The 115,343-nt window shown below is 59.3% G+C and carries 103 protein-coding genes, 2 tRNA genes and 1 pseudogene (2 of these 106 only partly in view); 56 read left to right on the top strand and 50 right to left on the bottom strand.

Annotation, left to right across the window (positions count from 1 at the left end):
• The 4 genes in view from ACXHRN_RS11665 to ACXHRN_RS11650 are tightly spaced (at most 30 nt apart) and all read right to left on the bottom strand, a layout consistent with a single transcriptional unit that may run on beyond the window.
• Window positions 1-168, bottom strand: partial view of an ABC transporter ATP-binding protein gene (locus ACXHRN_RS11665; RefSeq protein ID WP_488641477.1) — the beginning only. It extends 1,368 nt beyond the left edge of the window; only the first 168 of its 1,536 coding nucleotides appear in the window; the start codon lies at window positions 166-168; its stop codon lies beyond the left edge, outside the window.
• A 30-nt stretch (window positions 169-198) separates the two neighbouring features.
• On the bottom strand, window positions 199-1,233 hold the full coding sequence (locus tag ACXHRN_RS11660) for a BMP family lipoprotein (RefSeq protein ID WP_488641476.1): 1,035 nt from the start codon (window positions 1,231-1,233) through the stop codon (window positions 199-201).
• Entirely contained in the window at window positions 1,154-1,993 is an 840-nt protein-coding gene (locus ACXHRN_RS11655) for a GntR family transcriptional regulator (RefSeq protein WP_488641475.1), read from the bottom strand. Before ACXHRN_RS11655 ends, ACXHRN_RS11660 begins: the two co-directional genes overlap by 80 nt.
• A complete protein-coding gene (locus ACXHRN_RS11650; RefSeq protein WP_488641474.1) occupies window positions 1,986-2,237 on the bottom strand; it encodes a hypothetical protein in 252 nt (83 codons plus the stop codon). The genes ACXHRN_RS11655 and ACXHRN_RS11650 overlap by 8 nt, the downstream gene beginning before the upstream one ends.
• Before the next feature lie 235 nt (window positions 2,238-2,472).
• On the opposite strand from ACXHRN_RS11650, the gene ACXHRN_RS11645 reads away from it, so the two are divergent.
• The 3 genes from ACXHRN_RS11645 to tig all read left to right on the top strand — a co-directional run bounded on the left by ACXHRN_RS11645 (window position 2,473) and on the right by tig (window position 5,002).
• Complete coding sequence (locus ACXHRN_RS11645; RefSeq protein WP_488641473.1) at window positions 2,473-3,105, top strand: outer membrane protein; 633 nt, start codon at window positions 2,473-2,475, stop codon at window positions 3,103-3,105.
• Between the two features lie 150 nt (window positions 3,106-3,255).
• Window positions 3,256-3,340: transfer RNA gene (locus tag ACXHRN_RS11640), tRNA-Leu, on the top strand.
• Between the two features lie 183 nt (window positions 3,341-3,523).
• A complete protein-coding gene (gene tig, locus ACXHRN_RS11635) occupies window positions 3,524-5,002 on the top strand; it encodes a trigger factor (RefSeq protein ID WP_488641472.1) in 1,479 nt (492 codons plus the stop codon).
• Window positions 5,003-5,109: 107 nt separating this feature from the next.
• Here tig and ACXHRN_RS11630 read toward each other — a convergent pair whose 3' ends face one another.
• On the bottom strand, window positions 5,110-6,549 hold the full coding sequence (locus tag ACXHRN_RS11630; protein ID WP_488641471.1) for a M10 family metallopeptidase: 1,440 nt from the start codon (window positions 6,547-6,549) through the stop codon (window positions 5,110-5,112).
• 265 nt (window positions 6,550-6,814) lie between these two features.
• Here ACXHRN_RS11630 and ACXHRN_RS11625 point away from each other — a divergent pair, with 265 nt between their 5' ends.
• The 5 genes from ACXHRN_RS11625 to ACXHRN_RS11605 all read left to right on the top strand — a co-directional run bounded on the left by ACXHRN_RS11625 (window position 6,815) and on the right by ACXHRN_RS11605 (window position 20,259).
• On the top strand, window positions 6,815-8,386 hold the full coding sequence (locus ACXHRN_RS11625) for a caspase family protein (RefSeq protein WP_488641470.1): 1,572 nt from the start codon (window positions 6,815-6,817) through the stop codon (window positions 8,384-8,386).
• Between the two features lie 138 nt (window positions 8,387-8,524).
• Window positions 8,525-13,135 carry a beta strand repeat-containing protein gene (locus tag ACXHRN_RS11620; RefSeq protein ID WP_488641469.1) on the top strand — a complete coding sequence of 1,537 codons (4,611 nt, stop codon included), beginning with the start codon at window positions 8,525-8,527 and terminating at the stop codon, window positions 13,133-13,135.
• A gap of 134 nt (window positions 13,136-13,269) precedes the next feature.
• The gene (locus ACXHRN_RS11615; protein ID WP_488641468.1) at window positions 13,270-13,659 is read left to right on the top strand and encodes a DUF6165 family protein; all 390 of its coding nucleotides are present in this window, start codon (window positions 13,270-13,272) and stop codon (window positions 13,657-13,659) included.
• Window positions 13,660-13,741: 82 nt separating this feature from the next.
• A complete protein-coding gene (locus tag ACXHRN_RS11610; protein WP_488641467.1) occupies window positions 13,742-18,754 on the top strand; it encodes a tetratricopeptide repeat protein in 5,013 nt (1,670 codons plus the stop codon).
• Window positions 18,751-20,259: a tetratricopeptide repeat protein gene (locus tag ACXHRN_RS11605; RefSeq protein WP_488641466.1), complete on the top strand. Its 1,509-nt coding sequence runs from the start codon at window positions 18,751-18,753 to the stop codon at window positions 20,257-20,259. The genes ACXHRN_RS11610 and ACXHRN_RS11605 overlap by 4 nt, the downstream gene beginning before the upstream one ends.
• On the opposite strand, the gene ACXHRN_RS11600 is transcribed toward ACXHRN_RS11605, so the two are convergent.
• From ACXHRN_RS11600 to topA, 6 genes are all read right to left on the bottom strand, one after another.
• Entirely contained in the window at window positions 20,249-21,442 is a 1,194-nt protein-coding gene (locus ACXHRN_RS11600) for a glycosyltransferase family 4 protein (RefSeq protein WP_488641465.1), read from the bottom strand. The two genes, ACXHRN_RS11605 and ACXHRN_RS11600, sit on opposite strands and share 11 nt — an antisense overlap.
• 157 nt (window positions 21,443-21,599) lie before the next feature.
• Entirely contained in the window at window positions 21,600-21,767 is a 168-nt protein-coding gene (gene rpmG, locus ACXHRN_RS11595; protein ID WP_003496403.1) for a 50S ribosomal protein L33, read from the bottom strand.
• An 88-nt stretch (window positions 21,768-21,855) separates the two neighbouring features.
• On the bottom strand, window positions 21,856-23,031 hold the full coding sequence (locus ACXHRN_RS11590) for an MFS transporter (RefSeq protein ID WP_488641464.1): 1,176 nt from the start codon (window positions 23,029-23,031) through the stop codon (window positions 21,856-21,858).
• A 135-nt stretch (window positions 23,032-23,166) separates the two neighbouring features.
• Window positions 23,167-23,610: a DUF983 domain-containing protein gene (locus tag ACXHRN_RS11585; protein ID WP_488641888.1), complete on the bottom strand. Its 444-nt coding sequence runs from the start codon at window positions 23,608-23,610 to the stop codon at window positions 23,167-23,169.
• A gap of 52 nt (window positions 23,611-23,662) precedes the next feature.
• Window positions 23,663-25,999 carry a ribonuclease R gene (gene rnr / locus ACXHRN_RS11580; protein ID WP_488641463.1) on the bottom strand — a complete coding sequence of 779 codons (2,337 nt, stop codon included), beginning with the start codon at window positions 25,997-25,999 and terminating at the stop codon, window positions 23,663-23,665.
• Window positions 26,000-26,004: 5 nt separating this feature from the next.
• Window positions 26,005-28,680 carry a type I DNA topoisomerase gene (gene topA / locus ACXHRN_RS11575; protein WP_488641462.1) on the bottom strand — a complete coding sequence of 892 codons (2,676 nt, stop codon included), beginning with the start codon at window positions 28,678-28,680 and terminating at the stop codon, window positions 26,005-26,007.
• A gap of 388 nt (window positions 28,681-29,068) precedes the next feature.
• Here topA and ACXHRN_RS11570 point away from each other — a divergent pair, with 388 nt between their 5' ends.
• Window positions 29,069-29,212 carry a hypothetical protein gene (locus ACXHRN_RS11570; protein ID WP_488641461.1) on the top strand — a complete coding sequence of 48 codons (144 nt, stop codon included), beginning with the start codon at window positions 29,069-29,071 and terminating at the stop codon, window positions 29,210-29,212.
• Here the strand turns inward: ACXHRN_RS11570 and dprA are convergent.
• The 4 genes from dprA to ACXHRN_RS11550 are packed head-to-tail and all read right to left on the bottom strand — an operon-like array spanning window position 29,195 to window position 33,216.
• Window positions 29,195-30,343: a DNA-processing protein DprA gene (gene dprA / locus ACXHRN_RS11565; RefSeq protein WP_488641460.1), complete on the bottom strand. Its 1,149-nt coding sequence runs from the start codon at window positions 30,341-30,343 to the stop codon at window positions 29,195-29,197. The two genes, ACXHRN_RS11570 and dprA, sit on opposite strands and share 18 nt — an antisense overlap.
• A 6-nt stretch (window positions 30,344-30,349) precedes the next feature.
• On the bottom strand, window positions 30,350-30,967 hold the full coding sequence (plsY, locus tag ACXHRN_RS11560; RefSeq protein WP_488641459.1) for a glycerol-3-phosphate 1-O-acyltransferase PlsY: 618 nt from the start codon (window positions 30,965-30,967) through the stop codon (window positions 30,350-30,352).
• 21 nt (window positions 30,968-30,988) lie between these two features.
• On the bottom strand, window positions 30,989-32,278 hold the full coding sequence (locus ACXHRN_RS11555) for a dihydroorotase (RefSeq protein ID WP_488641458.1): 1,290 nt from the start codon (window positions 32,276-32,278) through the stop codon (window positions 30,989-30,991).
• Window positions 32,275-33,216 carry an aspartate carbamoyltransferase catalytic subunit gene (locus ACXHRN_RS11550; RefSeq protein WP_488641457.1) on the bottom strand — a complete coding sequence of 314 codons (942 nt, stop codon included), beginning with the start codon at window positions 33,214-33,216 and terminating at the stop codon, window positions 32,275-32,277. The genes ACXHRN_RS11555 and ACXHRN_RS11550 overlap by 4 nt, the downstream gene beginning before the upstream one ends.
• Window positions 33,217-33,441: 225 nt before the next feature.
• Between ACXHRN_RS11550 and ACXHRN_RS11545 the strand changes: the two genes are divergently transcribed.
• From ACXHRN_RS11545 to ACXHRN_RS11515, 7 genes are all read left to right on the top strand, one after another.
• Complete coding sequence (locus tag ACXHRN_RS11545) at window positions 33,442-35,091, top strand: acyl-CoA dehydrogenase family protein (RefSeq protein WP_488641456.1); 1,650 nt, start codon at window positions 33,442-33,444, stop codon at window positions 35,089-35,091.
• A gap of 102 nt (window positions 35,092-35,193) precedes the next feature.
• Window positions 35,194-36,162, top strand: a complete 969-nt coding sequence (locus ACXHRN_RS11540) for a Bug family tripartite tricarboxylate transporter substrate binding protein (protein WP_488641455.1) — start codon at window positions 35,194-35,196, stop codon at window positions 36,160-36,162.
• 12 nt (window positions 36,163-36,174) lie between these two features.
• Complete coding sequence (locus tag ACXHRN_RS11535) at window positions 36,175-36,648, top strand: tripartite tricarboxylate transporter TctB family protein (RefSeq protein ID WP_488641454.1); 474 nt, start codon at window positions 36,175-36,177, stop codon at window positions 36,646-36,648.
• Between the two features lies 1 nt (window position 36,649).
• Entirely contained in the window at window positions 36,650-38,158 is a 1,509-nt protein-coding gene (locus ACXHRN_RS11530) for a tripartite tricarboxylate transporter permease (RefSeq protein WP_488641453.1), read from the top strand.
• A gap of 143 nt (window positions 38,159-38,301) precedes the next feature.
• A complete protein-coding gene (locus ACXHRN_RS11525; RefSeq protein WP_488641452.1) occupies window positions 38,302-38,946 on the top strand; it encodes a TetR/AcrR family transcriptional regulator in 645 nt (214 codons plus the stop codon).
• Between the two features lie 103 nt (window positions 38,947-39,049).
• The gene (locus ACXHRN_RS11520) at window positions 39,050-39,223 is read left to right on the top strand and encodes a hypothetical protein (RefSeq protein ID WP_488641451.1); all 174 of its coding nucleotides are present in this window, start codon (window positions 39,050-39,052) and stop codon (window positions 39,221-39,223) included.
• Between the two features lie 119 nt (window positions 39,224-39,342).
• Window positions 39,343-39,675 carry a DUF6105 family protein gene (locus ACXHRN_RS11515; RefSeq protein WP_488641450.1) on the top strand — a complete coding sequence of 111 codons (333 nt, stop codon included), beginning with the start codon at window positions 39,343-39,345 and terminating at the stop codon, window positions 39,673-39,675.
• Here the strand turns inward: ACXHRN_RS11515 and ruvX are convergent.
• The gene (gene ruvX, locus ACXHRN_RS11510; protein WP_488641449.1) at window positions 39,612-40,106 is read right to left on the bottom strand and encodes a Holliday junction resolvase RuvX; all 495 of its coding nucleotides are present in this window, start codon (window positions 40,104-40,106) and stop codon (window positions 39,612-39,614) included. The two genes, ACXHRN_RS11515 and ruvX, sit on opposite strands and share 64 nt — an antisense overlap.
• Before the next feature lie 133 nt (window positions 40,107-40,239).
• On the opposite strand from ruvX, the gene ACXHRN_RS11505 reads away from it, so the two are divergent.
• The 5 genes from ACXHRN_RS11505 (at window position 40,240) to ACXHRN_RS11485 (ending at window position 43,867) form a co-directional block, all read left to right on the top strand.
• The gene (locus ACXHRN_RS11505) at window positions 40,240-40,944 is read left to right on the top strand and encodes a metal-dependent hydrolase (RefSeq protein ID WP_488641448.1); all 705 of its coding nucleotides are present in this window, start codon (window positions 40,240-40,242) and stop codon (window positions 40,942-40,944) included.
• Window positions 40,945-41,036: 92 nt separating this feature from the next.
• Window positions 41,037-41,324: an Asp-tRNA(Asn)/Glu-tRNA(Gln) amidotransferase subunit GatC gene (gene gatC, locus ACXHRN_RS11500; protein WP_488641447.1), complete on the top strand. Its 288-nt coding sequence runs from the start codon at window positions 41,037-41,039 to the stop codon at window positions 41,322-41,324.
• Between the two features lie 5 nt (window positions 41,325-41,329).
• Window positions 41,330-41,800, top strand: a complete 471-nt coding sequence (locus tag ACXHRN_RS11495) for a GNAT family N-acetyltransferase (RefSeq protein WP_488641446.1) — start codon at window positions 41,330-41,332, stop codon at window positions 41,798-41,800.
• Between the two features lie 8 nt (window positions 41,801-41,808).
• Complete coding sequence (gene gatA / locus ACXHRN_RS11490; RefSeq protein ID WP_488641445.1) at window positions 41,809-43,290, top strand: Asp-tRNA(Asn)/Glu-tRNA(Gln) amidotransferase subunit GatA; 1,482 nt, start codon at window positions 41,809-41,811, stop codon at window positions 43,288-43,290.
• Between the two features lie 106 nt (window positions 43,291-43,396).
• Window positions 43,397-43,867: a hypothetical protein gene (locus ACXHRN_RS11485; protein WP_488641444.1), complete on the top strand. Its 471-nt coding sequence runs from the start codon at window positions 43,397-43,399 to the stop codon at window positions 43,865-43,867.
• Window positions 43,868-43,905: 38 nt separating this feature from the next.
• Here ACXHRN_RS11485 and ACXHRN_RS11480 read toward each other — a convergent pair whose 3' ends face one another.
• Window positions 43,906-44,163, bottom strand: coding sequence for a YjhX family toxin (locus ACXHRN_RS11480; protein ID WP_488641443.1), 258 nt, complete (start codon window positions 44,161-44,163; stop codon window positions 43,906-43,908).
• A 296-nt stretch (window positions 44,164-44,459) separates the two neighbouring features.
• Between ACXHRN_RS11480 and ACXHRN_RS11475 the strand changes: the two are divergent.
• Window positions 44,460-45,056: pseudogene (locus ACXHRN_RS11475) on the top strand (cysteine hydrolase family protein); the annotation flags it as partial.
• 4 nt (window positions 45,057-45,060) lie between these two features.
• On the opposite strand, the gene ACXHRN_RS11470 reads toward ACXHRN_RS11475, so the two are convergent.
• Together ACXHRN_RS11470 and ACXHRN_RS11465 are read right to left on the bottom strand one after the other, a co-directional pair.
• Window positions 45,061-46,086: an alpha/beta fold hydrolase gene (locus tag ACXHRN_RS11470; protein WP_488641442.1), complete on the bottom strand. Its 1,026-nt coding sequence runs from the start codon at window positions 46,084-46,086 to the stop codon at window positions 45,061-45,063.
• 319 nt (window positions 46,087-46,405) lie between these two features.
• Window positions 46,406-46,963, bottom strand: coding sequence for a hypothetical protein (locus tag ACXHRN_RS11465; protein WP_488641441.1), 558 nt, complete (start codon window positions 46,961-46,963; stop codon window positions 46,406-46,408).
• 206 nt (window positions 46,964-47,169) lie between these two features.
• Between ACXHRN_RS11465 and ACXHRN_RS11460 the strand changes: the two genes are divergently transcribed.
• A complete protein-coding gene (locus ACXHRN_RS11460) occupies window positions 47,170-47,310 on the top strand; it encodes a hypothetical protein (RefSeq protein ID WP_488641440.1) in 141 nt (46 codons plus the stop codon).
• Window positions 47,311-47,318: 8 nt separating this feature from the next.
• On the opposite strand, the gene ACXHRN_RS11455 is transcribed toward ACXHRN_RS11460, so the two are convergent.
• Both ACXHRN_RS11455 and wrbA read right to left on the bottom strand, forming a co-directional pair.
• A tRNA-Leu gene (locus ACXHRN_RS11455) sits at window positions 47,319-47,404 on the bottom strand.
• Between the two features lie 126 nt (window positions 47,405-47,530).
• Window positions 47,531-48,157: an NAD(P)H:quinone oxidoreductase gene (gene wrbA, locus ACXHRN_RS11450; protein ID WP_488641439.1), complete on the bottom strand. Its 627-nt coding sequence runs from the start codon at window positions 48,155-48,157 to the stop codon at window positions 47,531-47,533.
• Window positions 48,158-48,380: 223 nt separating this feature from the next.
• On the opposite strand from wrbA, the gene ACXHRN_RS11445 reads away from it, so the two are divergent.
• From ACXHRN_RS11445 to ACXHRN_RS11400, 10 genes are all read left to right on the top strand, one after another.
• Window positions 48,381-49,130 (top strand): competence/damage-inducible protein A, encoded by a 750-nt coding sequence (locus ACXHRN_RS11445; protein ID WP_488641438.1) that lies wholly within the window; start codon window positions 48,381-48,383, stop codon window positions 49,128-49,130.
• A gap of 99 nt (window positions 49,131-49,229) precedes the next feature.
• Window positions 49,230-50,060 carry a universal stress protein gene (locus ACXHRN_RS11440; protein ID WP_488641437.1) on the top strand — a complete coding sequence of 277 codons (831 nt, stop codon included), beginning with the start codon at window positions 49,230-49,232 and terminating at the stop codon, window positions 50,058-50,060.
• Window positions 50,061-50,188: 128 nt separating this feature from the next.
• On the top strand, window positions 50,189-50,686 hold the full coding sequence (gene gpt, locus ACXHRN_RS11435) for a xanthine phosphoribosyltransferase (protein WP_488641436.1): 498 nt from the start codon (window positions 50,189-50,191) through the stop codon (window positions 50,684-50,686).
• A 207-nt stretch (window positions 50,687-50,893) separates the two neighbouring features.
• Entirely contained in the window at window positions 50,894-51,481 is a 588-nt protein-coding gene (locus tag ACXHRN_RS11430; RefSeq protein ID WP_488641435.1) for a hypothetical protein, read from the top strand.
• 624 nt (window positions 51,482-52,105) lie between these two features.
• Complete coding sequence (locus ACXHRN_RS11425; RefSeq protein WP_488641434.1) at window positions 52,106-55,882, top strand: vitamin B12-dependent ribonucleotide reductase; 3,777 nt, start codon at window positions 52,106-52,108, stop codon at window positions 55,880-55,882.
• A gap of 88 nt (window positions 55,883-55,970) precedes the next feature.
• Window positions 55,971-56,732: a hypothetical protein gene (locus tag ACXHRN_RS11420; RefSeq protein WP_488641433.1), complete on the top strand. Its 762-nt coding sequence runs from the start codon at window positions 55,971-55,973 to the stop codon at window positions 56,730-56,732.
• 366 nt (window positions 56,733-57,098) lie between these two features.
• Window positions 57,099-58,232, top strand: coding sequence for an AI-2E family transporter (locus tag ACXHRN_RS11415; protein WP_488641432.1), 1,134 nt, complete (start codon window positions 57,099-57,101; stop codon window positions 58,230-58,232).
• Window positions 58,233-58,792: 560 nt separating this feature from the next.
• The gene (locus tag ACXHRN_RS11410; RefSeq protein WP_488641431.1) at window positions 58,793-59,032 is read left to right on the top strand and encodes a hypothetical protein; all 240 of its coding nucleotides are present in this window, start codon (window positions 58,793-58,795) and stop codon (window positions 59,030-59,032) included.
• A gap of 11 nt (window positions 59,033-59,043) precedes the next feature.
• Window positions 59,044-59,391 carry an EF-hand domain-containing protein gene (locus tag ACXHRN_RS11405; protein WP_488641430.1) on the top strand — a complete coding sequence of 116 codons (348 nt, stop codon included), beginning with the start codon at window positions 59,044-59,046 and terminating at the stop codon, window positions 59,389-59,391.
• Between the two features lie 16 nt (window positions 59,392-59,407).
• Window positions 59,408-60,328, top strand: a complete 921-nt coding sequence (locus tag ACXHRN_RS11400; protein ID WP_488641429.1) for an omptin family outer membrane protease — start codon at window positions 59,408-59,410, stop codon at window positions 60,326-60,328.
• 53 nt (window positions 60,329-60,381) lie between these two features.
• Here the strand turns inward: ACXHRN_RS11400 and ACXHRN_RS11395 are convergent, their stop codons facing one another.
• Window positions 60,382-60,726 carry a response regulator gene (locus tag ACXHRN_RS11395; RefSeq protein ID WP_488641428.1) on the bottom strand — a complete coding sequence of 115 codons (345 nt, stop codon included), beginning with the start codon at window positions 60,724-60,726 and terminating at the stop codon, window positions 60,382-60,384.
• 188 nt (window positions 60,727-60,914) lie between these two features.
• On the bottom strand, window positions 60,915-61,052 hold the full coding sequence (locus tag ACXHRN_RS11390; protein WP_488641427.1) for a hypothetical protein: 138 nt from the start codon (window positions 61,050-61,052) through the stop codon (window positions 60,915-60,917).
• A 348-nt stretch (window positions 61,053-61,400) separates the two neighbouring features.
• Here ACXHRN_RS11390 and ACXHRN_RS11385 point away from each other — a divergent pair, with 348 nt between their 5' ends.
• Genes ACXHRN_RS11385 through ACXHRN_RS11370 form a run of 4 tightly spaced genes read left to right on the top strand, consistent with a single transcriptional unit; the run spans window position 61,401 to window position 64,699 of the window.
• The gene (locus ACXHRN_RS11385; protein ID WP_488641426.1) at window positions 61,401-62,897 is read left to right on the top strand and encodes an FAD-binding oxidoreductase; all 1,497 of its coding nucleotides are present in this window, start codon (window positions 61,401-61,403) and stop codon (window positions 62,895-62,897) included.
• Window positions 62,898-62,906: 9 nt separating this feature from the next.
• Window positions 62,907-63,314 carry a hypothetical protein gene (locus tag ACXHRN_RS11380; RefSeq protein WP_488641425.1) on the top strand — a complete coding sequence of 136 codons (408 nt, stop codon included), beginning with the start codon at window positions 62,907-62,909 and terminating at the stop codon, window positions 63,312-63,314.
• Complete coding sequence (locus ACXHRN_RS11375; RefSeq protein ID WP_488641424.1) at window positions 63,314-64,384, top strand: hypothetical protein; 1,071 nt, start codon at window positions 63,314-63,316, stop codon at window positions 64,382-64,384. The genes ACXHRN_RS11380 and ACXHRN_RS11375 overlap by 1 nt, the downstream gene beginning before the upstream one ends.
• A gap of 12 nt (window positions 64,385-64,396) precedes the next feature.
• Window positions 64,397-64,699, top strand: coding sequence for a hypothetical protein (locus tag ACXHRN_RS11370; RefSeq protein WP_488641423.1), 303 nt, complete (start codon window positions 64,397-64,399; stop codon window positions 64,697-64,699).
• Between the two features lie 101 nt (window positions 64,700-64,800).
• On the opposite strand, the gene ACXHRN_RS11365 is transcribed toward ACXHRN_RS11370, so the two are convergent.
• A complete protein-coding gene (locus ACXHRN_RS11365; RefSeq protein ID WP_488641422.1) occupies window positions 64,801-64,938 on the bottom strand; it encodes a hypothetical protein in 138 nt (45 codons plus the stop codon).
• A gap of 268 nt (window positions 64,939-65,206) precedes the next feature.
• Between ACXHRN_RS11365 and coaD the strand changes: the two genes are divergently transcribed.
• From coaD to ACXHRN_RS11335, 6 genes are all read left to right on the top strand, one after another.
• Window positions 65,207-65,701 carry a pantetheine-phosphate adenylyltransferase gene (gene coaD / locus ACXHRN_RS11360; RefSeq protein ID WP_488641887.1) on the top strand — a complete coding sequence of 165 codons (495 nt, stop codon included), beginning with the start codon at window positions 65,207-65,209 and terminating at the stop codon, window positions 65,699-65,701.
• 36 nt (window positions 65,702-65,737) lie between these two features.
• Window positions 65,738-66,304: a peptidylprolyl isomerase gene (locus ACXHRN_RS11355; protein ID WP_488641421.1), complete on the top strand. Its 567-nt coding sequence runs from the start codon at window positions 65,738-65,740 to the stop codon at window positions 66,302-66,304.
• A gap of 25 nt (window positions 66,305-66,329) precedes the next feature.
• Window positions 66,330-66,842, top strand: coding sequence for a peptidylprolyl isomerase (locus ACXHRN_RS11350; RefSeq protein ID WP_488641420.1), 513 nt, complete (start codon window positions 66,330-66,332; stop codon window positions 66,840-66,842).
• 100 nt (window positions 66,843-66,942) lie between these two features.
• Complete coding sequence (gene queA / locus ACXHRN_RS11345) at window positions 66,943-68,022, top strand: tRNA preQ1(34) S-adenosylmethionine ribosyltransferase-isomerase QueA (RefSeq protein WP_488641419.1); 1,080 nt, start codon at window positions 66,943-66,945, stop codon at window positions 68,020-68,022.
• Complete coding sequence (gene tgt, locus ACXHRN_RS11340) at window positions 68,023-69,153, top strand: tRNA guanosine(34) transglycosylase Tgt (RefSeq protein WP_488641418.1); 1,131 nt, start codon at window positions 68,023-68,025, stop codon at window positions 69,151-69,153.
• A 137-nt stretch (window positions 69,154-69,290) separates the two neighbouring features.
• On the top strand, window positions 69,291-69,947 hold the full coding sequence (locus ACXHRN_RS11335; RefSeq protein WP_488641417.1) for a dihydrofolate reductase family protein: 657 nt from the start codon (window positions 69,291-69,293) through the stop codon (window positions 69,945-69,947).
• Between the two features lie 44 nt (window positions 69,948-69,991).
• Here the strand turns inward: ACXHRN_RS11335 and gfa are convergent, their stop codons facing one another.
• Window positions 69,992-70,564, bottom strand: a complete 573-nt coding sequence (gene gfa, locus ACXHRN_RS11330) for an S-(hydroxymethyl)glutathione synthase (protein WP_488641416.1) — start codon at window positions 70,562-70,564, stop codon at window positions 69,992-69,994.
• A 227-nt stretch (window positions 70,565-70,791) separates the two neighbouring features.
• Here gfa and ilvA point away from each other — a divergent pair, with 227 nt between their 5' ends.
• A complete protein-coding gene (gene ilvA / locus ACXHRN_RS11325) occupies window positions 70,792-72,042 on the top strand; it encodes a threonine ammonia-lyase (protein ID WP_488641415.1) in 1,251 nt (416 codons plus the stop codon).
• Between the two features lie 185 nt (window positions 72,043-72,227).
• Window positions 72,228-72,788 (top strand): cysteine hydrolase family protein, encoded by a 561-nt coding sequence (locus ACXHRN_RS11320; RefSeq protein WP_488641414.1) that lies wholly within the window; start codon window positions 72,228-72,230, stop codon window positions 72,786-72,788.
• A gap of 172 nt (window positions 72,789-72,960) precedes the next feature.
• Here ACXHRN_RS11320 and ACXHRN_RS11315 read toward each other — a convergent pair whose 3' ends face one another.
• On the bottom strand, window positions 72,961-73,590 hold the full coding sequence (locus tag ACXHRN_RS11315; protein ID WP_488641413.1) for an invasion associated locus B family protein: 630 nt from the start codon (window positions 73,588-73,590) through the stop codon (window positions 72,961-72,963).
• Between the two features lie 341 nt (window positions 73,591-73,931).
• Here ACXHRN_RS11315 and ACXHRN_RS11310 point away from each other — a divergent pair, with 341 nt between their 5' ends.
• The 4 genes from ACXHRN_RS11310 to ACXHRN_RS11295 all read left to right on the top strand — a co-directional run bounded on the left by ACXHRN_RS11310 (window position 73,932) and on the right by ACXHRN_RS11295 (window position 77,080).
• Window positions 73,932-75,737 carry an extracellular solute-binding protein gene (locus ACXHRN_RS11310; protein ID WP_488641412.1) on the top strand — a complete coding sequence of 602 codons (1,806 nt, stop codon included), beginning with the start codon at window positions 73,932-73,934 and terminating at the stop codon, window positions 75,735-75,737.
• A 2-nt stretch (window positions 75,738-75,739) separates the two neighbouring features.
• Window positions 75,740-76,408 (top strand): DsbA family oxidoreductase, encoded by a 669-nt coding sequence (locus tag ACXHRN_RS11305; RefSeq protein WP_488641411.1) that lies wholly within the window; start codon window positions 75,740-75,742, stop codon window positions 76,406-76,408.
• A 65-nt stretch (window positions 76,409-76,473) separates the two neighbouring features.
• Window positions 76,474-76,728, top strand: coding sequence for a ribbon-helix-helix domain-containing protein (locus ACXHRN_RS11300; RefSeq protein WP_488641410.1), 255 nt, complete (start codon window positions 76,474-76,476; stop codon window positions 76,726-76,728).
• A 1-nt stretch (window position 76,729) separates the two neighbouring features.
• Complete coding sequence (locus ACXHRN_RS11295) at window positions 76,730-77,080, top strand: type II toxin-antitoxin system RelE/ParE family toxin (protein WP_488641409.1); 351 nt, start codon at window positions 76,730-76,732, stop codon at window positions 77,078-77,080.
• Window positions 77,081-77,083: 3 nt separating this feature from the next.
• On the opposite strand, the gene mfd is transcribed toward ACXHRN_RS11295, so the two are convergent.
• Both mfd and ACXHRN_RS11285 read right to left on the bottom strand, forming a co-directional pair.
• Window positions 77,084-80,584 carry a transcription-repair coupling factor gene (mfd, locus tag ACXHRN_RS11290; RefSeq protein WP_488641408.1) on the bottom strand — a complete coding sequence of 1,167 codons (3,501 nt, stop codon included), beginning with the start codon at window positions 80,582-80,584 and terminating at the stop codon, window positions 77,084-77,086.
• 36 nt (window positions 80,585-80,620) lie between these two features.
• Window positions 80,621-80,929, bottom strand: a complete 309-nt coding sequence (locus ACXHRN_RS11285) for an FAD assembly factor SdhE (RefSeq protein WP_488641407.1) — start codon at window positions 80,927-80,929, stop codon at window positions 80,621-80,623.
• A gap of 98 nt (window positions 80,930-81,027) precedes the next feature.
• On the opposite strand from ACXHRN_RS11285, the gene recG reads away from it, so the two are divergent.
• Window positions 81,028-83,133, top strand: coding sequence for an ATP-dependent DNA helicase RecG (gene recG / locus ACXHRN_RS11280; protein WP_488641406.1), 2,106 nt, complete (start codon window positions 81,028-81,030; stop codon window positions 83,131-83,133).
• On the opposite strand, the gene ACXHRN_RS11275 is transcribed toward recG, so the two are convergent.
• From ACXHRN_RS11275 to ytfQ, 9 genes are all read right to left on the bottom strand, one after another.
• Complete coding sequence (locus ACXHRN_RS11275) at window positions 83,089-83,808, bottom strand: DUF502 domain-containing protein (protein ID WP_488641405.1); 720 nt, start codon at window positions 83,806-83,808, stop codon at window positions 83,089-83,091. The genes recG and ACXHRN_RS11275 overlap by 45 nt on opposite strands.
• Window positions 83,809-83,877: 69 nt before the next feature.
• On the bottom strand, window positions 83,878-85,707 hold the full coding sequence (gene glmS, locus ACXHRN_RS11270; RefSeq protein WP_488641404.1) for a glutamine--fructose-6-phosphate transaminase (isomerizing): 1,830 nt from the start codon (window positions 85,705-85,707) through the stop codon (window positions 83,878-83,880).
• Window positions 85,708-85,807: 100 nt separating this feature from the next.
• On the bottom strand, window positions 85,808-87,163 hold the full coding sequence (gene glmU, locus ACXHRN_RS11265; protein WP_488641403.1) for a bifunctional UDP-N-acetylglucosamine diphosphorylase/glucosamine-1-phosphate N-acetyltransferase GlmU: 1,356 nt from the start codon (window positions 87,161-87,163) through the stop codon (window positions 85,808-85,810).
• 85 nt (window positions 87,164-87,248) lie between these two features.
• Window positions 87,249-88,565: a hemolysin family protein gene (locus tag ACXHRN_RS11260; RefSeq protein WP_488641402.1), complete on the bottom strand. Its 1,317-nt coding sequence runs from the start codon at window positions 88,563-88,565 to the stop codon at window positions 87,249-87,251.
• A 125-nt stretch (window positions 88,566-88,690) separates the two neighbouring features.
• Window positions 88,691-89,428: a FadR/GntR family transcriptional regulator gene (locus ACXHRN_RS11255; RefSeq protein ID WP_488641401.1), complete on the bottom strand. Its 738-nt coding sequence runs from the start codon at window positions 89,426-89,428 to the stop codon at window positions 88,691-88,693.
• Between the two features lie 14 nt (window positions 89,429-89,442).
• A complete protein-coding gene (gene yjfF, locus ACXHRN_RS11250; RefSeq protein WP_488641400.1) occupies window positions 89,443-90,408 on the bottom strand; it encodes a galactofuranose ABC transporter, permease protein YjfF in 966 nt (321 codons plus the stop codon).
• Window positions 90,405-91,412: an ABC transporter permease gene (locus tag ACXHRN_RS11245; protein ID WP_488641399.1), complete on the bottom strand. Its 1,008-nt coding sequence runs from the start codon at window positions 91,410-91,412 to the stop codon at window positions 90,405-90,407. Before ACXHRN_RS11245 ends, yjfF begins: the two co-directional genes overlap by 4 nt.
• Complete coding sequence (gene ytfR, locus ACXHRN_RS11240) at window positions 91,409-92,944, bottom strand: galactofuranose ABC transporter, ATP-binding protein YtfR (protein ID WP_488641886.1); 1,536 nt, start codon at window positions 92,942-92,944, stop codon at window positions 91,409-91,411. The genes ACXHRN_RS11245 and ytfR overlap by 4 nt, the downstream gene beginning before the upstream one ends.
• 144 nt (window positions 92,945-93,088) lie before the next feature.
• Window positions 93,089-94,054 carry a galactofuranose ABC transporter, galactofuranose-binding protein YtfQ gene (ytfQ, locus tag ACXHRN_RS11235; RefSeq protein ID WP_488641398.1) on the bottom strand — a complete coding sequence of 322 codons (966 nt, stop codon included), beginning with the start codon at window positions 94,052-94,054 and terminating at the stop codon, window positions 93,089-93,091.
• 295 nt (window positions 94,055-94,349) lie between these two features.
• Between ytfQ and ACXHRN_RS11230 the strand changes: the two genes are divergently transcribed.
• From ACXHRN_RS11230 to ACXHRN_RS11210, 5 genes are read left to right on the top strand one after another with little or no spacing between them, the layout of a single operon-like run.
• Window positions 94,350-96,239, top strand: coding sequence for a peptidylprolyl isomerase (locus ACXHRN_RS11230; protein WP_488641397.1), 1,890 nt, complete (start codon window positions 94,350-94,352; stop codon window positions 96,237-96,239).
• A 27-nt stretch (window positions 96,240-96,266) separates the two neighbouring features.
• Window positions 96,267-97,277, top strand: a complete 1,011-nt coding sequence (trpD, locus tag ACXHRN_RS11225; RefSeq protein ID WP_488641396.1) for an anthranilate phosphoribosyltransferase — start codon at window positions 96,267-96,269, stop codon at window positions 97,275-97,277.
• A gap of 10 nt (window positions 97,278-97,287) precedes the next feature.
• Window positions 97,288-98,106 carry an indole-3-glycerol phosphate synthase TrpC gene (gene trpC, locus ACXHRN_RS11220; RefSeq protein WP_488641395.1) on the top strand — a complete coding sequence of 273 codons (819 nt, stop codon included), beginning with the start codon at window positions 97,288-97,290 and terminating at the stop codon, window positions 98,104-98,106.
• A complete protein-coding gene (moaC, locus tag ACXHRN_RS11215; RefSeq protein ID WP_488641394.1) occupies window positions 98,103-98,600 on the top strand; it encodes a cyclic pyranopterin monophosphate synthase MoaC in 498 nt (165 codons plus the stop codon). The genes trpC and moaC overlap by 4 nt, the downstream gene beginning before the upstream one ends.
• Window positions 98,600-99,820, top strand: a complete 1,221-nt coding sequence (locus tag ACXHRN_RS11210; RefSeq protein ID WP_488641393.1) for a molybdopterin molybdotransferase MoeA — start codon at window positions 98,600-98,602, stop codon at window positions 99,818-99,820. The genes moaC and ACXHRN_RS11210 overlap by 1 nt, the downstream gene beginning before the upstream one ends.
• Here ACXHRN_RS11210 and ACXHRN_RS11205 read toward each other — a convergent pair whose 3' ends face one another.
• Window positions 99,821-102,262 carry a ComEC/Rec2 family competence protein gene (locus tag ACXHRN_RS11205; RefSeq protein ID WP_488641392.1) on the bottom strand — a complete coding sequence of 814 codons (2,442 nt, stop codon included), beginning with the start codon at window positions 102,260-102,262 and terminating at the stop codon, window positions 99,821-99,823.
• Between the two features lie 294 nt (window positions 102,263-102,556).
• Between ACXHRN_RS11205 and gltA the strand changes: the two genes are divergently transcribed.
• Window positions 102,557-103,846, top strand: a complete 1,290-nt coding sequence (gene gltA / locus ACXHRN_RS11200; RefSeq protein ID WP_488641391.1) for a citrate synthase — start codon at window positions 102,557-102,559, stop codon at window positions 103,844-103,846.
• 30 nt (window positions 103,847-103,876) lie between these two features.
• On the opposite strand, the gene lpxB is transcribed toward gltA, so the two are convergent.
• The 12 genes from lpxB to tsf all read right to left on the bottom strand — a co-directional run.
• Window positions 103,877-105,055: a lipid-A-disaccharide synthase gene (gene lpxB / locus ACXHRN_RS11195; RefSeq protein ID WP_488641390.1), complete on the bottom strand. Its 1,179-nt coding sequence runs from the start codon at window positions 105,053-105,055 to the stop codon at window positions 103,877-103,879.
• Window positions 105,052-105,924 carry an LpxI family protein gene (locus ACXHRN_RS11190; RefSeq protein WP_488641389.1) on the bottom strand — a complete coding sequence of 291 codons (873 nt, stop codon included), beginning with the start codon at window positions 105,922-105,924 and terminating at the stop codon, window positions 105,052-105,054. Before ACXHRN_RS11190 ends, lpxB begins: the two co-directional genes overlap by 4 nt.
• 20 nt (window positions 105,925-105,944) lie before the next feature.
• Window positions 105,945-106,763, bottom strand: coding sequence for an acyl-ACP--UDP-N-acetylglucosamine O-acyltransferase (lpxA, locus tag ACXHRN_RS11185; RefSeq protein ID WP_488641388.1), 819 nt, complete (start codon window positions 106,761-106,763; stop codon window positions 105,945-105,947).
• A complete protein-coding gene (gene fabZ, locus ACXHRN_RS11180; protein ID WP_488641387.1) occupies window positions 106,760-107,227 on the bottom strand; it encodes a 3-hydroxyacyl-ACP dehydratase FabZ in 468 nt (155 codons plus the stop codon). Before fabZ ends, lpxA begins: the two co-directional genes overlap by 4 nt.
• Window positions 107,228-108,286, bottom strand: a complete 1,059-nt coding sequence (lpxD, locus tag ACXHRN_RS11175; protein ID WP_488641386.1) for a UDP-3-O-(3-hydroxymyristoyl)glucosamine N-acyltransferase — start codon at window positions 108,284-108,286, stop codon at window positions 107,228-107,230.
• Window positions 108,287-108,337: 51 nt separating this feature from the next.
• Window positions 108,338-110,680, bottom strand: coding sequence for an outer membrane protein assembly factor BamA (gene bamA, locus ACXHRN_RS11170; RefSeq protein ID WP_488641385.1), 2,343 nt, complete (start codon window positions 110,678-110,680; stop codon window positions 108,338-108,340).
• Between the two features lie 195 nt (window positions 110,681-110,875).
• On the bottom strand, window positions 110,876-112,009 hold the full coding sequence (rseP, locus tag ACXHRN_RS11165; protein WP_488641384.1) for an RIP metalloprotease RseP: 1,134 nt from the start codon (window positions 112,007-112,009) through the stop codon (window positions 110,876-110,878).
• 49 nt (window positions 112,010-112,058) lie between these two features.
• Window positions 112,059-112,898 (bottom strand): phosphatidate cytidylyltransferase, encoded by an 840-nt coding sequence (locus ACXHRN_RS11160; RefSeq protein WP_488641383.1) that lies wholly within the window; start codon window positions 112,896-112,898, stop codon window positions 112,059-112,061.
• The gene (locus ACXHRN_RS11155) at window positions 112,898-113,635 is read right to left on the bottom strand and encodes an isoprenyl transferase (RefSeq protein WP_488641382.1); all 738 of its coding nucleotides are present in this window, start codon (window positions 113,633-113,635) and stop codon (window positions 112,898-112,900) included. Before ACXHRN_RS11155 ends, ACXHRN_RS11160 begins: the two co-directional genes overlap by 1 nt.
• Before the next feature lie 30 nt (window positions 113,636-113,665).
• Window positions 113,666-114,226: a ribosome recycling factor gene (gene frr / locus ACXHRN_RS11150; RefSeq protein ID WP_488641381.1), complete on the bottom strand. Its 561-nt coding sequence runs from the start codon at window positions 114,224-114,226 to the stop codon at window positions 113,666-113,668.
• 65 nt (window positions 114,227-114,291) lie between these two features.
• Window positions 114,292-115,014 (bottom strand): UMP kinase, encoded by a 723-nt coding sequence (gene pyrH, locus ACXHRN_RS11145; protein ID WP_488641380.1) that lies wholly within the window; start codon window positions 115,012-115,014, stop codon window positions 114,292-114,294.
• 240 nt (window positions 115,015-115,254) lie between these two features.
• Window positions 115,255-115,343: the end of a translation elongation factor Ts gene (gene tsf / locus ACXHRN_RS11140; RefSeq protein WP_488641379.1), read on the bottom strand. 838 nt of this gene lie beyond the right edge of the window; only the last 89 of its 927 coding nucleotides appear in the window; its start codon lies beyond the right edge, outside the window; it ends in the stop codon at window positions 115,255-115,257.

Raw genomic sequence — 115,343 nt, 5'->3', positions numbered from 1 at the left:
CATCAATGTGGATTTTCCGGCGCCGTTGCCGCCAACGATGGCATGTACCGTCCCGGCGATTGCCGAAAAGTCCACGTTATCCAGCGCGATCAGATCGCCGAAACGCCGCGTTACTCCACGTGCGCCGAGGCGCACGCGGTTTGCGGACGATTGTGTGTCCGTAGTCAAGTTTAAGTCTCCGGATGGCAAATCTTCGGCTTACTTGAGGTAATCCGGATAGCCCTGGTCGACGACATTCCAGACCTTGATCTTGCCGGAAATGATATCAGCCTTGGCGGCTTCGACCTTATCGAGGTAAGCGGCTGGGATGATGTCCTTGGTGTACTTCATCGGCGAAAGGCCGACGCCGTCTTCCTTGAGGCCGAAGGCGACCACTGTGCCACCGAGCTTCACGTCCTTGGCATAGTCCTTGACGACATTCTCGACCGCAACATCGGTGCGCTTGATCATCGAGGTCAGGACGTTGCCGGGTGCCAGGCCATCCTGGTCGCCATCGACGCCGATTGCATAATGGCCGGATTCCTTGGCGGCCTGGATAACGCCGATGCCCGTACCACCGGCGATCTGGTAGATAATGTCGGCGCCTTCCTCGAACATCGCCTTGGCCATCTGTTGGCCGAGTGCCGGGTCACCAAAATTGTTGGAATAGGCGACCTTCACCTCAACCTTCGGATTGGCCGCCTTGGCGCCTTCAATGAAGCCGGCAATGAACTTGTCGATGCCGGCAGACTTGGTGCCGCCGATGACGCCGATGATCGGTTCGGCATTGATGCCCTTGATCGAGGTGTCGGTGGTTACCTGTCCCGCCAGCATGCCGGCGAGATAGGAGCCTTCCTGCTCCTGGAAGAGCACCGAGACAATGTTGTCACCCTTCTGCACCTGGTTGAGGATTGCAAACGTCGTCTCCGGATAGTCCTTCGCGACCTCGACCATCGGCTCGCCATGCGAATATTCGAGGTCGACGATCAGGCCGAAATCGGCATCGGATGCACGACGGAGGATATCGGCGGCCTGCGCAACGACATCTTTGGATTCGACCGGCTTGCCTTCAAGGCCGGTTTCCTTGAGTGCCCGCTGGAAACCTGCATAGGCCAGATCGTTATAGGACTGGTCGCCCAATCCGCCCTGGGCGATCACCAGCGCCGCAGGCTTGTCAGCCGCGTTTGCCGCCGCCGTCCCAAGGACCGAGGCGAGGACCGTGGTGGCCAGCAGAGTCAGGGTTCTGCAATTCATCGTTTTTCTCCAGTGTTGGTTTTTTGTTCCCCAAGTCAGTCTGACGCGTCAGCCTGGCTTCATACGAATAGTGACGGGCATCGTAAGTCGCATCGACCGCGTCGAGCGGCGTCCCGTCATCGGAAAATGTCTGGCGACTGACAGACACCACGACCGCGTCAGCGGCGAGTTTCAAAAGACGTCGGTCCTCGGCATCGGCAAGGCGCGCGATCAGCCGCTCGTTGGCAGTGGCGACTTTGAGATCGTGAAAATTGAAATGCGCATAGAGGGAGAAATCCGGATCATTGATGACCTCTTGTGTCAGCCCGATGCGTTCAACGAGCTTGGCCGAGAGTATCGACCGATGTCGCGCCATCGCGTTTCCATCCACGAAACGCAGGCGATCGAAAAGCACCAGCGGTTCGGTGGGAGGGTAGGGAAGGCCGGGCACCCACTCCACAGGCTCGAATGCGAGCACCTTGTGTGTCGCCACGTGTCCGGCTGCCTCCACTGCTTCGGTGAAGGAGAGCAGGTAGCCCGGCTGGCGCCTCAAGGGCGCCTCGGCCACGAATGTCCCGCTGCCCTGCTTGCGGACAATCAGGCCGTCTTTGACGAGCTGTTCCACCGCCTTGGCGACTGTGAAACGGCTCACCTTGAAATCCTTGGCCAGTTGCGGCTCGCTCGGTAGGCGCTCGCCCGCTTTGAGATTGCTCGCCAGTCCGCGCAGTTTGGTGGCAATCTGCAGATAGTAGGGCTCGCCGGTTTCAAGAAGTCTAGCCATGTTGGCTCCATGTTGTCCAGTCAACTGTACATATATGTTGAATTTTGGCAATCGTGATTTTCGCATCGACACAGAAATTTAGTGCAGAACAGATTTTTGGCCAAATCGTCATTTTTGTAACACGCATTGCCATTTTTGATGCAACTACCAGCCGCTGAAAGGCGACGGGATCGCTGCCGCAAGACTCGCGAGCCTGCGTTAAAACTCCAATGTAAATCAGGCAGTTGCGTGTTTCGACTTGCATGGCGCCGTCTCACCTTGGTGCATGGGCCTCATCGATCAACCATTGGGAGCATAGTTTTATTTTCGCCAAACTGGAACCACAAATGCATTTTAGGGGTTGGTGGTATTGGGAGCGTTCCCCATATGAAAACCGTGATCTGCACATGCCGCCTGACATTATGTCCGGCCCCTATGCCTGCGGACCATTTGCGATCAACCTCGACATCAATCGAGGGCGAATGTCGAAGGAGACTACTATGAAGACTTTGCTGATTGGCGCCCTGGCGGCGCTTGTCTCTACCTCAGCCTACGCGGCGGACCTGGTGACCCAAGAACCAGTGGCTCCCGAAGTGGTTGAAGCTGCGCCCATCTCCACCTGGGACGGCGCTTACATCGGTGCCCTCGGCGGTGCCGGCTGGCTGAAGGGCGATTATGATTTCGGCGCGACCACGGCAAGCCGTACAAAGGCTGGCGGGTTGCTCGGCGCATTTGCCGGCTATAACTACCAGCTCGACAACAACGTCGTTCTGGGCGTCGAAGGCGACTTTTCCTACAATTGGAACAAGGAAAGCATCGGCGGCACGGATGTCGGCACCGACTGGGCCGGTTCCGCTCGCGGCCGCGTCGGCTATGCGTTCGATGACGCCCTGATCTATGGTACCGCTGGCTGGACCACCGCTCGCGGTTTCGTCGATGCACCGGGTGCCAGCAAGCAGACCAAGGCTCTCAACGGCTACACCGTTGGCGCCGGCGTTGACTACAAGATCACGCAGAACATCTTTGCCCGTGCCGAATATCGCTTCAACGATTACGGCACCGAGAAGATCGGCGGCGTGAAGTTCGACAACCAGCAGCACCAGGCCATCATCGGCATTGGTTACAAGTTCTAAGTCACGGGTTGGGCCAAGGGGCCAACTCCTGTAATAGACGAGATGCCGCGTGTCTCCGATACGCGGCATCATTCATTTCGAGCCGGCTGCGAAATGCTGAGCAGATCGCATTGACGCGGGCTGGCTCAAGAGCTACACGGGCTGCGGCTTGCGGGTGTGGCGGAATTGGTAGACGCACCAGATTTAGGTTCTGGCGCCGAGAGGCGTGGGGGTTCGAGTCCCTTCACCCGCACCAGCCCCATGTGAACATGGTGCGAATGCGGGGAAAATGCGTGTTTTCCAGCAGTGCAACACCCATTTTGCTTGCAAATCTTCTGCGAATTTGCATAAAGCCGTTCCCGGCGGATGAGCTTTCTTTGGAGTTCATCGTAACGACAGGCTGGCACCATCGAGCCGCCGCGACTTAAAAGGTAGGAACATGCAGGTTATCGAAACGCTCGCTGAAGGGCTGAAGCGCGAACTGAAGGTCGTCATCACGGCCAAGGACATGGAAACTCGGATGATCGAGCGCCTCGAAGAGGTCAAGGACCGTGTCAAGATCAATGGCTTCCGTCCTGGCAAGGTACCCTTCTCCCATGTCAAGAAGATGTATGGCAAGTCGGTCATGGCCGAACTCGTCAACGAAATCATTCGCGACCAGCCGAACGAAATCCTGACCGGCCGCGGCGAAAAGTCTGCGACCCAGCCGGAAATCGCGATGACCGAAGACCAGCAGGAAGCTGAAAAGATCCTGGCGGCCGAAGCCGATCTCGAATTCACGGTGTCCTATGAAGTGATTCCGCCGATCGAAATCAAGGATGCCAGCGGCATTTCCGTGACCCGCGAAGTCGTCGAAATTCCGGAATCGGAAGTCGATGAGCAGATCCTCAAGATCGCCGAAAGTGCCATCGAATACACCGAGAAAAAGGGCAAGGCCGCCAATGGCGACCGCGTCACCATGGACTACGAAGGCAAGGTCGATGGCGTTCCTTTCGAAGGCGGCAAGGATTCCAATGCCGAGCTCGTTCTCGGTTCTGGCCGGTTCATCCCGGGCTTCGAAGAGCAACTGATCGGCCTGAAGGCCGGCGATGAAAAGATCATCACGGTGACGTTCCCGACGGAATATCCGGCCGCCAACCTGGCCGGCAAGGAAGCCACCTTCGACGTATCCGTCAAGGCTGTTGCTTCGGCGGGCAAGGTCGAAATCAACGATGAACTCGCCTCCAAGCTGGGTATCGAGTCGGTCGACCGCCTGCGCGAAATCGTCCGCGGCCAGATCGAAAGCCAGTTCGGCACCATGACGCGCCAGAAGGTCAAGCGCCAGCTTCTCGACCAGATGGACACGCTCTACTCGTTCGAGACGCCGTCGCGCCTCGTCGATGCCGAATTTGAAAACATCTGGCGCCAGATCAACATCGATCTCGCCCAGTCCGGCAAGACCTTCGAAGACGAAGACACGACCGAAGAAAAGGCGCGCGAAGACTATCGCAAGCTGGCTGAACGTCGCGTCAAGCTCGGTCTCGTTCTCTCCGAAATCGGCGAGAAGATCGGCGTCGAAGTCAGCGAAGACGAAATGAACAAGGCGCTCTACGCGCAGATCCAGCAGTTTCCGGGCCAGGAAAAGGAAATCATCGAATATTTCCGCAAGACCCCGGGTGCGATCGCCGGCCTCCGTGCGCCGATCTTCGAAGAAAAGGTCGTCGACCATCTGCTTACCGAAGTGAAGGTCACCGACAAGACCGTCACCAAGGAAGAACTGATGGCGGACGACGAGGAAGACGCTGCGGCATCTTCCAAGAAGGCTGCACCGAAGAAGAAGGCCGCCAAGGCTGAAGCCGCTTCCGAAGAAGGCGAAGACGCCGCTCCGAAGAAGAAGGCTGCGCCGAAGAAGAAGGCTGCCGACGACAAGGCTGAGTAAGCCTCCTCCGTCATTCCAGTGAAAAAGGCCGCCTCAAACGAGGCGGCCTTTATTTTTTACATTAGCATATTATTGCAAGCTACTGATTGTTTTGATTTTACGATTGGCTAGATCAGGAAGTCATCGGCATGGAAGTCGCCTTTGTGCATGCCTTCAATTTTCAGCGAGTCACCGCTGCCGAATGAGAAGACGACGTCCTTCCCGCTGTTGGCCGCATGGGACAAAAGCTCATCGACCGACGCGAAATGGTAGGCGGCAACGTTGATCTTGTCGATGCCTTGAAAGTCCGTGACCTTGTCGTGGTCCCAGCCCGCCTTGAAATAGAAAGTGTCGGCGCCGCTTCGGCCGTCATAAGTATCATCGCCTGCTCCGCCGAAGAATCTGTCGTTGCCAGCATTGCCATTCAGGTGATTGCTGACCTTGTTGCCGTGGAGTCTGTCGTTACCCGATCCTCCAACTGCATCCTCGATGAGGGAGGCGCTTCGTCCCCGATACATCAATGCATTGTAGATGTTGCCCGACGCCATGTGCACGCCGGGGCCGTCCTCGTCCGCATAGCCGAGATCAGCGACTTGGCCGCCTTTGAATTTGGAATATCCGCCCGGTGTGAGGTCGATCAAGACGTTGTTGGAATAGGCGCTGAGATCGTAGCTGTCATGGCTGCCGCCGCCGTCCCAGATCGTCGCGAAGATACGGTTGCCGCCGGGGTCGATGGCGACCTTGCCGTTCACCAGGGTTTCTCCACCATCGGGCGTCCAGCTGTAGCGCGTGTTGCCGTCGTTGACGTTGTAATTGGCGCCGTACATATGCTGCAGGGCGGCAATGTCTGCCATCATATAGGTTTGGGGAAAGCCCCAGTTCTCGTTGGAATATCCGCTGGCATCGTCACCCTTGTAGCTTCTGTAAGTCATCACAGAATATTCGAGTGAATCATATTCGGAACTCAGTACTGGATAGGTTACGTGGTTGTCGCCATTGGTGAATGTCTCATGCCCGTGCTTCAGTCCCAGGGCATGACCCGTTTCGTGGATCACTGTCGCAAAATTGTAATTGCCCTGTACTGCATTTGAGTAGTCGTGGGTATGCCCGAACCAGACATCGCCGCCAAACGAAGAACTGTTGGGATAATATCCGTAGGCGGTATTGTTAGCACTGCTCGATTCGGCGTAGCGAATGGTTGCGCCGCTATCGCTGCCCTCGCTGATGCGCAGCTTGGTGAAGCCTTCGACTGCGAAACCATCATTGGCATGGCTGCCATATGCGGTGTCGAGGATATATTTTGCGGCGCCTTGAATTTTTCCGCTGACATTATCAAAGCCATTGTTTTTTTCGGGGCTATAATGGTAGTCGCTCTTGCTGTCCGGAAACGCGTAAGTGAGCGTGCCTCCGCTCCAGGCATAGCCGGAGGAGACGCCATCAATAAAGTTGTTGCCCGTCGTCGTGATAAAATGCGTTGCCTGTCGGTTCGAGATGAAGCCACCGATCCTGGCGTCGTCATTGCTCTGGAGCCCGTAAATGCCGGAACTGAAGCCGGATTTTTGTTGCATGGATGTCTCCCTCTCTTGTTGGCGGGATTATAGGAACGTTCTCCGGATACCTTGCCGGCCGCGATGGTGAATCACCGCTGATCTGTCAGTTGGCAAAATCATCCCCACGAAAGTGTCTCATGCCTGCTGCAAGCTTGCCAGTACAAAACTCGGACGAAGCTTTTTGAACGCGCATGGAATAAAGTGGGCGTTGCGAACGTCAAGTGTTGAAGTGGCGTTAGGCTGGCTACCATATCGTTCGAATCTTTCACGGGGGTGAATGTAGATGCTTGCTGTCCTGCGTCTTCTCGTTGTCGGCACTCTTCTGGCCGCGCCGAGCCTTGCATTCGCCAGCAAGACCTTCGGACTGGTGATCGGAATCAATGATTACGCTTATGTGCCGACGCTCGACGGTGCCCGCAACGATGCGCTTGACATATCGTCTGCGCTGCAACGAATGGACGTCGAGAGCGTCACCACGCTTCTCGACCGCGACGCAACCAAGCAGAATGTCGTCGCGGCATGGCAGTCGATGCTTGCCCAGGCGAGATCGGGAGATACCCTGTTCATCTCCTATGCCGGCCACGGTGCGCAGGCGCCCGAACGCAATGCGGGTGAGGAGAAGGACAAGCTCGACGAATTCTGGGTGCTGCCCGGATTCAATCCACAGAATATCCGCGAAACCTGGCATGAGACCGTCTTCGACAATGAGTTGAACGCCTGGTTCAAGGATGCTTCCAGCCGCGGCTTGCGCGTCGTGTTCGTTTCCGACTCCTGCCACGCCGGCGGCATGGACCGGGCAGTCAATGGCCGGATGCGCTATGTCGATGTTGGCAAGAGCCGAATCCTGGGGGAGCTGGTATCGCTGATGCTGAAGGGGCAGGGCGGACAGGCCTCCCAGCCAGAGGAACCGCTCCTTCCCGCCAATGTCACGCTGCTCGCCGCCACCGGGGAGTCCCTGCCGGTGCCTGAAGTTGTCATCGACGGCCGGCCGCGCGGCGCCCTGAGCTGGAGCGTGGCGCGCGCGCTGGAAGGCATGGCGGACCGGGATGGCGACGGGGTGCTGACCCGCACCGAGCTCGAGGACTACATTCTTGCCACGGTCCGGATGCGCTCCGAATCACTTCAGACGCCGGTCTTTACGCCGGTTTCCGCCCAGTCGGGCCGGGAGAGCGTTATCGCTCTGCGTCAGGATCAATCCGTACAGGTTGCAAGCCAGCCGGAAGGCCAGGGCGCCCAGCGGCCGGTGCCGATGGCGCGGGAACTTGGCTTCAAGCCAATCCTTACGGTTTCAGTCAAAGGCAGCGAGTTGCAGCCGGAGAATACAGTAAAAGGACGGTACTCCTTTGAGTGGGATGCAACCAAAGGCATTTTCAAAACGCCGAACGGCGATGTCGCGGGTGAGAATATTTCCTCATATACTGTCAACGATGTAGTATCAAAATTCATTCTGCTTGATTTTCTTCAGGCAATTGCTTCCAAGAAGCCCGGAATGTCAAATATCGCTCCGCAAAAGGCCCTCTACTATGAAGGAGAGCGAATCAAGTTCGACAGCGTGCGTGGCGCGTTCAAAAACATGTTGGTGTTTAATCTTGCCAATACCGGGGAAGTACAATTCCTTGACGTGATCTCAAATGGCGAGCCGGCAAACAAGACATTCCTTAAAGAAATGCAAGTCGTCGCTCCTTTTGGCGCAGATCATCTGGTAACTATATCTTCCAACGCGCCCCTGGACTATATTGGTCAGGCCATAGAGCGGGGAGTTGGCTCTAAAGAATTGTTGCAGTTGCTTTCTTCGAGGATAGATGGAGTGGATGCAGAGGTTTCTGTGACGCCTCTTTATACCAGCAGCAAGTAGTGGATATTACTAATTTTTTGATTCTGAATTTATTGTTTTCGTTAACCATCAGTAAGTTTTGAGTAAGGTTTGAACGATATCTTTCGCCCCAGCATGCACGCAGAAGGGGCCAATGCAATGTCGAAGAGTCGAGCGGTTGTGTCTACCACAACCAAGACGGTCAGTGATCTGTCATCCGTGACAGGCACTGCAAAAGGGGACTTCATCATCCTGACGAAGTCTGATCATGATTCACTCAACCTGTTGGGTGGATATGACCGATTGGAAATGCAGGGCGACGGAAACACCGTTACGCTGTCCAACGTAGAGTCCATCAAGGGCTCCACCGGGGCTGACCTTGTCACCCTGGACACAGTTATCACCGGCGGCGCGATCAATCTCGCAGGCGACAACGATACGCTGACATTCTCCGACAACGGCGGCACCGCGACGCTTTCGAACATCGAAAGCATCCTTGGCGGCGACGACACCGAATATGTCATTTTTGGCGCTCAGGCCAACGATGACTACATCGACCTCGGCGACGGCGCCGACAAGATCCTGCTTGGCAAGTTCGTCAACGACCTGACAATCCAGAATGTCGAAATCGTGACCGGCTCGCTGCTGACCGACGTCATCACCATCGAAAACGATTTCACCGGCGGCAAGATCGACCTGGCAGCCGGCAACGACAAGATCCAGCTCGGTGACTTTGGCAACACGATCACCATCGCCAACATCGAAACGGTGCGCGGCGGCGACGATGCCGACCTCGTGACTGTCTCGGCAATCTTCACCAAGGGTTCCGTTGACCTCGGCGACGGCATCGACGTGCTCGACCTCGGCAATTTCGCCAACGTTGTCAGCGTCAAGAATGTCGAATCAATTGCTGGCGGCACCCTGGTCGACACGATCGTTCTTACTGGCCAGGCCGCGGCGATCCAGATCGATCTCGAAGGCGGCAAGGACAAGTTGACGCTCGGCGATTTCGCCAACACCGTCAGCGTCTATGGCGTTGAAACGATCGCCGGCGGTACCGGCGACGATATCGTCTTTATCAGCGATCTCGTGACCGGCGCCACCTATAATCTCGGCGCAGGCACCGACACCCTGAACCTGTTCGACGGCGGCTCGACTGTCTCGGTCGGCAACGTCGAAACGATCAACGGCGACATCGGCGACGACGTCGTGACGCTGACGACAGCGGCATCGATGACCATCGACCTCGATGATGGCGATGACAAGCTCGTGCTCGGCAAGTTCAACAACACCGTGACGATCTCCAACATCGAAACCGTGACCGGCGGCCAGTCGTCCGACCTGATCACCGTTTCAACCGCTCTCACCGGCGGCAAGATCGATCTCGGCCTCGGCGGCGACTCCTTGACGCTTGCTGATGCTGTCAACACCATCACTGTTGCAGGTGTCGAAACACTTACCGGCGGAACCAATTCCGACGAAGTCTATGTTTCTGGTGGCCTGACGAAGGCGACCGTCGATCTCGGCACCGGCAACGACACCCTGACGCTTGGTGCGGGCGTCAATTCGCTGACCGTGTTGAATGTCGAGACGATCGTCGGTGGTGCGTCTGCCGATTACGTTATTCTCGGCAATGCCTCTGACGCCGGTTCGGAATATACTATCGATCTCGGCCTCGGCAAGGACACGGTCGTTCTGTTTGCTGCCGACAACACGGTGACGATTTCCAACGCGGAAACCATCACCGGCGCCACTGGCAACGATACCGTTTTTCTCGGTGCAGCAGCAGCAGGCGTGGCTATCAATCTTGGAGCCGGCAACGATACGCTCGACATGGTCGACTTCGGCGGTACAATTACCATCTCCAACGTGGAAACGGTTCTCAGCGGCGATAGCGCCGACGTCGTGACTGTGGCAACAGCACTGACGGGCGGCCTGATTTCGCTCGGTGACGGAAACGATACGCTGACACTCGGTGCGTTTATCAACACCATCACCGTTGACGGAATCGAGACAGTCATCGGTGGCAAGTCCAGCGATGTCGTCAGCGTGACCGGCGATCTGCAGTCTGGTTTGTTCAATCTTGGCACCGGCTTCGACAAGCTCGATCTCTCCGGCGCGACATCGGACGTCACTGTCAATGTCAGCGGCGTGGAAACCGTCACCGGCAGCGCCTTTGCCGACGTGATCACGGTTGTCTCCGACCAGACGAAGATGGAAGTTGATCTCGGTCTCGGCCAGGATACGCTGTTGCTCAACGGCAACATCACTGTCACTGTCGCCAACACTGAAACCATCACGGGCGGCACCGGCGCGCAGAACGTAGTCCTCGACGGCGCCTATGTCGGTGAAATCGATCTCGGCGCTGGCGTTGACAAGCTTACGCTCGACGTCACCTCGAACAGTGACACCAACACCATCACTGTTGCCGGTATCGAAACCATCGTTGGCTCGGCGGACGGCGACGTCATCGTCCTGGGTGACGCTCCGATTTCTGGCTCGATCGATCTTGCCGCTGGCGCTGACACGCTGCTGCTCGACGCGCTCGGTGGCACGATCTCAGTTGCCAACATCGAAACCATCACCGGCGATATCGGCGACGACTCGATCACCTTTACCAGCGTAGCCACTGGCTCGACGATCGATCTCGGCGACGGTATCGACAAGCTGGTACTGGCCAACTTCAACAACACCGTCAGCATTACGGACATTGAAACCGTGGTTGGCGGCAACTCTGCCGATCTCGTCACCTTCGTCGGCGAAGTCACCGGCGGTTACGTCGATCTCGGCAAGGGTAACGACACGCTTACCTTCGATGCCCAGAACACCACCGTTACGCTCCTGAATGTCGAAACGGTCGCCGGTGGCGCCGGCAACGACGCGGTGACCCTCGGTGTATCGCAGACATCGGGTTCCTTCGATCTCGGCGGCGGCACCGACGAACTGATCTTCGGCGCAACGGGCGGCACGCTGTCGGTCCAGGGCGCTGAAACGATCACCGGCAATGTCGGCGTCGACTATGTCTACCTGAGCTCCACGGACTCGAGCGAAATCGATCTCGGCCTCGGCAACGACACTGTCGTTCTGAACGCCAGCGGCAACACGATCTCCGTGATCGGTGTTGAAACTGTCATCGGCGGTGCCGGCGACGACAAGGTCACTCTCGCCGACAGCTATACCGGCGGCATGATCAAGCTGGGCGCTGGCGTCGATACGCTCATCATCTCGGCTTCCGGCGCAACTGTTACGGTTGCCGGCGTCGAAACGGTGAGCGGTGGTACGGGCAACGACACAGTGACCTTCTCGGAAGTCTACACCGGCGGCGAGATCGATCTCGGCGCGGGTGACGACAAGCTGGTCTTCTCGAACTTCGCCAACACGGCGACGATCGTGAATGCTGAAACTGTGGTTGGTGGATCTCTGGCGGACACCGTTGTCCTCAGCGGCGCCTGGCTGAGCGGCACCGTCGATCTCGGTGGTGGCAATGACACGCTGACCTTTGCAGGCGGCGCGACGCTGACAGTCGCCAATGTCGAAAGCATGATCGGCTCGACCGATGTCGACCAGATCACGCTGACGGGCATAAACGTTGCCAAGGTCATCGACCTTGATGGTGGCAACGACGTGCTGACATGGTCGACAAACGGCCTGACAGCAACGCTCATCGACGTTGAATCGGTGACCGGCGGCATCGCCAATGACGTGCTGACCTACGGTGCGGCCATTACCGGTGCCTATATCGACCTCGGTGACGGCGCCGACAGCCTGACGCTCTCCGGCCTGGAGAACAACACGCTGACGATCGCCAATATCGAAACGATCGTCGGTGGCGCGAGCTCTGACATCATCGTCATCGATAGCCTCACTTACACCGGCACGGTCAGCCTTGGTGGCGGCAACGACAGCCTGACGCTTTCCAGCTCCGGCAACGTTGTGACCATCAGCGGCATCGAAACAGTGACCGGCGGCGGCGGCGACGATAAGGTGTCGTTCGCTGGTGCGGCGCAGAACCTCGAGATCGACCTCGATGCCGGCAACGACAAGGTAACGCTCGACAACTACATGAACACGCTGACGCTCAGCAATGTCGAATCGGTATCGGGTGGTTCGGTCTCCGACGTCATCACGATCGACACGGCAACGACAGGCGGCGGATACTCCCTGGGCTCCGGTAACGACAGCATCACGTTTACCGACGGCTTCACGGCTACGTTCACGGCAGTTGAAACGATCAACGGCGGTTCGGAAGACGACTCGGTCACGCTGACCTCGTCCTACACCGGCGCGACGATCGATCTGGGGACTGGAGACGACTATGTCTTCTTCACCACCAGCGGCACTGCGACGATCGGCGGTGTCGAGCACATCGTCGGCGGCACTGGCGTGAATAACATCACGCTCAGCGGCTCGCAGGACACCAAGGTTGACCTTGGTACCGGTGACGACGTCATCACCCTTGGTGATGGTACGGACGAAGTTCTTGCCGGCACAGGTGCCGACCAGTTCATCTTCACCGCCGTCACCCAGTCGAACTCGACGGACACGGACGTGTTCGGCGACTTCACCGCCGGCACTGACAAGCTGGTGTTCGACGGACTGCAGACCGGTACGTTCCACTACCTAAGCAATGCCGGTGCATTCACCGCCACGGGCTACTCGCAGGCATACTTCGACAACGCGACCGACAAGCTCTTTGTCGACGTGGACGGCGATGGCACCGGCGACATGGTCATCAAGCTGACCGGCGTCAACTACGACGACTTGACGACGTCGGATTTCGACTGGTCATAAGACCGGACGATCCACAAGATGTGAAAGGGCGCGGCGCAAGCCGCGCCCTTTTCAGTTTCGCGTCAGCCCCCGTCGTATAGACTGTCGCCGAGCAGAATCGTCTGATTCTGAGAAGGTGTAGCGAAGGAGCTTTCATGATTGAGGTGCCCGTTTCCTGGGGCGAGCTGGTGGATAAGATCACCATCCTGCAGATCAAGTCCGACCGGATGAGCGACGAAAAGAAGCTCGTCAATGTGCGCAAGGAGCTTGCGCTGCTGAAGGAAAAGCTCGGCGGCAACGCTGAAAATGGCGACATCATCCGTCTGACGGGCGAGCTCTACGCGGTCAACACCGAACTCTGGGATATAGAGGACGAGATTCGCGACTGCGAGAACGCCGGCAATTTCGGCGAAAAGTTCGTCTCGCTCGCACGCGCCGTCTACATCACCAATGACAAGCGTTCCGAACTCAAGCGCGAGATCAATATGGCGCTCGGATCCGGCTTGATTGAAGAGAAATCATATCAAGTCTACAAGATTCAGTAGCGCTGGATGCAGGCACTGACTTGATTTCTGGCGTCAGACAAGCGTGCCAGAGTGGCGCTGGCAGTGATTAGGAGCAGTTTGGATGGATGATGCGGTCGGCCTGGCAGAGTTTTCGGTGGAGGATTGCCGGAAGCTTCTTAGCGACGGCCACATTGCCGAGGGACTGGGTGCACTTCAAGGGCTGGTGCGAAGCGATCCCGATAATGCCACGATCCACCATTATCTCGCCGTCGCCCTGCATATGAGCGGCCGTTCGGCCGATTCCCTGCCGCATTTCGACCGGGCGATCGCGCTCGATCCCCAGCAGCCATCTATCTATCAGAATCAGGCCATTGCGCTTTTGAACGCCGGCGAAGTCGAGAAATCGCTGGATGCAGCAGAAAAGGCCATCGCGCTTCGACCCGAGAGCATCGGCGGCTATGTCAATCTGGCTCTCGCCCGGATCCGGCTGAAGGACTATGACGCAGCCTCCAGGATCATCGATCGGGGGCTTGCCATTGCGCCGGATCATCCGGGCCTGCTGACCCAGGCGAGTCATCTGGCAATCGAGATGCAGGACTGGGCCAAGGCGGAACGCTTCGTTGCAGCGGCGCTGGAAGTCGCACCCGCAAGCGTCGATGCGCTCTACAATGCCGGCATGCTTCATCAATACAGGGAACGGGACATTGACGCGCTAAAGGCGTTCGATAAGGTTCTCGCAATTCAGCCTCGACATGAGGCATCTTTTGTTAACAGGGGTGTCTCGCTCAGAAATCTCGGGCGTGCGGACGAAGCGCTGCGCCATTTCGCAAGTGGCCTCAGCCTCTGGCCGGACTGGGACGTGCTGAAATACAATATCGCCATCACGCGGCTTTATCTCAAGCAATGGCCGGAAGCGTGGGTGGATTATGAACTGCGTTCCTCGGTAGCCGGTTCGCTCGACAAGACGACACGCCCAACCACACCGCTGTGGGATGGAAGCGACCTCGACGAAGGCACGCTGCTGATTGTTCACGAGCAGGGATTTGGTGACACTTTCCAGTTCATCCGCTTCATCTTCGCGACTGTGGGCAAGGCGGAGAAGGTTATCTTCCTCTGCCAGAAGCGGCTCTATAACCTGCTGTCGCGACTGGATATTTTCCAGAATGGCAAGGTGCAGCTTGTCGCTGATGATGGCCGACTTCCCGAGCACGACTCTCATATTCCGCTGATGTCTCTGCCGCGCCTGATGCGCCTGACACCGCAAACCGTGCCCGTAGGCGTCTGCAGAATGGATGTCGAACCGGAACGGCTGCAACGCTGGAAAGCTTTTGGCACACCGGCCATCGCAGACCGGTCCATGCGCATCGGCATCGCCTGGCAGGGTAACCCGAATGCATCGGTCGATCGCGGCCGCTCCATTCCGCTCGCAGAATTCGCGCCGCTCGCGAAGCTGGGTGACAAGGCCAGCCTGATTTCGCTACAGAGGTTTTTCGGTCTCGACCAGAACGCGCCGGCCGATCTCGACATCCTGTCGCCGGATGGTGATTTCGATGCCGGCGACGAAGCGTTCGTCGATACGGCAGCGATGATGATGACGCTCGATTTGGTCATCACGTCGGACACCGCAACCGCCCACCTTGCAGGTCTTCTCGGCCGGCCCGTCTGGCTGATCCTCAAGCATGTGCCGGACTGGCGCTGGGGCGGCGAGGGGTTGTTGACCGAATGGTACCCGACCATGCGGCTTTATCGTCAGAAGAGTCCCGGCGACTGGCAGGGTTGCTTTGAGCAACTGGCCGACGGCCTCGACCGCTTGATTCCAGGTAACGCACCGGCACAAAAGAGTGCCGGTATGTCGGAGGCCATCAGGCTGCACATGCAGGGCCGGTTTCGCGAGGCGCTCGATATCTATCGCATCGAGCATGCTGCCGGGCGCCGCGACCCGCAGCTCCTGAATTTCCTGGCGATGGCCATTCTGGAAGAGGGCAAGCGCGGCAAGCCGGCGGCGGAAGAAGCGCTGCCATTCGCGGCCAGATCGGTGTCGCTCGCTCCCGGCATGGGCGATTACTGGAGCAATTTCGCAGTGCTGCTCGATAGCCTGCCGAGCCGCAGCGACGGCAAGCGGGCGCTTCGTTTCGCGCTGACGGTCAATCCGGAGCATGCACCATCACTGATCTCACTGGCCAAGCGCGAATCTGCCGATGGCAATGCCGAGCAGGCGCTCCAAAGCCTGAAGGGGCTGCTGGCTCGCGAACCCAATTCGGTTTCGGCGCTGTCGGCATTGGCAACGATCTACAACGATCTGAAGCAATATAAGGAATCCGAACGGGCGTTGCGGCAAGCGCTTGAACTCCAGCCGGAGGATTCCAAGCTCTGGGTTCAGTTGGGCGCAGCCCAGTCGGCCAACGAACGCCCATTCGATGCGGCCGATAGCTGGGAGAGGGCGCTGTTCCATGAACCCGGCAACGCCGATGCTTTCAGCAATCTTGGCGTCCATGAGCGAACCCATGGTGCCCTTGGGCTGTCCTGTTATCTGCAGCGCCGGGCCGTAGAGTGCGATCCCAATCACGCCGAAGCCTGGAACAATCTTGGCATCGCCGAACTCGAAGCCACGCATGACCAGGCCTCCATCGGCGCATTCAGCCGCGCTATTGCCGTCCGTCCGGGTTATCCGGATGCACATCTGGCGCTGGGCATGGCGCTGCTCAACGGGGGCGATTTCGCCAACGGCCTGAAGCACTACGAGTGGCGGCTGATGGCTGAAAAGCTCGGCATCACAGCCAATCGCCCGAAGCTGCCGCTTTGGCGCGGCGGCGATCCCAAGGGTAAGTCGTTCCTGTTGATGGCAGAGCAAGGTTTCGGCGACGCCTTCCAGTTTTCGCGCTACGCTACCTGGCTGAAGGAGCACGGGGCAAACAAGGTTTTCATCGGATGCCGTGACAAGATCGCCCATCTGCTCAGGACCATTCCGGGTGTCGATGACGTCTACGGCGAGGGCGCCAAACTGCCGCCCGCCGACGCCCTGATCTACATGATGAGCATGCCTGCGCTGTCCGGCATGCGGCTTGAAACCATCCCCGCTTATGAGAGCTACATGACCGCCGATCCCGCGCGCGTGACGCGCTGGGCGCAATGGCTGGCGGAGAAGCCAGGCTTCCGCGTCGGCGTGGTCTGGCAGGGCAATCCGGACCCCAAGGTCGACAAGGGCCGTTCCTATCCGCTGGCGGCACTGGAACCGCTTGCGAAAATTCCAGGTGTTCGGCTGATCGCCTTGCAGAAGGGCGCCGGCGAAGAGCAGATCGACGCCCTCGATGGCCGTTTCCAGGTGGAGCGTCCGGGCGAAGACTATGACAGCGGCGCCGATGCATTCGCCGATACCGCCGCAATGATGATGAATGTCGATCTCATCGTCACATCGGACACGGCGGTGGCACATCTCGCCGGTGCGCTCGGCCGGCCGTGCTGGGTGGTGTTGAAAGCGCATCCTGAATGGCGCTGGTTGACCGGCCGCTCCGATAGTCCATGGTACCCGATGACGCGCCTTTTCCGTCGCATCAAGGACGAGGTCGAGACTGCGCCGTTCGCCGGAGTTATGGAACGCATGGCAACGGCACTTGAAAAGCTTGCGGTCGGCGACCTTTCACAACGCCATGTCAGTGCGCCGGCTGAGGCCAAGGCGATCCAGGCCTTCGATCCGGTCAAGACCTACAATGGCGCGCTCGACGCACAGCGTAGGAATGATTTCACAACGGCTGCCGATCTCTATGGCCAGGTGCTCGACAACCCATCTCTCCGCGCCAATGCATTGCATATGCTGGGGGTCAGCGCACTGCACCGCGACCGGAATCATCGCGCGGTGGTGCTGTTCCGAGAAGCTGAAAAGGCCGGGCTGAAAACACCCGAATTCCTCAGCAACCACGCAATCAGCCTGCGGCGCACCGGAAGAATCAACGAAGCGATCGCTTACCTCAGGCGCGCGCTCGAGACGAAACCGACCGCCGAGGCACATCTGTCGCTCGGTAACATCTATCGCGACGAATGCCGCTTTCCGGAATCCTTCGAGAACTATCAGGCAGCTCTGAAGATCAATCCGCAAATGCCCAAGGCCCATCGTGGCATGGGCAACCTGATGCGCGACATGCACCGGCCGCAAGAGGCGCTCGCCGCCTTCGAGCGCGCGCGGGCGATTGATCCCAATGACGCCGATCTGGTGCTCGACCACGCCCATGCCAAATTTTACGACGGCGACTATGTCGGTGGCTTCAAGGACTACGAGGCCCGCTGGAAGAGCAAGGAAATGAAGCCGCGCATCTTCCCGGTTCCGCGCTGGGATGGCAGTCTGGTTCCCGACAAGACGCTGCTGGTGCATGGCGAGCAGGGTTTTGGCGACAACATCCAGTTTGTCCGTTTCGTCGGCGAGGCGGCCAGGCGAGCGGGAACCACCATTCTCGAGGTGCGCGCACCGCTGATCAGCCTGTTCAAGACACTTGATTTCGGCACGCCCGTCGAGATCGTCGAGCAGGGACGTTTTTCGGGTATCTTCGATCTTGAAGTGCCAATGCTGAGCCTGCCCGCAGCCTTCGGCACCACAATCGACATGGTGCCACCGGTGGCCGAGTTCCACATCGACCCTGAGCGCGTGGCCTTTTGGAAGGCGAAGTTCAACGGACCCGGCCTGAAGGTGGGTATGATCTGGCAGGGCAATCCCAAGGCGCGCGCCGACCAAGGGCGCTCCCCGCCGCTTTCTGCCCTTGAACCACTGTTCAGCGTGCCCGATGTCACCTTTGTCAGCTTACAGAAGGCCGATGGCTTGCAGCAGATCGCCGAATCTTCACTCGCCAACCGCATGATCGTGCCAGGTGCCGAGCTCGGCGATTTCAACGAGACGGCAGCTGCCGTCCTGGCGCTTGACCTGGTGATTTCGTCCTGCACCGCGACGCTGCATTTGGCGGCAACGCTTGGTGTGCCAACCTATGGCATGCTGAAATATCATGCTGACTGGCGCTGGCTGCATGAGCGCGATGATAGCCCCTGGTACCCGTCCGTCAGACTTTTCAGGCAGACTCAGGTCCATGACTGGGCAACAGTCGTCACGCCGCTCAAGGCCGCGCTCGAAGCGAAGGCATTGCAATCGTGACCAAGGCAGATATCGGCGAGCCGATGGCGCGGGCAACCGAATTGCATCGGGGTGGACAATTCGAGGCGGCGATGGCGATCTATCGTGAGGTCATCGCCGATCATCCCGACGAGATAGATCCGCAGATCCTCTTAGCTTCGGCTCTACGATCGGTCGGAAACCTCGATGAGGCCGTGACACTCTATGATCGCGTCGCCGAGACGAAGCCGCCACGTGCCGAGTTCTGGTTCAACCGCGGCAATGCGCTCAACGATGCCGGGCGGCATGCCGATGCAATTGCCTCCTACAGAACGTCGCTTTCTATCGATTCCACCAACGCGTCGGTGTTTGCCAATCTGGCGATCGCAGAGGCAAAGGTCGGCGACGTCGAGGCAGCGATCGCCAGCTATCGCAACGCGCTGGCCCTTGATCCCCAGCACAAGATTGCCGCGCACAATCTCGGCAATGTGCTTTCGGAGCGCGGCCAGTCCGACGAGGCGGTAGAGCTCCTGCGCCGGACCGTTGCCAATTGGCCTGATCTGCCAGAAGGCCACTACAATCTCGGCCTGCTGCTGCTCAGGCTCGGCGACTACGCCAACGGCTTTAGAGAATATGAGTGGCGCTGGGATACGGCCGATTTTTTCAGCAAACCAAACTATCGTGACATTCCGGTCTGGAACGGCCAGTCGCTCAAGGGCCGCAAGCTCATCGTGCATGGCGAGCAGGGACTTGGCGACACAATCCAGTTCTCCAAGGTCCTCGGCCTCCTCCGCACGCTTTGCGACGACGTCGTGTTCCATGTACCGGAAAAGCTGGAACGGCTACTGAAGAGCCTGCCTTACGATATCACGGTCACGGGTGCCCATGGCGCGGCAGCTGCCGATTTCCAGCTGCCGTTGTTGAGTCTCATGCACCGGCTGAAACTGACGCTCGGCTCCGTCCCCAATCAGCCGTCATTCCTCGCTGCAGAACCGCAACGTGCCGAAGATTGGCGCGGAAGACTTGCTCTGGGTTCGGGCCGGAAGACGATTGGCTTCGTCTGGCAGGGCAATCCCAATTCGCCAGCCGAGCGTGGTCGCAGCCTGGCATCCGCCGAGATGCTAAAACCATTTTCAGACATCGAGGGAGTTCGGCTGATCGCGCTCCAAAAGCTGCCATTGGATGCGCTGGAAGCGGCCGACACGCCATCCGGCTGGAAGGTGAGGGGCCTTTCCTTCGCGATGGAGCATCCCGGCCCGGATGCCGACACCGGTGCGGACGCGTTCATCGACACCGCAGCCATTATGGCCGGACTCGATCTCATCGTCTCGGTCTGTACCGCGCCGCTGCATCTCGCAGGCGCCCTTGGACGACCAACGATTGCCCTTCTGCGCATCGTGCCGGACTGGCGCTGGACGATGGAGCGAGAGGATACGCCCTGGTATCCCGCAATGCGGCTGGTTCGCCAGCAGCCGGGCGAGGCGACCTACAGTGAGGCGATTGCCCGCGCGGTCGAAGTGGCGCGGGCTCGTCTTCTCAGCGCGTGATGGTCTTGATGATCTGCCGCATCTGGTCTGCCGTGCGCGACCAGGTGTAGCCGGCGAGCTTGGCCGCCCCGCGTTCGCCACGGCGGCGCGCATTATTGTGATCGCGGAAGGCACGCTCCAGCTTGTCTTCGATTTCATCGACGCTGCTTTCGCCCCAGCCCGGCACATCGCCGACGCCAGCGCCATCACCGGCTACGCTGCGCTGCTGTTCCAACGCATAGCAATTGTCGCCGTCGATCAGATCCGTATGGCCGGTATTGGCCGACAGAATCACCGGGATACCGCAGGCCATCGCTTCCATGGCAACCAGGTTCGTGCCGCCTTCCGAGCGGTTCGGAAACAGTGCCACGTCCATCTCGCGCAGAATCGGCGGCATCAGCGCATTCGGCACCGAACCGAGATCAAGGAACTGGTTGGGCTCCAGGCCATTTTCCTTGGCCCAGGCGCTGAGATCCGGCGTGCCCTTGTCGCTGAACGGAATCGGTGCTGCCTTGCCGGACATGTCGAGGCTCTTGGCGAGCTTCGGCCAGGGGCTGTGCCACGCAGTGACCAGCATCGCCTCCGGATGACGCTTGGCGAAGCGCGCAAATGCAGCCATCACCAGATCTTGCCCCTTGCGCAATTCGAGCTTGCCGCCGGAAAACACCTTGAAGCGATCCGACAGGATGCCTTGGCGCGGGGCAGGGTGGAAGAGTGCGGGATCGATACCCTGGATGACGGTCGTGACGTTATTGACGCCATGAGCCCGCAGGATCTGTTCGTTCCAGGTCGAACCACAGACGATCAGCGGGAATTTCCGGGCGCGCTCCAGCGTTTCCTCTGAAAGCTGTGGTATTTCGAAGAACACCACTCCAATCGACGGTGCGCCGCTCAGCTCGGTGTTGAAGGGCCCCTTACTGGTTCCGAAGTCGTTGCCGAGAGCCACCAAAACCGGCGCCTCGATCGACACGCCGCGCCCTTCGCGCTCCTTGAGCTGCGCGGCGAACTGGCGTGATTGCTGCTCGAAAGGCCTGAGCGACACACGCCTGAGGGGGTCGATAACGATCTGGTCCTGTGACAGCGGAAACGATGTCCGGGCATCCAGCCCGCTGTCGCCCGCCCAGTTGAGCGCGAGGTTCAGGCCATAGATGCCCCAACCAAAAAAGCTGGAAATGCCCCAGTGAATGACAACCGGCTGCCTCATAATGCCCCCATGCGACGCGAATCTGTTGCCGAGACTTTATTCGAGACACAACTGCTTTGCGCGCAAAACCTGACGCAAAAGGTGCGATTTCCAAACGAAAAAAGCGCGTCAACCCGGTGGTTGCGCGCTCGATCCGTGAAGACCTGAAAATCAAGAATTACTTGATCTTGGTTTCCTTGAACTCGACATGCTTGCGCACGACCGGGTCATACTTGGTCTTGGTCATCTTGTCCGTAAACGTACGGCTGTTCTTCGTGGTGACATAGAATGTGCCCGTGTCAGCCGTCGAAAGAAGCTTGATCTTGATCGTGGTCGCTTTCGCCATGGTCGTCCTGCCTTTAAAAAATCATCGCCGTGGAATCTTTTGCTCCACGGCGAAATCTGGGCGGAAACTACGCATTGAGCGCCAAAAGTCAAGTCCGCCGCGGGTGAAAAATCAACCGGTAGATCGCAAACAGCACGAAGACGCCAAAGAAGGCGGTTAGCACCCAGGCAAAACCTTCCGGTCCATCGATGTCCATGCCGGCGCCGATGGCGGCAGGCCCCGCAATTGTGCCGATTGCATAGAAGAAGATGAAGGCTGCGTTGGCCGCCGCAAGATCCGCACCGCTGAAACGCTGACCGATATGCGAAAGCCCGATCGTATAGAGCCCGGCAACGACGCCGCCCCAGACGAGCAACAGGGAAGCAAGCGCCAACCAGCTGGCGGATGCGTAGGGCAGGAGAATCGCACCGATCAGGCCAAAGATGCCGATGATCGTCAACAGCACGCGGCGATCCTTGATTCGGTCCGAGACCAGCCCAAGCGGTATCTGGAACACCACGCTGCCGATCGCCATGACGGTGAGAAGAGTACTGGCCTGCGCCTCGGTGTAGGCAAGGCGAGTCGCATAGACGGGCAGCAGCGCCAGCCCGCCGGCTTCAACGGCGCCGAACACGAAGACACCCATGATCGCGGTCGGCACCGTGAAGGTGTATTTCAGGAAATGATGTTGCGGCTTTTCGTCGAGATAGGGGCTTTCGCGCCTTGCGAGATAGATCGGGATGGCAGCCAGCAGGATGATGGCACTGCCGATGATGAAGGGTAGCAGCCCTTGCGTGCCGACCAGGCCGAACACGGCGGTGCCTGCGGCAAAGCCCACCGATAGAACAGTGGCATAGATGCCGAGCACCAGCCCGCGCTTGCCGGGCGGCGCGGCAAAATTGATCCAGAATTCCGACAGGATGAACAGCGTGGTGATTGCGCCATGAAAGACGATGCGCAGGGGAAACCACGCCCAGAAATTCTCGATATAGAAAAAGCCGAGCGAACTGATTGCCGCGACCAGTACCGCCCAGATCATTGTCGTCGCGACGCCGAAGCGATGGGCGACCTTGGTGGTGATCGGGGCTGCGATCATGGCGGCGATGCCGGCAGTCGCCGTATTGATGCCGTTCCACGAGGAGGGGATGCCGCGATTTTCGAGGATGAGCGACAGGAGCGGAAGTCCAAGGCCGATAGCAATGCCGACAGCCGAAATGGACGAAATGGCGGCGATCAGCGATGGCCAATGGATGTCTTCGCGTGCGCCGTCGAGCGGATCACTCATGCATTCTCACTTTCAACGTCTATCCCCGGTCCATCGATATATCTCCCACCCGGCGGGCACGGACATATCCCCCGACTTCAGTTAGACGGCTGAGGTGAAGATTTCAAAGGCCTCGCACGACTATTCTCAGAATATTCATGGATTTCCGTTGATTTGCGGAAGCCGGTCTTCAGGTTCCGGCGCGTGCCCCCCAAAACCATGCATACGCAAGGCCCATTGCAGGCCGATGACAGCACCCTTAACGGGCTGGATCAGCGCCATGGTCAGGATCAGCGTCAGCGGAACCCAGATGGCGAGATGGGCCCAGTTTGGCATGATCCAGACGAGATCGGTCATCATGAAGCCGCCAAGCACGATATGGCCGACGAGGACGATGACCAGATAGGCCGGCAGGTCGTCGGCACGGTGATGGGACAGATCCTCATCACAGACAGCACAGTGATCGACGGATTTGAGGAAGGATTTGAACAGCCGCCCTGTGCCACAAGCCGGGCATGTGCAAAACAGGCCGCGCTTCATGGAAAGCACAACATCGCGCTTTTCCGCTTGGGCCGGCACCGGCTTGGCATTGGTCCACATTTGAGCGGTCTGTTGATCGCTAGGCATCGCATGCTCCTTTCGAGGAGGCAGCTCAGCGGCGTCCGCGCGGCGGCCTCGTACCCGGCTTTTTGCGCACCGGTTCGCGTCCGCGCTTGGCGGATTTATGGAAGGAACGCACTGCCGTCGGCATCTGGCGCCCCTCGCTCAGGATCTCGAAACGCAACGCACCCGCAAGCGGGGCGGCTTCCACCAGTTTTACCCGAACGCTGTCGCCAAGGCGATAGCCGAGGCCGCTGCGTTCACCCGCAATCGACTGATGCGCTTCGTCGTAGATATAGTAGTCGTTACCGATGGTAGATATGGGAACGAACCCGTCTGCGCCATAGGCAGGCAGTGAGACAAATAGTCCCGATCTGGTCACGCCATTGATGCGACCGTCGAATTCTTCGCCGATACGGCCCACAAGGTGGTGCGCGATCAGGCGATCGACCGTTTCGCGCTCGGCCGCCATGGCTCTCCGCTCGAAGGTCGAAATCTCGGCGGCGATGTCGTCGAGTTGGCCTTCTTCCTCCATCGTCAGCCCGCCGGCGCCCAGCCCGAGCGACCCGACCACGGCCCGATGCACGATCAGGTCGGCATACCTGCGGATCGGCGAGGTGAAATGCGCATATTTGAAGAGGTTGAGGCCAAAATGGCCGATATTTTCCGGGCTGTAGATTGCCTGGCTCTGTGAGCGCAGCACCATCTCGTTGACCATGATCTGGTAAGGCTTGCCGTCGACCTTTTCGAGGATCTGGTTGAAATGGTTCGAACGCAGGTTTCCGTGCGCCAGCGACATGTCGAGGGTTGCGAGGAATTGTCGCAACGTCTCCTGCTTGGCCATTGAGGGCGCATCGTGGATGCGGTAGACCAGTGCCTGCTTCTTGTTTTCGAGTGTTTCGGCGGCGGCGACATTCGCCTGGATCATCATTTCTTCGATCAGCTTATGCGCATCGAGCCGATCCGGCACGATGACACGATCGACCTTGCCCTCGGCGTTCAAGAGAATCTTGCGCTCGGGCATATCGAGTTCGAGTGGCTGGCGGCGACCGCGGCCGGTCTTCAGGATCTTGTAGGCATCCCAGAGCGGCTTGAGGATCGGATCGAGCAGCGGCCCGGTCTGGTCGTCCGGCGCGCCATCGATGGCTGCCTGTGCCTGCTGGTAGGATAGCTTGGCGGCACTCTTCATCATGATGCGATGGAAGGTGTGTGAGGCCTTGCGGCCTTCCTTGGAGAACACCATGCGCACGGCGAGCGCCGGCCGATCGACATTTTCCTTGAGCGAGCAGAGCTCATTGGAAATCCGTTCCGGCAGCATCGGCACGACGCGATCCGGAAAATAGACGGAGTTGCCGCGCCGCAGCGCCTCGCGGTCCAGGGAAGAGTTTGGCCGCACATACCAGGAGACGTCGGCGATGGCGACGACGACGATAACGCCGCCGGGATTGTCAGGCGATGCATCCGGTTCGGCATAAACTGCGTCGTCGTGGTCCTTGGCGTCGGCCGGATCGATGGTGATCAGCGGCAGCTTGCGCCAATCCTCGCGGTTCTGCATGTCGGCAGGGCCGGCAGCATCGGCTTCGCGCAACACGGAATCGGGGAAGATGTAGGGGATGCCGTGTGCATGGATCGCGATCATCGAGATCGCTTTCTCCGTCGCGACCGAGCCGACGACTGACAGCACCTTGGCGCGCGGCAGTCCGAAACGGCCGGTGCGCGCCGATTCGATCTCGACGAGGTCGCCGTCCTTGGCGCCGCCGACGAATTCGGGATCGACATCCAGCTCGTTGCCGCGCTTGTCGATCGGCATGATGCGGCCCTTGCCGTCATCCATCGACCGGAAGACGCCAAGGCCGGCATTCTTCCGCTTGTCGATGACCTTGATGACACGGGCTGTGTAAGCCGGGCCACCACGTTCCTTGTTCGGAAAAATCTTGGCGACAATCCGGTCACCAATGCCGACGACCGGCGCCTTGGTCTTGGACCGATCGCTCCCGCTGGACTGGCGAACGAGAACCGCAGGCGCCACGCCGCCATCCTCTGGCCATTCGGCGGGGCGGGCGATCAGTTCGCCACCCACGTCACGCATGGTGATGTCGAGCACCGTGACGGGCGGCAGTGCGCCGGGCCGCATCAGCGACTTGCGGCTTTTCTCCAGCAACCCGTCTTCCTCAAGTGAGCGCAACGCGCCCTTGAGTTCGATGCGTGTGTCGCCCTTGAGGCCGAATGCCTTGGCAATCTCGCGCTTGGAGGCGCGGTCAGGATTGTCCTGGATGAACTCGAGCAGCACTTCGCGCGGCGGCACTACACCCTGGATAATGCCTGCCGGCTTGCCGGCGGGTTTCTTCGCCGGCGTTCTCTTGTCGTTCGATTTGGGTGGTCTTGCCACTGAAATCAGGCCTTTTTGGTTTTGGCGCTCGCTTTGGGCTTGGCTGCAGCTTTTGGCTTTGCGGCTGTCTTCGGCTTTGCGGCCTTCTTCTCGTCGGTCTTCGCCGTGCTTGCGGCAGCCTTTTTCTTGGGCGCCGCCTTCTTGGTCGAAGGTGCCTTGGCAGCGCGCTCGGTGATCAGGCCAATCGCTTCTTCCATCGTCACCGACTGGGGATCCTTGCCCTTGGGCAGCGTCGCATTGACCTTTTCCCAATTGACATAGGGTCCGTACTTGCCGTCGCGCACGGTGATCTTGCCGCCATCCGGATGGTCGCCAAGCTCCTTGAGCGCGGCAGGTGCCGAGCGCGTGCCGCGGCCGCCGCCATTGGCGCGCTTTTCCGCGTGTTCGGCAATGGCCACCACAGCGCGGTTGAGGCCGATCGAGAAGACATCCTCGACGGTTTCCAGATTGGCGTAGCCGCCATCATGCAGCAGGAACGGCCCGTAGCGACCGATACCCGCCGAGATCATCTTGCCGGATTCGGGATGCTGGCCGATATCGCGCGGCAGGTTCAGCAGCGCCAGCGCCTTTTCATGATCCATCTTCTCAGGCGGCCAGCCCTTTGGCAGGCTGGCGCGCTTGGCTTCCTTGCCGTCGCCACGCTGGACATAAGGCCCGAACCGACCCGAACGCAGCGAGATGTCCTCGCCGGTCATCGGATCGGAGCCGAACGAAACAGTTTCCGCCATCGCCGCTTCGCCATCGGCATTGTCCGCCGAAAGCTGGCGGGTGAAGTTACAATCCGGATAGTTCGAACAGCCGATGAAGGCGCCATACTTGCCGAGCTTCAGCGACAGCTTGCCCGTACCGCAGGTCTGGCAGACGCGCGGATCGCTGCCGTCGGTGCGTGGCGGAAAGAGAAGGGGCGCCAGTGCCTCGTTCATCGAATCGATGACGTCGCTGACCCGAAGTTCCTTCGTCTGTTCGATCTGCGAGAAGAAGTCCTTCCAGAAGTCGCGCAGCACATCCTTCCAATTGAGATCGCCAGCCGAGATGCTGTCCAGCTTCTCCTCGAGAGATGCGGTGAAATCATATTCGACGTACTTCGTGAAGAAGCTCTCGAGAAACGCCGTAACGATCCGGCCCTTCGAGTCGGGGATCAGCTTGCGCTTGTCGATCGCCACGTAGCCACGGTCGCGCAATGTCGCGAGCGTCGAGGCGTAGGTGGACGGCCGACCGATACCCAGCTCTTCCATCTTTTTGATCAGCGTGGCTTCGGAATAGCGCGGCGGCGGTTCGGTGAAATGCTGCGAGGCGTCGATCTTTTCCTTGGCGAGCGCTTCCTGGGCACGGATTTCGGGCAAGCGGCCATCCTCGTCCTCGCCGGACGTGTCTTCGATTTCCTCGCGCTGATCGGTATAGGCAGCGATGAAGCCGTCAAACTTGATCACCGAGCCAACGGCGCGCAGGCCGGCAACGCGGTCCTGGTTTTTCGCTTCGATCTCGACCGTTGTGCGTTCGATATCGGCGCTGGCCATCTGGCTGGCAATGCCGCGCTTCCACACCAGATCATAAAGACGGAACTGGTCGGCATCGAGGAACTTGCGCACGCTTTCCGGCGTGCGGGTAAAATCGGTCGGACGAATGGCTTCGTGCGCTTCCTGGGCGTTCTTGGCCTTGGTCTGATAGAGGCGCGCCTTGTCGGGGACGTAGCGGGCGCCAAACTGGTCGCCGATGGCGCTACGCGCAGCATCGATCGCTTCGGGCGCCATCTGCACGCCGTCGGTACGCATATAGGTAATGAGACCGGTGACTTCGCCGCCGATGTCGAAACCTTCATAGAGCTTCTGGGCGACCTGCATGGTGCGGGACGCCGAGAACCCGAGGCGCGAAGACGCAGCCTGCTGCAAGGTCGACGTCGTGAACGGCGGGGAGGGATTGCGCTTGACCGGCTTGGCTTCGACGCTCTCGACGCGGTAGGCTGCACCTTCCAGCATGCTCTTCAGATCGGTTGCCTGCACGCCATTTGTAACACCCCTGGCCTGCATGCGCTTGCCGTCGGCGCTGACGAGGCGAGCCTCGAACGTGTCGCCGCGCGGCGTCTTGAGCAGCGCTGAGATATTCCAGTATTCCTCGGCAACGAAACGCTCGATCTCGAGTTCGCGGTCACAGACGAGGCGAAGCGCCACAGACTGGACGCGCCCAGCCGAACGGGCACCGGGCAGCTTGCGCCACAGCACGGGAGAAAGATTGAAGCCCACGAGATAGTCCAGCGCACGACGGGCGAGATAGGCATCGACCAGCGGACCGTCGATATCGCGGGGCTCGGCCATCGCATCGAGCACGGCCTTCTTGGTGATGGCGTTGAAGACGACGCGCTTGACGGGCTTGTCGCCGATCACCTTCTTCTTCTTGAGAACGTCCAGCACATGCCACGAGATCGCTTCACCTTCGCGATCCGGGTCGGTTGCGAGGATCAGGCCATCGGACTTCTTGACCGCCTCGGCAATCTCGCTGAGGCGCTTGGCGGAAGCGGCATCCACTTCCCATGACATCTTGAAATCTTCATCGGGAAGAACCGATCCATCCTTCGCCGGCAGGTCTCGCACGTGACCGAAAGAGGCAAGGACCTTGTAGCCCGGCCCGAGATACTTGTTGATTGTCTTGGCCTTTGCAGGCGATTCCACCACCACTACATTCATATCTGTTTCCGTCAGATGGCTTGCCGCCCGCCGCGCACCTTGCGCAGACGCTGGGCCGCATTCAGTGCCCATCGGTGCTCACATTGCATCCATCAATGGCGCGCTTATAGCCTTCACCAATGCCGCAATGCAATGAGCAGGTCTGGACATTCCCTGAATTCTCACCATTCCCAGTGGTAAATAGCGCTGTCCAGTCAAATTGCAACGCGATACAACCTATGTGAGAATACAATTGTGTTGCAATTAAAGATAATTAATGTATCGTGAGTCACGTGTAAAATGTGACGCACGCAAAACACAACCATTAATAGAGATCGATTCTACGATGATTGCAAGAGCGGAATCCCGTGGCCAAATTTCGACGGCATCCATGGAGCGGATTTCATATGTGAAGCAGATGCTTGCGGAGCTTTCACAGGTTGCCCGCGCTGAACGCGCCGATCTGCTGGCCTATCTCCTGGAGATGGCCTTTACCGAAGCCGCCGACCTGCTATCCGGCACGGCGCCGATGAATTCAAGACATGTCAATTGACACCAAGCCGCCGGGATGGCGATGAAGCCGTCCGGCGATATCGAGTTCCAGCAACACCAGATAGACCGTTTGCGCCGAGGCGCCCGTGTGACGGATGATCTCGTCAATTTCGACCGGAGTCGGACCAAGCGAGTCCGTGATCCGACCGCGCTCGCTATCGGTCGGCGGCAATCCCATCGGTCGGTCGCCCTCCATCTGCGGCTCGCGGATTTCCGGGTTCGAGAACAGATCGAGCCGGCTGACCGGCGCCATCGCATCGATCACGTCGCGTGGTTCGGTAACAATCTGTGCGCCATCCTTCAACAGGCCATTGGTGCCGTGGCAGCGAGGATCAAGCGGCGAGCCGGGCACTGCAAACACCTGCCGCCCAAAATCTGCGGCATAGCGTGCCGTGATCAGCGAGCCCGAGCGCGATGCGGCCTCGATGACCACCAGCCCCAGCCCAATGCCGGCGATGATGCGGTTGCGGCGCGGAAAATCGCGGGCGCGAGGCTCCCAGCCAAACGGCATCTCCGAGACAGCCAGTCCGCCGCCGCCGATAATCTCATCGAGCAGGTCTTTGTTCTCAGGCGGGTAGGGCTGGTCTAGCCCACCGGCGAAAATGGCGATCGTGCCGGTTTCGAGACTTGCCCTGTGGGCTGCTGTGTCGATGCCGCGCGCCAGTCCGGATACGACGGAATAGCCGGCACGGCCGATATCGCGGGCCAGCATCGCGGTGAATTTGGCGCCCGAGATCGAACAGTTCCGGGAGCCGACCATCCCAATCGATGGTTGTGTGCAGATCTTGGTGTTGCCCTTCACGGCAATCAGCGGCGGAGCACCTTCAATCTGCTTCAGGGCAGCCGGGTAATCCGGTTCGCCAATGCCAACAAATCGCGCCCCCTGGCGTTTGGCAAACGCCAGCTCGGCCTCAGCCTCCTCGCGCGCTGCCACGCGGATCACCCGCGTCGAGCCGCCGCGCATGGAAAGTTCGGGCAGCGCTTCGAGCGCTGTCTCGGCAGAACCGAAATGATTGATGAGATCGCGGAAGGTGACCGGGCCGACGTTGTCGGAGCGGATCAAGCGGAGCCAGGCAACCCGTTGCCTGTCGGTGAGCGCAATGCCTTTCGAACCTGCGCTCACTGCATCCATGCCGGCCTATCCCTTATTGCCTATCTTGCTTTCGGCGCCGGAAAGCAGCCGCTCGATATTCGGCCGGTGCTTGATCCAGATGATCACCGACATGATTGTCGCCACAGCAGCCACTTTCGGATCGGCAATTAACCAGAGTATGGCGGGGATCACGACGGACGCAACCAGTGCGGATAGCGAAGAGTAGCGAGAGAGGGCCGCGGTTGCAATCCAGGCCGCAAGAAAAAGCAGGCCCATCCGCCAGTCCAACCCGAACATCACGCCGATATAGGTCGCGACGCCCTTGCCGCCCTTGAAACTGAGCCAAACAGGGAAGATATGGCCGAGGAAGGCGAAGAAACCGGCGATCACGCCTGCTTCAATACCAAGAAAATGTGTGGCGAGCAGTGCTGGCACGGTGCCTTTGAGGGCATCAAGCACCAGCGTCGCGGCGGCAAGGCCCTTGTTACCGGTGCGTAGCACATTGGTCGCGCCGATATTGCCCGAACCGATGGAACGGACGTCACCGAGCCCCGCCATGCGGGTGAGGATCAGCCCGAAGGGGACAGAACCGGAGAGATAGCCGGCGATGGCGCAGACGATCGCGGGAAAGGCCGCGATGTTCCAGATTGTCAGTGCTTCCATTTATTGTCCCCCGCAAATCTATTACAACGAAAACACCATTTTGCCACCCACATATGTCGCCACAGCCCGACCCGAGAACCTTGCATCCTCGAACGGCGTGTTCTTCGAGCGCGACAGCAACTGGTCCTTGGCGCAGATCCATGGCTCTTCGAGATCGATCAAGGTGATATCAGCCGACACGCCGGGCTTCAGGGTGCCGCCGGGCAGGCCGAAGATGCGGGCAGGGGCTGTCGACATCGCATCGATCAGCCGCATCAGGCTGACCGAACCGTCATGATGGAGGCGCAATGCGGCCGCCAGCATGGTTTCGAGGCCGACTGCGCCATTGGCGGCTTCGCCGAACGGCAGCCGCTTGGTGTCGACATCCTGCGGATCGTGCGATGAGACGATGATGTCGATCTCCCCCTTGTTCAGCGCCTCGACCATGGCAACGCGATCGTCCTCGGCGCGAAGTGGCGGATAGAGCTTGAAGAAGGTACGGTATTCGCCGATATCGTTCTCGTTGAGCGCGAGATTGTTGATCGAAATACCCGAGGTCACCTTCGCGCCGCGCTTCTTAGCGGTGGCGACGGCCTCGACCGATCCCGGCACCGAAATCTGGGCGGCGTGATAGCGGCCCTGGGTCAGCGCCGCGATGCGGAGGTCGCGTTCAAGCGGAATGACTTCGGCCTCGCGCGGAATGCCGGACAGGCCGAGCCAGGAGGCAAGCAACCCCTCGTTCATGACGCCTTCAGCACCAAGATATTTATCGCGCGATTCCAGCGAAATCACTGCGCCGAATTCCCGCGCATAGGTCAGCGCGCGGCGCAGGACCTGCGTATTATGGATGGCATTGCGGCCGTTGGTGAAGGCTACGGCCCCCGCATCCCGGAGCAGGCCGATCTCGGTCATCTCGTCGCCGGACAGTCCCTTGGTGAGCGCTGCGGCGGGGTAGATATTGACCGGTGAGGCATCGCGCGCGTTCTTGCGGACGAATTCGACCAGAGCGATATCGTCGATCACGGGATCGGTGTCGGGCATCATGATGAAGGACGTGATGCCGCCGGCCGCCGCTGCCTTGCCAGCCGAAGCAATGGTCTCGCGATGCTCGCCACCCGGCTCACCGGTGAAAACACGCGCGTCGATCAGGCCAGGAACCGCCACGAGACCCTTGCAATCGCGAACTATAGCACCTGCCGGTGCGCCCTGGTTCAGTGCATCCTTGCCCGCGGCCTCGATCTTGCCACCCCGGACGACGATCGTGCCGACTTCATCGAGATTGCGCGAGGGGTCGATGATCCGGACGTTCTTGAGAACGGTGGTGTCGCTCATACCCGCTCTCCCTGGTTCTGGTTGATCAGCAGCGCTTCCATGACGGCCATGCGCACCGCGACCCCCATCTCGACCTGCTCGCCGATCACGCTTTGCGGACCGTCAGCAATCTCCGAGGCAATCTCAACACCACGGTTCATCGGACCGGGATGCATGACCAGCGCATCGTCTTTCGCAGCTTTCAGCTTTTCCGCATCGAGGCCGAAATAGTGGAAATATTCGCGCACCGACGGCACAAAGGCGCCCGACATCCGTTCGCGTTGCAGCCGCAGCATCATCACGACGTCGGCGCCCTTCAGCCCTTCCTTCATGTCGTGGAAGACCTCGGCGCCCATCTCGGCAATACCGGACGGCAGCAGCGTCGCCGGCGCCACGACCCGTACCCGGGCGCCCATGGCGTTCAGCAGGAGAATGTTCGATCGGGCGACGCGCGAATGCAGCACGTCGCCGCAGATCGCCACGATGATCCGCGATAGCTTGCCCTTGGCGCGTCGGATGGTCAGCGCGTCGAGCAATGCCTGGGTGGGATGCTCGTGCTGCCCATCGCCGGCATTGACCACTGCGCAGGAGACTTTTTGCGATAGCAGGGCTGCGGCACCGGCTGCAGAATGGCGGATCACCAGCACATCGGGGCGCATGGCATTCAGGGTCATCGCCGTATCGATCAGCGTCTCGCCCTTTTTCACCGACGAATTACCGACCGACATGTTCATCACATCGGCGCCGAGCCTTTTGCCCGCCAGCTCAAAAGACGCCTGGGTGCGTGTCGATGCTTCGAAGAACAGATTGATCTGGGTGAGGCCGCGGAGCGTCGAGGTCTTTTTCTCGCGCTGTCTCGATATCTTGACCGCTTCATCGGCCTTGTCGAGAAGGAAGCCGATATCCTGCTCGGTCAGACCCTTGATCCCGAGCAGATGGCGGTGCGGAAAAAAGACCATGAATGAAGATCCTTCCTGTCATTTCGAGGCTCTATAAGGGGCGACGGGGCAGGGGGCAAGTGCCGGGAGCGCTGAAGTTGTCTCGATCCCCAGCCGACTTGGGCGATGAGGACAGCGAGGGCGACTTGTGAAACCGAAGCGCGCATACTTGTTTTCAACAGGGATTCACGCAACATGTGGCCAAGCTCGCATGCAATTTCGCACGAATCCCGTTAGACGGCCGATATGACCAGCACATCTCTCGATCTTACCCCGGAAGAACTCAACCAGCCCGAACCCTGGAGCGGCATCAACGCCTATCGCTCCGATCCTCTGCTGGTCGACATTTCCTCGCCCTTGGCGCGAAGCCTCCGGGAAGAGTTCGAACTGATCGGCCGCTATGCCACCTCGCATGAGGCGCAGGAACTGGCCCGCATGGCCAATGAGGGAGTACCCAAGCTCAGGACCCATGGGCCACGCGGCGAGCGCCTTGATGTCGTGGATTATCACCCTGCCTATCATGCACTGATGCGCCGCTCGGTTGCCAATGGGCTTTCGTCGTCGATATGGGAAAACAAGCCCGACGAAAAAGGCGTCGCCCATCAGGCGCGCGCCGTCCGCTTTTTCCTGACGGCGCAGCTCGAATGCGGCCATCTCTGCCCGCTCACCATGACCTCGGCATCTGTTGCCGCTCTGCGGTCCAATGAGACGGTGCTCAAGACTTGGTTCGGCAAGATCACTTCGCGGCGCTACGATTCCGCCAACAAGCCGGCACTCGAAAAGGGCGGTTTGACTGTCGGCATGGGCATGACCGAAAAGCAGGGCGGCACCGATGTGCGGGCCAACCGCTCGGTCGCCGAGCCGCTCGGCGATGCAGTCTACCGCCTGACCGGTCACAAGTGGTTCATGTCGGCGCCGATGAGCGATGCTTTCGTCATGCTCGCCAATACCAGCGAGGGTATGGGATGCTTCTTCGTACCGCGATTGCTCGAAGACGGCAGCCGCAATGGACTGCGGTTCCAGCGGCTGAAGGACAAGGTTGGCAATCGCTCCAATGCATCGAGCGAGGTCGAGTTTTCCGACACTTACGGATTCCTGCTTGGACAACCCGACCAGGGCATCCGCACGATCCTGGAAATGGTGACGCTGACACGGCTCGATTGCGCGCTGGCATCGGCCGGGATGATGCGCGCTTCGCTCGCTGAAGTCGTGCATCACATCCGCGGCCGCTCGGTGTTCGGCAAGAACCTCATCGACCAGCCGCTGATGATCCGCGTCGTCGCCGACATGGCGCTCGATATTGCTGCAGCGACCGCGCTTTCCTTCCGCCTCGCCCATGCGTTCGATAATGCCTCCACCAGCCCCGAGGCACAGGCCTACCAACGCATCATGACGCCGGTGATCAAGTACTGGGTGTGCAAGATCGCTCCGGGCCTGATCTACGAAGCCATGGAGTGCCTCGGCGGCAGCGGCTATGTCGAAGAGCGGCCGATGGCACGCCACTACCGTGAAGCGCCGGTCAATGCGATCTGGGAAGGTTCTGGCAATGTCATGGCGCTCGATCTGTTGCGTGTCCTTGCAAAGAATCGCGAACAGTTTGATATCCTGTTTGCCGGCCTCGAACGCGATCTTGGCGCTGCCGGCACCAAGACCGTGGCCGTGCTGCGTGCCGCGCTGCAGCTTTGCGAACGCGATGAAGGCTCGGCACGCTTCCTCTGCGAGCAACTGGCGCTGGCTGCCGGGGCGGCGGAGCTCATTCGCCTGGGCGCGGGCCGGATTGCTGATGCGTTCCTTGAGACCCGGCTCGCAGGTGGCTGGCGTTCGACTTACGGCATGCTCGACTCGCGCTTCGATGCGCGCTTCGTCGTGGATCTGCTCTATCCATCTGAAAAGTGAGAGAAACTAACTCGGTCATCTGGAATTTATGGGCTACCAATATGTTCCCGACCGAGTAGTTTATCGAAATTGAGAAGTCCGTTTTTCGTAAGGGAGGATACGATGAAAAGACGCACGTTCATAAAAACTTCTGCTGCGCTTGCTGCTTCAGTAGCACTTCCGTTTGCGACGCCCGCCTGGGCGCTCGATGAGTTGACGATCATTGCGCCCGCCAAGCCGGGCGGAGGATGGGATCAGACAGCCCGAGCACTTGAAGATGTCATTCGCGCCAACAATCTCGCTGGAGCGGTTTCAGTCGAAAATGTGGCCGGTGCCGGCGGCACGATCGGTCTTGCTCAGCTTACGAACAGGGAAAGCGGCAATCCGAATGTAATGATGGTGATGGGCCTTGTCATGGTCGGAGCGGTGTTGACAAATGCATCGCCCGTGACGCTGGAGCAGACGACTCCGATCGCGCGCCTGACTGGCGAGTACGAGGTCGTCGTCGTTGAGGCCAAGTCCGAATACAAATCGCTCGCCGACCTGGTTGCCAAGCTGAAGGCGGATCCGGGCTCGGTAGCCTTTGGCGGCGGTTCGGCCGGTGGCACCGATCATATACTCGCGGGGCTGATCGCCAAGGCGGTCGGTGCCGATATCACCAAGCTCAATTACATTCCGTTCTCGGGCGGCGGCGAAGCTCTGGCGGCTATTCTTGGCGGTCATGTGGCGGCTGGCATCTCGGGTTACAGTGAGTGGGAAGGCCAGATCAAATCTGGCGAATTGCGCGTACTGGCGATATCCGCTCCCTCGAAGGTGGACGGCATCGAGGCGCCGACGCTCAAGGAGCAGGGCGTGGATGTGGACTTCGCCAATTGGCGAGGCATCGTTGCCGCTCCCGATCTCGATGATGCCGGCAAGGCTTCGCTCCTCGAAGTCGTCGATAAGGCCGTCAAAAGCGATGGCTGGAAGAAAGTGTTGACCGAGAAGAAATGGACCGATCTTTACCTTCCGGGGGAAGACTTCTCCAAGCTGCTTGCTGAGGAAAACGCGCGGATTACCGAAATATTGAAGGCTATCGGTCTCGTCCAATAGGGAGTATGGACGATGAAAGAGGACAGCAAACTCGCCGGAGTTGCAGCCGGCCTCATTCTCGCTGCGCTGGCGGTTCTGATTGCCTGGAATACATTCCACATGCGTATTCCGCCGAATTATGCGCGCGTCGGACCGCAGGTGTTTCCCTACGCGGCCGCGATCATTCTGGTGATTCTGGCTGGTTGTTTCATCTGGCAATCGGCAACAGGCCGTCCTGATCGATTGGCGCCCGACTCCGATCAAACCGATTGGCGTGCGCTGGGCGCAATAGCGGCCGGCTTCCTGTTCGAGATACTCTTTATCAAGACGCTCGGTTTCATCTTGTCGTCCACGGTCTTGTTCATCGCCGTCTCCCTTGCGTTCGGAAGCCGCAAATATTTCAGGGATGTCGTGGTTGCGCTTCTCCTCAGTACAGGCGCTTTCCTTGTTTTCACCAAATTGCTCAACCTTCAGCTCCCGGCGGGAATTTTGAAAGGACTGATCTGAGATGGAATCCTTTCAGTTTCTGCTCGATGGTTTTGCAACTGCTCTGACGCCGATCAATCTGATGTGGTCGCTGGTTGGCGTAACATTGGGCACCCTCATTGGTATTCTTCCCGGTATCGGGCCGGCGCTGACGATCGCGCTGCTGCTGCCCGTGACGTCCAAACTGGACCCGACAGGCGCCTTCATCATGTTCGCCGGCCTCTACTATGGCGCGATGTACGGTTCCTCGACAACATCGATCCTCCTGAATACGCCTGGCGAATCCGGCTCGATCATTACGGCGGTCGAGGGCAATGTCATGGCCAAGCAGGGGCGGGGGGCGGCGGCACTTTCGACCGCGGCCATCGGCTCCTTCATCGCCGGTACGATCGGCACCTTGCTTCTGACCTTCCTTGCGCCAGTGTTCGTGAAACTCGCCTTGCGTTTTGGCCCGGCGGAATATTTCGGGTTGATGGTCTTCGCGTTTACGGCGGCGTCGGCGCTGCTTGGCGCATCGCTGTTACGAGGCGTAACGTCCCTCATTCTCGGTCTGGTAATTGGGCTGATAGGAATGGACGAGTTGACGGGACAATTGCGGCTCGCCTTCGGCCTGCCGAGTCTGATGGACGGGATCAACGTGGTGGTCGTGGCGGTTGGACTTTTCGCAATTGGCGAGGCGATGCACATCGCGTCAAGGCCCGATCTGCGCGTTGCCGAGATAAGCGCGATCAAGGGATCCCTGTTCATGACCAAGGAGGAATGGTCGCGTTCCTGGAAGCCCTGGCTCAGGGGAACCGCAATCGGCTTTCCCTTCGGCGTGCTGCCGGCGGGCGGCACGGAAATCCCGACGTTTCTTTCCTATTTCACGGAGAAGAAGCTCTCCAAGAGGCCGGAGGAATTCGGCAATGGAGCGATCGAAGGCGTAGCCGGCCCGGAGGCTGCCAACAATGCGGCGGTCGCAGGTGTGTTGGTGCCGCTGTTGACACTTGGCCTTCCAACGTCTGCAACGGCCGCCATTCTGCTCGTGGCATTCCAGCAATATGACCTGCAGCCCGGGCCTCAGCTTTTCACCGCGTCTGGACCGCTGGTTTGGGGTCTGATCGCCAGCCTCTATATCGGCAATGTCATGCTGTTGGTCCTGAACCTGCCGCTTGTCGGTCTTTGGGTGCGATTGCTGTCCATTCCCGCGCCACTGCTTTACGGCGGGATCATGGTTTTCTCCGCGCTTGGGGTCTACGGCCTCAATCGCTCGATTAGCGATCTGATCATCCTTTTCGTGCTCGGGTTCGTGGGTTTCCTCATGCGGCGGTATGGTTTTCCGATCGCACCGGTAATCATCGGGCTTATCCTTGGGCCGCTTGCGGAGGAACAATTTCGAAGAGCGTTGATGATCAGCCAGGGAGACGCAAGCGTATTCCTCACCCATCCGATCAGCGCATTCTTCTTGCTTGCCGCGGTTGCGCTGCTCGCCGTTCCATGGCTGATCAAGAAGCTCGGCTGGGGTAGCAGTTTGGGCGAGGCAGCGAGTTAGAACACGCAGGCACCAACGGAGCCGTGGCATGCCTGTGGATAGATCTCGTCCCGGGCACGCCTTTGCCCGATCCGACCGCCTTCGAAATTGTCACTGTGCGGTGAATCCGCTATTGGCGATCGGAATCAAGCGATTGGGGCAAAATGCAAGACGTAGCCAACTTAGCGCAGCCGCCCGAGGATGATCGGCCGATCCGGGACCGGCAGGCCACCACAGCACGCATCCTCAAGGGCGCGGCAGAATTGCTGGCAGAAGGCGGCTTCCAGAATTTCGGCATCAACGCCGTGGCGCGTCGCGCCGGCTGCGACAAGCAATTGATCTACCGCTATTTCGGCGGCATGGATGGGTTAATGGAGGCGATCGGCGCCGACCTTGCCGGCTGGGTCGAGGCAAAGATGCCGCGAGATGGCGGCGGCGGCTTTCTGCTCACCTACGGCGACCTCGTCGAGCGGCTGCTGGTATTGTTCCTTGACGCGCTGCGCAGCGATCCGCTGATGAAAAAGATCATCGCCTGGGAAATGTCGGAGAATTCTCAGCACGTTCGCCAGCTCTCCGAAGCTCGCTCCAAGGCGCTTGCCCAGTGGATCGACCGGGTAGGGGGCAGCATGTCTCCGCCCAAGGGCACTGATACGGCTGCGTTGAATGCAATCCTGATTGGTGCAGTCCAGCATCTGGTGCTGACAGGCGAAGCATCCGGCCGCTTTGCGGGGAGGTCACTGACCAGTGAGAAGGACTGGGGCAAGGCGACGGATGCCATCCGTAAACTGGTGCGCGGCGTCTATCCCTAGCCCGTCCATCGCGACCTGCGGAAATTAACCTTAACAAATGGTTTACGTTGCGCCTAAAACATTAACCTGTGACACTGCTTAGATGTCGAAAGGGTGGTGTGTCATGCGTACAGGTTATTTGGCGACGGCAGCATTGACGGTGCTTTTCAGCCTGATTGCCAAGGATCTCACCCTGCCGTTGATCGCGCTTGCCGCGATTGGCGTCGTCGACCGACTGGTTACAACAAGCCTGCAAAAGGGCGCTCAATACTCGCAAAACGATCCGGCGCGCGCTTAATACGTGGACTGCCGGACGATACTTCTGGTTCTGCAAGGGGCTGGGGACGTGGCCTGGGACAGGATGTCGCCGGATCGGCTTATGCCGGTCCGGTACGCATCCGGAATAGGGGAAACCCGATGAAATGGATTTTATTCTTTTGGGCGACACCGCTCGCCATCCTCGGCGGATGGTACTACCTCTCATATTACGACATGAATTTCGGCTACCTCATGCTGTCGCGGCAGATGCATGATCTGGTGTTCCAGATCTATGGCAACGTCCTCGGTATTGCCCCCGAATCTATCCCCCCGCTGGTGCTGAAGGCGGTCTGCGTTGACAGCCTCATCCTGTTCGGAATCGTGGCCTTCAAGCGACGCAAGGCGATTGCTGGCTGGTGGCAGGCGCGTCAGAAATCCGCATCTGGTGATGCGGCTCTCGCAATCGACGACAATCTGTCCAGCGCTCCCTGAAGGATGAAGGATGCGGCGGCAGAATCGATCCGATCCTCACGTTTCCGTCTTGATACGTCCATCTCGATCAGCGCGCGTTCAGCGGCTACGGTCGACAGCCTCTCGTCCCAGAACGTGAACGGTATCTCTGTCTTGACGACCATATTGCGCACAAAGGCGCGCGTCGCCTGGGCGCGTGGCCCCTGGCTACCATCCATGTTGATTGGCAGGCCGATAATGAAGGCTTTGACGACGTCCTTTGAGGCAAAAGCCAGCAACACTTCCGCATCCTTCGTGAACTTCGTGCGGTTGATCACCGGCCTGGGCGTCGCAAAACGTCGCCCCTTGTCGGACAGCGACAGTCCGATCGTCGCGGTCCCGAGGTCAAGACCGGCGACGATGTCGCCCGGCTGCAGCATCTCGGAAAGCTCTTCGATGGAGAGGATGGCCATGGGTATCTGTTCGCTTCCGGCATTCTTGAGGCAACTTTTCGTGAAGTCCGCATTAAACCTTTCGGCTCGTCTTGGAAATATGCCGGCTTCGCGCTACTCCAGGCCAATTACATAAAAACATTGGAGATTGGCGATGAAACTGCGCTGGCTTGGTCACTCGGCTTTTCGTATCGAAACTGCAAAACAGACTGTCCTCATCGACCCGTTCCTGACCCACAATCCATCGTTTTCGGGGCAGGATATCAAGGATGCCACCAAGGGCGTGACCCATATTCTCCTTACCCATGGCCATATGGACCATGTCGGCGATACGATCGGCCTTGCCGGTGAACTCGACGTGGAAGTGGTATGCAATCCCGATCTCGGCGACTGGCTCGCCCATCGCGGCGTCAGAAAGGTCAACCAGGGCAACACCGGCGGTACGATCCACACCGGCGGCTTTTCCGTGACCTTCACCAATGCCCTGCATTCCTCGGCGCACATGACCGAAGACGGCGTTTCCCATTCGCTGGGAAATGCCAATGGCCTGATGTTCCACTTCGAGGACGAGCCGTCGCTGCTGCACATGGGCGACACGGATATTTTCTCTGACATGGCGCTGATCAACGAACTGCACCAGCCGGATATTGGCATCGTGCCGGTCGGCGATCGCTTCACCATGGGCGGCGCCGTTGCAGCGCTGGCCTGCCAGCGCTATTTCAACTTTGGTACCGTCATTCCCTGCCACTACGGCACCTTCGGGCTACTTGACCAGACGGCAGAAAAATTCGTCGCCGGCATGGAGGGATCCAAGAGCAAGGTCGAGACACCCGCTCCGGGCGGCATAGTCACTGTCTGAAGCCATCCACCGAGCACACGTCGAAAAAGCCGTTGCACGCTTGCCTCAGCGCCTTTATAGCGGGCTTTCTAGATTTTTGACCGGAGTGGGACATGTCCGTTGATGTGGCGACAGTGAAACGTGTGGCGCGCCTTGCGCGGCTCGCGGTGACCGAAGACGAAGCCCAGCGAATGATGGGCGAACTCAACGGTATCCTCGGATTCGTCGAGCAACTCAGCGAAGTCGATGTTACGGGTGTCGAGCCGATGACGTCGGTAACGCCGATGGTCATGAAGAAGCGTCAGGACGTGGTGACGGACGGCAATATTGCCGAACGCGTTGTTGCCAATGCGCCGCTGACCGACAACAATTTCTTCCAGGTACCGAAGGTGGTGGAGTAAGCACTGTGGCGATCACGCTCGCAACAGAAAGCCCGTTGCAGGACGAAGTCCGCGACCTTGTCGCGGAACTCGACGCACATCTTTCGACGCTGTCGCCGCCGGAATCCAACTACTTTCTCAGCGTCGAAGAGATGGCCGAACCCGACACCACCGTCTGGGTCGCTCGAGACAAGGGCACGGCCGTTGCTTGCGGCGCGCTCAAGCGCCACACCAAGCGGATCGGCGAAGTCAAGCGCATGTATACGCGGCCGGACTGGCAAGGGCAGGGGATCGGCCGGCGCGTGCTCGGCGAGATCGTCATTTCGGCAATCAATGATGGCCTGGAAGAGCTGGTGCTCGAAACCGGCGACCGCCACCCCGCTGCCTGGGCGATCTACGAGAAGGCGGGCTTCGTCCGTTGCGGGCCGGTCCTAGACTACCCCGATTCCGAATATTCCATTTTTTATCACAAGCAGCTTGCTGCCGACGCAAAGTGAATGACCTGATGAGCGAACTGACCAGCCTGACCATCGCCGAAGCCCGCAAGAAGCTGCTGGCCAAGGAAATCACTTCGGTCGAACTGACCGAGGCCTATATCGGCGCGATCGAGGCTGCCAATGACGCTTTGAATGCCTATGTCGCTGTCACGCCGGAGATCGCCCGCGCACAAGCCAAGGCATCGGACGCAAAGATCGCCGCAGGCAATGCCGGCGCTCTGGAAGGCATTCCACTTGGCATCAAGGACCTGTTCGCCACCAAGGGCGTCCACACGCAGGCCTGCAGCCACATCCTCGACGGTTTCAAGCCGGAATATGAATCCACAGTCAGCCAGAACCTGTTCAACGACGGCGCCGTCATGCTCGGCAAGCTTAATATGGACGAGTTCGCCATGGGCTCTTCCAACGAAAGCTCTTATTACGGCCCGGTCAAGAACCCTTGGCGCGCCAAGGGCTCAAACGCCGATCTCGTACCGGGCGGCTCCTCGGGCGGCTCCGCTGCTGCGGTCTCGGCGCATCTCTGCGCCGGCGCCACCGCCACCGACACCGGCGGTTCGATCCGCCAGCCCGCCGCATTTACCGGCACGGTCGGCATCAAGCCGACCTATGGTCGTTGCTCGCGCTGGGGCATTGTCGCTTTCGCCTCGTCGCTGGACCAGGCCGGACCGATCGCACGCGACGTACGCGATGCGGCCATCATGCTGAAATCCATGGCCAGCGTCGATCCGAGGGATACCACCTCGGTCGATATCCCGGTTCCAGATTATGAAGCCGCCATCGGCAAATCGCTGAAGGGCAAGCGCATCGGCGTCCCCCGCGAATATCGCGTCGATGGCATGCCGGAAGAAATCGAAGCCATGTGGCAGCAGGGCATTGCCTGGCTCAGGGATGCCGGTGCCGAAATCATCGACATTTCCCTGCCGCACACCAAATATGCTTTGCCGGCTTACTATATCGTCGCACCCGCCGAAGCGTCGTCCAATCTTGCCCGCTACGACGGCGTTCGCTACGGCCTGCGCGTCGAAGGCAAGGACATCTCCGACATGTATGAGAAGACCCGCGCCGCTGGCTTCGGCAAGGAAGTCAAGCGCCGCATCATGATCGGCACTTACGTGCTGTCGGCCGGCTATTACGACGCCTATTACATCCAGGCGCAAAAGGTCCGCACGTTGATCAAGCGCGATTTCGAACTCGTCTTCAACGCCGGCGTCGATGCGATCCTGACGCCTGCGACCCCGTCCTCGGCATTCGGTATCGCCGACGAGGATCTCGCCAACGACCCGGTGAAGATGTACCTCAACGACATCTTCACGGTCACGGTCAACATGGCCGGCCTGCCGGGCATTGCGGTGCCCGCCGGCATCGATCACAAGGGCCTGCCGCTCGGACTGCAGGTGATCGGCAAGCCTTTCGACGAGGAAATGCTGTTTCAGACCGCCCATGTCATCGAACAGGCGGCTGGACGTTTTTCGCCGGCTAAGTGGTGGTAGTGTCTCAGACGAGGATTATTGCGTGAATTTCATCCCGTCCGGAGCGATCCGGGCGGGTTTTTCATTTGTGAAATCCGTGTCACAGTGAGGCAAAGGGAAAAGCGGCATGTTTCAGGCACTTCACCAGACAGTCGAGCACACGATCTCCCTGCCGCTTTCCACTGGGGACGCGTTTGCGCTGTTCACGCCCGAGGGCGAGCGGCACTGGATTGCCGAATGGAGCCCGCGCTATTTCTATCCCGCCAATGGCGAGACCTTGGTCGGCATGGTTTTCATGACTGGTGAGGAAGAGGAAACCACATGGTGGAGCGTTGTCGACTATGACTTGGCCTCGCATTTCGTCCGCTATTGCAGGGTGACGCCGGGCTCACGCTCGGTGATCGTCGAGGTCAGATGTGGTGCTGCCGCCGGCGCGCATGAAACACCGGTGAGTGTGCGCTACACACTGACCGGCCTATCCGACGCTGGCAATGCTGCGATCGCCGAATTCGTCGCCGGTTATGACGAGATGATCGAGGGCTGGCGGATGAAGATCCTGCGCTATCTCAGTCGCAGCAATGCGCAAATCCATCCTTAGGAAAAAAGGCCCACACCATTGCGGGCCTTCCTCCATGCTTATCTATTGTCCAGCTGTGAGCGAACCAGTTCAAGTCCCCGGCCGGTGATACGGTAGGGCTGGCCACGTGAAGAGGAGATCGCCCTCAGCCGCTTGAGCTTGCGAAACAGCTCGATGTCGAAGTCGCTATACAGCCAGCCGTCGCGGCTGAAGCATTTGACGTCCTTGACCTTGGCTTTGGTTGATCTGACATGTTCGATCCAGCCGCCCTGGGCGAGCAGGTGCAGAATGCGCTGTTCGGCGCGATTGATGTCCATTGGTTGAGTGATCCGAGATGCTCAGGAATGAGCGCAACAAAACGATCCGACACCGAAAAACCGGGCCGGGGCTCATGTTAGCCGCTGCGCGCATCGATCATTCGTGCGGGCAGCGCCCTCAGACAATCTCAGACTGAATAGACATCAAAACTCCATCGATGCCGCTTTATGCCGCCGGTCGGCGACGCTGTCAACGCTATCTGGGCGTGCAGCTTGACAAGCGGGCTGTCCAGGACACCTATTCCCTCAGGGACAAAGGACGCTGGGAGGCAAGACAGATGGGCGAATTATCCACGCTCGACGCGCGTCGTTGCGCATTGATCATCCAGGATATGCAGAACGACGCGGCGGGTGAGGGCGGGGCCTTCGCGGTCTTCGGCGCCCCAAGCCATTGCCGCGAGCAGAACGCCGTTGCTCATATTGCCGAACTGGCGGCCCGCTGCCGCGCGCGTGCCATTCCCGTCATCCATGTCTGGTTTATCGTCGAGCCGGGTGCGCCCGGCTTCACATTGAATGCGGAGCTGTTTCGCGGCGTCAAGGACAACAACGCCAACGTACGCGGCAGCTGGGGTGCCGCACCTCTTGCCGGTCTCGAACCGCAGCAAGGCGACCTCGTCATCGAGAAGATGCGGATGAGCGCCTGGGAAGGCACCAACCTCGAAACCGTCCTCAAGGCCTATGGCCGCGACACGATCATCGTCACCGGCGCCTGGACCAACATGTCGATCGAACACACCGCCCGCACCGGCGCTGACAAGGGCTACAACATGATCGTGCCGGAGGATTGCTGCGCAACGATGAATGCCGATTGGCATCGTGCATCGATCGATTATGCCCTGCCGAATGTTTCCGTTGTCACCAAGGTCCGGGACGTCCTTGCGGCACTATCCTAGCCGGTCAATTCGCCGGCACCAGCCAGGACGTGACGTCGCCCTTGTCGTCCACCGCAACATACCCTCCGTCACCGAGCTGGTAGAGCTTGCGGCAGATGTTGCCGACGCATGTCAGGTCGCCCCGCGACGAAACCGCCATCGAGTAGGCGGCATCCATCGTCGATATCTCGACCTCGGCTTCGGAGATCTTGTTGACGCTGACGAATCCCATCGGTGTCGTCTCGATCAAGGTCTTGCCCTGAAGCTGGTCTAGCCCGACGCGCCTTGCACCGCTGTCGGGCTTCAGCAGGTCAGCTTCCGACTGAACTGCATCAGTCGTAAGTGGAGATTTCTTCGGCGCCGCACATGTGGTGGCAGAAAATGTCTTGATGAAACGATCGACGCAAGCGCCGTAGAGGGCGCCAAAGCGCAGCTGCCAGGCCGCGCCATGGCCCTCTAGACTCTGCGGCCTGTCGATCAGGAACAGCGGTACGCCGTTCTTGGAAAACGTCGCTTGGGTGGGCGAACCGCGCCCGCCCGGGTCGTATTCGTCGTCACGGAAGAACACGACGGCCGCCGGCACTTTGATCGACTTTATGTTCTCGACATACTCGGTTTTGTTGAGAATGAAGTATTCGTTCGCTTTGCCGTCATATTGCTTCATGCCGTAGTTGGCGGGCGCAATCAGCAGCAGGCTGTCCATCGGTTTGCCGGCTGTGCGCCTAGCGGCCACGTCGATGGATACCCACGCACCCCAGGATTGTCCGGCAAGCACGATCTTCTTGTAGCCCTGCGCACGCAACTGGGCGAGGCGCGCAATCACATGATTGGACGATTGCGCAATCGAGCTCATGCCGTAGTCGGCATTGTTGGGAAACTTCGCCTCGATCACGTCCCAGCCGAAACGTTGGTTCATCTGATAGACGATCGGATAGGTGGCGCGGAAATCGTCGCGGGAACGGTCGTTCTTGTCGAGGCCCTCGATGAAATAGATCACTCCCTGGGCTTCCTTCGATCCCTTGTTATGGACTTTGAGAGGCGTATATTCCATCAGTTCCAGCGGTTTGAGATCGGTCTGGCTGTAATCGCTACTGCCGCTCGAGCCTGCGAATGCGCAGGTTAGATGTAAGACGGAGCTACAAAAGCTTACGGCCGTGAGAGTGATTAGCCGGCTAAATATGAACGAACCCATGGCTTTCCTCTGAGAAACGGCCTGACTCCTTGGCCGTCTTATGATCCTTTTACGCTGCGTGACCTGGAGTTGTCTATTTCGTCATCGCGTTTCCGACCAGTATGCTTACCCAGTGAGCCCTTCAACCGGTCGGCGGCGGCGTGATGGGCATCACATGCCGGGTCGTGGCGTTTGCAAACTAGAAGCACTTTTGCTCGGGGTACAAATTTGGATTGTAGGCGACATGAAATCTGGCAAATGTCGCAAAATCTGTATCGGTAATGCCGTTTGCGGACTCCCGCATGACCGAATGAGGGTTTGTGGTTTCGTCCCCTCTATAAGCGTACAATGCGCAGGCATTGGGAGCTCCCGCATTTTCAATCGGGCGGCAGCCGGTAGTCGCCGTGTATGCGATCACGCTGACAGGTGAAAAGGGCGGGGGACAACCCGGCGTTTGACCATGCTGTGCCTGGTATTCCCAGTAGGCTCGAATCAAAGTCGGCGCCTTGCCAAAGGGGATGGCACTTCCATGTCCTTCGCAAGTTTTTGCTCCCGGCAGGTAAAACAGCCCAAAGCCAGGATAGTTTAATAGAGCCTCATCCGCATTGCCTCTCCTCAGTAAGCTTCCCACAAATCTGGTGAGGCAGAGATTGCCATCGTCAAGTTGCGGCACATCGTTTTCGGCCGCGGGTACATTGGAAGCTGATGTAACAAGTGTCACTAAGACGGTAAGCGCAGATCTACATAAGTGCTGCATCGTCTCCTCCTACGGTGAGGATCAATGCAATACACGCCAATTGAGTCAAAGGTGCGAAGACGCTCGGTTGACCATCCGTGGTCAGTCTGTTTCCGGGCATGGGACCACGCCCTTGGCGATATCCTTAATCTCCGCTGCCGGCGCTGAGAAAATAGAACAGCGCTCGCTACCGGAAAAACAAAGGAAGAACCTCTGGGAAAGCGGTTTTGAAAGCTGATGTTCGCGCTGCCGCTCATCAAATTTATTATCTGACCGCGCGCCGCTCGATCACCTACGCAGCCACCCGCAAGGCTGCTGCGACAAGCCTGGAAATCCGGGCAAGAGAAAAATTACAATTAATGCTTTAAAATCAATCTGGTGCGGACGACGGGAATCGAACCCGTATAGCCAAAGGCCGAGGGATTTTAAGTCCCTTGCGTCTACCAATTCCGCCACGTCCGCATACTACGATCTGCGGTAGCCCAGCGGCCGGATTCGATCAAGCTGGAATTGCGCAAACTGGCGCCGATATGGAACGGCCCGCCAAGAGGCGGGCCGTGAAGCGTTGTTTATGAACGGAGAATTGCCTTACTCGGCCGCAGCCTTGATGGCGGTCTCTACCGAAAGCTTGCCGGCGATTGCAGCGACGTGAGCGCCCTGGTAGCGAGCCGCTTCCAGTTCGATTTCGGAAGGCTGGCGTGCGCCATCGCCACCGGTGATCGTGGACGCGCCGTAGGGCGAGCCGCCCTTGATTTCTTCAAGACCCATCTGGCCCTGGAAGGCATAGGGCAGGCCGACGACGACCATGCCGTGGTGCATCAGGGTCGGGATGAAGCCGAGGATCGTCGATTCCTGACCGCCATGCTGGGTGGCGGAAGAGGTGAACACGGAACCGACCTTGCCGACCAGCTTGCCTTGCGCCCACAGGCCACCGGTCTGGTCCCAGAAATTGCGCATCTGCGAGGCAACCGTGCCGTAGCGCGTACCAGCGCCAACGATGATCGCATCGTACTGGTCGAGTTCGTTCGGATCGGCGAGCGGGGCAGCCTGATCCATCTTGTAGTAGGAGGCCTTGGCGACGTCGTCGGAAACCAGTTCCTTGACGCGCTTGACGGTCACTTCGGCGCCGGCAGACTTCGCGCCTTCTGCAACGGCATTGGCCATGGTTTCGATGTGGCCATAGGCCGAATAGTAGAGAACGAGAACTTTAGCCATTGTCGTATCCTTCGTCGGTTAGGTGGTTCGTTTGAATTGCTAATCCCCTATATTCGACGATTGCTCTCTTGGCAGGATAGCAAATTGCGGCTTGAGTGTTCGCTATTAGTGAACGACAAAAACCACCACATTCATAAAACGGTGACAAATGGTGGTTTGCTCGGGCTTGACAGGCCGCGGACACGGCAGCACTTTGCGCCCGTCAAGCAAGGAGAAGAGCGATATGAGCGACACCAACATCGTCACCGCGGCAATGCTGGCGATCGGCGACGAACTGCTCTCGGGGCGGACGAAGGACAAGAATATCGGCCATCTCGCCGATATGCTGACGCTGGTGGGCATCGATCTCAAGGAGGTGCGAATCGTCGGCGACGAGCAAGACGAGATCGTCGCGGCGCTCAATGCGCTGAGGCCGCGCTATGACTACGTGTTCACTTCGGGCGGCATCGGGCCGACGCATGACGACATCACGGCCGATGCGATCGGCAAGGCGTTCGACCTGCCGGTCATCCACGACGACAAGGCGATGAAGATGTTGGCTGCTTCCTATGAGAAGCGCGGCATCGAGTTCAACGAGGCGCGCATGCGCATGGCTCGCATGCCGGAAGGCAGTCGTCATATCGACAATCCGGTTTCGATAGCGCCCGGTTTCGTGATCGGCAATGTTCATGTCATGGCAGGCGTGCCGAACATTTTCCAGGCGATGCTTGATAGTGTGTTGCCGACCTTGAAGACCGGCGCGAAAATGCAGTCGCGCTCGGTGCCTTGCCCGTTTGGAGAGGGCGATATCGGCGCGCCACTCAGCGCCATCCAGAAGGCGCATCCGGAAGCAGTGATCGGCTCCTATCCCAAGTTCGATGGCAAGTTCTACTCCACCGACATCGTCATCCGGGCACGCGACGCTGGTGTGCTCGATGTTGTCGAAGCTGATGTGCGGGCGATGCTGGATCAGATCACGCAGAGCAAGAAATAATGTCGCAGGCGGCTATTTCTGCTGAACTTGATCGAGGTCAATGACGTTCATATCTTTAGTTTCTATAGCAAATTTATGTTTGACAGCCAGGAGCTAGCCATGACGATAAAGACCGTTGCCGCTATTCTCACCCAGACCGAAACCGCCAAGGTCGTGCTCGACACGGCCATTGCGATTGCGGTTGAAAACGATGCTCACGTCGTCGGCCTGCATGCGGAAGCCATCGATCCGCCACCTGTGATGTCGCCATTCGATCTGCCGGACTCATCCGTCATTGCGGCGCTCTACGATATGGCTTCCCAGCAGAGCAAGGTGATCGAGGTTCAGTTCAACGAGGCCGTGCGCCTGGGCGGTGTCGCCGGCACCTGGCGCGTGATTCGCGGCGGCGTCGCCAGTGCTTCGCATGGTGTCGTCGAGGCGAGCCGCATCGCCGATCTCGTCGTCGCCGGCCAGCCGGCGCAGGGCAGGGTGAGCGAACTGGACGACGTGCTGTTCGAAAGCGGACGTCCGGTGCTCTTCATTCCATTCATCACCAAGCAGGTGAGGCCGTTCAATCGCGTCTTGATCGCTTGGGATGGTTCCAGGGAATCAACGCGCGCCATCTTCGATGCGTTGCCGCTCCTGAAGAAAGCAGCCGAAGTCGAGATATTCTCGGTCGATCCGCAGGATGCCGGGCCGCAGGCCACGGTTCTGACCGGCACCGACATCGCCGAGGCGCTCGACCGTCACGGCTTGAAGATCAGCGTCAATTCGCAGCAATCGGAAAAGCTGCCGGTCTATTCGGTGATTGAAAACCGCTGCAGCGATTTCGCCGCCGATCTGCTGATCATGGGCGCCTACAGCCACGCCCGCATCCGCGAGCGGCTGTTCGGCGGCGTCACGCACACGCTGCTGCAGTCGATGACCGTGCCGGTGTTGATGTCGCGTTAAACGGTAAAAATCGCAGGCGAGCCGCATGGCCCGCCTGCCTCCGGGCATCTTTCCTCTGGACGAGTTGGCGGCCTTCATACTATTGCAGTGGCCCATCTTTCATCGTCCGAACCAGGAAGCCCACCACGATGTCTCTTCCAGATAAAGCTTTTCCCGTCTCTTGGGACCAATTCCATCGTGATGCGCGTGCGCTTGCCTGGCGGCTTGCCGGGCTCAAGAAGGAATGGCGGGGCATGGTCTGTATTACCCGCGGTGGACTGGTGCCGGCGGCAATCATTTCCCGCGAGCTCAGCATCCGCCTGATCGAGACGGTGTGCATCGCCTCCTACCACGACTATCTCAACCAAGGGGAAGTTAATGTCCTGAAGGGCATCACGGCATCGCTCGCTGAAAACGGCGGCGAAGGCGTGCTGGTGGTCGACGACCTCACCGATACCGGCAAGACTGCGCTCGAAGTGCGCGCCATGTTGCCCAAGGCACATTTCGCCGCGGTCTATGCCAAGCCCACGGGCGTGCCCACCATCGACACGTTCGTCACCGAAGTCTCGCAGGACACCTGGATCTATTTTCCCTGGGATATGGGTTTTACCTATCAGGAGCCGATCGCCAAGGATCATCGCGGATAATAATCCTATTTAATATTCCTTAATGTGAATGTATCAATGTGGCACCGATCGCGATTACTTGCGGTCAGCGCCGCTTTGTCATCGATCGAACCGTCGATCCGACGCGACTATACTTTGAAGTGCATTTATCCGGTCCTGTATATCTTGCTTGGGCAAGGTGTGCGGTATACCTGGCCCGACCGGCGGGTAGAAAGATGATGGTGGAACATGGCATGCGGAAACACGCTGAAACGTTCAGCGGTTTGTGGATGTCTGCTGTTGCTGTCGGCGCTGCCCGCTTTCGCCGAGTCCGCGCATATCGGCCCGGTGACCAGGTACTTCAATGCAAATATCAAGCCGTGGATATCCGACCCGCTGATCGTCGCGTCGCTGAAGGCGCAGAACAAGGCCAATGCCAGCCTCACCGGCGCCGACATTACCGCACTGGATGCCGAATGGATCGCCGAGGTCGAGAGCGAGAGGCGGCCGATGATCGACAAGACACTGTCGAGCGCCGTGTCTCAGTTCCTCAGGGCGCGCGAGGAAGACGCGTCCGGCACGATAACGGAAATCATCCTGATGGACGCCCGCGGGCTCAATGTTGGGCAGAGCGATGTGACGTCGGATTTCTGGCAGGGCGACGAGGTCAAATACACCAGGACATATCTGATCGGCCCAGCAGCGACTTTTGTCGACGAGGCCCTCAGGGACGATTCCACTCAGACGTTCCAGTCGCAGATTTCGGCCACCATAACAGACGAAAGCGGCAAGCCGATCGGCGCAATTGCCGTCGGTATCAACCTCGACCAGTTGTAGCTCGCCATCTCCCCGCATCGATATCTGGGGATCGAATCGGCACCGTCACAATTTCGTCTCAAATGGAAGTCTGTCAGCCGCATGAAGAAAAAAATAAAAAATTGCCGCCCCAAAATAGTGGCAAACCGGGGTGGTCGCGCTATTCGACACGGCTTAGCCCTTGATATATAGGCACTTCAGCATATTCCCCGTTTTCCACACCCCCGATACACAAGATATAGTGTTAATAAATCCTCCACAGCCTACGACTTGACCGAATCAGGTGCATATCCCTTTATGGGACATGTTGCGGCGGCGACAGGATCGGAGAGTAACGAGGCCGATCCTTTTCTTGAAAATCGAACGATATGAACGTCTGGCGCGTATGAATGCGCGCTTTGTGACGACAGGATGCGCGCGTCGATTTTTTTGGCAAAAGCCGCGATAGGGGCTGGCATAAATTAGTTGTTAACACTATATTTAGTGTTTGCAGCCAAGCTAGCTACCAGATACAGGGATTACCGAAATCGGGTTTCCCGAAAAATTTGGATGACGGGCCGGGCTGCAGAGTGAGAAACTCGAGTTCCCGGATGAGATTGGACGCGCCTTTTTATGGCGCGGGATGACAGGCAAGGGGATTGCATCATGCGCATCGAACGCAGGTTTACAGAGGCAGGCAAATCGGCCTACGCGGCGGTCGCCTTCCGCACCGCCACCAGCGAAATCCGCAACCCGGACGGCTCGATCGTCTTCCGGCTTGCCGACATCCAGGTGCCCGAACAGTTCAGCCAGGTCGCGGCCGATATTCTCGCGCAAAAGTATTTCCGCAAGGCCGGTGTGCCCAAGCACCTCAAGAAGGTAGAAGAGAACGACGTGCCGTCGTGGCTCTGGCGTTCGGTCGCCGACACCGAGGCGCTCGCTTCTCTCCCCAAGGACGAGCAGTACGGTTCTGAAATCGATGCGCGCCAGGTGTTCGATCGCCTTGCCGGAACCTGGACATACTGGGGCTGGAAGGGCAAGTATTTCACGTCTGAAGAAGACGCGCTCACCTTCCGCGACGAGCTTGCCTATATGCTCGCCACCCAGCGCGTTGCGCCGAATTCCCCGCAATGGTTCAACACCGGCCTGCATTGGGCCTATGGCATCGACGGCCCGGGGCAGGGCCATTTCTATGTCGACCCGTTCACCGGCAAGCTGACCAAGTCCAAGTCCGCTTACGAGCACCCGCAGCCGCATGCCTGCTTCATCCAGTCCGTTGGCGACGACCTCGTCAACGAAGGCGGCATTATGGACCTCTGGGTCCGCGAAGCGCGCCTCTTCAAGTATGGCTCGGGCACCGGCTCGAACTTCTCCTATCTGCGCGGCGAAGGCGAAAAGCTTTCCGGCGGCGGCCGTTCGTCCGGCCTGATGAGCTTCCTCAAGATCGGTGACCGGGCAGCCGGCGCCATCAAGTCCGGCGGCACGACCCGTCGTGCGGCCAAGATGGTGGTGGTCGATATCGACCATCCGGATATCGAGGACTACATCAACTGGAAGGTCAAGGAAGAGCAGAAGGTCGCAGCCCTCGTGACCGGCTCGAAGATCGTCGCCAAGCATTTGAAGGCGATCATGAAGGCTTGCGTCAATTGCGAGGCTGAGAACGGCGCCTGCTTCGACCCCAAGCAGAACCCGGCACTCAAGCGCGAGATCAAGGCCGCCAAGGCCTCCATGGTGCCGGAAAACTATATCGGCCGCGTCATCCAGTTTGCCCGCCAGGGCTACACGGACATGGAATTCAAGACCTATGACACGGACTGGGATTCCGAGGCTTATCTGACCGTTGCCGGCCAGAACTCCAACAACTCCGTCTCGATCAAGGATGACTTCCTGCGCGCCGTCGAGCGCGACGACGTCTGGAATCTCACCGCCCGCAAGGACGGCAAGGTGCTGAAGACGTTGAAGGCCCGCGACCTCTGGGAATCGATCTCCTACGCCGCCTGGGCATCGGCCGATCCCGGCCTGCATTTCAACACGACGATGAACGATTGGCATACGTCACCGGCGGCCGGCCCGATCCGCGCCTCCAATCCGTGCTCGGAATACATGTTCCTCGACGACACCGCCTGCAACCTCGCATCGCTCAACCTGATGCAGTTCAAGGATGCCGCAACCGCCCGTATCAATATCGCTGACTACGAACATGCCGTCCGCCTGTGGACCATCGTGCTCGAAGTCTCGGTGATGATGGCGCAGTTCCCGTCCAAGCGGATCGCCGAACTCTCCTACGAATACCGCACGCTCGGCCTCGGCTACGCCAACATCGGCGGCCTCCTGATGTCGACCGGCATTCCCTATGACTCCGATGAGGGCCGGGCGATTGCCGGTGCACTCACCGCGATCATGACTGGCGTCTGCTATGCGACCTCGGCTGAAATGGCCGGCGAGCTCGGTACGTTCCCGCAATACGAGCCGAATCGCGAGCACATGCTGCGCGTCATCCGCAACCATCGCCGCGCCGCCCATGGCGAGAAGTCCGGCTACGAAAGTCTGTCTGTGACGCCAGTGGCGCTGATCCATGCCCACAGCCCCGACCAGAATCTGATCAAGCACGCCACTGCGGCCTGGGATCTAGCGCTGGAACTCGGCGAAAAGCATGGCTACCGCAACGCGCAGGTCTCGGTCATCGCGCCGACCGGCACGATCGGCCTGGTCATGGATTGCGACACGACCGGCATCGAGCCCGATTTCGCCCTGGTGAAGTTCAAGAAGCTCGCCGGCGGCGGCTACTTCAAGATCATCAACCGCGCCGTTCCCGAAGCGCTGCGCACCCTCGGCTACACGGAATCCCAGATTGCCGAGATCGAGGCCTATGCGGTCGGTCACGGCAACTTCAACCAGGCGCCTGCGGTCAATCCCGGCTCGCTGCGCGCCAAGGGTTTCCCGGACGACAAGATCGAAGCCGTCAACTCGGCGCTGAAGCAGGCCTTCGACATCAAGTTCGTGTTCAACCAGTGGACATTGAGCCCGGAATTCCTGCGCACGCTCGGCGTTACTGACGAACAGATGAACGCCGTCGACTTCAATCTGCTCGACCATCTCGGCTTCTCCAAGAAGGAGATCGAGGCGGCCAACATCCATGTCTGCGGTGCCATGACGCTCGAAGGCGCGCCCTTCCTCAAGAAGGAGGACCTACCGGTATTCGATTGTGCCAATCCTTGCGGCAAGATCGGCAAGCGCTATCTCTCGGTCGAGAGCCACATCCGCATGATGGCAGCCGCCCAGCCGTTCATCTCGGGCGCGATCTCCAAGACCATCAACATGCCCAACGACGCCACCGTCGAGGATTGCAAGAACGCCTACATGCTTTCCTGGAAGTTGGCGCTGAAGGCCAACGCGCTCTATCGCGACGGCTCCAAGCTTTCCCAGCCCCTCAACGCCTCGCTGATCGAGGACGAAGAGGACGAGGATGGTCTTGAGGAACTGCTGGTGGCTCCGGCTGCCGCGCAGGCCGTCACCATCACCGAACGGATCATCGAGCGCGTGATCGAACGCGTCAGCCGTGAGCAGGAAAAGCTACCGACACGCCGCAAGGGTTATACCCAGAAGGCCAAGATCGGCGGACACACCATCTTCCTGCGCACCGGCGAATATGACGACGGCCGCCTTGGCGAAATCTTCCTGGATATGAACAAGGAAGGTTCGGCGCTGCGTGCCCTGATCAACAACTTCGCCATCTCCGTGTCGCTCGGCCTGCAATATGGCGTGCCGCTCGAAGAATATGTCGATGCCTTCACCTTCACCAAGTTCGAGCCGGCCGGCATGGTCACTGGCAACGACGCGATCAAGAACGCCACGTCGATCCTCGACTACGTGTTCCGCGAACTCGCCGTTTCCTATCTCGCCCGCCACGACCTCGCTCATGTCGACCAGTCCGACTTCACCAACACCTCGCTCGGTCGCGGCGTTTCGGAAGGCAAGGCGGATGTCGTCTCCAAGGGCCTGACGCGCGGCTACAAGCCAACGCTGGTCTCCGCTTCGTCGGAGCCAAAGGGTGCGGCAACGGCGCCGCCCGCCAAGGCATCGTCGGGCGGCAGCGTCACTGCCTTCTCCGGAAGCGCCGTCCGCAAGCTCGAAGTCGCCACCGCGATCGCCACGTCCGAGATCGTCTCTTTCAAGCGTGACTATGAAGAGCGCCAGGCCGATTTCGCCGAGGAAATCGCCGAAGAAGTCTCAGTTACCGATATCTTCTCCGACAAGGCAGCGGCAGATGCCGCCTCGGCCAAGTCGACGGACGCCAAGAGCCTCGCCAACGAACGCCGCGCACGCTCGATCATGCAGGGCTACACCGGCAACATGTGCTCCGAGTGCCAGAACTTTACCATGGTGCGGAATGGCACATGCGAGAAGTGCGACACTTGTGGCGCGACGAGCGGGTGCAGCTGAGGATAGCTATTTTGGGAAAGTGGAAGCTCGGGCGGGCCCGGGCTTCATAGCCTGGGAACATAAAAAACAGATTGCGGGGCTGTAAGTCATGGATCTCTCCCGCACACCACCACTAGATATACGACGACAACTTAGGAAAGAAGTTGGTTTTGGCTGCCCGCTGTGCGGTAGCCCGTATCTTGAATACCACCACTTCAGCCCCACGTGGTCCGAGCAAAAGCACCACGACCCTAGAGGCATGATCGCACTTTGCGCTCGTCATCACGACGATGCCGATACAGGCGCATACACCAAAGAACAGCTTCTTGCGTTAAAAAAATCAAAGCACAATCAAATAGCAAGCAGCTTTCAGTGGCGCCGAAAACACACTGTTTTTGTCTGCGGCGGGAATTATGCCTATCAATGTGGAGGTATGCTTCAGGTTGGTGGGATAGATATCGTATACTTTGAAAAAGACGATAACGGATGTGATACTTTGTCTTTGAACATCTACGATGTGTGCCTAAACCCCATATTTGTTATGCGCAAAAATGACTGGATAGCTCGGACAGATGTCGATGACATTGAGACGCCACCGAGAACGCCAAGACTACGTTTTAAGTCAGCCAAACATCAGGTCGACATTCAAATCGAATTTAGGGATCGCCAACGACTGAATGAGCAAGACCGGAAAATATCCCAGAAATTCGGAGTTCCGACTGATGATAACGTTGTTTTCGTTCATTTTACGGGGAATTTGCCCGCGCCATTGCCTGTGAGGTTCTCTTCAGATTCAATTGTGATGTCGGGCGGCATAACACTTGGCGGAAATCGTATGAGAAATTGCGATCGCGGCATTGTCGTCGGATAAGTGTCAGGCAGCGTCATAGAGTGATATTTCATAACCCCGCAGAGCGCCCTGCAGTTGGCGCGTCGGCGAGGAGCTCACATTACCCTGCACAACACCCCCTCACCAAGCGCGCCCAAGCGATCGGCTGCGCCTCTCGCGGGCTTGCTATCCTCTCCCACAAGGGGAGAGGCAAAGTCGGAGCAGCGCCGCGATTCCGCCTCTCCCCTTGTGGGAGAGGATACGTGGGCCGGTGAGCTTTGCGAACCCACGGCCGAAGTTGGTGAGGGGTGATCGACACGCCCAATGCCCCTCCGGGAACAAACATCCCCCTTGCTGCATTACAGATCGCCTTGGTGCTATGATCAGGGAGCGCTGGAGGAGACTTGCTTGGCCATTGACACCGACGCACCGGTTCCAACCGATCAGCCAGAACTGCGCGATCGAAAGGCCATTCGCCGGTATCTCGGCGGCATATTCATTCTCATGGCGGTTTACGGCCTCTATCTTGGGAGGGATTTTTTGACCCCGGTCTTGCTCGCCTTCATGCTGGCGACGACGCTGAGCCCGATCGTCCGTTATCTCTCCAAATGGTCGGTGCCGCCGGCGCTGTCCGCTACATTGCTGATCGTGATGTCGGCGGGTTTGTTCGGTATCATCGGTTATGTTACCAGCGGCCCGGTAAGCCAGCTCGTCAACCAGGCGCCCAGCATCGGCGCCAAGCTGCAGGAGCGGGTGGCGACACTGCGCCAGACCGTCGACAAGGCTGTCAAAGCCTCCTCCCAGATCGACAAGGTCGCGGAGAACATCTCCGACGACAAGACCCAGAAGGTGGTGATCGCCCAGCCCGGCATCCTGTCGCGCGCCGCCGGCAACCTGCTTTCAGTTGGCACGACCATGGCGATCACCTTCGTGCTGTCGCTGTTCCTGCTGGCCTCCGGCTCGATGTTCTACCAGAAGATCATTCAGTCATTCCCGCGCCTCAGCGACAAGAAGCGGGCGCTCAAGGTGGTCTACAATGTCGAACACGAGATTTCGCGCTACCTTTTCACTATCACGGTCATCAATATCGTCGTCGGCATCGTCGTCGGCGGCGGCCTTTGGGCAATCGGCATTCCCAATGCCTATGTCTGGGGCGTGGCGGCAACGATCTTGAATTTCCTGCCCTATGTCGGTGCGCTGATCTCGATCGTGCTGGTGGGGATCATCTCGCTGGTGACATTCGACAACCTGGCCTACAGCCTGCTGGCGCCGGCCTTCATCCTCGTCGTGCATATCCTGGAAGGCCAGTTCCTGACGCCGCTATTGCTTGGGCGACGGCTGGAGTTGAACGCCGTAGCCGTGTTCATCTCCATTTCGTTCTGGTCGTGGCTCTGGGGCTTTGTCGGCGCGTTGATGGCGGTGCCGCTGCTCGTCGTCATCAAGGTGATCTGCGACAATTTCGACAACCTCAAGCCGTTCGGCAATTTCCTGTCGGCCGACCAGCCTTCGGTACAGGCGGAAGCCGGGCCGGCGACTGAATGATCATCCGGCGAGGCGGGCGCCGACACATTTCACTTTGCCACACTTGGCAGCCACGACATCGTCACGGATTTCAAGCCGGGCAAGGATGCGTTGACATTGCAGCACGTCAATGCGGCTGATCTTGATTTCCAGGACCTCTACTTCGGAGCCCGAAACCCGGCGGTCCCACCAGGTCTAGTGAAGTGCCCGCCAGGTCTAGTGAAATGTCGGCGCACCGAAAATCTGATGCGCGAGCAATGTGAGCTCGACCATGGCCGGCTCCATGGCGTCGCCGCCAACATCGAATTTGGAATTGACGACGGGAATGCCGAGTTGTGTCAGTGCGTCGGCGATCAGCTCCGAAGTTTCGCTACCGAACGGATGTCAATTTCAGCACCAAAGCGAGCGCGCTCCACCCCGTCATCGTCAAGAACACGGCTGTCGCCGTTATCGCCTTTTCAATGAAACCAACTGCAACCAGCGGTCGGGTTGCATTAGTTTACGCTTGTAAGCGACAGGTGCTGCGTGTATGGTTTTGGTTCCGCAAGTTGAAAGTTCGCCAACAACTGAGGAGATGAATCATGACGCTTCGTCTTTCGTTACTGGGTGTCTGCGCTGCGGTCGCCTTGGCGGGATGCCAGACCGCTTCGAACTCATCGGGACATCACAGCGAAGCCGCATGTCTGGCGGGCAGCGTTTCGGGAGCTGTCGTAGGCGGGCTCGTCGGTAGCACCATCGGCGCTGGCACAGGCAATGTCCTCGCGATCGCCGCGGGCGTGGGACTCGGAACTGCCGCTGGAAACGCGCTTACTTGTTATTAAGGAGCACGCACATGCGCAACGCACTCTTCATCGCTGTCGGCTTGATGGTTGTCGCCCCGGCCGCATATTCCCAGCAAACCCCGATTACTCAGGGGCAACAGGACTTTCTCGACAAGAATGGCGACGGAGCGATCAGCCGCGCCGAATACATCGGCTACATGAAAGCCGCGTTCAAGCATCTGGACAGCGATGGCAGCGGATCGTTGAGCCCAGCCGAGACCAGCAAGCTTCTCAGTGCGGAGAAGTTCAGCGCAGCCGATACCAACAGTGACGGGTCCATCAGCCAGACGGAGCTGATACAGCGCGCCACGGCAGACTTCGCGGCCGCAGACAAGGACGGATCAGGCACGCTCAAATGATCGGGTGCAGATGGTGTTGCGGTCGGGACTTTTCGTAGCGCTCATCTCGGCGGCCGGCCCCGTGTTCGGCCAGGAGTTGCAGCTGGAATCGATCGATGGCACCGTGACATTCACAGGCAGCTACGGCCTCACTGCGGTGAAGGCGAACGAATACGTCTACGTGAAGAAGTACAAGCTCTCCCAGCTGATCTGGAAGAGCGACTACATAAGCACGCTGAATGCCGAGGTGACGGCGGAATTGTCCCCGCAGTGGTATCTGGTTGCGCGCGGAACCGTCGGCTTCGGCGGAAACCATGACATGGCGGACTATGACTGGGAACAGCCCGGGCTGCCGTGGACCAGTCGTTCCTTGCATCCCGACACGCACCTCGATCACTATCTCAGCGGAAGCATCGAGGTCGGGCGCAATCTAATGTCGGCCGACGATACGGAAGTCGGGCTGGGCATCGGTTTCAAATACACCGATGTGAAATGGTCGTCCTACGGCGGTACGATCATTCATTCCATAGATGGTTTTCGCGACAGGCACGATACGTTCAGACCGGAACTGAAGGTCATCTCCTATCGCCAGACGTGGCCCGTGCCGTATCTCGGATTGAATGCCAGCCACGCTATCGGGCCTTGGACTATAAGCGGATCGCTGCAGGGCGGCGTGGCGATCAATGCTTACGACGTCGACGACCACTGGCTCAGACAAACGCGCTTTCGCGAAGATTTCTACACCGCGCCTGCCGCAGCGGTCTCGGCTTCCGCTGAATATGCCGTCTGGAACAACACGCGCTTCTTCGTAAGCGGATCAGTCGATAAGATATTCCGCGTCCGCGGCGACGTTTCCACTTTTGAGAGACCAACAGGCGAAAAGTCCTTTAGAAGGAATGGGGCCGGCGCAGATTTTCAATCGGTTTCAATATCGCTGGGACTGCGCGGGCGCTTTTGATGCGATGGGGTCAGCAGGGGCGACGCAGTGAGATGTCTTGAGCCCCACCAGATCTAGTGAAATGTCGGTGCACCGAAAATCTGATGCGCGAGCAATGTGAGCTCGACCATGGCCGGCTCCATGGCGTTGCCGCCAACATCGAATTCCGAATTGACGAAGGGAATGCCGAGTTGTGTCAGCGCGTCGGCGATCAGCTCCGAAGTTTCGCGATCGAGATGTCCGTCGAGGATGGCAGCCCAGATGTCGCTGCCTTCAAGCAGAGCGATCGTCTGGTCACGGACGCTGTAGTGGCGTGACCCGACCTTTTCGTAGGATTCAAAAGCGATCCGCAACTCGTCGATGAAATCGTCTTCGATGACGAGAATGCTCTTTCCGGCGAGTGTGTTTGCTACCAACATGGCCGTACTCCTTTCTCTCTTCAACATAGTACGAAAACAATGGTTCCGCAGTTTCGCAGGTGACATAAGTATCTGGAACAATTGACAAAAGAAAACCGGACGGGCAGGGGAGGCCGTCCGGTTTCAGTGTGGCGCGGGCATAGCGGGGAGGGAGGGAAGCCCGCGCTTCGGGAGGTTAGATCAGATTGTTAAAAGACGATGTTGCGACCGGCAGCATGACGAGCGCTTTCGTTTTCGCGCATCGAGTTGACGATCGAGGAGACGGCCGTTGCGACAAACATCACAGCAATGGTTCCCGCCATCAGTGTCAGTGTCATGAACATCATTTCCGTCTTCCTTTTCAGCGTTGCGCCGTGCTTTTACTTGGGACCATCTATCCCAGATCCGAAGCCCGGCTGCTGTTTCGAAGGGAACAGGCTGGTGCCGCTCCGTTCAACTTGACGCTACATTGCCATCCGCCAGCTGAAACGGCCCTGAATGGCCCGTTCAGAAAACGTTCATCTACGGAAAAAGTTGCATCGACCGCGTTTAATCTTCGCGCTTCTCAAAACATGCCCACACTGGCGTCATTGGCCCGCTGTGTTTGCGGTAAATGATTTTTTGAACTGTTTGCGATTATTCAAAGCGCGTTATACGTAATGCTTGTAATATCAGACTGACTCTCGGGGGTTAAAATGGGGAAATTCCGGCGTCGCGCATTCCTGGCGGGTGGATCGGCATTGGTGGGGGCAGCGGCAGGGCGCTGGCTGCTACAGCCGAAAAGTGACCGCGGTCCAGCTTTCCCGCCTTATGACAGCTTCTCCACGGCCAAGGGTAACATCCTTGACGACATGAGCCAGCTCGAGCCGGTGCAGATACTCAAGCAGGTGACGATCAACAGTGACATCGACAGTGCCTTCATCCACCGCGTACGGGCGCTGCTGATCGAGGCGCGCGAAAAGAAACTGCCGATGATTGCCAGCACCGCGCGTCATTCGATGGGCGGTCACAGCCTGCCCGCCGGCGGCACGGCGCTCACCCTGTCGCAAACCTATATCAAGCCGGATCCCGAGACGAAGACCTACCGCGTGGCCGCCGGCACCCGCTGGCGGACGGTCGTAAACGAACTCGACAAGATCGGATTTTCGCCGGCGGTGATGCAATCGAACAATGATTTCGGCGTTGCTTCGACATTTTCCGTCAATGCACACGGCTGGCCAGCGCCGCATTCGGGTTGCGGCAGCACGGTGCGCTCAATCAAGATGATGGTTGGCGATGGCACGATCCAGACCTGCTCGCGCATTCAAAATACTGATCTCTTCCAGCACGCCATGGGCGGCTATGGGCTGATCGGCATCATCATCGAGCTGGAACTCGATATGGTGCCGAATGTCAGGCTCGCACCAACCTACGAGAAGATGGCTGGCGCCGATGTCGGCAAGAAGTTTTACGAGGTCATCAAATCAGACGACAAGGTCAACATGGCCTACGGCCGGCTCGACGTCTCGCTCGACAACTTCTTCAAGGACGGCATGCTGATCACCTATCGGCCAACCGCAGACCAGACCAACCTTCCACCTCCAGCAGAAGCGGGGTTCCTCACGTCGGTATCGCGGACGATTTTCCGCAACCAGCTTGATTCGGATTTTGCAAAAACCGTCCGCTGGTGGAATGAGAGCACGATTGGTCCTGAGGTGACAGGCGAGACCACCCGCAATGGCCTGATCAACGAGGCCGTCATCGCTATGGAAGATGGCGATCCGACCCGCACCGACATCCTGCACGAATATTTCGTACCGCCGGACAAGTTCGCCGAATTTATCGCAGCCTGCCAGGAGGTTATCCCAGCCTCCTACCAGCAGCTGCTCAATGTCACGGTCCGCTATGTCGCCGCGGACAAGGAGAGTGTGCTTGCCTATGCTCCTGAAGACCGTATCGCATCCGTGTTCCTGTTTTCGCAGGAAAAGACCGAGCGTGCCGAGGCCGATATGGCCCACATGACGCATGCGCTGATCGAGCGCGTGATTGCGCTGGGCGGCGCCTATTACCTGCCCTACCGGCCGCATGCGAGCCTCGATCAGTTCACGCGCGCCTATCCGAGGGCTGGGGAATTTGCCGCGTTCAAGCGCTCGACCGACAAGAATCTCATCTTCCGCAATCGGTTCTGGGACCGGTATGTCTCCAAAGTCTGAGGATCGTAAATGAACCGGCTGCGCCTGATTGCCTCGATCTATTTCGTCGTCCTGTTGTTTGCAGCACTACTCAACTACCTACCGGGCATCCCGGTTCAGGATGGCAAGACATTCGGGATATTTGCACTCGATATCTACGACGATGGCCTGCATCTCGCATCGGCAATCTGGGCGGGGCTGGCAGCATGGTTTGGCGCGCGCGCGTCACGCTTCTTCCTGTTCTATTTCGGACTGATCTATTTTGGCGACGGACTGCTGGGCCTGATCACTGGCTCGGGCTATCTTGATCTCGGCATCATCAATTATGGTATCCAGCACCTGCCTTTCGGCTTCAAGATCATGGCGAACCTGCCGCATCTCGGCTTGGGCAGCATCGCCTTCGTGTCGAGCCTCCTCTTCAAAGCGGACGCTCGCTGATGCGCTTCGTCCTTCGCTTGGTCAAATGGCTGTTTATCCTGCTGATCCTGCTGGTGATCGGGCTGGCGGCACCCGTGACCTATATCGAGACCATGTGCCGCGGTGACGTCACCGCGAGCACCTACGAGCCGCTGATCACCGACCCGGCATTCCAGAGGCGCGGAGCCAACACCTATCTGACCTACCCCGAATGGCACATCGTCTATGCCTATGACGGATTGGCCGAGACACTGAAGCACGGCGACGAATACCAGTTCGACTATTTCTCCTCGGTTCTCGGTTTCTGGAAGTCGACCTGCTCGCTGATGAGGATCGCAGATCAACATGGCGGCGCGGACCAGCAGACGCGGATCATGATCCACACGATCGGCGTCAGCTTCACGCTCGAAATGGGCCTGAAGGCGGCCTATGAGGAAACTGTCGGCCGGTTCTTCGTCTGGCTGCGAGGTCCCGAAAAGACGCCGCAGGACAAGGCGGTGCTAGCCATGGCCGTGGACTACTCGGCTTTCCTGCGCCAGACCCCGTGGTACAAGTATGACTTCAGCAAGGCCAATGAGGCGCTCTGGGCGGCTCCAATCGAGGACGCGACGCGCGGTTGGGAACGCAGGCTGGCGATCGGCACGGAGTGGAAGGCGAAATCCTGGTATGCTGGCGCAATTGCCGCCGGCGTTGCCGCGACCGCGCCCGCCAAGCTGGAGATTCGCTCTGTTATCACCGGCCTCAAATCCGCCGACCTGCAGGCGATAGAGAACGTTATGGTGATCAGCGAAGGCCCCGACGGGGTTGTCATCGAGACGCCGCGCTACGACATCTTCACCCACATTCTCCAGCAGGTCATCGCCAAGGGCGGGCTGATCCGCGAAATCGCCGGCAATGGCGAGATCATGCTATCGCTGACTGTGCCTGACGGAGCAATCTATCAAGGCCCGGGCGAGGTGATCACCCGGATGAAGCGCGAAGGCTTCGCGACCGAACGTATGCTGGTGAGCCTCAAGGTGGCTGAGTTGCCAACGGCGTTTCAGGTGATGCAGATCGCCGATCCCGGCATCGAGCATGTCTTCGATTATTAGTGGAATGACCCGTTGAATTGGCTCTGGAAACTACTGGTCACCGTTCTGACGGCTGCGCCGATTGCCGCCGCCGCCATGACGATTCCTGCCATGATTCTGCCGGTCGCCGGCCGTGCACAGTCGGTTTTTGTACTATTCGCCCGCAGTCCGGATCCATCGGAATTGCCGGTGCGGGTGACGATCCTGGGCTGGCAAGGCCATTGGGCAAGGCTCGACAATGTCGGCGCCAAGTCTGCGCGCACGCTTTATGCGCAGGGCGCACTGTTTATCATGCCGATCCGCAAATCCGGATGCCTCTCGCTTCGCAAGGTCTGATATCTGCAGACACGAAAAACCGGACGGGCAGGGGATGCCGTCCGGTTTTCATGTAAGCGCGGGTTGCGGGGAAGGAGGGGACGCCCGCGCTTTTGGGGAGGTCAGAAAGCCGCCTGGCGGCCGAGCGCTTCCTTGGCAGCGGTGCTTTCCCGCACGGCATTGACGACAGAGGAAACAGCCGTCGCCACGAACATGACGGAGATTACACCGGCCAGAAGGGTCAAGGTTATGTACATCATCGTCGTCATCCTCTCGTTTCTGTGCCGGGTGCGTCGTCTTGGGACCTTTGTCCCATCTACTGCACCCGGCCGCTGTTTCCGTGGGAACAGTCGCTTCTTGTTGTTGTTGCGCCGTTCCTCTGAACTTGACGTGATATAAACACGGCCCGGCTGAAACCGTCCTGAATGGGCCATTCATCTGGCGTTCAGCTTGATAAACCAAATCGAAACGGGTTGCGTGGGGCGCCCAACCGTGACAAAAGGCGTGACCATTTTCGCGGGCCGCTTCATGACCAAAGCCTTCTATCCGGGATCGTTCGATCCGATGACCAACGGCCATCTCGACGTGCTGATCCAGGCGCTGTCGATTGCCAGCAAGGTCGTGGTCGGTATCGGCATCCATCCCGGCAAGGCGCCGCTTTTCTCCTTTGAGCAACGCGCCGATCTGATCCGCCAGTCACTGCTTGAGGCGCTGCCGGATCGGGCCGGAGATGTCGACGTCGTGTCCTTCGATAATCTCGTGGTCGATGCGGCGCGCGCGCATGGAACGAATATCCTGATCCGTGGTTTACGCGACGGAACGGATTTCGATTATGAAATGCAGATGGTGGGAATGAACCGCCAGATGGCGCCCGACGTGCAGACCGTGTTTATTCCCGCAGGAACGGTTTCAAGACCCATTACCGCCACATTGGTGCGCCAGATCGCCGCCATGGGCGGAGATGTCAGTGCTTTCGTGCCGATGGCGGTGCTTGACGCACTCAACGCCACGCGCAAGACCTGACGTCGCCGATCGCCGATTAACTCTCACGGAGCCACCATGAAAGCCCTGAAAATCCTTGCCGCCGGCATTCTTCTCGCTCTCGGCATTTCGAGCAGCAGTTTTGCCAATCCCAACGAGATCACCATCGAGCTCAAGGACGGCCCGGTTGTCATCCTGCTGATGCCGGAAGTGGCGCCGAAGCACGTCGAGCGGATCAAGGAACTGGCGGCCAAGGGCGAATACGACAATGTCGCCTTCCATCGCGTGATCGAAGGCTTCATGGCTCAGACCGGCGACGTCCAATACGGCAACACCAAGAAGAACTTCCAGCCGTCGCAGGCTGGCATGGGCGGCTCCAGCCTCCCCAACCTGCCGGCTGAATTCTCCAACGTGCCGTTCGAGCGCGGCGTCGTCGGCATGGCCCGTTCGCAGGACCCCAATTCCGCTAATTCCCAGTTCTTCATCATGTTTGCACCCGGCGATTTCCTTAACGGCCAGTACACGGTCGTCGGCAAGGTCGTTAAGGGCATGGAGAATGTCGACAAGATCAAACGCGGCGACCAGGACAACAATGGTTCGGTCACCGATCCCGATCGGATGATCAAGGTCACCGTCGGAAAATAACCGTTTCAAGCAAGGAGATATCAAAATGGCTGAGATCAAGGATCCGGAAAACACCCTCGTCATGGAAACCACCAAGGGCAAGGTTGTCATCCAGCTTATGCCGGAAGTGGCGCCCGAACACGTCAAGCGCATCAAGGAACTGGCCCGCGAAGGCGCCTATGACGGCGTCGTCTTCCACCGGGTCATCAATGACTTCATGGCCCAGACGGGCGACGTGAAGTTCGGCAAGAAGGGCGGCTCGTCCTTCAACCCGTCGCGCGCCGGCATGGGCGGCTCCGACAAGCCTGACCTGAAGGCCGAATTCTCGGCGATCAGCCATCTGCGCGGAACCTGCTCCATGGCTCGTTCGCAGGCCCCGAACTCGGCAAACTCGCAGTTTTTCATCTGCCTGGCTGACTCACCGTGGCTGAACAAGCAGTATTCCGTCTGGGGTCAGGTTCTCGAAGGCATGGACAATGTCGACAAGATCAAGAAGGGCGAACCGGTCGTCGATCCCGACGAAATCGTGTCGCTCAAGGTCGCTGCCGACATCGCTTGATTGATTTGATTGGACATGGACCGCTCCTGTGCTTAAGCGCGGGAGCGGTTTTCCGTTGAGTAGAGCACTCCCTTACCAAGGGAGAGGCCGAGAGTACTGAATGCGTGTAGACCTCTTCGATTTCGACCTGCCAGACGAGCGGATTGCGCTGAGACCAGCCAATCCCCGTGACTCCGCGCGGCTGCTGGTCGTCGACCCCAATCAGGCGCCGGAATTGACCGACCGCAGCGTCCGCGATCTGGTCGAACTGCTCAAAGCAGGCGATGTGCTGGTCTTCAACGATACCAAGGTCATTCCAGCCCAACTCGAAGGCACCCGCATTCGCGGCGACAACAGCGTCGGCGTTTCGGTGACGCTGCATATGCGCACCTCACCCAGCCAGTGGAAGGCTTTTGCCAAGCCCGGCAAGCGCATCAAGCAGGGCGACCGGATTCAGTTCGGCCACGCCGGCAATGCCTGCCTGATTGGCACGCTGGACGCCACCGTGCTGGAAAAGGGCGAAGCCGGCGAGGTGACGCTCGGCTTTGATCTTTCCGGCGCCGTATTGGACGAGGCAATCGCTGCCGTCGGCCATATACCGCTGCCACCCTATATCGCGTCCAAGCGTCCGGAAGACCACAAGGACCGCACGGATTACCAGACGATTTACGCTAGGGAAGAGGGCGCTGTCGCTGCCCCCACCGCCGGCCTGCACTTCACGCCGGAACTATTTGATATGCTGGATAAAAAAGGCATCGGCCGTACCTTCGTGACGCTGCATGTCGGGGCAGGAACGTTCCTGCCAGTCAAGGCGGACGATACTGCCGACCACTTGATGCACTACGAGACCGGTTACATCGATGCAGCGACAGCAAAACGGCTGAATGACGTCAAGGATGCGGGCGGCCGGATTGTCTCCGTCGGCACGACGTCGCTTCGGTTGCTCGAAAGCGCAGCGACCGATGACGGCCGGATGCGCGAATGGTCCGGCAACACCAATATCTTCATCACGCCGGGCTATCGCTTCAAGTTCATCGATATGCTGATGACCAATTTTCACTTGCCGCGCTCGACTTTGTTCATGCTCGTCTCGGCCTTTTCAGGCCTCGACACGATGCGGGCTGCCTATGAGCATGCCATCGAAACGGGCTATCGCTTCTATTCGTATGGCGACACCAGCCTGCTGAAACGGAAAATCTGAATGTTTACAGAATTCAAGTTCAATCTGCTGACAACCGATGGCAAGGCGCGGCGAGGGGAAATCACCATGCCGCGCGGCACGATCCGCACTCCGGCCTTCATGCCCGTGGGCACGGTGGGCACAGTGAAGGCCATGTATCTCGACCAGGTGCGGGAGACCGGCGCCGATATCATTCTCGGCAACACCTATCACCTGATGCTGCGGCCCGGTCCGGAACGCGTGGCGCGTCTGGGCGGCCTGCACGAACTCATCCGCTGGAAGCATCCGATCCTGACAGACAGCGGTGGTTTTCAGGTCATGTCGCTCTCCGGCCTTCGCAAGCTCGATGAGCACGGCGTGACCTTCAAGAGCCATGTCGATGGTTCGTTGCACCACATGTCGCCGGAACGCTCGATCGAGATCCAGGGGCTGCTGGATTCCGACATCCAGATGCAGCTTGACGAGTGCCTGGCCCTGCCGGCCAAAGATTCCGAGATCGAACGCGCCATGGAAATGTCGGTGCGCTGGGCCGAACGCTGCAAGGTTGCCTTCGGCAACCAGCCCGGCAAGGCGATGTTCGGCATCGTCCAGGGCGGCGACCATGCGGATCTGCGCGTCAAGAGCGCTCAGGCCCTGGCTGCGCTCGACCTCAAGGGCTATGCAATCGGCGGGCTTGCCGTTGGCGAACCTCAGGACGTGATGCTCGACATGATCGACACGGTCAATCCGCATCTGCCCAATGAAAAGCCGCGCTACCTGATGGGTGTCGGTACGCCCGATGACATCCTGAAATCCGTGGCACGTGGCATCGACATGTTCGATTGCGTGATGCCGACGCGTTCCGGCCGCCATGGACTGGCCTTTACCCGCCGCGGCAAGGTCAATATCCGCAATGCCCGCCACGCTGAGGACATGCGGCCACTCGACGAGGAATCATCCTGCCCGGCAGCACGCGACTATTCGCGTGCCTACCTGCATCATCTCGTCCGCTCCAACGAAGCGCTCGGCGGCATGCTGCTGACCTGGAACAATCTTTCCTACTACCAGGACCTGATGAGCGGTATTCGCAAGGCGATAGAAGAAGGCCGCTTCGCCGACTTCATGGCCCAGACGCAGGAAGACTGGGCGAGGGGCGACATCGACAAGGTCTAAGGTCGCAAGCATAATCTTTGCGCGGGCCCGAAAATTTCGTGCGGCCCGAAAATTTCTTGCGGATTGTCGGAAGTCGGCATCCCGTGCCGTCCTTGCCATGATCGCCCCGAACGGGCCGAAAACCAAGGAGGAAGACTATGCGGAAGATCATTGCAGCGGTATTCGTGAGCCTCGACGGTGTCATGCAGGCTCCCGGCGGGCCGGAAGAAGATCCCACCGGCGGTTTCAGGTTCGGTGGTTGGACCTTTCACTATTTTGACGAAGCGCTCGGCGGCGTCATGGGCGAGTTGTTCGACAAGCCGTTCGACCTGCTTCTGGGCCGCAAGACCTACGATATTTTCGCATCGCATTGGCCCAGCGCGGGTCCGGACGATCCAATCGGCGTCCTGTTCAACCGCGTGAAGAAATATGTAGCCACCCGTGGCAATCCGAAACTCGCATGGGAAAACAGCCAGTCGCTGGGCAGTGATATCGTCGCTGCGTTGACCGAGTTGAAAAGCGGTGAGGGCCCTGATTTGCTGATCCAGGGCTCCGCCAACATGATCCAGACGTTGCTCGCGAACAATCTGATCGATGAGTTCAGGCTGCTGATTTTCCCGCTAGTGCTGGGCAACGGCAAGCGCCTGTTCGGTGACGGCACTGTCCCGGCTGCGCTCAAGCTCGTGCAGACGCGCAGCTTTCCAACGGGGGTAGTACTGGCTCATTACCAGCCGGCGGGCGAAATCAAAACCGGCTCATTTGCGCTGCAGGATCCATCGGCCGAAGAGCTCGAACGCCGCAAGAACCTGAACTAATCCAAATGGATACGGGCGAGGGGTCACCTCGCCCGGTCATTACTCTATTCCTTGAAGGTACCGAGCTTCTTTGCTGTGAAGGTCGCCAGGACATCCATCAGCGTTGGGTTGAGGCAATCATAGGGCTCAAGGCCCAGTTCCTTGAAGCGCGCACGGATGCCGTCCATTTTCGAAGGACTGACGCCGGATTCGATCACCGACGACACGAAGGCTGCAAAGCCCGGTGCGGCCGAGCCGCTTTCAGCAAAACGTTCCGGATGGATGAAGCTCAGGCCCTTGAATGCGTGATCGCGCTCGACCGGCCCGTACATGTGGACGCCGCATTCCTTGCAGGCATGGCGCAGGATGAGAGCGGAGGGATCGACAACTGCGAGCTTGTCGCCATTTTCGGCGACTTCGATATTGTCTGTGCCGGTTACCGCGACGACGGAGAAGATCGCACCCGCCGGCTTCCAGCACTTGGTGCAGCCGCACGCATGGTTATGCGCGACATCACCCTTTACCTTCAGCCGAACCGTCCTGCTGGTGCAGAGGCAAGAGAGGGTGCCGCCGGCGAAATTGCCGCTGCCGGCCTTTACGCCACCGTCGATCGAGGGATGCAGAGATACTGATGCCATTGATATTCCTCCCAATTTTTTCATTGAAGATAGTCCGCCCAGGCAAGAGTGTTTCATGAGAAGAAAGCTTTGGCAACAGCCGTAAACGTCCAGTCTTGGTCGCATTTCTTTTCTTGACTGAAATAGTCGCAATATATCCGCCAGCGTACCGACCGTCGAGAAAATGGCTTTTTATCAGCGCTTTGCTGTGCGATAGCGGTGGCTCAAACAACGCATGGACGATCGCCGTGACCCGACAAGATGTGATGGACGCCACAGATGCAATGCGAGGCTTGTTTGCCGAAACGCCGCTGCAGCTCAATGAACATCTCAGCCGCCGCTATGGCGCCGACATCTGGCTGAAGCGCGAGGATCTGACGCCGGTAAGATCCTACAAGATTCGCGGTGCCTTCAATTTCATGCGCAAGGTGATCGACCAAGGCGGCAGCGATCGAATTTTCGTTTGCGCGTCGGCGGGCAATCATGCCCAGGGCTTTGCCTTCGTTTGCCGCCATTTTGGCGTCAAGGGCGTGATCTTCATGCCAGTGACGACGCCACAGCAAAAGATCGACAAGACCAGAATTTTCGGTGGCGAATTCATCACGATAAAGCTGATCGGCGACTTCTTCGATCAATGCTACGCAGCCGCTCGCGAGCATGTCGAGACCACCGGTGGCTACATGGTGCCGCCATTCGACCATCTCGACATCATCGAGGGGCAGGCGACCGTTGCGGCCGAAATCATGGCGCAACTGCCCGAGGAAACTCATCCCGATCTGGTCATCATGCCTGTGGGTGGCGGTGGTCTGTCTGCAGGCATGACCGGCTTTCTCAAGGAGCAACTGTCGGACGGTGCCTTCCTGTTTGCCGAACCGGCAGGCGCGCCAAGCCTCAGGAAAAGCCTGGAGGCTGGCGTGATCGTCACGCTGCCCAAGGTCGACAACTTCGTCGATGGCGCGGCCGTGGCCCGCATCGGTGACCTGAATTTCGAGGCGCTGAAAACCTTCTCGCCAAGACAGGTTCTGCTGCTGCCGGAAAATGCGATCTGCATTACGATTACGGACATGCTCAATGTCGAAGGTGTGGTTCTGGAGCCGGCCGGCGCGCTGTCGATCACGGCGCTGGACATGCTTGGGGCCGAGCGTCTCAAAGGCAAGACGGTGGTCTGCGTCGTCTCTGGCGGCAATTTCGATTTCGAGCGGCTGCCTGACGTCAAGGAGCGCGCCATGCGCTATGCCGGGCTGAAGAAGTATTTCATCCTGCGTCTGCCGCAGCGGCCAGGCGCGCTCAAGGACTTCCTCAATCTGCTCGGACCGGACGACGATATCGCGCGCTTCGAATATCTGAAGAAGTCCGCGCGCAATTTCGGCTCGATCCTGATCGGCATCGAGACCAAGGCATCAGGGAACTTCGCTGACCTGATCGAGCGTTTCGATAATGCCGGTCTTGGCTTCGAAGACATCACCGAAAACGAAATCGTCGCCAATCTGATTATCTGATTCTCGCCGGTTTTTGTGGGCCAGTCCATAACGGTGAGGAAGATCGGAGTAGACGGCGCAGCTGTGCCGGTTTAGCTTGCCTTCCTTCCATCGAGGACTGAACGAGAGGCCGCAGCCGATGCAAATGGTCCGACATTCGTTCAGGGCTGCGCTTCGCTGGATGTGAACCGTCGAGGAGGCAGGCCATGTCCACGCTTCAGAACCGGCCGAACACAGCGCTGCTCGTCATCGACGTGCAGAACGGCGTCGTCAAGGACGCTCACGAACGCGACGCGGTTGTCGCAAACATCGCCAGCCTTGTCGAAAAGGCTCGGCTGGATCGGATCCCCATTATCTGGGTCCAGGATTCCAACGAGCATCTCGGAAGAGGAAGCCGTGACTGGCAGATCGTCCCGGAGATGCAACGGAACAGCGCCGAGCCGCTTGTCGAGAAGTTTTATGGCGATGCCTTCGAGGATACCAGGCTCGAGGCCGTGCTGTCGGGCCTCGGCGTCGGCAGTCTCGTCATCGTCGGCGCCGAGACCGATGCGTGCATTCGCTCCACGCTGCATGGCGCATTCGTCAGGGGATACGACGCCGTCCTCGTCAGCGATGCACACACGACGCAGGACCAGACAGCATGGGGCGCGCCGCCACCGAGCCAGGTCATCGCGCACACCAACCTGTATTGGACATACCAGACCGCGCCGGGACGGACGGCCGGCACCGTTAAGACGAAAGATGTCGACTTCGGAGCCAAAGCTTGAAAGCGTGTACGGGGGGCCTCCGAACCACACACAAAGATCGCATAAGATAGATTATGGAACTAAACGATGCCAGCGATATCAACCAAATGGCTGATCCGCCGGCTTTTCAGTCCATACGAAAAAGCCCGGAACTATGTCCCGGGCTTCATCAAAATTCGATACTGCGTGCAGATTACTGAGCCTTGGCCTTGTTCTGCGCGTCTTCGAGCTTCTTGCGGGCTTCCTCGGCCTTCTTCTGCATTTCTTCCTGCAGAAGCTTCTGGCGTTCCTGAACCTGCGATTCCTTCATCGCTGGACCATCGAAGATCCCGGTGAAGCCTTCGAGCGACATCTTGATCGGGTTCGGCATGCGCTGGAAGTTGATCGAGGTGAACACAACCTCGCCGCCCTTCTTGAGGTTGGCGATGACGGCGTCCGTCAGCGGCAGTTCGGCGATGCAGAGGTCAGGCATGCAGACGCCGTATTCCAGCTTCTGGCCCTTGCCACCGTCGATCTGCATGAGAACGCCCGGCGGGATCAGGCGTGCCGGCGGCACCGATACCTGCATGAACTTGCGGTTGACCTTGCCGGAAACCGTAACGATCGCAACGGCCGTCACCAGCTGTCCGGTGTTGGCGGTCATGATGTTGCGGACCGAGCAGACGTCGTTGTCGTCCTGCTTGTCGCAAATCTTGAACCAGCCCTGCGGTGTCTGCGGGTTGGCCTGCTGGGCGGAGGCGTAGCCCGGCGCCATCGCGATGCCTGCGACCAAGGACATAGCGGCAACAGTCGCACGCATTGCGGTTTTGAATTCGAAGCTCATAACGTTTCCCGTCTCCTGAAATCCGTGGCGGCCAAGGCGTCCGAGCCTTTTTCAGCCGGTGCCGTCCTGGCGCTCAATTGAGGCAAATACATGACCCGGATCATGTTTGCCCACCTGTTACATCGGCCCTGTTAATATATCCAGCGTTTCTTTTGACCACTTGCGCGATAATTTTGCAAATGTCGCCGATCCGTTGAATAATTGCCGCACTTTGGCCGGATGACGCGTCCTAACCCGTTGATTAGTTCCTCGCCCGGCAAGACCGCCGGTTCCCTCCATCCGCAACTTGCACTAATCTCGCACACATGAATCGCAATTGTCTTATTCGGGATTATCCCTCCTTGCCCAGACTGCTCATAGCCCTTGTCCTTTGGTTGTCGCTCGCACCATTCGCGTCGGCTGCGCCAGTTCACGGCATTGCCATGCATGGCAAGCCTGCCCTGTCCGAGGACTTCAAATACTTTCCTTACGTCAATCCTGACGTAAAGAAAGGCGGCAAGCTCGCATTCGGTGTCGTCGGCACATTCAACAATCTCAATTCCTTCATCCTCAAGGCCAAGCGTACGACCGCCCGCGGCATGTGGGATCCCGAGCTCGGCAATCTCGTGGTGGAATCGCTGATGATGCGGTCGCGCGACGAGCCGTTCACCATGTATGGATTGCTGGCGGAATCGGTGGAATGGGACGACGCACGCAGCTACATCCAGTTCAACCTCAATCCCAAGGCGAAGTGGTCGGATGGCCAGCCTGTGACGCCCGAAGATGTGATGTTCACCTTCGAACTGATGCGCGACAAGGGCCGCCCGCCCTTCTCGACTCGCCTGAAGCGTGTGGCGAAGATGGAGAAGGTCGGAGAGCATTCGGTCAAGTTCACCTTCAACGATCTCGCCGACCGTGAATTCCCTCTCCTGCTGGCTCTGTCGCCCGTCCTGCCCAAGCATGCAACCAAGGTGGACACCTTCGACGAGACGACGCTGGTGCCGCAGCTCGGCTCCGGCCCCTATCTCGTCAAGCAGATCAAGCCCGGCGAAAAGATCGTCTATAAGCGCGACCCCAACTATTGGGGCAAGGACATTCCATCGAAAGTCGGCTTCGACAATTTCGACGAGATTTCCATCGAATATTTCCTGCAGGAGAACACCCTGTTCGAGGCCTTCAAGAAAGGCGAGATCGATGTCTATAAAGAGGGCTCGCCGAAGAAATGGGACCAGTCCTATGTCTTCCCGGCGGTGACATCGGGCAATGTGGTCAAGGATGTCTTCAAGCCCGGCCTGCCGGCCAACATGTATGCGATGGTGTTCAACACCAGGCGCAAATTGTTTGACGATCCGAAAGTGCGCGAAGGGCTGAGCCTCGCTTTCGATTTTGAATGGGTCAACAAGAACCTTTATGAGGGAGCCTATACGCGAACTGAAAGCTTCTGGCAGAATTCCGTGCTTTCGAGCCTCGGCCGGCCGGCAAGCGACAAGGAGCTCGCTCTGCTGGGCGATGCGAAAAGTAAGATCGATCCCTCCGTCTTGGCCGGCACCTACAAACTGCCAGTCACCGATGCATCGGGTCGGGACCGCAAGACGCTTAAGCGGGCCTACGACCTGCTCCTCGCCGCCGGCTACAAGATCAGCGACGGCAAGATGCGCGGAGCCGACGGGCGGCCGCTGACATTCGAAATCCTGACGCAAAATCAGGATCAGGAAAGGATCGCCATAGCCTACCAGCGCAATCTGGCAGCGCTCGGCATCGATATCACCATCCGCACAGTCGAGGATGCGCAATATCAGGAACGTACCCAGCGTTTCGATTTCGACATGGTCATGCGTACCTATGCATCATCGCTGTCGCCGGGTCTCGAGCAGACCACCAACTGGGGCTCGGAATCGCGCGACATCCAGGGCAGCGAGAACATGGCCGGCGTCCATGACCCGGATATCGACCGGATGATCGAGAACATACTAGCGGCCAAATCCGATGATGATTTCACCGCCGCAGTCCGTGCCCACGACCGTCTGCTGATTTCGGGTCACTATGTGATCCCGCTTTATCACATCGGTGAACAGTGGGTTGCGCGCTGGAAGTATATCGGCCGTCCCGCCTATGTGCCACTCTATGGCGCACAAATTCCCGTCTGGTGGGATGAAAGGGTTCAGTGACTATGAGCGTAGAGCATATCGATATCGAGATTATTTCTGACGTGGTTTGCCCGTGGTGCTACCTCGGCCAGCGACGGCTGCACCTAGCGCTTGAACAGGCCAGCGATATCGTTACGGCAGATATCAGCTGGAAACCCTATCAGCTCGAGCCGAATGCTCCGCCTGAAGGTTTTGACGCGCTGGACTATCTCGGCAAGAAGCTCGGCGGCATCGACGCGGTGAAGCGCTCGCATGAAATGCTGCGCAAGCTGGCAGCCGAGATCGACCTGCCGATGCAGATCGAAAAGGCGACCAAGTTCCCCAACACGCTCGACGCGCACCGGCTCATCCATTGGGCAGGACTGGTCGGCTCAGAGATGCAGGACAAGGTCGCGCGCGCCCTGTTTACCGCAAATTTCGTCGAGGGCCGCGACGTCGGCGATCGTGCGACGCTTGTACAAATTGCCGGAGAAAACGGCATGGATCGTCGGGTTGTCGAGCAAAGGCTCGCCTCCGACGATGACCGGGCCCTCATCCTTGAAGAAATCCGCAATGCCCAGAAGATGGGCGTTTCCGGCGTGCCCTGCTTCGTCATCGACAAGCAATATGCGGTCACAGGCGCACAGTCAGTCGAGGCATTCGTCAATGCCTTCCGGCAGATCGCCGAGATGAAGCGCAAGTCTGCGGAGTAAAATCCTCATTGTTGACATTGCCTCGTGCCCAACCGATATTCATCGATGAGCTGAGGAAATCAAGGATGGCAACAACCGACGAAATATTCGTAAAAGTCGATGGCAAGCTGAAAGCCCACGTTCAACGGCAGGTAAGTTCCGATAGCAAATTTGCTACAGCGTCGGATTACGTGCGGGAGCTAATTCGACGCGATCTGGAAGACCAGGTCGAACTGCGAAACTGGTTCGACGAGAATCTGAAACCAGCTCTTGAAGCAGATGAAAATGACTTCGCAGAAGTCAGCGCCGAGGACGTCATAAGCCGCAACAAGCGGCAGTAGTATGCCGGGATATGTCTTCTATCCCACAGCCGACCTGGCGCAAGACAAAATCTGGACATACACGGTTGACACTTGGGGAGAGCCCCAAGCCGAGAAATATATCCTCGGCCTTCATGAGCATCTAGCACGCCTAGCCTCCTTAAAATCCTCATGGAGAAGATTGCCGCGCTATATCGCTTCGCTCCCGGGAGCTGACGGGAATATTTTCGTCAGCAGATATCGACATCACATGATTTTCTTCCGAGAGCTTCCGAGCGGAAAAATCGGCGTCCTGACTGTGCTGCATGAGAAGTCAGACCTGCCAAAACGTCTCGGCGAGGACCTGCGGCGCCTTACGGAAAACAAGCGCTAACTTTCACCCCTGCCCGGCGATCTCCGCCAGTTGCGTCATCAGCATCGCCGCGGCTGCCATCCGCTTGGACGGTGCCGGAAGGTCACGCGCCAGGAACATCGAGTGGTCAGGCCGAATCTTGGCAAGCGTGCCTTGCCTGGAAATGAACCCGACCAAGCCTGCCGGGTTCGGAAAGGTCCTGTCGCGAAACTGCACGACAAGGCCTTTCGGCCCGGCTTCCAGCTTCTCGACGTTGGCGATGCGGCAAAGCGTCTTGATGTAAACGACCTTGAGCAGCGCCTCGACTTCCGCGGGCATTGGGCCGAACCGGTCGATCATCTCGGCGCCAAAGCCGTCGATCTCCTTGATGTCCTGCAATTCGCCAAGGCGCCGATAGAGCCCCATGCGCAGATGCAGGTCGGGGACATAATTTTCCGGGATCATCACCGAGACGCCAACGACGATCTGCGGAGACCAACCGGAATCCTGTACCTGCTCGTCGCCCTTGACCTCGAGCACCGCCTCTTCAAGCATCTGCTGGTAAAGTTCGAAGCCGACTTCCTTGATATGGCCGGACTGTTCCTCGCCGAGCAGATTGCCGGCGCCGCGCAGGTCGAGGTCGTGGCTGGCGAGCTGGAAACCGGCGCCCAGCGTGTCCAGCGACTGCAACACCTTCAACCGCTTGTCGGCCATCACGGTCAGCGTCCGGTTGACCGGCAGCGTCAGCAGTGCGAACGCTCGAACCTTGGAGCGGCCGACGCGTCCGCGGATCTGGTAGAGTTGCGCCAGCCCGAACATATCGGCGCGATGGACGATCAAGGTGTTAGCCGTCGGCACATCGAGGCCGGATTCAACGATCGTCGTCGACAGCAGCACATCATACTGGCCATCATAGAATGCGTTCATGATGTCATCGAGTTCGCCCGGCGGCATCTGGCCATGCGCAACCGCCACTTTCAGCTCCGGCGCGATCTCGCGAAGGAAGGTGCTGATTTCCTCAAGATCGGCGATGCGCGGGCAGACATAAAAGCTCTGGCCGCCGCGAAAATGCTCGCGCATCAACGTCTCGCGGATCACCAGCGGATCGAAGGGCGAGATGAACGTGCGCACCGCCATGCGATCCACCGGCGCCGTGGTGATCAGCGACAGTTCGCGCACGCCTGTCAACGCAAGCTGCAATGTACGCGGGATCGGCGTGGCTGACAACGTCAGCACATGCACGTCCGATTTCAGCTCCTTGAGCCGTTCCTTGTGCTTGACGCCGAAATGCTGTTCTTCATCGACGATTAGCAGGCCGAGATTGGCGAATTTCACGCCATTGCCAAGCAGCGCATGCGTGCCGACGACGATGTCAGCCTTGCCCTCGGTCATTTCCTTCTTGGTCTCGGCGAGTTCCTTGGCACCAACCAGCCGCGAGGCCTGCCGGACGCGCACGGGGTAGCCGCGCAGGCGCTCGGTGAACGTTTTATAGTGCTGACGTGCCAGCAGAGTGGTCGGCACGACGACGGCAACTTGTGCGCCGTTCATCGCTGCAATAAAGGCCGCGCGCAGGGCCACCTCGGTCTTGCCGAAACCGACGTCGCCGCAGATCAGGCGATCCATCGGCCGGCCGGCGCCGAGATCGTCGCGCACTGAGTCAATCGCGGTCTGCTGGTCGTCGGTCTCGTCATAGGGAAAACGTGCCGAAAACTCGTCATAAAGGCCTTCAGGTGCAGCCAGAACTGGTGCCTGGCGCATGGTGCGCTCGGCAGCAATCCGGATCAGGCCGGCTGCCATGTCGAGCAGCCGCTTCTTGAGCTTGGCCTTGCGCGCCTGCCAGGCGACGCCGCCGAGCTTGTCGAGTTGCGCCTCGCTCATCTCCGAGCCGTAGCGTGACAGAAGCTCGATGTTTTCGACCGGCAGGAACAGCTTGTCACCGCCGGCATATTGCAGCTCGAGACAGGCGCGGGGCGCGCCGGCGGCCTCGATCGTCACCAATCCCATGAACTTGCCGATGCCATGCTCGGCATGCACGACGATGCTGCCTTCCTCGATCGCCGACGCCTCGGAGATGAAGTCCGCGGCGCGACGCTTGCGCTTGGAGCGGCGAACCAGCCGGTCACCGAGAATATCCTGCTCGCCGATAACAATCAGCGGGCCGGTCTCGAAACCGCCTTCGAGCGACAGCACCGCAGCCCCCGCCTCGCCGACCTTCATCTTCAGCGCTTCGTTGAGGCTCGCGACCGGCACGACTTTTTCCAGCCCGTGCTCGCCGAGAACCTGCAGCAGTCGGTCGAGCGAACCCTCGGTCCAGGCGGAAACGATGACTTTGTCGCCCTTTGCTCGATGGCTGGCAATGTGGCGTACGGCGGCGTCGAAGACGTTGATGCGTTCTTCGCCTTCTGCCTCGCCCGCCTTTGCCCATCGCGTGCCCGCACGCGCTTCGAGGGCAATCACCTTGCGGGCTTCGCCTTCCGGCTCGTTGAACGGTGTGATGCGGATCGCGCCAAGTGCCCGAAGGCCCAAGGTCACCTGCTCGCCCGAGAGATAGAGCTGATCGGGCGGTACGGGCTTGTAGGGCGCGCCCTGCCCCATGCCCTTGGTTTGCTTGCCGGTATCGAGTCGCGCTTCGTAGTAGTCCGAAATCAGCGTGAAACGCTCGCCGGCCGCTTCCCGTATCGTATGATCGGTGAGAATGCGGAATTCGCTGAGATAATCGAACAGCGTTTCCAGCCCTTCGTAGTAAAGCGGCAGCCAATGCTCCATGCCGGGAAAGCGACGGCCTTCGGAGATTGCCAGGTACAGCGCGTCGTCGCGGGTCGCCGCGCCAAACAGCGTCAGGTAATTCTTGCGGAAACGGCTGATCATGTCCGGGTTGAGCGACACTTCGCTCATCGGGTTGAGTTCGATGGATTTCGCCTGTCCGGTCGTGCGCTGGGTCAACGGATCGAAGTAGCGGATTGTCTCCAGCGTATCTCCGAAGAAATCGAGCCGCATCGGCTGTTCGTTGCCGGGCAGGAACACATCGAGAATGCCACCGCGCACAGCGAATTCGCCGACTTCATGCACGGTCGTCGAGCGATCGAAACCGTTCCTCTCCAGCCGGGAAGCGATATCTTCCATGCGCATTGTCGAGCCGGGCCGAGCCGAAAAGCCGGATGCCGCGATCGCTTCACGCGGCGGCAGCTTCTGCAGCGTGGCGTTGACGGTGGTCAGCAGGATAGCGGGATGCGGTCTCTTTGCGTGTTCGATGAGGCCGGAAAGTGCCGCCAACCGCCGCGCCGAGACGTCGGTGCCGGGCGATACGCGGTCATAGGGCAAACAGTCCCAGCCCGGCAGGGTCAGCACCGGGATCTCAGGCGCATGGAACGCCAGCATCTGTTCGAGGTCGCCGACATGCTGGCCATCCGAGAGCACATAGGCGACCGGCTTGCCCGACTTTGCCAACTCCGCGAGCACCAGCGCCTCCATGCCGGGCGGCACATTGGCAAGCGTAAAGCTCTGGTCGTCTCCCAGGATTTTCTTTGGGTCGAAGCCGGGGATCATGCGACAGACTTTCTGGGTTTCTCGAGCAAATTCATCTTACGTATTCGATGCCCCAACCTGAAAGGCTTCGTCTGGTCGAAATGCTGAAATCCGCCCGAAAAGCGGTGTCTTCAGCCGCTCCGGCAGGTCCTGCTCGCCACAGATCCACTTAAACAGATCATTGTCATCTTCTGACAGTATTCCCTCGAATTCATTGAGATCGTCTTCGGAAAGGCCGGCGAGTTCATTGTCGGCAAACTGCCCGAAGATCAGGTCCATCTCGCGAATGCCGCGATGCCAGGCGCGAAACAGCGTCCGCCGGCGGCGTGGGTCGAGTTCAGCTGTCGTGCGGGTGGTGCCGGTCATGATGTTATGCCTATCCCAGGAAATTCGAGCCCTCTATATCTTCTGGAAACCGAGTTGTCAGCCTTGCAAATCGCCCATCAAGCGGGTGAGATAGGTTCATGCGCCCTTCCCTTCTCGATCCGCTGTTTGCGTCGCTGTCCTCGTTGCCCGGCATCGGCGAGCGCACAGGCGCGCTCTATGCCCGGTTGCTCGGCCGCGAATCGCTGGAGGAATGCCGGATCATCGATCTGCTCTTCCATGTGCCGCACGGGCTGATCGACCGCCGCAAGCAGCCGGGCATCGCGCTTTCGCCGCAAGGGTCGATCGTCACAGTCACTGCCCGCGTCGATCGCCACCAGCCGCCACCGCGCGGCAACAATTCCGTTCCCTATCGCGTCTACCTGCAGGATGACACCGGCGAACTGGCGCTCGTCTACTTTCGCGCCAAAGGCAACTGGCTGGAAAAACAGCTGCCCATTGATGAGACGGTGATGGTTAGCGGCAAGGTCGACTGGTTCAATGGCCGCCCGTCGATGGTGCATCCGGACCACGTGGCGCGGCTCTCGGAGGGTGAAAGCCTGCCGCTGGTCGAGCCGGTCTATGGCCTGACCGCCGGCCTGTCGCCAAAAATGCTGCGCAAGACGATCGATGCCGCAATCACCCGCATTCCCGACATGCCGGAATGGCTCGATGCCAGCCTTGTCAATCAACAGCAGTTTCCGGAAACGGGCGCAGCCTTGCGGCACATCCATGCCCCGGAGGACGACGCGGACATCGACCCGCAAAGCCAGCCGCGCCGCCGACTGGCCTATGACGAGTTCCTTGCCGGGCAATTGTCGCTGGCGCTCGTCCGTGCGCGTCTGCGCAAGACGCCGGGCGTGCCTGTGTCGCCCACCGGTGAATTGTCCGGAATTGTCCAGCAAGCCCTACCCTTCTCCCTTACAAACAGCCAGTCGGCAGCCATCAAGGATATATTGCACGATATGGCCGGACAGGACCGCATGCTGCGGCTGCTGCAAGGCGATGTCGGGTCGGGCAAGACGGTCGTGGCGCTGATGTCTATCCTCGCGGCTGTCGAAAGCGGCGGCCAGGCCGTGCTTATGGCGCCGACCGAAATTCTCGCCCGCCAGCATTTCACGACCGTCAGCCAGATGGCGGCCAAGACCGGTGTCTCGATCGAGATCCTGACCGGCCGCACCAAGGGCCGTGAGCGCGAGGAAATCCTCGATCGCATCGCCGCCGGCCAGGCGCAGATCGTCATCGGCACCCATGCGCTGTTCCAGGACAATGTGAACTACAAAAACCTGCTGCTGGCCGTGGTCGACGAACAGCATCGGTTCGGCGTCCACCAGCGGCTGCGGCTGACGGCCAAGGGCATCTCGCCGCATATGCTGGTCATGACGGCCACGCCCATCCCGCGCACGCTGGTGCTGGCGGCCTTCGGCGACATGGATGTCTCCAAGCTCACCGAAAAGCCCGCCGGACGCAAGCCGATCCAGACGGTCATCATGCCGGGCGAACGCGTTGCAGACATTGTCGAACGCCTTCGCACGGCTGTTTCGGAAGGCCGCAAGGTCTACTGGATCTGCCCCTTGGTCGAAGAGACCGAGGAGAGCGACCTGATGTCGGTCGAGGAACGGCACGCGATCCTCTCGCAATTCTTCGGCAACCAGGCAGCGCTGATCCATGGCCGGATGAGCGGCCCTGAAAAGGACGCCGTCATGCTCGGCTTCAAGAACGGCGAGACGAGGTTGCTGGTCGCCACGACAGTTATCGAGGTCGGCGTCGATGTGCCGGATGCAACAATCATGGTGATCGAGCACTCCGAACGCTTTGGGTTGGCCCAGCTCCACCAGTTGCGTGGGCGCATCGGCCGCGGCAGTGAGGCGTCGAGCTGCATCCTGCTTTATGCCGGCAAGCTCAGCCAGAATGCCGAAGCGCGGCTGAAGATCATGCGCGAAACAGAAGATGGTTTCGTGATCGCCGAGGAGGATTTGCGGTTGCGCGGTGAAGGCGAACTTTTAGGCACCCGGCAGTCCGGGACGCCCGGATTCGTGATCGCCAGTCTGGAAGCGCATGCTGATCTACTGGAGATCGCCCGCAAGGACGCGCACTACCTGCTGGAACGTGACCCGGATTTGACCAGCCCGCGCGGCGAAGCGATCCGCACGCTGCTTTATCTATTTAGACGAGACGAGGCGATCCGCTTCCTTAATGCTGGTTAGCTGTGGTTGCGGCACCGTCTTCGCCGCCCAGTCCGGAGACACCAGGCCGCCGGAGATCAGCAGCTTGGCCGCATCCTCCGTCGACATATCGAGTTCCATGATCTTGGACTTCTCCACGAATATGAGGAAACCAGCCGTCGGTACCGGGGTCGGCGGCAGGAAGACAGCCGCCATTTCCATGCCCTTGTCATTGAACCGCGAGGCGATTTCGCCCGCCGCATCAGTGGCGATGAAAACCAGAGACCAGAGGCCCGGCGACGGATACTCGATCATGCCGACTTTCTTGAACGAATTGCTGCGCTCCCGCAGCACGGTCGCGAAGATCTGCTTCAGCCCCTTGTAGAGCGAGCGCACCAGTGGCATGCGGGCCAGGACGGATTCGCCGAATTCGACGATTGTGCGCCCGATCAGGTTCTTGCCGAGCACGCCGACGATGGTGATCAGGATGACGGCGATCAGCAGGCCGAAGCCCGGCACGGCGAACTTGATGTAATGCTCTGGCGAAAAACGCAGCGGGATATAGGGTTTTACCCAGCTGTCGGCCCAATGGATGAAGGTCCAGGTCAGCCAGATGGTGATGGCGATCGGCGCGCAGATGATCAAGCCTGTCAGGAAGTTGTTGCGCAACCTGACGCCTAACGGTGGCTTGGGTATTTTCGGCGGCACGTCACTCATGGTGAAATCCAGTCTGATCCAACGCATGAATCTTAGCGCGGCACTGCTGCGCCGCACAAGGGCCTTTATTCACTCGACGGTGACCGATTTGGCGAGATTTCTCGGCTGGTCGACGTCGGTGCCCATGAAAACCGCCGTGTGATAGGCGAGCAACTGTATCGGCAGCGAGAACACCATCGGCTGGATGGCCTCATTCATGTCAGGCAGGACGATAGTTGCCATCGTATCGAGATCGGTGGCTGCAGCGCCCTTGTCGTCGGTGATCAGGATGATCCTGCCACCGCGCGCCGCGACTTCCTGCATGTTCGAAACGGTTTTTTCGAAGAAACGGTCATGTGGCGCGATGACAATGACGGGCATCTTCTCATCGATCAGCGCGATCGGACCATGTTTCAGTTCGCCGGCGGCGTAGCCCTCCGCATGGATGTAGGAGATTTCCTTGAGCTTTAGCGCGCCTTCCATGGCAAGCGGAAAACTCGTTCCGCGGCCGAGATAGAGTACGTCCTTGAACTTCGCGAGATCGCGCGCCAGCGTTTCGATCAGCGGCTGGATGCGGTTCAGCACGGCGCTCATGATGCGTGGCATCTCGGCGAGATGACCGACGAGCCTCTTTTCCTCCTCGGTTGTCAGCGTTCCGCGTTGGCGGCCAGCACTGATCGCCAGCGATGCGAGCACCGTCAACTGGCTGGTAAAGGCCTTGGTCGAAGCCACGCCGATTTCGGGACCGGCGAGGATCGGGAAGATCGCATCGGATTCCCGCGCGATCGTCGATTCCTTGACATTGACGACTGCACCGATCTTCAGGCCCGCGTCTCGGCAATAACGCAGCGACGCCAGCGTATCGGCGGTCTCCCCGGATTGCGAAATGAACAGAGCGGCCGAATTGGAGGTCAGTGGAACCTCGCGATAGCGGAATTCCGAGGCAACATCGATCTCCACAGGTAACCGCGCATAGCGCTCGAACCAGTATTTCGCAGTCAAACCGGCGAGATAGGCGGTGCCACAGGCCGAAATCGCTAGGCTTGTGAGATTGGTGAAGTCGATACCGTCCTCACGCGACCGGATGCGGCTTTCGGCAAAGTCGATGTAGTGGCTTAAAGTATGCGAAATCGCTTCCGGCTGCTCATAGATTTCCTTTTCCATAAAGTGCCGGTGGTTGCCCTTGTCGATAATGACATAGGCCGATGTGGTCGATTGCTGGCGCGGCCGGATCACCGGGTTGCCATCGAAATCCATGATCTCGGCACCATTCCTGGAAAGAACGGCCCAGTCGCCATCGACGAGATAAGTCACCTGATTGGTGAACGGCGCGAGCGCAATGGCATCGGAGCCGAGATACATTTCCCCCTGGCCGTAGCCGATTGCCAGCGGCGGGCCGGAACGGGCGGCATAGATGACGTCGGGCTGGTTTTCGAACAGGATTGCCAGCGCATAAGCGCCGGTCACCCGCTTCAACATGGCCTGCACGGCCTCGCGCGGCGACATGCCCTTTGCGACATTGGCGGCCACCAGATGTGCTATGACCTCGGTGTCGGTCTGGCTGGCAAACGTCGCGCCGGTCGCGATCAGCTCATTCCGGATCTCGGAGAAATTCTCGATAATTCCGTTGTGAACGACGGCAACACCGTGACTGAAGTGCGGATGGGCATTGGTCTCGTTGGGCACGCCGTGGGTTGCCCAGCGCGTATGCGCGATACCGGAATTGCCAGCCAACGGCTTTTCGCCGAGCACACGCTCGAGATTGACGAGCTTGCCTTCCGCGCGCCGCCGCTCAAGCTGTCCATCATGGATTGTCGCAACGCCCGCCGAATCGTAGCCCCGATATTCCAGCCGCTTCAGCGCATCGACAAGCCTGCCCGCTACCGGTTGAATTCCAACGATCCCGACAATCCCGCACATGCACCATACCTCTGGCCTAATTGGTCTGAACGTTTTTGGCTGGAAAATCGTCCTGCCGCAACCGATCCGGCATCAAATTCGGTTTCTTGCGTTAATGCGGCTACTTCTTCCTGGATTCCTTCAGTGCCTTGTTGCGCGCCATGATCTCTGTGGCATAGCCGTCCTTCGTCACCTGCCGTGCGCGACCGAAGGCGGCCGCACCGGCGGGCACATTCTCGGTGATGACACTACCTGAGGCCGTTAATGCCCCCTCGCCGACCGTTACAGGAGCCACCAGCGAGCTGTTGGAGCCGATGAAGGCATCCGCGCCAATATCGGTTACGAACTTGTTGAAGCCGTCGTAGTTGCAGGTGATGGTGCCGGCGCCGATATTGGCGCGCGCGCCGATCTTCGCGTCGCCGATATAGGAGAGGTGGTTGACCTTGGCGCCCTCGCCGATATCGGCGTTCTTGACTTCGCAGAAATTGCCGACCTTGGCCTTGGCATGCAGATGCGCACCAGGGCGCAGCCGTGCATAGGGTCCGACCGCAGCCCCTGACGTTACGTAAGCTCCCTCTAGGTGAGAGAAGGCATGGATTATGACGTCCCGCTCGATCGTCACGCCGGGACCGAACACGACATTCGGCTCGATCTCGGTATCCTGGCCGATCTGGGTGTCATAGGAGAGGAAGACCGTCTCCGGCGCGATCATGGTGACACCCGAGATCATCAGCTCGTGCCGGCGCTTCTTCTGCCAGATGGCCTCGAGTTCGGCGAGTTCGGCGCGATTGTTGCAGCCAGCGACGCTGTCGGCCGAGGCCTCGACAGTGGCGGCCTTGCCGCCTTCGGCACGGACGACTTCGACGATATCGGTGAGGTAATATTCACCCTTGACGTTGTTGTTGGAGATCTTGGCGAGCAGAGATGCGGCCTTCCTGCCGTCGATTGCCATCAATCCGCTGTTGCAGAACTCGACCTTGCGTTCGTCGGGCGTTGCATCTTTTTCCTCGCGAATAGCGACCAACTCGCCACCGTCTTCGAGCAAGCGGCCGTAACCGGTCGGTCGCGGTGTGCGAAACCCGATGACGGCGACGTCAAAGCCGTTGCGGACCTTGTCCAGTGCTTCCATCAATGGTCCGGCCTCGATCAGCGGCGCATCGCCATAGGCCACGAGGATCTGGTCGTAACCCTTTTCGATCTCTGCCTTTGCAGCGAGAACCGCATGCGCCGTGCCGAGGCGTTCCTTCTGCTCGAAAGGCAGGATCGTCAATGCGCCGGAGGACGCAGCCTTGACCACCGGATCGGCATCGCGGCCAACCACGAGTGCCACCTGGCCGACACCGGTCTTCTCAAGCGCTGAAATGACGTGGGAAATCATCGGCAGGTTGCCGATCGTGTGCAGCACCTTGGATTTCGCCGATTTCATCCGCGTGCTTTCGCCCGCCGCCAGCACCACCGCAAGGATACGTTCCGTCATTCCGATTCTCCCTCAAAAATCCATGCCGGAATATCAGCTTCGCGGCCCGGCGCAAAGCCGCCCGGGTCGACCCGAACGTCGCCGATCAGGCCAGTTCCGCAGGCGGGGCAAATTCGTTGCGGCCGATCTTGGTCATCAGGATCTTGTCGATCCGGCGGCCGTCCATGTCGATGACTTCGAATGTGTAGCCAAGCGCGTCGAGCTTGTCGCCCTCTTCCGGGTTCTTGCGCAGCTTCTGGACCACGAATCCGGCGACGGTTTCGTAGCCGTCCTCCGTCGACATCTCGTCGAATCCGAATGTCAGCTGCATCTCGTGCACGGCCGTGCGGCCATCGATCAGCCAGGAGCCGTCGTCGCGCCTGCGGATCTGGATATCCTCGATATCGTCATAGTTCGACGGCAGCACGCCTATGACGGCTTCGAGCAGGTCGGCGGACGTGATGATACCCTCGGTCGAGCCATACTCGTCGACAACGATCGCCATGTGGATGTTGGACGACTTGAAGATCTCGAAGGCCTTCAGGCAGTTCGTTACTTCCGGGATGGTCGGGATCTCCTGCACGTAATTCTTCAGATGGAACGATCGCGGCGTCAGCGTCGCGCGCAGGATGTCCTTGGCGCGCACGGCGCCGATCACGGTATCCGTATCGCCGCTGATCACCGGATAGCGCGAATGGCCAGCCGACTTGACCACCTCGATAACCTCATCGAGGCTGTCCTTGACATCGAGCGACACCATTTCCGTCCGGTGGGTTATGATCGATTTCACTGAGCGGTCGGCAAGACCCATGATGCGGCGAAGCATTTCGTGTTCGGATTTCTCGAACACACCGCTCTCGGCGCCTTCGGCCAGCACCGCATGCACCTCGGCCTCGGTAACTTCCTCGCTATCGGCACCTGCCATGCCGAGCAGCCGCAAGATTGACCTTCCTGAGATTTCGAAGAGATAGACCACCGGCGCGGTGATCCGCGACAGGATCGACATCGGCCGGGCAACGAACATCGCCACGCTCTCGGCATGTCGCAGTGCCAGCTGCTTGGGGATCAGTTCGCCGATGATGACGGAGAAATAGGTGATGGCGACAACCACGACAGCGCCCGCCAGCGCATGGCCGTAAGGCGCGATCATTTCGAACTTGTTGAGAACGGGACCAAGCTTCTCGGTAATCGACGCGCCGCCGTAGAGGCCGGCCAGAATGCCAACCAGCGTGATGCCCACCTGCACAGTCGAAAGGAAATTGCCAGAATCCTCAGCGAGCCTCAATGCTGCTGCGGCGCGGCTGTCGCCCTGCTTGGCTTTTTGTCTCAGAAGCGGCCGGCTGGCGGAAACGAGGGCCATCTCCGACATTGCGAAAAACGCGTTTATCAGGAGTAGTACAAAAATGATCAGTATTTCAGACACAAAAGTCGGGCCAGCCAATTTCAATTGGCGCTTAACCTAGAGCCATGCAACCCAATCCACAAGATGGACAGGCAAAATAGGCCGGGAGAGCCGAGCGAATGCCCTCTCCCCCTCGCCGCGCGTTGCTAGCTCTCCAGCGTCGTTTTCACCCGATCGCGGCCCGTGAAGATGACATCGCGCATCGCGTCCGCCGCACCTTCGCGGTCATGCTTGGCAATTGCATCGACGATCAGCCGATGCGATGCGGAAATCTCGGCGGTACGACTATCGCCAAGTGGCGGCGAGCTCAGTTTGAAAATGCCGACCAAGGCCGCCTCGATCAGAGTGCCAACGGTCCGCATGAACGGATTGCGCGATGCTTCGGCGACACCAAGGTGGAATTTCAAATCCGCGACCGCCAACGTTTCCGGCGTGTGCCCAGGATCGCCCATCTCGGCGGCGAGCTGATATAGATGCTTGATGTCGTCGTCATTGGCGTTTTCGGCCGCAAGCTGGGCTGCATAAGGTTCGAAAGCCAGGCGGATTTCGCTGAGATGCGTCAGGAACTCTTCGTCCACGCCGCGTTGGAAATGCCAGGTGAGCACATCGCCATCGAATAGGTTCCACTGGTTCTTCGGCGTGACCCGCGTTCCGATGCGGGCACGCGGCACGATCAGGCCCTTGGCGGCGAGCGTCTTCATCGCCTCTCGCAGAACAGTGCGTGAAACCTTGAACCGTTGCGCAAGATCGAGGTCACCCGGCAGCGTCGCACCAACCGGATAGTCTCCGGCGATGATGGCCCGGCCGAGTTCGTCGACGACCTGCGAATGGCTGGTCCGTGCCTTTCTGCCTGACATCATTGTCTCGAGCACACCTTTGCGCAAATTGTCCTCCCCCCTCATGCTTTCTTATCCACCCTTGATAGCAGCAAAGTCCCCTTCTGCATCAGAATGAAGGCGAACAACAGAAGACCGATAGCGATCTTTGTCCACCAACTGGAAAGTGTCCCGTCAAACGTGATGTACGTCTGTATGAGGCCCTGAATCAATATGCCTATGAATGTTCCCGCAACAAATCCTGCGCCACCGGTCAAAAGCGTACCGCCGATCACGACTGCCGCGATCGCGTCAAGCTCGACACCGACGGTTGCGAGCGAGTAGCCGGCGGAGGTGTAAAGCGAAAAGACGATACCTGCCAATCCAGCGAGAAACCCCGACAAAGCATAGATCTGCACGGTCGTGCGGCCGACCGGCACGCCCATCAGCCGCGCCGTCTGCACACCACCACCCAGCGCATAGACATTGGTGCCGAAGCGCGTCTTGTGGGCAATGACGATGCCGACGGCGAAGACCAGCAGCATGACGCCGCCGATCAGCGTGATCCGCCCGCCGCCCGGCGCGACCCAGTAGAAGGACTTCATCACCTTGTAGAAGGGATGATTGATCGGGATCGAATCGATCGACAGCACGAAGGACATGCCTCGGGCGAGGAACATCCCAGCAAGTGTGACGATGAAAGCCGGCATTTCGAGATAGTGGATGATCGCACCCATTGCCGCACCGAACGCTGTCGAGATCGCCAGCGCGATAATGAAGGCAAAGATCGGATGCATGCCGGTGTCACGCAGCAGAACGGCAATCAGCACGCCGGTGAATGCGATCACCGAGCCGATCGACAGGTCGATGCCGCCTGAGAGGATCACGAAGGTCATGCCGACCGCAGCGATACCGAGAAACGCATTGTCGGTCAGGAGATTGCCGATCACCCGCGTCGACAGCATGTTCGGAAACTGCGCGACGCACAGCGCATAGGCGATAAGGAAAATAAGGATTGTCGCAAACAGCGGCAGGTATTTCGATCTCATTGTGCCGGCCCCTTGCTCGTCGGCTGGCTCTTTCTGAAATAAGCCGCGATATCGCCGATCCGTGGTGACTGGATGATCAGGATCACCACGATGATCACCGCCTTGATGATCAGATTGTATTCCGGCGGAAAGCCGGAGGTCAGGATGCCGGTATTGATCGCCTGGATGATCATCGCGCCCAGCAGCGAGCCGATGATGCTGAAGCGTCCGCCCAGCAACGAGTTGCCACCGACCACGACGGCAAGGATCGCGTCGAGCTCGAGCCAGAGGCCAGCGTTATTGGCGTCTGCCCCCTTGATATCGGCAGCGACGATCAGGCCGGCAATGGCGGCGCAAAGGCCGGAAAGCATATAGGCAGCCATCAGCAGCGCCGTTGTCCGCACGCCCGAAAGCTGGCTGGCCTGACGGTTGATGCCAATCGCCTCGACCAGCAGGCCCAATGCAGTCTTGCGCACCAGCAGCGTGACAGCAATGCCGAACAGCACCCAGATGACGACCGGCATGGGCAGATGAAGGGCGGTGCCGCTGCCGATGAACACCAGGCCCGCATCGTCGAAGGTCAGGATTGCCCCCTCCGTGATCAGCTGCGCAATACCGCGACCGGCGACCATCAGCACCAGCGTCGCGACGATCGGCTGGATGTTCAGTACCGAGACCAGGAAGCCGTTCCAGGCGCCGCAGGCAATGCCCATGGCGAGCGCTATCGCGATTGTGTAGACCAGTCCATGGCCGGCCACGATCGATGCGGCAGCCAGCGCTCCGCAGATCGCCACGATGGCGCCGACGGACAGATCGATGCCCTTGGTGGCAATCACCAGCGTCATGCCGATCGCCACCAGAGCCACCGGTGCACCGCGATTGAGCACGTCGATGACGCTGCCATAGAGGCGGCCATTCTGCAGGGAAACATTGAAGAAGTCAGGAAACAGCAGCACGTTGAGCAAGAGCACGACGGCAAGCGTGATGACCTGCGGCAGAATTCGCCGAAATATGGCAGTGCTCATGCCTCTGATCCTTGGCCGTCGGCTGTTTCATGCGTAGCGGCAATCGCCTGGATAATGCCATTCGCGGTCATTTCACCCCCGTTGAGTTCAGCGACATGTTTGCGATCCCGGAGCACCCGGATACGTGAGGAATAGGCGACAAGCTCTTCAATTTCCGAGGAAATTACGGCCAGGGACATGCCTTTGGCGCAGAGATCGCGGATGAGCTTGATGATCTCCGCATGCGCGCCGACATCGATGCCGCGCGTCGGCTCGTCGAGGATCAGCAGCTTGGGATCGGTGGCCAGCCAGCGCGCCAGGATCGCCTTCTGCTGGTTGCCGCCGGACAGCAGCTTGATCGGCTTTTCGCGCCCATCGGTGCGGATATCCAGTGCCTTTATATAATGGTCGGCCAGCGCATTCTGCTCGGAGCGTGACAGCGGTCGCGACCAGCCCTTGCGGGCCTGCAGCGCCAGGATGATGTTTTCCCGCACTGACAGATCGCCGATAATGCCGTCGAGTTTGCGGTCCTCGGGGCAGAAACCGAAACCGTTGGCGATTGCCGCCTGGGGCGAGGAGATGCTGGTCACCTTCCCCTCAATCTCGACCGAACCCTGGTCGGCCTGCCTGGCGCCGAACATGACTTCAGCGGTCTCGGTGCGGCCGGAGCCGAGCAATCCGGCAAGACCCACGACCTCGCCTTCGGCGATATCGAGATCGAATGGCTCGATGGCGCCCTTGCGACCGAGCCCCTTGAAATGAAAGCGCGTCTTGCCGGCGGTGATTGTCTGTTCGGCAGCATGCCGCGTCTCTTCGATCAACTCCCGACCGAGCATCATCGATACGAGATCCTTGCGTTCCAGCGCCGCCCTGTCGCGCGTACCCACCAGCTTGCCGTTGCGGAGTACTGTGATGCGATCCGATATCGCATAGACCTGTTCAAGGAAATGCGTGATGAAGACGATGCCGAGCCCGCGCTTTTTCAAGTCGCGAATAATGCCGAACAGGATCTCGACTTCATGCGTATCGAGACTGGCGGTCGGCTCGTCAAGGATCAGCACCTTGCCGGAAAGATCGACGGCGCGTGCGATGGCAATGATCTGCTGGATCGCTACGGAGAAGTTCGACAGCGGCATCCGGACATCGAGGTCGAGCCCATACTGAGCAAGCAATGCCTGGGATCGGCGGTTCATCTCGCCCGTGCGGGTGATGCCGAACCGCATGGGCTGGCGCCCCAGAAACAGATTTTCGGCAACAGAAAGATTATGGAGGAGGTTGACCTCCTGGTAGACAGTGCCGATGCCGTAGGACTGCGCCTCGAACGTGTCGCGCGGATCGATTTCGTTGCCGTCAAGAGTGACCGAGCCACTATCGCGGCGATAGGCTCCGGTCAGGCATTTGATCAACGTCGATTTGCCGGCACCGTTTTCGCCGAGCAGCGCATGCACTTCGCCACGCCGCAGGCCGAAATCGACGTTGTCGAGCGCCACCGAACCGAGAAAGCGTTTGGAAATAGACTTGGCTTCGAGAATATATGGCTGGCCGTCAGGCATCATCATGGCTCCCCCTGCCTTATGAAACCGCGATGCAAAGCAGTAAAGCGCTTGCAGCGTCACGTGTTCATTCGATGGGCACAACAGGCAAATACAGGCACCGGCCGCCGGGCAATGACCCGGCGGCCGACATTGCGCTGTCGCTTAGTAGCCGAGGCCCTTCTTCAGTTCATAGACCTTCATCGGGTCTTCCGATGTCGGCGTATAGAGCTTGGACTCGGTCTGGATCCACTTCGGCGGTTCCTTCTTGTCCTTGAGGTAGGCGTCGAGCGCGTCGAATGCCGGGCCGGCCATGTTCGGGGTCAGTTCGACAGTGGCGTTGGCTTCTCCGGCAGCCATGGCCTTGAAGATATCCGGAACGGCGTCGATGGAAACGACGAGGATGTCCTTGCCTGGCTTCAGTCCGGCTTCCTTGATCGCCTCGATGGCACCGACGGCCATATCGTCGTTATGGGCATAGAGCGCGCAGATGTTCTTGCCGCCGTTCTCTGCCTTGAGGAAGCTCTCCATGACTTCCTTGCCCTTGGTGCGGGTGAAGTCGCCGGTCTGGCTGCGGATGATCTTCAGGTTTTTGTGCTCGGCGATCGCCTGCTCAAAACCCTTCTTGCGGTCGATGGCGGGGGAAGAACCCGTCGTGCCCTGCAACTCGACGATGTTGCAGTCCTTGCCCTTGGTCGCATCGGCGAGCCAGGTGCCGGCGACATTGCCTTCATGGACGAGGTCGGACGTGACGGCGGTCAGGTAGAGCGACTTGTCGCTATCGACGGTACGGTCGAGCAGGAACACCGGAATGTTGGCTTCCTTGGCTTCCGTCAGCACGTCGTCCCAGCCAGTTGCAACAACTGGAGCCACGAAGATCGCGTCCACGCCCTGGGCGATGAACGAGCGCAGGGCCTTGATCTGGTTTTCCTGCTTTTGCTGGGCATCGGCGAATTTCAGGTCGATGCCGCGCTTTTCGGCTTGCTGCTTGGTGACCGTGGTTTCGGCGGCGCGCCAGCCGGACTCGGAGCCGATCTGCGAAAAACCAACCGTGATTGCCATGGCCTGCGAAGCGGCGAACATGGTGACGGCAAGAGCCGTAGCACCGGCGAGTGCTTTAAACAATTTCATGGATTTCCTCCCAAAAATCGCTGCATCTGGCAGCGCGGTTTAAAAATCATATAATAATATTTTTGTAAAGCGGATTTCCCCATTAATCTTACTTTTGGTTGTGACAAACGGACGCCTTGTGAGATGCCCATGCGGGAAGCGCCGAGGCTCGGGACGCCTGCCAAAAATAAACTTGCCACCCCTGCCCCCCAATGTCTAAAAGCCTACCACGCGCGTCGCATCGAAGGATTGCGGCGCCCTCCTGGTGCGCTCGCGAAATGCGGCGCCGTTCAAGAATGAAGATTTTGGGGAAGAGATGCTCGAACTTCTACGCAAGGCCGCCAAGACCTGGATCGCAAAAGCACTGCTGATACTGTTGGTGGGTTCCTTTGGCATTTGGGGCGTTCATAGTTCCATGTTCGCCTCTTCCAACGATTCCGTCGTCACTGTCGGCGATCAGAAGGTTTCCAACAGCGAATTCCGTTTCACCTTCCAGAATGCCATGGCCGCGCTTTCGCAGCGCTTCGGCACACGGTTGACGCTTGAGCAGGCCAAGGCCTTTGGCGTTGAAAGCTCGGTGCTGAACCAGCTCGTGTCGGATGCTTCTCTGGACCAGCTTTCCAATCAGATGAAGCTCGGCCTTTCCGAAGACCGCCTGCTGCAGCTGATTCAGGAGGAGCCCGGTTTCCATGACGAGACCGGCGCGTTCAGCCGCCGCCTGATGGAACAGCGCCTTTACAATGCTCAGATCCGCGCCGAGGACTATCTGCAGTCCAAGTCCAAGGAAGCCGTGCGCTCGCAGATCACCGATGCGATCACCAGCGGCTTTGAAGCGCCCAAGACATTGACGGATGCGCTGCAGGCCTATGCCAGCGAGCGGCGCAGCATCGACTACCTCATCCTGACCTATGCCAATATCGACGCCGTCAAGCCGCCGGAAGCCGGTGTTCTTGAAAAGTGGTTTGCCGAGAACAAGGCAAAGTATCGCGCCCCGGAATATCGCAAGGTTTCCTACGTCAAGCTCGAACCGGTCGACATCGCCGACAAGTCGGCCATCACTGATGAGCAGGTCAAGCAGGATTATGAGAAGCACAAGGATACCTATCGTACGCCCGAAACGCGCACGATCGAGCAACTGACCTTTGCCGACAAGGCTTCTGCCGATTCCGCCGCTGCGAAGCTTGCAGCTGGCACGACCTTCGACCAGATGGTCGCGGAACAGGGCAAGACACCCACCGACGTGCTGCTTGGCGACTTCACCAAGGACAAGATGCCCAACAAGACGATGGCCGATGCCGCCTTTGCCGTGAAGACCGAAGGCGCCGTTACAGCCGTCGCTGATGGCCTGCTGGGACCCGTCATCATGCGCGTCACCAACATTCGCCCGGAATCGGTCAAGACGCTCGATGACGTCAAGGACAACATCCGTCAGCAGCTGGCGCTTGTGCTTGCCAACGACGAGATTCAGGGCGTCTACGACCGCTTCGAGGATGCACGCGCCTCGGGTGCAGCACTGCCCGAAGTGGCAAAGCAGCTGCAGCTGAAGTCGGTCACCATTCCGGCAATCGATGCGAGCGGCCATGACCCGAAAGATGTTGAGGTCAAGGATATCCCATCCAGCGAAAAGCTGCTTGCAGAAGCCTTCAAGACGGAAACCGGTGTCGAAGCCCTACCGCTGACGCTGGATGATGGCGGCTACGTGTGGTTCGAAGTCAGCGACATCACGCCCGACCGTGACCGTACGCTCGACGAAGTCAAGGATCGCGTCGTCGCCGACTGGACGGCCCAGCAGCAGAACCTTGCTCTGGTGAAGAAGGCCGAAGACGTCGCCAAGCAGGTCGTCGCTGGCGCCAAGATGGCAGATGTAGCGACTGGCCTGAAGATCGCCGTCGAAACCAAGACCGCTCTACAGCGTGGCATGGACGATGCCGTTCTCGGCACGGCTGCGATCAATGCGGCTTTCGGCGGCCCCGATGGCTTCGTCACCAGCGCTGCCGGTGCAGATCCGAAGAGCCGCATCGTCATGCAGGTCACAGAGGTCAACACCAATGTCCAGACCGACGCGCTCGACGACAAGACAGCCCAGATCAAGCAGTTCGCCAATGCTGCCGGCCAGGACATCCTTGCCCAGCTCGTCAGCGAGCTACGTCAGGAATATGGCGTCACGTTCAACCGTACGCTCGCCAATCAGCTGATGGTTCGTTAATCTGGTCGGATCGGGGGGATCGTTTGCATGGCTGATCTGAAGGCACACATCGCTAAGGTCGCCAGCGGCGAACCCCTCACCGCGGACGAATCGCGCGACGCCTTCGACATCATGATGTCGGGCGGAGCAACGCCAACGCAGATCGGCGCGTTGCTGATGGGCCTGCGCATCCGCGGTGAAACTGTCGATGAGATTCTTGGTGCCGTCATGACCATGCGCGCCAAGATGCTCGCGGTCGAAGCGCCCGAAGGCGCGGTCGACATCGTCGGCACCGGGGGCGACGGCGCCCACACCTACAATATCTCGACGCTGGCCTCGATCATTGTCGCCGGTTGCGGCGTGCCGGTTGCCAAGCATGGCAATCGTGCCGTCAGTTCCAAGTCGGGCACCGCCGATGCGCTTTCGTCGCTTGGCGTCAAGCTTGACATCACGCCGGATGTCACGGCACGCTGCATCTCGGAGGCCGGCATCGGCTTCATGTTTGCCCAGGCGCATCACTCGGCCATGCGCTTTGTCGGTCCAAGCCGCGTGGAGCTGGGCACCAGAACGATCTTCAACCTGCTCGGCCCGCTCTCCAATCCCGCCGGCGCCAAGCGGCAGTTGTTGGGTGTCTATTCCCAGCAATGGCTTCGTCCTATCGCCGAAGTGCTGAAAAATCTCGGCTCGACGCATGTATGGGTCGTCTATGGCAACGGCCTCGACGAGATCACGCTGACCGGCCAGACCCATGTCGTGGCGCTGGAGAATGGCGAGATCCGCGAATTCACCCTGATGCCGAGTGATTTCGGCATGGAGGAGATCACGCTGGCCGAGATTCGCGGCGGCGACGGCGAGCACAATGCGGCAGCGCTCAGATCGGTGCTGGAGGGCGCGCAGAACGCCTATCGCAATATCTCGGTCGCCAATGCCGCCGCTGCCTTGATTGTCGCGGGCAAAGCGCAGAACATAATGGAAGGCGTGGCCTTAGCCGAGCAATCCCTGACATCGGGTGCCGCCAAAGCTGCGCTCGATCGGCTGGTTGCCGTCTCCAACTCGTGAGGTTTTCGACATGACCGACATCCTCCGCAAGATCGAAGCCTACAAGCGCGAAGAGATCGCCGCTGCCATGGCCACCGTTTCGCTTGCAGACCTGAAGGCGCAGATCGCCGATGTCGATGCCCCACGCGGCTTTCTCAATGCCCTCCGCGCCAAGCACTCGGCGAGCCAGTTCGGGCTCATCGCTGAAATCAAGAAAGCCAGCCCGTCAAAGGGCCTGATCCGCGCCGACTTCGATCCGCCTTCGCTTGCCAAGGCGTATGAGGCGGGCGGTGCTGCCTGCCTCTCCGTACTGACCGACAGACCGAGCTTTCAGGGCGCACCCGAATTCCTCACCAACGCCCGTGCCGCCTGCACGCTGCCCGCATTGCGCAAGGATTTCCTGTTCGTGCCCTATCAGGTCTATGAGGCCCGCGCCTGGGGCGGCGATTGCATCCTGATCATCATGGCATCGCTCAGCGATGACGAAGCCAGGGCGCTCGAGGATACCGCGTTCGAACTTGGCATGGATGTGCTCATCGAGGTGCACGACGAGGGAGAGATGGAGCGAGCGCTCAAGCTCGCGTCACCGATGATCGGCGTCAACAATCGCAATCTGCGCACCTTCGAAGTCAGCCTCGAAGTCTCCGAACGCCTGGCCACCATGGTGCCTGATGATCGGCTGCTGGTTGGCGAAAGCGGCGTTTTCACGCATGCGGATTGCCAGCGGCTCGCAAAATCCGGCATCAGCACCTTCCTCGTCGGCGAGAGCCTGATGCGCAAGGACGATGTGGCTGCGGCCACGCAAGCGCTGCTGACCGGCGCGGCAGCGGGCGCAGTTGCGGCGGAATGACCATGGCATCCGGCCTCAGCCACATCAATCAGCAGGGCGAAGCCCATATGGTCGATGTCGGCGACAAGGCGGAGACGGTGCGCATCGCTATCGCCGAAGGTGCGATCCGGATGAAGGCGGAGACGCTTGATCTCATTCTCTCCGGCGATGCCAAGAAGGGCGACGTGATCGGCACCGCGCGACTGGCCGGCATCATGGCCGCCAAGAAGACATCCGACCTCATTCCGCTCTGCCATCCGCTGATGATCTCCAAGGTCAGCGTGGATATCACGCCGGACCGGGATCTGCCGGGCCTGCGGGTCGAGGCGATGGTCAAGCTCACCGGCAAGACCGGCGTCGAGATGGAAGCGCTGACGGCCGCTTCGGTCGCCTGCCTGACCATCTACGACATGGCCAAGGCCGCCGACAAGGCGATGGAGATCGTCCATATCAGGCTGAAGAGCAAATCGGGAGGCAAGTCCGGCGATTTCATTCGTGCTGACTTGGAGAGCTGATGGCACTGCTGCCCGTCGAGGAAGCATTGGCGAGGCTGCTGACCAGTGGCATGCCGATTGCCAGAACCGAAACCATCGCCTTGATCGACGCCGACCGTCGCGTGCTGGCCGAGCCTGTGGCAGCCGGCCTCACTCAGCCGCCATTCGACGCATCGGCCATGGATGGTTATGCCGTCATATCGGCTGATGTCGCTGCGGTCGGCGCGCGGCTCAAGGTCATCGGCGAATCGGCCGCAGGGCACGGATATTCCGGAACCGTTGGTCGCGGCGAAACGGTGCGCATCTTCACCGGGGCGCCGGTCCCGGCAGGCGCCAATGCGGTGCTGCTGCAGGAAGATGCGATCAAGCATGCCGATGGCACGATCGAAAACACCTTCGTCATCGATGCGGGCCGCCATATCCGCCCGCGCGGCCAGGATTTCCTCAAAGGCGAGACGATCCTGCATCCCGGAGACATCCTCGATCCCGGCCGGCTTATGGTTGCAGCCGCCATGAATCACGCCGAAGTCACCGTCTACAGGAAGCCGCTCGTGACCATTATCGCCACCGGCGATGAACTGGTGAAGCCGGGCGAGCCGCGTGGAGACGGGCAGATCGTCGCTTCCAATACCTATGCGGTCTCAGCTTTGGCCGTTGCCGCCGGTGCCGATGTGCTTGATCTCGGCATCGTCCCCGACGACAGCCAGCTGATCGGCAACGCTGTCAAATTGGCGCTGGATCGTGACGCCGATGTCATCGTTACGCTGGGCGGGGCTTCGGTCGGCGATCACGATCTCGTCCAGTCGACACTGACCGAGCTCGGCATGGTGCTGGATTTCTGGCGCATCGCCATGCGGCCGGGCAAGCCGCTGATGGTCGGCGCGCTGGGGGAAACGCGCGTGCTGGGTCTACCGGGCAATCCCGTGTCAAGCATGGTTTGCTCGCTGCTTTTCCTGGAGCCGCTGATCGCCAAGATGGCCCACCTGCCTCGACCCAACCGCGAACGCGACGCGGTCACGGCGCTTGCCCTGTCCGAAAACGACCACCGGCAGGACTACCTGCGAGCCCGGCTCGTTCGCCTGCCGGATGGCCAACTGGAAGCGCATTCCTACGGCAAGCAGGATTCCTCGCAGATGAAGATCTTTGCCAATTCCGATGCATTGATCATCCGGCCACCGAATGGGCCAGCACTGCAGCCTAGCGATGCCTGCCGCGTGCTGGTGCTGCGCGAGCCGGGTTGATCACTCCTCGACCTTCTCCTCCGGAAAGGCATCCGTCTTCCAGTCATACAGCCTGTGGCGGTCCCATGGGCGGTTCGCCGTCTCCAGTGCGTTGACGAGCCTGATGTTCTCCGGCGGTTCGTCCTCGCCGGGCAAGAAGATCTCGACTGTCCCTGTCCGCCGCAACGACTCGCCGGTAAACAGCAACGAGCCAGACCGGCAACCGTTCCATTTCAGCCGTGCTGGCGTGATGACGATATCGCCGAGATCGCAGGCGAGCCCGGTGTAGCCGCCATTTTCCGCAATGATGATCTTCCAGCCGCTGGCAAGCGTCGCCGCACACCAGTGCCGCTCTCGGCAGATGAAGCGATCGGTCTCCTTCATCGCCAGAACATGCATGATGTCCTTGCGTGCCATGTCGATCTGCTCCTTCGACAGGCGGCGTTCCTTGGGCTTTGCTTCGGCGATTGATTTCCGTGTGGCCTTGATCGGTTTGACCAGTTCTTCGGCACGCAATGCACGCTGCCACTGCTCCGCAATGAAATCGGATGGCCGCGCCTTGCTGATTGCAAGCTGGCCCGCCGTCCTGATGCCGACCAGGCTGCCGTCCTCGAAGACGATGATGTCGGGCGGTCTGGCGGCCGGCAACACGAAGGACATGCTCAGCAGCCCTGCCCCGAGTGCCACGCCCAGAAACCGCAGCCGGGAACGCATGATCGCCAACACGACAAGCGATGCGGTGAGGCCAATGAACAGCCACGGCGGAATCCGCCCCACCACCACGTCACCGCCCAGTGATGCCGCCCATTTGGCAACGGATATCGTCACATCAAGCCCGAAACCCATGATCTTCAGCGGTAGCCAGTCCATGCCGAACGGCATGGCCATCAGCGCCAGCAGGCCGAAGGGCATGACGATGAATGAGATCACCGGCATGGCCAGCAGATTGGCAGGTAACCCCCAGGCGGCGATACGGTGGAAATGCTCGATCGAGAACAAGGCCGTCGACAGGCCGCCGATCAGCGAGGTCATGAAAATGCCTGCGACGAATTTCCACGCCGGAACGAAGGGTTTGAGAAAGTTTATGCCGGCTAACCAGCCCGGCCGGTTTGCCCGGCGCTGGAATGCAGCATAGCCGGCGACCAAGGCAAGCGTCGCGGCATAGGACATCTGGAAGCCCGGTCCCATGACGGCTGATGGTGACAGGACCAGGATGATCAATGCAGAGAGCGCGACATTCCTGAGGCTGATCGAGGGCCGCCCGAAGAACACCGCCGTCAGCATGATCGCCATCATGATATAGGCGCGCTCGGCCGACACAGCAAAACCGGAAATCAGGTAGTAGAGGGTCACCGTGATCAGCGCACCACCGGCGGCGATCTTCTTGACCGGCAGTCGATGAGAGAGTTCCTGAGACAGGCTGAGCAGAAGCCGCAAGCCGACGAAGAAAATCCCGGCCGCCAGCGCCATGTTCAACCCGGAGATCGCGATGATATGGGCCAAGCCCGCCAGCCGCAACGCCTCGGTGGTTTCCTTGGAGATCGCGCGCCGGTCATCTGTCACCATCGAGGAGGCAAAAGCGCCTGTATCTCCCGGTAGCACTGTACGGATCCGCTGACCGACGTGATTGCGAACCGTCTCCAGAATCTCGCCGATCTCGACCATCATTCCGCGCTCCGCCGCCTTGTCGCTGGGCGGAGACCACGCATTCGGCTTGCCGTAGAAGAAGCCGAATGCGCCCGTGCCGCCGAAATAGGCGTCGAAGGCGAAATCGTTGAGGCCGGCCAGTGCCGGACCGGACGGTGGCGACAGCCGCGCCCTGCCCTCGATACCGGCGCCCAGAGCGAAAGGTTCGTGCTTGCCGAGAGCGGTGATCTTGATATTCAGCGGCCGACGCTTCAATGCTGGCTTCTCTGTCTCCAGCAAGCGAATCTCGTAGCGCCAGCGGCCTTCGGCATCAGCCTCCTTGCCTCGGACGATTCCCCGGATTGTCGTCGTCACCGGGGTGTCGAGCACGATCGTTTCAGTCCGGAAGGACTGAATGACTGCGAGCAGTGCACCGGCTGCGATCAAGGTTCCTACCAGACCCACTGTTCTCGCCATCGGGCGAAAATGGCCGGCGAAGAAAACCAGCACCAGCGACAGCACCAGAACAAGTGCGATACCCTGCAGCGGCCACGGCTGCGGCAGCGCAAACCAGGTCGCAGCTCCCGCCCCCAGCAGCACGGGCGACCAGTAAAACAGATGGCCGAACTCCGCTTCCTCGCGAAGTCCAGCGATGCAATATGTCTTGAGTCGCAGCCAGTATTGGCCGACGACCGCACCCAGTTCAGAGCCTTTTCGGGTCTCGATGGCTATCGGCGACGGCCGGTTGATCGCGCCGGGCAGCGGCGTGAGTCGCGCCCTCGCCGCATCACCGGGATGCGCCAATTTGTCGCCCGCTATTTTGGTCTCGAAAACCATTCGGCTTGCCCATGCCCCGGAGGATGATAGTGCAACCGAAGATTGGATTTGGCAACTGCGATCAGAGACTTGCAGCGTATGGTCAACGCTGAACGATTATTCAATCGATTAAATTTTCAGCTCAAAAGAATCCTTTTGATTTCCACTTATTGCAGTGCCACAAGCCTTTACGGCGACGCAAAAATGCCGCGCAAAAAGGCACCGCTTGGCATCGCCCGGGAAATCATATAGCTGAATCCCGCATTATAATCTGGCAGCTTTAAGGCTGCCGCCCGTTCCTGAATGGAGGAAATCATGGCTGATAAAAAGGCGTTCATCTCGATAGACGGCAAGCAGGTGGATCTCCAGGTTAAATCGGGGACGATCGGCCCGGATGTCGTAGACATCGCGCCGCTTTATAAAGCGACCAATTCGTTTACTTACGATCCGGGTTTTACGTCCACCGCTTCCTGTGAGTCGAAGATCACCTATATCGACGGCGACGAAGGCGTGCTCCTCCATCGCGGCTACCCGATCGACCAGCTGGCCGAACACGGCGATTTTCTCGAAGTCTGCTACCTGCTGCTTTATGGCGAATTGCCGACGGCGGTCCAGAAGAAGGACTTCGACCACCGCGTTACGCACCACACCATGGTGCATGAGCAGATGAGCCGCTTTTTCACCGGCTTCCGTCGCGATGCGCATCCGATGGCCGTCATGTGCGGCTGCGTCGGCGCATTGTCGGCCTTCTACCACGACTCCACGGATATCACCGATCCGCACCAGCGCATGGTTGCCAGCCTGCGCATGATCGCCAAGATGCCGACGATCGCTGCCATGGCCTACAAGTACCATATCGGCCAGCCCTTCGTTTACCCGAAGAACGATCTCGATTATGCCGCCAACTTCCTGCGCATGTGCTTTGCAGTTCCCTGCGAGGACTACGTGGTGAACCCGGTTCTGGCGCGCGCCATGGACCGCATCTTCATCCTGCATGCCGACCACGAGCAGAACGCCTCGACCTCGACTGTGCGTCTGGCCGGCTCGTCTGGCGCCAATCCGTTCGCGTGCATCGCGGCCGGCATCGCCTGCCTCTGGGGTCCTGCCCATGGCGGCGCCAATGAAGCGGCGCTCAACATGCTGGCTGAAATCGGCTCGGTGGAGCGCATTCCGCAATATATCGCCAAGGCCAAGGACAAGAACGATCCGTTCCGTCTCATGGGCTTTGGTCACCGCGTCTACAAGAACTACGACCCGCGCGCCAAGATCATGCAGAAGACCACGCATGAAGTGCTCGGCGAACTCGGCGTCAAGGACGATCCGTTGCTCGAAGTCGCCATGGAACTCGAGCGCATCGCGCTTTCCGACGATTACTTTATCGAAAAGAAGCTCTACCCGAACATCGACTTCTATTCGGGCATCACGCTCAAGGCGATGGGCTTCCCGACGGAAATGTTCACGGTGCTGTTCGCGCTCGCCCGTACGGTCGGCTGGATTGCACAGTGGAACGAAATGATCGAAGATCCGCAGCAGCGCATCGGCCGGCCGCGCCAGCTCTATATCGGCGAACCGACCCGCGATTACGTGCCGGTTTCCAAGCGCTAAGCCAGCGTTTTCCGAACATGAAGAAACCGGTCAGCGATGGCCGGTTTTTTTGTTGCTGACGAGATCGAGGACGATGTCGGCGCCATGCGCGCCTGGGCCTTGCTCCGTCTCCATACGATCGAAGACATCGCTGAAACCGGCGAGCATCGCAGCGCGCGCTGGTGTATCGGCGGCGAGCCGCTCGAGCAGTCGGGCAAGCATTGATGGGCGGATGAATTCGTCAAAAAATTCCGGCATGACCGGATAGTCGGCGATCAGGTTTGGCAGGGCGCCGCTCCACACCTTGATGCGGCTCAGAGCCAGGCGGATCCAGAAATCGGTCTTGTAAGTCGAGACCGACGGAATGCCTGCCAGTGCCAGTTCGAGCAACACCGTGCCAGAGGCGGCAAGCGCTACATCGGCCTGCGCAAACGCCCGCCATTTCTCCGCATCGCCCACGAAGATTTCGGGCTGGCACGGCCAGTCCTTGACGATGCCGCCCACGAGCTGCTCCTGATGCGGCACGACAGGCAACAGAAGCCTGAACTCGCCGCCACGTTCGCGGAGCTGGCGCACCGTTTCGCCAAACAGGGGCAGCAGGCGGCGGATCTCCACGCCGCGCGAGCCCGGCAGCAACAGCATCGACTTCTGCCTGTCGCTTCGTTGCCGCCGTGCTTCGACTTCGGTGCGCGCCGCCAGCAGCGCCGGAAGGGTCCTCAACCTGTGGCCCACATAGGTGGTCGGTGGTCCGCCAAGCCTCTGCATCACCGCCGGCTCGAAAGGCAGGACAGCCAGCACATGATCGACATAGGCAAGCATGTCGCGGGCGCGGTACTCCTTCCAGGCCCAGACGCTCGGGCAGACATAATTGACGATGGGGATATCGGGTAGCGCCTTGCGCACCTTCCTGGCAACCCGATGGGTGAAATCCGGGCTGTCGATGATAACAAGCACGTCAGGCATCGCCTGTATTACCGCATCCGCTGTGCGCCCGATCAGCGATATCAGGCGTGGCAGCTTCTGCAACACCGCGCTGACGCCCATAACAGACAATTCTGCAAAGTCGAATAGCGGCGTGAGTCCAACCGCCGTTAGCGCCGGCCCGCCGACACCCATCAGCTCGACTTCGCGCCCGACCTTCGCCTTGATTGCCGCAATCAGGTCAGCGCCCAAAAGATCGCCGGAAGATTCGCCGGCAATCACCGCGATCCTGAGCGGCTTGTCGCTCATGCCGACAGATCCGTGGCGTCCGGATCTATGCCGGTGACGAACATGCCGTTGGCATCCGCAAAGGCCCGCACCTCGTCGGCATCGAGCAGCAGCGACCGCCCGGCTTCGAGCGCGACACCCGCAAGGCCCGCCGCCTTGGCATTCTTGATCGTGGCAAGGCCCGCAGACGGCAGATCGACGCGGAGATCCTGCTGCGGCTTGCAAAGCTTCACCAGCACGCCCCTGCGCTTCACCGAGACGCGTCCGGCCTCCTTGAGGCCTCCGATGCGCTCCATCATCGCATCCGTGCCTTCGGGGCCCTCCAGCGCCACCACGCGGCCACCAACTGCGATTGCACCCTGGCCAATGTCGAGTTGTCCGATCAGCCGCGCAGCCTTCGCAGCGGCGGCGATATCCTTCAAGCTGTCCCGGTCAGGCACCACGGCACCGACGGGGCCGAGTTCGGCAAGCAGGGATGGCGCGATATCCTGTACGCTGATGACTTTGCGGGTGTCCGTCTCAAGCAACTCGATCACACCCGTCAGCACCGTATTGTCGCCACCTGCCGCCAGCTTGCGAAAGATCGTCGGGATTTTCAAAAGCCCCTTCAGACCGAGGCTGATCTCGGTGATCGGCGGACGGCGCGAGACGCCGCCGGACATGATGATGCGGCCGATACCGAGCTGTGTCGCCAACCGCTTGAACTGGGCGATTTCCCCCAAGCCGATCTTGATGTGTTCGTAAGCTGACCAATCGGCGCTGGATTCGTTTTTCAGCGCGAAAATATACGGATCTTCGCCGGCCAGCCGCGCGGCTTCCGCTACGTAAAGAGGAAGTTTGCCACTACCTGCGATGATTGCCAAACGGCCCTTCTTTTCATTGCCGACCATCTCCCCCCCAGGCTTTTCGGTCAGGTTCTATTTCCCCTGTTCGGAGACGAAATCGCGCGCTCCGCATCAGCCGCGATGAAATCAAGGATCTCGATCACTTCAGGGCAATCGAGATACTTTTCCCGGATGGCGGCCGCAGCCACGCGGATCGACGTATCGCCCTCGAAGATTTCCTTATAGGCCCTACGGACACGATGGATGGTTTCGCGCGGAATACCGGCACGGCTCATGCCGACCACGTTGAGGCCACCCAGCACGCCCGGATTGCCGTTCAGCATACCATAGGGAATGACGTCATAGGCGACGCCCGTCAGCCCGCCGACAAAGGCCTGTTTGCCGATGCGGCTGAACTGATGCACGGCAGAACCGCCGCCGAGGATGACCCGGTCCGCGATCGTTACATGGCCTGCAAGCAGCACATTGTTGGACATGATGATATGGTTGCCGAGCTTGCAGTCATGGGCGACATGGCTATAGGCAAGAAACAGGTTGTTGTCTCCGACAACGGTCGCGCCACCACCGCCGGCAGTGCCGGTGTTCATCGTCACGCCTTCACGGATCGTATTGTTGTCGCCGATCGTCAGCGTGGTTTCTTCGCCGGCGTGATGCACGCTCTGCGGATCGGCGCCAATGACGGCAGACGGAAATATCCTGGTGTTCTTGCCGATCGTCGTGCGACCGGTGACGGAAACGTGGCTCAGCAACTCCACGCCATCGCCGAGCCGCACATGCGGGCCGACATGACAGAACGGTCCGATCCTAACGTTTTCGCCGATGACTGCGCCATCCTCGACGATCGACATCGGATGAATGTGCGCGGTCTTAGAAATCATACTCATACTTTTTCCTTGGACATCATCATCGCGCCGACATCGGCTTCAGCGACGAGTTGTCCGTTTACCTTGGCATCGCAGTGATATTTCCAGATATTGCCGCGCTGCCTTTGCTTGGTGACATGAAAATACACCTGGTCACCCGGCACGACAGGTTTGCGGAAGCGGGCGTTGTCGATCGTCATGAAGTAGACGAGATTGGCCTCGCCGGTCGACTTCAGGGCGCAGATGGCGCCAGCGGTCTGGGCCATGGCTTCGATCAGCAGCACGCCAGGCATGATCGGCTGATCAGGAAAATGGCCCTGGAACTGCGGTTCGTTGAACGTCACGTTCTTGATGCCGATGGCCGATTCATCACCATCGATCTCGATGATCTTGTCGATCAGCAGAAACGGATAGCGGTGCGGAAGCAGCTTCATGATCGCCATCACATCCAGCGACGCAAGGGTTTTCTTATGTTCGTCAGCCATCTACTTCGATCCCCCTTTGGTTCGTCTTTCCGACTTCATCATGATTTCCGCCATGTCGCGCAGGAAATCCTTGATCGGACGTGCCGGAATACCGCCGTACTTTTCCCCCGCCGGTATATTCGTCGTCACGCCGCTGAAGGCGGCTATCTGCACCCCGTCACCAATGGTGATATGACCCTTGATCGCGCAGGCTCCGCCAATCTGCACGCCGTCCCCAACGCGCGTGCTGCCGGCGATTGCAACGCCCGAAACCAGCGCGCAGTGGCGGCCGATGCGCACATTGTGACCAATCTGCACTTGGTTGTCGATCTTCGTGCCTTCACCGATGACGGTGTCGTCCATGGTGCCGCGATCAATGGTGGTGTTGGCGCCAATCTCGACATTGTCCTGGATAATGACACGGCCGATCTGGACGATCTTGTCCATGCCGCGCGGTCCCGGCGCATAGCCAAAACCATCCTGGCCGATGCGCGTGCCATTGTGAAGAATGACGTTGTTGCCGAGATAGGCGCAGATGACCGTGACACCTGAGGCAATCGAACAGTCCCGGCCGATCTTGACGCTTTGGCCGACGATTGCCCCTGCCCCGATATAGCTCCCGGCGCCGATCTTCGCATGCGCGCCGATAACCGCCATGGGCTCGACCGTCACGCCCGCTTCCAGTTCCGCGGTGGGATCGACGAAGGCCGAGGGATGAATGCTGCCCGCGGCGATGTCCACGACAGGCAATGGCTGCATGGCCTGGGGATGCAGCATGGCACCGGCCTTGGCAAATGCCACATGGGCGTTGTCGCTGATCAGCACGGGAATATGGGACGGAACAAGCGAAACCAGTGCCTGATCGCAGATCACCGCAGACGCTTCGCAGGTCTCAAACTCAGCCCGGCTCTTGCGGGAAAGGATGTAGCAAATATCGCCTTTTTTCGCCCGGTAAACGGGAGACACTGCGGAAATGATCTCTCCTGCGGCATCCTCATTTACCAAGCGCGAATTGAGGGCAGCGGCAAGATCATCAAGCCGCAAGCCCCCATGAGGCGGAAAAAATTCCGAATGGGTCATTATTCACCATCCCAGGGCTCGCTACACCGCGACGCCCTGGACCGTAATTTATCAGAACGACGTCGACATGCCGAACTTGAGGCTCTGGATGATATCGTAATCCTGCTTCATGAACGGGATCGCGTAGTCGACGCGAAGTGGGCCGAATGGCGAGGACCAAATGACGCTGGCACCAGCCGCGGCACGCAAATGCATGTCGTCGCTGCCCGGCTCCAGGTCTGCCTTCGCCGCCTTGCTCAGCTTCACTTCGTTGCCGTAAAGCGTACCGGCGTCGACGAAGAAGCCGCCACGGAAACCGGCGTCCGGCGAGAGGCCAGGCATCGGGAACGTCACTTCGGCCGATGCGGTGAAGTAGGTCGTACCTCCGAGCGGATCGTCATTGGTCTTCATGCGCGGGCCGACACCGGTATTCCCGAAACCGCGGATATCGTTGCTGTCGAGCGAGAACTGATCAAACACGTTGAGATTCTTGCCCGTTGTCGACAGCATCGTACCAGCAGCACCGGAAAGCGAACCGACGATATCCCACTCGTCTGACATTGTATAATAACCACGCGCCTTGGCGCTGATCTTATAGAAATCGGAATCCCCACCGAGGCCGGCAACTTCCTGCGTAAACGATGCGACGATGCCTTCGTGTGGCAATACAGCCGTATCGAGGGTGTTGTAATTCAGCGCAGCCGAAACCGACGACGTCAACCAAGGACTGCCCTCGACCACATGCTGGTATGGTATCGACAAATCATCCGGATTGTCAGACGTATAATCACTTTCGCGATACGTGTACCGCAACGTGGTGGTCAGATCGTTGGTGATCGGCGCGGTCACGCGCAGCGAGAAGCCCTGATCGTTGTAGCTGTAGTTGTCGTAGAGCTCACTTTCCGACTTGAAGAGGTCGAAACCCGCCGCCAGTCGATAACCGAGGAAATAAGGCTCGGTGAACGAAATCTGATAATTGCGCGTCACGGCACCGCCGCTCGCTGCAACGCGAATGTACTGACCACGGCCGAGGAAGTTCTTTTCTTCCACGGACGCCTCGAGGATGAAGCCTTCGCCGCCGGTTGCATAGCCTGCACCGATACCGAAGTTACCCGTGGGCTGATCGACCACGTCGACGATAACAACGACACGATCTGGCGCGCTGCCCGGCGAGGTCGTGATATTGACGGTCGAGAAGTAACCAAGGCGCTCAAGGCGACGCTTGGCTTCAGCAATCTGCGACTGGTTGAATGCATCGCCTTCGCTGACATCGAACTCGCGACGAACGACATAGTCGCGCGTGGTCGTGTTGCCACGAACTTCGATGCGCTCGATATAGGCACGCTGGCCCTGATCGACGAGATAGTCGACCGAGATGGTCTTGTTGGTGAGATCACGATTGCCGCGCGGCGTCACAGACGCAAACGGATAACCTGCCGATGCGACGCGCTTAGAAATTGCGGTGATCGTTTTCTGCACATCACCGGCCCGGTAGGTCTTGCCTTCGCGGCTCTCAGTCAGGCCCTTCAGCTCTTCGACATCAACGCCGTCGACGGTGCTTTCGACATTAATGGCGCCGAACGTGTAACGCTCGCCTTCATCGACGTCGAAATTGATCGTGTACTTGTTGGTGGTCGGATCAAGCGTCGCATTCGACGAGATCACGCGGAAGTCGGCATAGCCATGGTTATAGTAGAACTGGCGTAGCGCTTCTTCGTCAGCGCGCAGCTTGTCCTCGTTATAAATGTCCTTGCGGGTGATGAAGGAGAACCATCCCGATTCCTTGGTGTTGATCAGCGAGCGCAGGCGGGTCGAGCCGTAATGATTATTGCCCGTGAAGTTGATCTGATCGATCTTGGTACGATCGCCTTCATTGATGACGAAGGCCACGTTGACACGACCATTGCCGACCGGTGCGGTCTGCACGGTGATCTCCACATCCGAGCGGCCGATTTCGGCATAAGCGCGACGCAGCGCCTGAAGGTCGGCCTCGATGCCGGCTTCGCTATAGGGACCGAGCGGCGTGCTCTTGACGAGCAGGATGAGCTTCTCATCCTTGATCTTGCGGTTGCCGTTGAAGACGATCTGGTTGATCAGCTGGTTCTCGTTGACGGACACGACAAGCGTGCTGCCCGAGACACTGATGCGTACATCCGAGAAGAAGCCGGTAGCATAAAGCCGCTTGATGGAGGCATCGATATCGGCGTTGGAGAAATCCTTGCCAGGAACGATCGTAAGGCTCGAACGAACGGTATCGGCACCCACTCGTTCCGCGCCGCGCACGTCGATGTTGCGGATCACAGCTGCCTGAGATGAGCTCGGCGTTACCAGCACCATCGATCCTGCAGAAGTCAAAACACTGGCGGAAATTGCCAAGCCCGATACTGCGTTCCGAAATCGTGAACTACCATTCATTTTAAAGTCTTACCTTCTTCCGTTACACGGCACGGGCACTGCGGCCGAGCTGGGCCACGATTGCCGTTTTACCTGCTTTTTACATACAAGCAAGGGAGTTGGTTAAATTCTGTTTACTTCATTTCTATGCGTGGCGTATTGGTCACTTTGTCATCAAAACACGGTAAACAGTTCCTTGCGTAGTCCGGTTACTTCCTATCCGAACAGCGAAGTGATGTCGTTCCACGTGGCAAACACCATCAGCGACAACACCAGCGCCATCCCGATGCGGAAGGCCACCCCCAGCGCCATTTCCCCCAGAGGTTTGCCGCGAAGAGCTTCGATCGCATAAAACAATAAGTGGCCGCCATCAAGTACCGGAACCGGCATAAGATTAAGCAATCCAATCGAAACTGAAAGAACGGCAGCGAGATGCAACAGTGCCACGAAGCCCAAAGTGGCGACTTGCCCGGATGCCTGCGCCACGCGGATGGGCCCGCCGAGCTGATCGGCCTTCATCCGGCCGGTAATCAAATTTCCGATATAATCGAAAGTTCCCGTGACAATGTTCCAGGTTTCCTTGGTCGCCTCGACCACCGCCCCGCCTGGCGAGAAGGTGACGATTCGTAGATTTCCCTCCGCCTTGCCGGTCAGGATGCCGATGATTCCAAGCTCCATCTTGTTGCCGAACTGGTCCTTGATTTCGGTCAGTTTTGGCACAACTTTCAGCTCGATCGGTTTTCCTTCGCGGCGAATGGTCAGCGTCACCGGAATGCCGGGACGAACGCTGACATAGCGGCGGACGTCGTCGAAGGTTTCCACGGCATTGCCATCGAGCGCCAGCAGATAGTCGCCCGGCAGCACGCCGGCGATTTGGGCGGCACTGCCGGCATTGACCTTGGTGACGACGGGATCTGACACATACTTGCCGAAGGACAGGAAGATGCCGGTCAGGATGACGATCGCCAGAATGAAGTTGGCGATCGGTCCCGCGGCCACCGTAGCCGCACGCTTCCACAGGTCAGCCCCCATGAAGGACCGCTTGCGGTCTTCCGGCGTCATGTTTTCGAGACCCTCGAAGTCCGGCGCACTTGCTGCATCGGCATCACCATAGAATCGCACATAGCCGCCGAGCGGGATCGCCGAAATCTTCCAGCGGGTGCCGTGCTTGTCGGTAAAGCCCGCCAGTTCAGGGCCGAAGCCGAAGGAGAAGGCGAGGATCTTGATTCCGCTCCAGCGGCCCACGAGATAGTGACCCATCTCGTGAATGAAGACGATCAGCGAGATGACGACAAGGAAGGGCAGGATATAGCCAATCAGCAGCCCGAAAAAACCCGTAATGACGGCCATCGTGCCGCTCTCCTTCAAATGTCGTTGTCGAGCCCGTGATATAGGCGCATCAGTTGCCGGTCACAATGCCGCTCGCGCTTGAGATCAGGCTTCCGTTCATCGCAGCCAGCAGCAATCCGACGAGGAATGCGAGGGAACAGGCGGCAACAAGCCCGTCGACGCGATCCATGACACCGCCATGGCCGGGAATCAGCCTGCTCGAATCCTTGACGCCAAAACGCCGCTTGATCCATGATTCGAAGAGATCGCCGATCTGCGAGCCGATCGACAGAACAGCGGCGATGACCGCATGCCAGATGCTCAACGATTCGCCCGCGAAATAGACCACCAGCACACCTGCAATAATGCCGGCAATGGTCCCGCCAATCGCGCCCGACCAGGTTTTGCCCGGCGAGATCGGTGGCGCGAGCTTGGGGCCTCCGATCGCCCGGCCCACGAAGTAGGCCAGAATGTCGGTCGCCCAAACGATCGCGAAGATGAACAGGATGGTGATCAGGCCATTCAGGTCGGCGCCGCGCAACGCGGCCAGCGATACCGCCGAGAGGCCGGCATAGAAAATGCCCGCTGGCAACCACATCGATTTGCGCCGGACGAGGTTGATGACGATGGCAGCGAGCGTGAAGCCGAAAAGCAGCACGATCGCCGTCTCGATCGACCGGAAGGCCACTTCCAGTGCCACCAGCCCGACGCAGACCCAGCCGAAGATCGTGGAGAACTTGTCCGTGACGTTGCGGGCAATGCCGGTGATCGTGGACCATTCATAGTAAATCAACAGCCCGATCAGCGCCGCCAGCAGCCGGAAGGAAATGCCGCCGAGCCAGGTTGCCAAAAGCACGATGGCGGCCATGATGATGCCTGAAATGATCCGCAGCCGGAGTTCGGAACTCATCAGGACACGGCCGCGACGTCGATAACGCCACCGAATCGCCGCTCGCGATTCGCATAGGATGCCAGCGCGGCATAGAAGGTTTCGCGGCTGAAGTCCGGCCAGAAATCGGGAATGAACAGCAGTTCCGCATAGGCGGCCTGCCAGAGCAGGAAATTCGACAGCCGTTCCTCGCCCGAGGTGCGGATCACCAGATCCGGATCGGGGATGCCGAATGTATCGAGTTCACGATCGAGCGCGACCGCATTGATGTCCTCGACGCGTATCTCGCCCGCTGCCACCTTGCGTGCCAGCTTGCGTGCCGCGCGCGCGATCTCGTCGCGCGAGCCGTAGTTGAAGGCGATCACCAGCGTCAGGCCGCTATTGGTCTTGGTAGTTTCCTCGGCTTCGATGAGCAGCGGCAGGATGTCACCGCGCAGGTTTTCGCGCGAGCCGATCACCTTGATGCGGACATTCTCCGCATGCAACTCCGCCAGATCGCCGCGGATGAAGGTCTTGAGCAGGCCCATGAGGTCGTTGACCTCGGTCTCCGGCCGCGTCCAGTTTTCCGAGGAGAAGGCAAACAGCGTCAGATAGGAAATGCCGGCGCCCGCAGCAACGCGAACGGCTTCATGCACAGCGTCGACGCCCTTCTTGTGGCCAACGGTGCGCGGCAAGCCGCGCTTCTTCGCCCATCGGCCATTGCCATCCATGATGATGGCGACATGTTCGGGAATTTTCACCGCGTGTTTCTTGTCCATTGCCTAGCCTGCCGCCGAAGCACTTCGGGCCTAAACCTGCATGATTTCCTTTTCCTTGTCCTGAAGCAAGCGATCGATCTCTGAAATCGTCTCGTCGGTCATCTTCTGGACTTTCTCGGAATTCGAGCGGCTGTCGTCCTGGCTCATATCGCCGTCCTTTTCAGCCTTTTTAAGGCCGTCCATGCCATCGCGGCGAACGTTGCGAACGGCAACCTTGGCCTTCTCGGCATAATCGTGCGCCACCTTGACCAGCGACTTGCGGCGCTCTTCGTTCAGCTCAGGCAGCGGAATGCGCATGTTCTGGCCTTCCACGATCGGGTTGAGGCCGAGATTCGATTCGCGGATTCCCTGCTCGACGGCCTTGACCATGGAGCGGTCCCAGACCGAAACGGACAGCATGCGCGGTTCCGGAACGGTGATGTTGGCAACTTGGTTCAGCGGCATGCGCGACCCATAAGCCTCAACCATGACCGGATCGAGCACGTTTGCCGATGCGCGGCCCGTTCTCAACGAAGCGATATCGCTCTTGAAAGCAGCCACGCCGCCTTCCATGCGACGCTTCAGTTCTTTCAGATCAACATTGGAACTCATAGCCAACTCCTATTTTACCTTCCGGCCCGCGTCCCTTTTTGCAACAGGGAGAGGCCGCTATAATGTCAATTGTCTTTCACGATCGTCCTGAGGCCACCGCCGGTCAGGATCTTTGAAAATTCGCCCTTCTCGTGGATCGAGAAGACGATGATCGGAATGTGGTTTTCGCGTGCAAGCGCAACTGCTGCAACATCCATGACGGCAAGGCCTTTTTCAAGCACTTCCGAATGGGTAAGGCTGTCAAACCGGGTCGCATCCGGAACTTTTTTCGGGTCTGCCGAGTAAATGCCGTCTACCTGGGTGCCCTTGAAGATTGCCTGGGCTCCCATTTCGGCGGCGCGAAGGGCGGCAGCCGAATCGGTTGTGAAGAACGGATTGCCCGTTCCGCCGGCGAAAATCACCACGCGCCCGAGCGACAGATGGTAGAGCGTCGCCCGCTGCGAGAAGCTCTCGCAGATCTCGGGCATGGCAATTGCCGAGAGCACCACTGTGTCGATGTCGAGCTTGCGCAGCGAGGTTGCGAGCGCCAGAGCGTTGATGACGGTTGCCAGCATGCCCATGTGGTCGCCGGTAACGCGATCGCCGCCCTTGGAGGCCACAGCGACGCCGCGGAAAATATTGCCGCCGCCGACAACAACGCCGACCTCGACACCAAGCGCGCGCGCTTCGGCAATATCGGAAGCGATTCTATCGGCAACGGCGACGTCAATGCCGAACCCTTGCTGACCCATCAGCGCCTCGCCTGAGGCCTTGAGCAGGACGCGTTTGTAGATTGGTTGCGATGTCATGATAACTCCCGTTTCGGCAAACAGAACTGGAATGCGCGGACATCAATGCCCATGCGGCAATTTCGTTGCCTGCCGCTGAAAAGGGGCAAGAAAGAGCCGGCGCGACCAAATAGATTGCGGCAGGCCGACAGGCGCACCCGGAATCATCATCAGTCGAAGCCGGATACACGAAGGGCACCGCGTTGTCACGCGATGCCCTGTTCATTCCACAGTGTCTGGTTACCAGAACGCTGCTACTTATTACTTCTTGGCAACAGCGGCGACTTCGGCAGCGAAGTCGGTCTCTTCCTTCTCGACGCCTTCGCCCAGCAGCAGGCGCGCCATGCCGA

This window comes from Shinella sp. OV683 (assembly GCF_057787725.1).
Note: the sequence above shows the minus strand (reverse complement) of the source record. Positions and strands in the feature narration are given on the sequence as shown.

Bases quoted from the DNA above. Each gene is read 5' to 3' on its own strand.
- ACXHRN_RS11660 (WP_488641476.1), bottom strand. From the start codon at position 1,233: ATGAATTGCAGAACCCTGACTCTGCTGGCCACCACGGTCCTCGCCTCG.
- ACXHRN_RS11655 (WP_488641475.1), bottom strand. From the start codon at position 1,993: ATGGCTAGACTTCTTGAAACCGGCGAGCCCTACTATCTGCAGATTGCC.
- ACXHRN_RS11650 (WP_488641474.1), bottom strand. From the start codon at position 2,237: ATGCAAGTCGAAACACGCAACTGCCTGATTTACATTGGAGTTTTAACG.
- ACXHRN_RS11645 (WP_488641473.1), top strand. From the start codon at position 2,473: ATGAAGACTTTGCTGATTGGCGCCCTGGCGGCGCTTGTCTCTACCTCA.
- tig (WP_488641472.1), top strand. From the start codon at position 3,524: ATGCAGGTTATCGAAACGCTCGCTGAAGGGCTGAAGCGCGAACTGAAG.
- ACXHRN_RS11630 (WP_488641471.1), bottom strand. From the start codon at position 6,549: ATGCAACAAAAATCCGGCTTCAGTTCCGGCATTTACGGGCTCCAGAGC.
- ACXHRN_RS11625 (WP_488641470.1), top strand. From the start codon at position 6,815: ATGCTTGCTGTCCTGCGTCTTCTCGTTGTCGGCACTCTTCTGGCCGCG.
- ACXHRN_RS11615 (WP_488641468.1), top strand. From the start codon at position 13,270: ATGATTGAGGTGCCCGTTTCCTGGGGCGAGCTGGTGGATAAGATCACC.
- ACXHRN_RS11610 (WP_488641467.1), top strand. From the start codon at position 13,742: ATGGATGATGCGGTCGGCCTGGCAGAGTTTTCGGTGGAGGATTGCCGG.
- ACXHRN_RS11600 (WP_488641465.1), bottom strand. From the start codon at position 21,442: ATGAGGCAGCCGGTTGTCATTCACTGGGGCATTTCCAGCTTTTTTGGT.
- rpmG (WP_003496403.1), bottom strand. From the start codon at position 21,767: ATGGCGAAAGCGACCACGATCAAGATCAAGCTTCTTTCGACGGCTGAC.
- ACXHRN_RS11590 (WP_488641464.1), bottom strand. From the start codon at position 23,031: ATGAGTGATCCGCTCGACGGCGCACGCGAAGACATCCATTGGCCATCG.
- ACXHRN_RS11585 (WP_488641888.1), bottom strand. From the start codon at position 23,610: ATGTGGACCAATGCCAAGCCGGTGCCGGCCCAAGCGGAAAAGCGCGAT.
- topA (WP_488641462.1), bottom strand. From the start codon at position 28,680: ATGAATGTAGTGGTGGTGGAATCGCCTGCAAAGGCCAAGACAATCAAC.
- dprA (WP_488641460.1), bottom strand. From the start codon at position 30,343: ATGGATGCAGTGAGCGCAGGTTCGAAAGGCATTGCGCTCACCGACAGG.
- plsY (WP_488641459.1), bottom strand. From the start codon at position 30,967: ATGGAAGCACTGACAATCTGGAACATCGCGGCCTTTCCCGCGATCGTC.
- ACXHRN_RS11555 (WP_488641458.1), bottom strand. From the start codon at position 32,278: ATGAGCGACACCACCGTTCTCAAGAACGTCCGGATCATCGACCCCTCG.
- ACXHRN_RS11550 (WP_488641457.1), bottom strand. From the start codon at position 33,216: ATGGTCTTTTTTCCGCACCGCCATCTGCTCGGGATCAAGGGTCTGACC.
- ACXHRN_RS11545 (WP_488641456.1), top strand. From the start codon at position 33,442: ATGACCAGCACATCTCTCGATCTTACCCCGGAAGAACTCAACCAGCCC.
- ACXHRN_RS11540 (WP_488641455.1), top strand. From the start codon at position 35,194: ATGAAAAGACGCACGTTCATAAAAACTTCTGCTGCGCTTGCTGCTTCA.
- ACXHRN_RS11535 (WP_488641454.1), top strand. From the start codon at position 36,175: ATGAAAGAGGACAGCAAACTCGCCGGAGTTGCAGCCGGCCTCATTCTC.
- ACXHRN_RS11530 (WP_488641453.1), top strand. From the start codon at position 36,650: ATGGAATCCTTTCAGTTTCTGCTCGATGGTTTTGCAACTGCTCTGACG.
- ACXHRN_RS11525 (WP_488641452.1), top strand. From the start codon at position 38,302: ATGCAAGACGTAGCCAACTTAGCGCAGCCGCCCGAGGATGATCGGCCG.
- ACXHRN_RS11520 (WP_488641451.1), top strand. From the start codon at position 39,050: ATGCGTACAGGTTATTTGGCGACGGCAGCATTGACGGTGCTTTTCAGC.
- ACXHRN_RS11515 (WP_488641450.1), top strand. From the start codon at position 39,343: ATGAAATGGATTTTATTCTTTTGGGCGACACCGCTCGCCATCCTCGGC.
- ruvX (WP_488641449.1), bottom strand. From the start codon at position 40,106: ATGGCCATCCTCTCCATCGAAGAGCTTTCCGAGATGCTGCAGCCGGGC.
- ACXHRN_RS11505 (WP_488641448.1), top strand. From the start codon at position 40,240: ATGAAACTGCGCTGGCTTGGTCACTCGGCTTTTCGTATCGAAACTGCA.
- gatC (WP_488641447.1), top strand. From the start codon at position 41,037: ATGTCCGTTGATGTGGCGACAGTGAAACGTGTGGCGCGCCTTGCGCGG.
- gatA (WP_488641445.1), top strand. From the start codon at position 41,809: ATGAGCGAACTGACCAGCCTGACCATCGCCGAAGCCCGCAAGAAGCTG.
- ACXHRN_RS11485 (WP_488641444.1), top strand. From the start codon at position 43,397: ATGTTTCAGGCACTTCACCAGACAGTCGAGCACACGATCTCCCTGCCG.
- ACXHRN_RS11480 (WP_488641443.1), bottom strand. From the start codon at position 44,163: ATGGACATCAATCGCGCCGAACAGCGCATTCTGCACCTGCTCGCCCAG.
- ACXHRN_RS11470 (WP_488641442.1), bottom strand. From the start codon at position 46,086: ATGGAATATACGCCTCTCAAAGTCCATAACAAGGGATCGAAGGAAGCC.
- ACXHRN_RS11465 (WP_488641441.1), bottom strand. From the start codon at position 46,963: ATGCAGCACTTATGTAGATCTGCGCTTACCGTCTTAGTGACACTTGTT.
- wrbA (WP_488641439.1), bottom strand. From the start codon at position 48,157: ATGGCTAAAGTTCTCGTTCTCTACTATTCGGCCTATGGCCACATCGAA.
- ACXHRN_RS11445 (WP_488641438.1), top strand. From the start codon at position 48,381: ATGAGCGACACCAACATCGTCACCGCGGCAATGCTGGCGATCGGCGAC.
- ACXHRN_RS11440 (WP_488641437.1), top strand. From the start codon at position 49,230: ATGACGATAAAGACCGTTGCCGCTATTCTCACCCAGACCGAAACCGCC.
- gpt (WP_488641436.1), top strand. From the start codon at position 50,189: ATGTCTCTTCCAGATAAAGCTTTTCCCGTCTCTTGGGACCAATTCCAT.
- ACXHRN_RS11430 (WP_488641435.1), top strand. From the start codon at position 50,894: ATGGCATGCGGAAACACGCTGAAACGTTCAGCGGTTTGTGGATGTCTG.
- ACXHRN_RS11425 (WP_488641434.1), top strand. From the start codon at position 52,106: ATGCGCATCGAACGCAGGTTTACAGAGGCAGGCAAATCGGCCTACGCG.
- ACXHRN_RS11420 (WP_488641433.1), top strand. From the start codon at position 55,971: ATGGATCTCTCCCGCACACCACCACTAGATATACGACGACAACTTAGG.
- ACXHRN_RS11410 (WP_488641431.1), top strand. From the start codon at position 58,793: ATGACGCTTCGTCTTTCGTTACTGGGTGTCTGCGCTGCGGTCGCCTTG.
- ACXHRN_RS11405 (WP_488641430.1), top strand. From the start codon at position 59,044: ATGCGCAACGCACTCTTCATCGCTGTCGGCTTGATGGTTGTCGCCCCG.
- ACXHRN_RS11395 (WP_488641428.1), bottom strand. From the start codon at position 60,726: ATGTTGGTAGCAAACACACTCGCCGGAAAGAGCATTCTCGTCATCGAA.
- ACXHRN_RS11390 (WP_488641427.1), bottom strand. From the start codon at position 61,052: ATGATGTTCATGACACTGACACTGATGGCGGGAACCATTGCTGTGATG.
- ACXHRN_RS11385 (WP_488641426.1), top strand. From the start codon at position 61,401: ATGGGGAAATTCCGGCGTCGCGCATTCCTGGCGGGTGGATCGGCATTG.
- ACXHRN_RS11380 (WP_488641425.1), top strand. From the start codon at position 62,907: ATGAACCGGCTGCGCCTGATTGCCTCGATCTATTTCGTCGTCCTGTTG.
- ACXHRN_RS11375 (WP_488641424.1), top strand. From the start codon at position 63,314: ATGCGCTTCGTCCTTCGCTTGGTCAAATGGCTGTTTATCCTGCTGATC.
- ACXHRN_RS11365 (WP_488641422.1), bottom strand. From the start codon at position 64,938: ATGATGTACATAACCTTGACCCTTCTGGCCGGTGTAATCTCCGTCATG.
- coaD (WP_488641887.1), top strand. From the start codon at position 65,207: ATGACCAAAGCCTTCTATCCGGGATCGTTCGATCCGATGACCAACGGC.
- ACXHRN_RS11355 (WP_488641421.1), top strand. From the start codon at position 65,738: ATGAAAGCCCTGAAAATCCTTGCCGCCGGCATTCTTCTCGCTCTCGGC.
- ACXHRN_RS11350 (WP_488641420.1), top strand. From the start codon at position 66,330: ATGGCTGAGATCAAGGATCCGGAAAACACCCTCGTCATGGAAACCACC.
- queA (WP_488641419.1), top strand. From the start codon at position 66,943: ATGCGTGTAGACCTCTTCGATTTCGACCTGCCAGACGAGCGGATTGCG.
- tgt (WP_488641418.1), top strand. From the start codon at position 68,023: ATGTTTACAGAATTCAAGTTCAATCTGCTGACAACCGATGGCAAGGCG.
- ACXHRN_RS11335 (WP_488641417.1), top strand. From the start codon at position 69,291: ATGCGGAAGATCATTGCAGCGGTATTCGTGAGCCTCGACGGTGTCATG.
- gfa (WP_488641416.1), bottom strand. From the start codon at position 70,564: ATGGCATCAGTATCTCTGCATCCCTCGATCGACGGTGGCGTAAAGGCC.
- ACXHRN_RS11320 (WP_488641414.1), top strand. From the start codon at position 72,228: ATGTCCACGCTTCAGAACCGGCCGAACACAGCGCTGCTCGTCATCGAC.
- ACXHRN_RS11315 (WP_488641413.1), bottom strand. From the start codon at position 73,590: ATGAGCTTCGAATTCAAAACCGCAATGCGTGCGACTGTTGCCGCTATG.
- ACXHRN_RS11305 (WP_488641411.1), top strand. From the start codon at position 75,740: ATGAGCGTAGAGCATATCGATATCGAGATTATTTCTGACGTGGTTTGC.
- ACXHRN_RS11300 (WP_488641410.1), top strand. From the start codon at position 76,474: ATGGCAACAACCGACGAAATATTCGTAAAAGTCGATGGCAAGCTGAAA.
- ACXHRN_RS11295 (WP_488641409.1), top strand. From the start codon at position 76,730: ATGCCGGGATATGTCTTCTATCCCACAGCCGACCTGGCGCAAGACAAA.
- mfd (WP_488641408.1), bottom strand. From the start codon at position 80,584: ATGATCCCCGGCTTCGACCCAAAGAAAATCCTGGGAGACGACCAGAGC.
- ACXHRN_RS11285 (WP_488641407.1), bottom strand. From the start codon at position 80,929: ATGACCGGCACCACCCGCACGACAGCTGAACTCGACCCACGCCGCCGG.
- recG (WP_488641406.1), top strand. From the start codon at position 81,028: ATGCGCCCTTCCCTTCTCGATCCGCTGTTTGCGTCGCTGTCCTCGTTG.
- ACXHRN_RS11275 (WP_488641405.1), bottom strand. From the start codon at position 83,808: ATGAGTGACGTGCCGCCGAAAATACCCAAGCCACCGTTAGGCGTCAGG.
- glmS (WP_488641404.1), bottom strand. From the start codon at position 85,707: ATGTGCGGGATTGTCGGGATCGTTGGAATTCAACCGGTAGCGGGCAGG.
- glmU (WP_488641403.1), bottom strand. From the start codon at position 87,163: ATGACGGAACGTATCCTTGCGGTGGTGCTGGCGGCGGGCGAAAGCACG.
- yjfF (WP_488641400.1), bottom strand. From the start codon at position 90,408: ATGAGATCGAAATACCTGCCGCTGTTTGCGACAATCCTTATTTTCCTT.
- ACXHRN_RS11245 (WP_488641399.1), bottom strand. From the start codon at position 91,412: ATGAGCACTGCCATATTTCGGCGAATTCTGCCGCAGGTCATCACGCTT.
- ytfR (WP_488641886.1), bottom strand. From the start codon at position 92,944: ATGCCTGACGGCCAGCCATATATTCTCGAAGCCAAGTCTATTTCCAAA.
- ytfQ (WP_488641398.1), bottom strand. From the start codon at position 94,054: ATGAAATTGTTTAAAGCACTCGCCGGTGCTACGGCTCTTGCCGTCACC.
- ACXHRN_RS11230 (WP_488641397.1), top strand. From the start codon at position 94,350: ATGCTCGAACTTCTACGCAAGGCCGCCAAGACCTGGATCGCAAAAGCA.
- trpD (WP_488641396.1), top strand. From the start codon at position 96,267: ATGGCTGATCTGAAGGCACACATCGCTAAGGTCGCCAGCGGCGAACCC.
- trpC (WP_488641395.1), top strand. From the start codon at position 97,288: ATGACCGACATCCTCCGCAAGATCGAAGCCTACAAGCGCGAAGAGATC.
- moaC (WP_488641394.1), top strand. From the start codon at position 98,103: ATGACCATGGCATCCGGCCTCAGCCACATCAATCAGCAGGGCGAAGCC.
- ACXHRN_RS11210 (WP_488641393.1), top strand. From the start codon at position 98,600: ATGGCACTGCTGCCCGTCGAGGAAGCATTGGCGAGGCTGCTGACCAGT.
- ACXHRN_RS11205 (WP_488641392.1), bottom strand. From the start codon at position 102,262: ATGGTTTTCGAGACCAAAATAGCGGGCGACAAATTGGCGCATCCCGGT.
- gltA (WP_488641391.1), top strand. From the start codon at position 102,557: ATGGCTGATAAAAAGGCGTTCATCTCGATAGACGGCAAGCAGGTGGAT.
- lpxB (WP_488641390.1), bottom strand. From the start codon at position 105,055: ATGAGCGACAAGCCGCTCAGGATCGCGGTGATTGCCGGCGAATCTTCC.
- ACXHRN_RS11190 (WP_488641389.1), bottom strand. From the start codon at position 105,924: ATGGTCGGCAATGAAAAGAAGGGCCGTTTGGCAATCATCGCAGGTAGT.
- lpxA (WP_488641388.1), bottom strand. From the start codon at position 106,763: ATGAGTATGATTTCTAAGACCGCGCACATTCATCCGATGTCGATCGTC.
- fabZ (WP_488641387.1), bottom strand. From the start codon at position 107,227: ATGGCTGACGAACATAAGAAAACCCTTGCGTCGCTGGATGTGATGGCG.
- lpxD (WP_488641386.1), bottom strand. From the start codon at position 108,286: ATGACCCATTCGGAATTTTTTCCGCCTCATGGGGGCTTGCGGCTTGAT.
- bamA (WP_488641385.1), bottom strand. From the start codon at position 110,680: ATGAATGGTAGTTCACGATTTCGGAACGCAGTATCGGGCTTGGCAATT.
- rseP (WP_488641384.1), bottom strand. From the start codon at position 112,009: ATGGCCGTCATTACGGGTTTTTTCGGGCTGCTGATTGGCTATATCCTG.
- ACXHRN_RS11160 (WP_488641383.1), bottom strand. From the start codon at position 112,898: ATGAGTTCCGAACTCCGGCTGCGGATCATTTCAGGCATCATCATGGCC.
- ACXHRN_RS11155 (WP_488641382.1), bottom strand. From the start codon at position 113,635: ATGGACAAGAAACACGCGGTGAAAATTCCCGAACATGTCGCCATCATC.
- frr (WP_488641381.1), bottom strand. From the start codon at position 114,226: ATGAGTTCCAATGTTGATCTGAAAGAACTGAAGCGTCGCATGGAAGGC.
- pyrH (WP_488641380.1), bottom strand. From the start codon at position 115,014: ATGACATCGCAACCAATCTACAAACGCGTCCTGCTCAAGGCCTCAGGC.